This is a genomic window from Kitasatospora sp. NPDC091276, from assembly GCF_040684355.1.
GTDB lineage: Bacteria > Actinomycetota > Actinomycetes > Streptomycetales > Streptomycetaceae > Kitasatospora.
On sequence record NZ_JBFBFU010000032.1, the window covers coordinates 1 to 96182 of the forward strand.

The 96182-nt window shown below is 73.9% G+C and carries 72 protein-coding genes, 2 pseudogenes and 1 riboswitch; of the genes and pseudogenes, 39 read left to right on the forward strand and 35 right to left on the reverse strand.

Features of this window, described 5'->3' with window-relative positions; genetic code table 11:
- Positions 1-239 (reverse strand): annotated as a pseudogene (locus tag AB0O19_RS31060) (manganese transporter); the annotation flags it as partial.
- Positions 240-566: 327 nt separating this feature from the next.
- Positions 567-744, reverse strand: a riboswitch (M-box (ykoK) riboswitch).
- Between the two features lie 222 nt (positions 745-966).
- Here AB0O19_RS31060 and AB0O19_RS31065 point away from each other — a divergent pair.
- Positions 967-2304, forward strand: a complete 1338-nt coding sequence (locus AB0O19_RS31065; protein ID WP_363624340.1) for a DUF3533 domain-containing protein — start codon at positions 967-969, stop codon at positions 2302-2304.
- Positions 2305-2361: 57 nt separating this feature from the next.
- Here the strand turns inward: AB0O19_RS31065 and AB0O19_RS31070 are convergent, their stop codons facing one another.
- Both AB0O19_RS31070 and AB0O19_RS31075 read right to left on the reverse strand, forming a co-directional pair.
- The gene (locus AB0O19_RS31070; protein ID WP_363624452.1) at positions 2362-4629 is read right to left on the reverse strand and encodes an FdhF/YdeP family oxidoreductase; all 2268 of its coding nucleotides are present in this window, start codon (positions 4627-4629) and stop codon (positions 2362-2364) included.
- Positions 4630-4721: 92 nt separating this feature from the next.
- Positions 4722-5192 (reverse strand): GreA/GreB family elongation factor, encoded by a 471-nt coding sequence (locus AB0O19_RS31075; RefSeq protein WP_363624342.1) that lies wholly within the window; start codon positions 5190-5192, stop codon positions 4722-4724.
- A gap of 297 nt (positions 5193-5489) precedes the next feature.
- On the opposite strand from AB0O19_RS31075, the gene AB0O19_RS31080 reads away from it, so the two are divergent.
- Entirely contained in the window at positions 5490-6932 is a 1443-nt protein-coding gene (locus AB0O19_RS31080; protein WP_363588319.1) for a glyceraldehyde-3-phosphate dehydrogenase, read from the forward strand.
- Between the two features lie 255 nt (positions 6933-7187).
- Here AB0O19_RS31080 and AB0O19_RS31085 read toward each other — a convergent pair whose 3' ends face one another.
- Positions 7188-8771 carry an HNH endonuclease gene (locus AB0O19_RS31085; RefSeq protein WP_363624344.1) on the reverse strand — a complete coding sequence of 528 codons (1584 nt, stop codon included), beginning with the start codon at positions 8769-8771 and terminating at the stop codon, positions 7188-7190.
- Between the two features lie 279 nt (positions 8772-9050).
- Between AB0O19_RS31085 and AB0O19_RS31090 the strand changes: the two genes are divergently transcribed.
- The 4 genes from AB0O19_RS31090 (at position 9051) to AB0O19_RS31105 (ending at position 16090) form a co-directional block, all read left to right on the forward strand.
- Complete coding sequence (locus AB0O19_RS31090) at positions 9051-9881, forward strand: hypothetical protein (RefSeq protein WP_363624346.1); 831 nt, start codon at positions 9051-9053, stop codon at positions 9879-9881.
- A 327-nt stretch (positions 9882-10208) separates the two neighbouring features.
- Positions 10209-11237 carry a hypothetical protein gene (locus tag AB0O19_RS31095; protein ID WP_363588315.1) on the forward strand — a complete coding sequence of 343 codons (1029 nt, stop codon included), beginning with the start codon at positions 10209-10211 and terminating at the stop codon, positions 11235-11237.
- A gap of 54 nt (positions 11238-11291) precedes the next feature.
- On the forward strand, positions 11292-13178 hold the full coding sequence (locus AB0O19_RS31100; RefSeq protein WP_363624348.1) for an HSP90 family protein: 1887 nt from the start codon (positions 11292-11294) through the stop codon (positions 13176-13178).
- Positions 13178-16090: a hypothetical protein gene (locus AB0O19_RS31105; RefSeq protein WP_363624350.1), complete on the forward strand. Its 2913-nt coding sequence runs from the start codon at positions 13178-13180 to the stop codon at positions 16088-16090. The genes AB0O19_RS31100 and AB0O19_RS31105 overlap by 1 nt, the downstream gene beginning before the upstream one ends.
- A gap of 86 nt (positions 16091-16176) precedes the next feature.
- Here AB0O19_RS31105 and AB0O19_RS31110 read toward each other — a convergent pair whose 3' ends face one another.
- Both AB0O19_RS31110 and AB0O19_RS31115 read right to left on the reverse strand, forming a co-directional pair.
- On the reverse strand, positions 16177-17469 hold the full coding sequence (locus AB0O19_RS31110) for a carbohydrate-binding protein (RefSeq protein ID WP_363624352.1): 1293 nt from the start codon (positions 17467-17469) through the stop codon (positions 16177-16179).
- Between the two features lie 208 nt (positions 17470-17677).
- Positions 17678-18628: a LysR substrate-binding domain-containing protein gene (locus tag AB0O19_RS31115; RefSeq protein ID WP_363624354.1), complete on the reverse strand. Its 951-nt coding sequence runs from the start codon at positions 18626-18628 to the stop codon at positions 17678-17680.
- 166 nt (positions 18629-18794) lie between these two features.
- On the opposite strand from AB0O19_RS31115, the gene AB0O19_RS31120 reads away from it, so the two are divergent.
- From AB0O19_RS31120 to AB0O19_RS31130, 3 genes are read left to right on the forward strand one after another with little or no spacing between them, the layout of a single operon-like run.
- Positions 18795-19733 (forward strand): DMT family transporter, encoded by a 939-nt coding sequence (locus tag AB0O19_RS31120; RefSeq protein ID WP_363624356.1) that lies wholly within the window; start codon positions 18795-18797, stop codon positions 19731-19733.
- Positions 19734-19742: 9 nt separating this feature from the next.
- The gene (locus AB0O19_RS31125; protein WP_363624358.1) at positions 19743-21053 is read left to right on the forward strand and encodes a sensor domain-containing protein; all 1311 of its coding nucleotides are present in this window, start codon (positions 19743-19745) and stop codon (positions 21051-21053) included.
- On the forward strand, positions 21038-21694 hold the full coding sequence (locus tag AB0O19_RS31130) for a response regulator transcription factor (RefSeq protein ID WP_363588301.1): 657 nt from the start codon (positions 21038-21040) through the stop codon (positions 21692-21694). The genes AB0O19_RS31125 and AB0O19_RS31130 overlap by 16 nt, the downstream gene beginning before the upstream one ends.
- A gap of 46 nt (positions 21695-21740) precedes the next feature.
- Here AB0O19_RS31130 and AB0O19_RS31135 read toward each other — a convergent pair whose 3' ends face one another.
- The 6 genes from AB0O19_RS31135 to AB0O19_RS31160 all read right to left on the reverse strand — a co-directional run bounded on the left by AB0O19_RS31135 (position 21741) and on the right by AB0O19_RS31160 (position 29848).
- Entirely contained in the window at positions 21741-22955 is a 1215-nt protein-coding gene (locus AB0O19_RS31135; RefSeq protein WP_363624359.1) for a lanthionine synthetase LanC family protein, read from the reverse strand.
- A 137-nt stretch (positions 22956-23092) separates the two neighbouring features.
- Positions 23093-23263, reverse strand: a complete 171-nt coding sequence (locus AB0O19_RS31140; RefSeq protein ID WP_350883108.1) for a hypothetical protein — start codon at positions 23261-23263, stop codon at positions 23093-23095.
- 12 nt (positions 23264-23275) lie between these two features.
- Positions 23276-26047 (reverse strand): lantibiotic dehydratase, encoded by a 2772-nt coding sequence (locus AB0O19_RS31145; RefSeq protein WP_363624361.1) that lies wholly within the window; start codon positions 26045-26047, stop codon positions 23276-23278.
- A gap of 1 nt (position 26048) precedes the next feature.
- A complete protein-coding gene (locus AB0O19_RS31150; RefSeq protein ID WP_363624363.1) occupies positions 26049-27011 on the reverse strand; it encodes a thiopeptide-type bacteriocin biosynthesis protein in 963 nt (320 codons plus the stop codon).
- Positions 27012-27275: 264 nt separating this feature from the next.
- Positions 27276-28376 carry a glycosyltransferase family 4 protein gene (locus AB0O19_RS31155; protein ID WP_363624454.1) on the reverse strand — a complete coding sequence of 367 codons (1101 nt, stop codon included), beginning with the start codon at positions 28374-28376 and terminating at the stop codon, positions 27276-27278.
- Positions 28262-29848 carry a hypothetical protein gene (locus AB0O19_RS31160; protein ID WP_363624365.1) on the reverse strand — a complete coding sequence of 529 codons (1587 nt, stop codon included), beginning with the start codon at positions 29846-29848 and terminating at the stop codon, positions 28262-28264. The genes AB0O19_RS31155 and AB0O19_RS31160 overlap by 115 nt, the downstream gene beginning before the upstream one ends.
- Before the next feature lie 175 nt (positions 29849-30023).
- Between AB0O19_RS31160 and AB0O19_RS31165 the strand changes: the two genes are divergently transcribed.
- The 9 genes from AB0O19_RS31165 to AB0O19_RS31205 all read left to right on the forward strand — a co-directional run bounded on the left by AB0O19_RS31165 (position 30024) and on the right by AB0O19_RS31205 (position 41128).
- On the forward strand, positions 30024-31112 hold the full coding sequence (locus AB0O19_RS31165; RefSeq protein WP_363624367.1) for a GNAT family N-acetyltransferase: 1089 nt from the start codon (positions 30024-30026) through the stop codon (positions 31110-31112).
- The gene (locus AB0O19_RS31170; protein WP_363624369.1) at positions 31105-31896 is read left to right on the forward strand and encodes an aminotransferase class IV; all 792 of its coding nucleotides are present in this window, start codon (positions 31105-31107) and stop codon (positions 31894-31896) included. Before AB0O19_RS31165 ends, AB0O19_RS31170 begins: the two co-directional genes overlap by 8 nt.
- Before the next feature lie 151 nt (positions 31897-32047).
- Positions 32048-32905 carry an ABC transporter ATP-binding protein gene (locus AB0O19_RS31175; protein ID WP_363624371.1) on the forward strand — a complete coding sequence of 286 codons (858 nt, stop codon included), beginning with the start codon at positions 32048-32050 and terminating at the stop codon, positions 32903-32905.
- Positions 32906-32948: 43 nt separating this feature from the next.
- Positions 32949-35579: an FtsX-like permease family protein gene (locus tag AB0O19_RS31180; RefSeq protein ID WP_363624373.1), complete on the forward strand. Its 2631-nt coding sequence runs from the start codon at positions 32949-32951 to the stop codon at positions 35577-35579.
- Between the two features lie 256 nt (positions 35580-35835).
- Positions 35836-36306 (forward strand): hypothetical protein, encoded by a 471-nt coding sequence (locus AB0O19_RS31185; RefSeq protein WP_363624375.1) that lies wholly within the window; start codon positions 35836-35838, stop codon positions 36304-36306.
- Positions 36303-37895 carry a multicopper oxidase domain-containing protein gene (locus AB0O19_RS31190; RefSeq protein WP_363624377.1) on the forward strand — a complete coding sequence of 531 codons (1593 nt, stop codon included), beginning with the start codon at positions 36303-36305 and terminating at the stop codon, positions 37893-37895. The genes AB0O19_RS31185 and AB0O19_RS31190 overlap by 4 nt, the downstream gene beginning before the upstream one ends.
- Before the next feature lie 194 nt (positions 37896-38089).
- Positions 38090-39448, forward strand: a complete 1359-nt coding sequence (locus tag AB0O19_RS31195) for a DUF2252 domain-containing protein (RefSeq protein ID WP_363624378.1) — start codon at positions 38090-38092, stop codon at positions 39446-39448.
- 113 nt (positions 39449-39561) lie between these two features.
- Positions 39562-40104 carry a GNAT family N-acetyltransferase gene (locus AB0O19_RS31200; RefSeq protein ID WP_363624380.1) on the forward strand — a complete coding sequence of 181 codons (543 nt, stop codon included), beginning with the start codon at positions 39562-39564 and terminating at the stop codon, positions 40102-40104.
- Positions 40105-40207: 103 nt separating this feature from the next.
- On the forward strand, positions 40208-41128 hold the full coding sequence (locus AB0O19_RS31205) for a hypothetical protein (protein ID WP_363624382.1): 921 nt from the start codon (positions 40208-40210) through the stop codon (positions 41126-41128).
- 31 nt (positions 41129-41159) lie between these two features.
- Here the strand turns inward: AB0O19_RS31205 and AB0O19_RS31210 are convergent, their stop codons facing one another.
- Both AB0O19_RS31210 and AB0O19_RS31215 read right to left on the reverse strand, forming a co-directional pair.
- Positions 41160-42071, reverse strand: coding sequence for a diacylglycerol kinase (locus tag AB0O19_RS31210; protein WP_363624384.1), 912 nt, complete (start codon positions 42069-42071; stop codon positions 41160-41162).
- On the reverse strand, positions 42068-43636 hold the full coding sequence (locus tag AB0O19_RS31215; RefSeq protein ID WP_363624456.1) for an FAD-binding oxidoreductase: 1569 nt from the start codon (positions 43634-43636) through the stop codon (positions 42068-42070). Before AB0O19_RS31215 ends, AB0O19_RS31210 begins: the two co-directional genes overlap by 4 nt.
- A gap of 74 nt (positions 43637-43710) precedes the next feature.
- Between AB0O19_RS31215 and AB0O19_RS31220 the strand changes: the two genes are divergently transcribed.
- Together AB0O19_RS31220 and AB0O19_RS31225 are read left to right on the forward strand one after the other, a co-directional pair.
- Complete coding sequence (locus AB0O19_RS31220; protein WP_363624386.1) at positions 43711-44325, forward strand: TetR/AcrR family transcriptional regulator; 615 nt, start codon at positions 43711-43713, stop codon at positions 44323-44325.
- On the forward strand, positions 44322-45899 hold the full coding sequence (locus AB0O19_RS31225; RefSeq protein ID WP_363624388.1) for a glycerol-3-phosphate dehydrogenase/oxidase: 1578 nt from the start codon (positions 44322-44324) through the stop codon (positions 45897-45899). Before AB0O19_RS31220 ends, AB0O19_RS31225 begins: the two co-directional genes overlap by 4 nt.
- A gap of 16 nt (positions 45900-45915) precedes the next feature.
- Here AB0O19_RS31225 and AB0O19_RS31230 read toward each other — a convergent pair whose 3' ends face one another.
- Positions 45916-46209, reverse strand: coding sequence for a hypothetical protein (locus tag AB0O19_RS31230; RefSeq protein ID WP_063349769.1), 294 nt, complete (start codon positions 46207-46209; stop codon positions 45916-45918).
- Positions 46210-46448: 239 nt separating this feature from the next.
- Between AB0O19_RS31230 and AB0O19_RS31235 the strand changes: the two genes are divergently transcribed.
- A complete protein-coding gene (locus AB0O19_RS31235; RefSeq protein ID WP_350883073.1) occupies positions 46449-47024 on the forward strand; it encodes a TerD family protein in 576 nt (191 codons plus the stop codon).
- 55 nt (positions 47025-47079) lie between these two features.
- Here AB0O19_RS31235 and AB0O19_RS31240 read toward each other — a convergent pair whose 3' ends face one another.
- The gene (locus tag AB0O19_RS31240) at positions 47080-48339 is read right to left on the reverse strand and encodes an FAD-dependent monooxygenase (RefSeq protein WP_363624390.1); all 1260 of its coding nucleotides are present in this window, start codon (positions 48337-48339) and stop codon (positions 47080-47082) included.
- Positions 48340-48523: 184 nt separating this feature from the next.
- On the opposite strand from AB0O19_RS31240, the gene AB0O19_RS31245 reads away from it, so the two are divergent.
- From AB0O19_RS31245 to AB0O19_RS31255, 3 genes are all read left to right on the forward strand, one after another.
- Positions 48524-50578: an NADPH-dependent 2,4-dienoyl-CoA reductase gene (locus tag AB0O19_RS31245; protein ID WP_363624392.1), complete on the forward strand. Its 2055-nt coding sequence runs from the start codon at positions 48524-48526 to the stop codon at positions 50576-50578.
- 76 nt (positions 50579-50654) lie between these two features.
- The gene (locus tag AB0O19_RS31250) at positions 50655-51278 is read left to right on the forward strand and encodes a helix-turn-helix transcriptional regulator (RefSeq protein ID WP_363624394.1); all 624 of its coding nucleotides are present in this window, start codon (positions 50655-50657) and stop codon (positions 51276-51278) included.
- A 90-nt stretch (positions 51279-51368) separates the two neighbouring features.
- Positions 51369-52127 (forward strand): hypothetical protein, encoded by a 759-nt coding sequence (locus tag AB0O19_RS31255; RefSeq protein ID WP_363624396.1) that lies wholly within the window; start codon positions 51369-51371, stop codon positions 52125-52127.
- Positions 52128-52328: 201 nt separating this feature from the next.
- Here AB0O19_RS31255 and AB0O19_RS31260 read toward each other — a convergent pair whose 3' ends face one another.
- Positions 52329-53594: an acetylhydrolase gene (locus tag AB0O19_RS31260; RefSeq protein WP_363624398.1), complete on the reverse strand. Its 1266-nt coding sequence runs from the start codon at positions 53592-53594 to the stop codon at positions 52329-52331.
- A 446-nt stretch (positions 53595-54040) separates the two neighbouring features.
- Here AB0O19_RS31260 and AB0O19_RS31265 point away from each other — a divergent pair, with 446 nt between their 5' ends.
- The 4 genes from AB0O19_RS31265 to AB0O19_RS31280 all read left to right on the forward strand — a co-directional run bounded on the left by AB0O19_RS31265 (position 54041) and on the right by AB0O19_RS31280 (position 57488).
- Positions 54041-54709, forward strand: a complete 669-nt coding sequence (locus tag AB0O19_RS31265) for a DUF4097 family beta strand repeat-containing protein (RefSeq protein WP_363624400.1) — start codon at positions 54041-54043, stop codon at positions 54707-54709.
- Positions 54710-54774: 65 nt separating this feature from the next.
- Positions 54775-55896 (forward strand): serine hydrolase domain-containing protein, encoded by a 1122-nt coding sequence (locus AB0O19_RS31270; protein ID WP_363624402.1) that lies wholly within the window; start codon positions 54775-54777, stop codon positions 55894-55896.
- Between the two features lie 264 nt (positions 55897-56160).
- On the forward strand, positions 56161-57129 hold the full coding sequence (locus tag AB0O19_RS31275; protein ID WP_363624404.1) for a DUF4331 family protein: 969 nt from the start codon (positions 56161-56163) through the stop codon (positions 57127-57129).
- A gap of 116 nt (positions 57130-57245) precedes the next feature.
- Entirely contained in the window at positions 57246-57488 is a 243-nt protein-coding gene (locus tag AB0O19_RS31280; RefSeq protein WP_363624406.1) for a helix-turn-helix transcriptional regulator, read from the forward strand.
- Between the two features lie 42 nt (positions 57489-57530).
- On the opposite strand, the gene AB0O19_RS31285 is transcribed toward AB0O19_RS31280, so the two are convergent.
- From AB0O19_RS31285 to AB0O19_RS31310, 6 genes are all read right to left on the reverse strand, one after another.
- Positions 57531-57905 (reverse strand): hypothetical protein, encoded by a 375-nt coding sequence (locus tag AB0O19_RS31285; protein WP_363624408.1) that lies wholly within the window; start codon positions 57903-57905, stop codon positions 57531-57533.
- Between the two features lie 353 nt (positions 57906-58258).
- On the reverse strand, positions 58259-58633 hold the full coding sequence (locus AB0O19_RS31290) for a hypothetical protein (protein WP_363624410.1): 375 nt from the start codon (positions 58631-58633) through the stop codon (positions 58259-58261).
- Positions 58634-58773: 140 nt separating this feature from the next.
- Positions 58774-62688, reverse strand: a complete 3915-nt coding sequence (locus AB0O19_RS31295) for a polymorphic toxin-type HINT domain-containing protein (RefSeq protein WP_363624412.1) — start codon at positions 62686-62688, stop codon at positions 58774-58776.
- A gap of 139 nt (positions 62689-62827) precedes the next feature.
- Entirely contained in the window at positions 62828-65797 is a 2970-nt protein-coding gene (locus AB0O19_RS31300) for a DNRLRE domain-containing protein (protein WP_363624414.1), read from the reverse strand.
- A gap of 426 nt (positions 65798-66223) precedes the next feature.
- Positions 66224-67075, reverse strand: a complete 852-nt coding sequence (locus AB0O19_RS31305; RefSeq protein WP_363624416.1) for a hypothetical protein — start codon at positions 67073-67075, stop codon at positions 66224-66226.
- 4 nt (positions 67076-67079) lie between these two features.
- Positions 67080-67697 (reverse strand): papain-like cysteine protease family protein, encoded by a 618-nt coding sequence (locus AB0O19_RS31310; protein ID WP_363624418.1) that lies wholly within the window; start codon positions 67695-67697, stop codon positions 67080-67082.
- A gap of 452 nt (positions 67698-68149) precedes the next feature.
- Between AB0O19_RS31310 and AB0O19_RS31315 the strand changes: the two genes are divergently transcribed.
- Positions 68150-69109 carry a helix-turn-helix transcriptional regulator gene (locus AB0O19_RS31315; protein WP_363624420.1) on the forward strand — a complete coding sequence of 320 codons (960 nt, stop codon included), beginning with the start codon at positions 68150-68152 and terminating at the stop codon, positions 69107-69109.
- 48 nt (positions 69110-69157) lie between these two features.
- Here AB0O19_RS31315 and AB0O19_RS31320 read toward each other — a convergent pair whose 3' ends face one another.
- A complete protein-coding gene (locus tag AB0O19_RS31320; protein ID WP_363624422.1) occupies positions 69158-72415 on the reverse strand; it encodes an EAL domain-containing protein in 3258 nt (1085 codons plus the stop codon).
- Between the two features lie 265 nt (positions 72416-72680).
- Here AB0O19_RS31320 and AB0O19_RS31325 point away from each other — a divergent pair, with 265 nt between their 5' ends.
- From AB0O19_RS31325 to AB0O19_RS31345, 5 genes are all read left to right on the forward strand, one after another.
- Positions 72681-76022 carry an amino acid adenylation domain-containing protein gene (locus tag AB0O19_RS31325; RefSeq protein WP_363624458.1) on the forward strand — a complete coding sequence of 1114 codons (3342 nt, stop codon included), beginning with the start codon at positions 72681-72683 and terminating at the stop codon, positions 76020-76022.
- A complete protein-coding gene (locus AB0O19_RS31330) occupies positions 76019-76774 on the forward strand; it encodes a leucyl/phenylalanyl-tRNA--protein transferase (protein ID WP_363624424.1) in 756 nt (251 codons plus the stop codon). The genes AB0O19_RS31325 and AB0O19_RS31330 overlap by 4 nt, the downstream gene beginning before the upstream one ends.
- Before the next feature lie 67 nt (positions 76775-76841).
- A complete protein-coding gene (locus tag AB0O19_RS31335; protein ID WP_363624426.1) occupies positions 76842-78374 on the forward strand; it encodes a hypothetical protein in 1533 nt (510 codons plus the stop codon).
- Positions 78375-78576: 202 nt separating this feature from the next.
- Positions 78577-80148, forward strand: coding sequence for an alpha/beta hydrolase (locus AB0O19_RS31340; RefSeq protein ID WP_363624428.1), 1572 nt, complete (start codon positions 78577-78579; stop codon positions 80146-80148).
- 73 nt (positions 80149-80221) lie between these two features.
- Entirely contained in the window at positions 80222-80983 is a 762-nt protein-coding gene (locus tag AB0O19_RS31345; protein WP_363624430.1) for a serine hydrolase, read from the forward strand.
- Positions 80984-81076: 93 nt separating this feature from the next.
- Here the strand turns inward: AB0O19_RS31345 and AB0O19_RS31350 are convergent, their stop codons facing one another.
- From AB0O19_RS31350 to AB0O19_RS31375, 6 genes are all read right to left on the reverse strand, one after another.
- Positions 81077-82210, reverse strand: a complete 1134-nt coding sequence (locus AB0O19_RS31350; protein WP_363624432.1) for an FAD-dependent monooxygenase — start codon at positions 82208-82210, stop codon at positions 81077-81079.
- Positions 82211-82249: 39 nt separating this feature from the next.
- On the reverse strand, positions 82250-82852 hold the full coding sequence (locus tag AB0O19_RS31355; RefSeq protein WP_363579619.1) for an ATP/GTP-binding protein: 603 nt from the start codon (positions 82850-82852) through the stop codon (positions 82250-82252).
- Positions 82853-82855: 3 nt separating this feature from the next.
- Complete coding sequence (locus tag AB0O19_RS31360; protein WP_350883136.1) at positions 82856-83221, reverse strand: DUF742 domain-containing protein; 366 nt, start codon at positions 83219-83221, stop codon at positions 82856-82858.
- A gap of 104 nt (positions 83222-83325) precedes the next feature.
- Positions 83326-83781, reverse strand: a complete 456-nt coding sequence (locus AB0O19_RS31365) for a roadblock/LC7 domain-containing protein (protein WP_363579618.1) — start codon at positions 83779-83781, stop codon at positions 83326-83328.
- A complete protein-coding gene (locus AB0O19_RS31370) occupies positions 83778-86798 on the reverse strand; it encodes a nitrate- and nitrite sensing domain-containing protein (protein WP_363624434.1) in 3021 nt (1006 codons plus the stop codon). Before AB0O19_RS31370 ends, AB0O19_RS31365 begins: the two co-directional genes overlap by 4 nt.
- Positions 86799-87076: 278 nt before the next feature.
- Positions 87077-87769, reverse strand: coding sequence for an FCD domain-containing protein (locus AB0O19_RS31375; protein WP_363624436.1), 693 nt, complete (start codon positions 87767-87769; stop codon positions 87077-87079).
- 181 nt (positions 87770-87950) lie between these two features.
- Between AB0O19_RS31375 and AB0O19_RS31380 the strand changes: the two genes are divergently transcribed.
- A complete protein-coding gene (locus AB0O19_RS31380) occupies positions 87951-89675 on the forward strand; it encodes a 2-isopropylmalate synthase (RefSeq protein ID WP_363624438.1) in 1725 nt (574 codons plus the stop codon).
- Between the two features lie 100 nt (positions 89676-89775).
- Here AB0O19_RS31380 and AB0O19_RS31385 read toward each other — a convergent pair whose 3' ends face one another.
- The 5 genes from AB0O19_RS31385 to AB0O19_RS31405 all read right to left on the reverse strand — a co-directional run bounded on the left by AB0O19_RS31385 (position 89776) and on the right by AB0O19_RS31405 (position 93617).
- The gene (locus tag AB0O19_RS31385) at positions 89776-90555 is read right to left on the reverse strand and encodes a VOC family protein (RefSeq protein ID WP_363624440.1); all 780 of its coding nucleotides are present in this window, start codon (positions 90553-90555) and stop codon (positions 89776-89778) included.
- Positions 90556-90834: 279 nt separating this feature from the next.
- The gene (locus AB0O19_RS31390) at positions 90835-91983 is read right to left on the reverse strand and encodes an epoxide hydrolase family protein (protein WP_363624441.1); all 1149 of its coding nucleotides are present in this window, start codon (positions 91981-91983) and stop codon (positions 90835-90837) included.
- 29 nt (positions 91984-92012) lie between these two features.
- Positions 92013-92600 carry a TetR family transcriptional regulator gene (locus AB0O19_RS31395; protein ID WP_363624442.1) on the reverse strand — a complete coding sequence of 196 codons (588 nt, stop codon included), beginning with the start codon at positions 92598-92600 and terminating at the stop codon, positions 92013-92015.
- Positions 92601-92710: 110 nt separating this feature from the next.
- Positions 92711-93148, reverse strand: coding sequence for a GNAT family N-acetyltransferase (locus AB0O19_RS31400; RefSeq protein ID WP_363624444.1), 438 nt, complete (start codon positions 93146-93148; stop codon positions 92711-92713).
- A gap of 82 nt (positions 93149-93230) precedes the next feature.
- Positions 93231-93617: a nuclear transport factor 2 family protein gene (locus AB0O19_RS31405; protein ID WP_363624446.1), complete on the reverse strand. Its 387-nt coding sequence runs from the start codon at positions 93615-93617 to the stop codon at positions 93231-93233.
- 321 nt (positions 93618-93938) lie between these two features.
- Between AB0O19_RS31405 and AB0O19_RS31410 the strand changes: the two genes are divergently transcribed.
- From AB0O19_RS31410 to AB0O19_RS31425, 4 genes and pseudogenes are all read left to right on the forward strand, one after another.
- Entirely contained in the window at positions 93939-94457 is a 519-nt protein-coding gene (locus AB0O19_RS31410) for a DUF3592 domain-containing protein (RefSeq protein WP_363624447.1), read from the forward strand.
- A 127-nt stretch (positions 94458-94584) separates the two neighbouring features.
- Entirely contained in the window at positions 94585-95016 is a 432-nt protein-coding gene (locus AB0O19_RS31415; RefSeq protein ID WP_363624448.1) for an Rrf2 family transcriptional regulator, read from the forward strand.
- Between the two features lie 84 nt (positions 95017-95100).
- Positions 95101-95838, forward strand: coding sequence for an SDR family oxidoreductase (locus AB0O19_RS31420; RefSeq protein ID WP_363624450.1), 738 nt, complete (start codon positions 95101-95103; stop codon positions 95836-95838).
- A gap of 58 nt (positions 95839-95896) precedes the next feature.
- Positions 95897-96182, forward strand: a pseudogene (locus AB0O19_RS31425) (hypothetical protein); the annotation flags it as partial.

Here is a 96182-nt window from a genome sequence, read left to right on the forward strand (position 1 = left end):
TGCCCCGCCTGCCCGTACGTCGAGAAGGCGCCCGCGTCGTTGTCGCCGACCATCACGATCAGGCCGGGGCCCACGATGGCGAGCAGGGTCTTGAGTCTTGCGGACAGGCCGTGGCGCGGCGTGGTGTCGTCGAGCCGGATGGTACCGAGCGCACCCTTGATGTCGCCGACGTGGGCGTCGTCCAGTACGGCTGAACGCGGGGCGGGGACCTTGGAGTTGAGCGTGGCGTTGGTGGTCATGACGATCCTCCCGTGGGCCCCGGGGCAGGCGGGGCGATCGGGGGCGCACGGCGGCGATCCCCCTGCGGACGGGCGCGGCGCATCGCCACCCGGCGGTGCGGGCCCGTTCGGGCGCGGCGAAGCCGGGAGTTGAGGTGATGAACCGTCAGAAGCGTTCGCAGGGAGGGTCGTTACCGCGTGCCGGGAGTGTGCGAGGACAGGCGGGGGTAGGGGCAACTGTGGCCCGGACTACTGCAATCCATGTCTCTCGCCTCCTCCCGGTCGACGCACCCCGTGGTGCGTGTGATCGACGCGGCAAGGAGTTCGCCGGCGCGCGAAGCGACCGCCGGTTCACCCCAACTCGTCAGAGCTTTGGCACTCCACGGCGTGTCCAGCCCGGTCGGGCCGGAAGCCACTTCGGATCAACCCTTAGGTCGGGAAGATCTGTCCTAACCCTGGGCGTCTCTCGACGTCGTCGGATCAGTGGCCTGTGTCCGTGAAGAAGCCTCACCGAACGAGGTGCCTTCTTCAAACCTCCAGAAGCATAGACCGCGCGGAGGCCAATACTTGCGTACTTGGTAGAACCTTTACCTTCTGTCTCCGGTCGTCCCGGCCGAGGCGCGGCGGGGGGTTGCGGGGGGCGGCGGGGCGGATCGGGTGACGTGGGGTTTTGCCGCCGGGCCGCCACGGAACGACTTCCCACCGCATCGGCAGCAGCACCAGGTTGCGCCCGAATCCGAGGGGTGGCATGGCGTCCGCAGGCTCCCAGGGCGGTCCCCGGCAGGCGCGGGCCCTCGTGCTCGCCCGCCACGCGAAGCTGTGGCTCGTCCCGAGCATCCTGTGCGGCCTGCTGGCCGTGGTGCTCTCGCTGCTCTACATGGGCGGCATCCTCAACCCGACCGGGCACCTGCACCGGCTCCCGATCGCCCTGGTGAACGCGGATCAGGGCCCGCCGCCGCCGGGCCGGGCGGAGACCCTGGGCGCGCGGCTCAGCCGGGAGATCGTCGCCGGGACGCCCGGCAGCACCGTCGACTGGCGCCAGGTCGACCAGGCCGAGGCGATGGACCAGCTCTCCACCGGGAAGGTCTACGGCGCGCTGCTCGTCCCGCAGGCGTTCACCGCCGACGTGGCGGCACTGACCACCGGCCGGGCCACCGAACGGCCCACCCTGACGGTGCTGACCAACCCCGGCCTCGGCAGCCTCGGCTCCTCGCTGGCCTCCCAGATCACCCAGTCCGCCGCCCACCAGGCCTCGCTGGCGCTCGGCAAGGAGCTGACCGCGGCCGCGCCGCCGGCCGGTTCCGCCAGCTCCGGCTCCGGCTCCGGCTCAGGCACGGGCACGGGCACGGGCACCAGCGCCACCGCGCGGCTGCTGCTCGCCGACCCGCTCGCCGTCACCACCCGGGTCGGCCACCCGATCGGCGCCCACAGCGGGCTCGGCCTGAGCGCCTTCTACTACACCCTGCTGGCCGTGCTGACCGGCTTCATCGGCGGCAACATCATCCACAACGGCGTCGACACCGCGCTCGGCTACAGCGACAGCGAGCTCGGCCCCTGGCACACCCGGCGCCCGACCGTCCCGATCACCCGCACCCAGACCCTGCTGCTGAAGATGGTCATGACGGCCGGCATCATGCTGCTCACCACCACCCTGGTGATGCTCTGCTCGGTCACCGTCCTCGGCATGGACGCCCCGCACCAGGCGCTGCTCTGGGTCTTCGCCTACTGCGCCAGCCTCGCCGTCGGCCTCGGGGTCCAGGCGATCAACGCGGCGTTCGGCGGGATCGGGCAGATGGTGTCCATGTTCGTCTTCATCGCGCTGGCGCTGCCCTCCTCGGGGGCGACCATCCCGCTCCAGGCGGTGCCCGGCTTCTACCGCTTCCTCAGCGTCTTCGAGCCGATGCGCCAGCTCAGCGACGGCATCCGGGCGATCCTGTTCTTCGACGCCCGGGCGGACGCGGGCCTGGCCCGGGGCTGGACCATGATCGCGGTCGGCGTGCTGCTCGCCCTGGCCTTCGGCTTCGGGATGACCCGGTACTACGACCGCAAGGGCCTGCACCGCTGGACGCCGCAGCCGTCGGAGTAGGCGTTCAGGAGTAGGCGTTCAGGAGTGGGCGTCTGGAGTGGGCGCCGTCCTCGGTTCCTACGCCTTGGTGACGGTGACCTTGAGGTGCTTCATGATCGGCTGGTCGCTCTGGGTGCTGTGGTCGCCGATCGCGCACAGCACGTTCATCTCGGGCATGTAGCCCGCCGCGCAGCCGCGCGGGATGTCGTACGGGATCGCGAGGTAGCCGTTCAGGGTGCGGGTGCTGCCGTCCTTCGCGGTGCTGGTGATGTCGACCGGATCGAACTCGGCGATGCCGCGCTCGCGCATGTCGTCGGTGTTCAGGAAGACCAGCGTGCGCAGGTTCCGCACGCCCCGGTAGCGGTCGTTGTCGGAGTAGATCGTGGTGTTCCACTGGTCGTGGGAGCGCATGGTGCCCAGCGCCAGGGTGCCCGGGGCGGGGACGACGTCGGGCAGCGGGGCGGTGGAGAACTCGGCCCGCCCGGAGGGGGTGAGGAAGACCAGTTCGCGGGCCGGCTGCTTGATCCGGAACCCGAGGGGCAGCCGCACCCGGCGGTTGAAGTCCTCGAAGCCGTCCAGGGCCCGGGACATGGTGTCGCGGATGCGGTCGTAGTCCTCGATGTACCACTCCCACGGTGTCCCGCTGTCCGGCAGCGCCGCGCGGGCCATCCCGGCGACGATGGCGGGCTCGGACAGCAGGTGCGGGGAGGCCGGGCGCTTCATGCCGACGGACAGGTGCACCATGCTCATCGAGTCCTCGACCGAGGTGCTCTGCACCCCGCCGCGCTGGTGGTCCTTCTCGGTGCGGCCCAGGCACGGCAGGATCAGCGCCCGGCGGCCGTGCACCAGGTGGCTGCGGTTCAGCTTGGTGCTCACCTGGACGGTCAACTCGCAGCCGCGCAGCGCCTCGTGGGTGTAGGGCGTGTCGGGCGCGGCGAGCGCGAAGTTGCCGCCCATGGCGACGAAGACCGTCACCTCGCCGCGCCGCATCGCCTCGATGGCGGAGACGGTGTCCAGGCCGTGCGCGCGCGGCGGGTCGATCCCGCAGGCTTCGGCGAGGCGGTCCAGGAACTCGGGTGAGGGGCGGTGGTCGATGCCGCAGGTGCGGTTGCCCTGGACGTTGCTGTGCCCGCGCACCGGCGACGGGCCGGCGCCCTCGCGGCCCAGGTTGCCGCGCAGCAGCAGGAGGTTGACGATCTCCCGCACGGTGTCCACGCCGTGCTCGTGCTGGGTGACGCCCAGGCACCAGCTGACGATGGAGCGGTCGGCGTCGCGGTAGACCCGGGCGGCCTTGAGGACCTCGGCCCGGCCGAGCCCGCTCTGCCGCTCGATCTCCTCCCAGGGGGTGGCCCCGCACAGCTCGCGGTAGGCCTCGAACCCGGTGGTGTGGCGCTCGATGAACTGCCGGTCCAGGGCCCGGGGGTCGGCCGTGGCCTGCTCCAGGATCGCCTTGGCCATCCCGCGCACCAGCGCCATGTCGCCGCCGATGCGCGGCTGGAGGTTCAGCGTGCTGGTCTTCGTGGACTTGAACAGCGCCATGTCCACGAAGTCGTGCGGGACGATGGTGCGGGTGGCGGCCGCCTCGATCAGCGGGTTGATGTGCACGATCTGCGCGCCGCGACGGTGCGCGTCGGCGAGGGCGGTGAGCATCCGGGGCGCGTTGGAGGCGGCGTTGACGCCCATGATGAACAGCGCGTCGGTGACCTCCCAGTCCTTGAGGTCGACCGTGCCCTTCCCGGTGCCCAGCGAGGCCTGGAGGGCGCGTCCGCTGGCCTCGTGGCACATGTTGGAGCAGTCCGGCAGGTTGTTGGTGCCCAGTTCGCGGGCCATCAGCTGGTAGAGGAAGGTGGCCTCGTTGCCGAGTCGGCCGGAGGTGTAGAAGGCGGCCCGGTTCGGGTCGTCCAGCTCGCGCAGGGTGCGGCCGACCAGCTCGAAGGCGTCCTTCCAGCTGATCGGGACGTAGTGGTCCGAGGCGGCGTCGTACACCATCGGCTCGGTGAGGCGGCCCTGGTCCTCCAGCGCGAAGTCGCTCCACCCGGACAGCTCGGTCACCGAGTGGGCGGCGAAGAACTCGCGGCCGACCCGCTTGCGGGTCATCTCCCAGGTGACGTGCTTGATGCCGTTCTCGCAGATGTCCAGGTGCAGGCCCTTGGTGTCGTCCGGCCAGGCGCACCCGGGGCAGTCGAACCCGGTGTTCTCGTGGTTCATCCGCATGATCGCCCGGGGCCCGTCCACGTACGCGCCCTCCTTCACCAGGAAGCGCGTCACGCTCTTCGCGGCACCCCAGCCGGCGGCCGGGTGGTGGTACGGCGCGAACTGCGGCGGCCCGACGGGGTCGGGGCCCACGGCCGGCTCGTCCCGGGCGGGGCGGTTCCGGGCGGCGTGGTTCTGCGTGGGGTCCTGCGCGGAGTCGTCCCGCGCGCGGCCGTCGGGGGAGTTCACGAAGCCCTCCGTTCGCCGACCGACAGCACGACCGCGCTGGCCGCGCCGTTCGGCGCCTCGTAGTTCACGGTCTCCCCGGCATGCCGCCCGAGCAGCGCCCGCCCGAGCGGGCTGTCTGCGGTCACCAGGGTCTCCTCCCGCACCTCGGCGAGCTCCGCCACCTCGACGGTCTCCTCCACCCCGTCCGCGAACCGCACGGTGACGGTGGAGCCCACCCCCACCACCTCCGTGGACGGCGGCCCGGCGGCGGCCCCCTCGCGGACCCGGGCCTCCAGCTCGGCGATCCGCTCGTCCAGCCGGGCGACGTCGTCGGCCCGCTGCAACTCGTCCGCCGCGTCCGCCCGGTCCCCGACGTCCTCCCCGCGCAGCGTCCCCACCACTTTCGCCCGCTCGCCGCGCAGCTCGGCCAACTCCTCCTGCACGGCGCGCAGGGCCTCGGCACTGATGGGCTCGGGACCGTCTGTCATGGCTGCTCCCGGGTCGTTCGCGGAACGCTCAAGCACGGGTCGTTTCCATTACCGCACCACCCCGCACCCCCGGCAAATCCGGCGTGGGCGAGGCTCCCGCGACCGGCCCCGGGGGTGGCGGTGATCACCTTCGCGGTGGGCGGGCGTCGGGGCGGTGGGCCCCGGTCGGGACGAAGCCGCAGGTCCGGGCGGTGCGGGCGGGGCGCGGCCGGGCAGGCGGGGGGAGGGACCGGCCGAAGGGGTGGGGGCGGGCGAAGCTACCATGTGCGCAACACCCTCAGCTCGAAAGATGGACTTGTGACTGTCAACGACGACGTGTTCACGGACTGGAAGAACCGCGAGGAGATCGCGGAGTCGATGATCCCGATCATCGGGCGACTGCACCGCGAGCGGGACGTGACCGTCCTGCTGCACAGCAGGTCCCTGGTGAACAAGTCGGTGGTCAGCATCCTGAAGACGCACCGCTTCGCCCGCCAGATAGCCGGCGAGGAGCTCTCGGTCACCGAGACGATGCCCTTCCTGAGTGCGCTGACCACCCTGGACCTCGGCCCCTCGCAGATCGACATCGGCATGCTCGCCGCGACCTACCGGGCCGACGACCACGGCCTGTCGGTCGAGGAGTTCACCGCCCGGGCCGTCTCCGGCGCCACCGGCGAGAACAAGCTGGAGCGCCGCGACGCCCGCGACGTCGTCCTCTACGGCTTCGGCCGGATCGGCCGCCTGGTCGCCCGCCTGCTGATCGAGAAGGCCTCCGGCAACGGCCTGCGCCTGAAGGCCATCGTCGTGCGCGACAGCGGCGGCGACGACCTGGTCAAGCGCGCCTCGCTGCTGCGCCGGGACTCCATCCACGGCCAGTTCCAGGGCACGATCACCGTCGACGAGGCGAACAACAAGATCATCGCCAACGGCAACGAGATCACCGTGATCTACTCCGACGACCCGACCAAGGTCGACTACACGGAGTACGGGATCAAGGACGCCATCCTGATCGACAACACCGGCCGCTGGCGCGACCGGGAGGGCCTGTCCAAGCACCTGCGCCCCGGCATCGCCAAGGTCGTGCTGACCGCGCCGGGCAAGGGCGACGTCCCGAACATCGTCCACGGCGTCAACCACGACACGATCAAGCCCGACGAGCAGATCCTGTCCTGCGCCTCCTGCACCACCAACGCCATCGTCCCGCCGCTGAAGGCGATGGACGACGAGTACGGCGTGCTGCGCGGGCACGTGGAGACCGTCCACTCGTTCACCAACGACCAGAACCTGCTGGACAACTACCACAAGGCCGACCGTCGCGGCCGCTCGGCACCGCTCAACATGGTGATCACCGAGACCGGCGCCGCCTCGGCCGTCGCCAAGGCCCTCCCGGACCTCCAGGCGAAGATCACCGGCAGCTCGATCCGCGTCCCCGTGCCGGACGTCTCGATCGCCATCCTCAACCTGCAGCTGGCCCGCGAGACCAACCGCGAGGAGGTCCTCGACTACCTGCGCGACGTCTCGCTGACCTCGCCGCTGAAGCGTCAGATCGACTACACCGACTCCCCGGACGCGGTCTCCAGCGACTTCATCGGCTCGCGCCACGCCTCGATCGTCGACGCCGGCGCCACCAAGGTCGAGGGCGACAACGCGATCCTCTACCTGTGGTACGACAACGAGTTCGGCTACTCCTGCCAGGTCATCCGGGTCGTCCAGTACGTCTCGGGCGTCGAGTTCCCGACCTACCCGGCCCCGGCGGTCTGATCCTCAGGTAGTTCCGGCAGTCCCGGCGGCGGGGCGGTGACCAGTACGGTCGCCGCCCCGCCGCCGTTCACGCCCGCGCTCCGTCCTTGACCGGCCCGAACGGCGGGTTTCCCGAGCGCTCAGCGACTCAGGAGCCGACGGACGACGGCTGCCGATTCCTGCCGTTGCCAGGTGTCTGCCATGTCGTCCCCCCTGCCTTCAGGCCTTGTCCCTGTCCAGATGCTAACGGCCGGGGGCAGGGGCGGCAGAGGGTGTTCAGCGGTTGAGCATGCAGAGGCTCCGGTGGTAGTCGATGTACTTCTCGTCGATGGGATGGTCGGGGTGCTGGCGCAGCGGCCCGAGGAGCCGATCGCCGTGGGTCTCCCGAACCACACCCTCGACGTCGATGTAGATCTCCAGGCCGTCGAAGAGCACGTGGTGGTTCGCGCACAGGCACAGCAGGTTGTGCAGTTCGTCGGGGCCGTGGTGGGGCTTCCCCAGGCCGCGGATGTGAGCTGCCTCGCTGTAGGGTTTCCGGTTGGACCGCAGCCGGGTCTCGCAGACCTGGCACCTGAAGTCGTGGATCTCCTTCACCCGGCTCACGATGGCGGCCTTTCGGACGGGGCGGGAGGACGTGACATCCCGGCGGGGGGCGGCCCCGGTGGCCCGCTCCGGAGCGGTGGCCGTCGCGTGCTCGTCCTCCGGGGTATCGTCGAGGCCGTCCGCGGCGGTGTACCCGGTCAGGCCCAGTCGACCAAGCAGGGCTTGCAGGTCGATGTCGTGGAGATAACGGCTCCGCAGGAGGAGCATCGCCTCCAGACGGGTGACGGGGTCCTGTAGCAGCCCGGCAGCGTCCTGCGACAGGCCGGCCTCCGGCTGCGTGTCGTTGAGGACCCCGACCGTGGGCATGGATCCCGCGTCTTCGCCGACTCCGTGTACCTCCCAGAGGCCGCTTCCCTGAAGGTGCCAGAACGGGTACTCGGGCGTGACCTTGGAGCCGGGGAGCCCGTACTCGGACAGCAGCGGTCCGACCTCGGATCGGAAATCTGACCAACGTGCCAGCCGAGGTTCACCCGCTGCGATGCGGGCGATCGCCCAGAGCAGGGCGAGCGGCTGGTGACGGCTGGGCTCCCCGCCGGTGGTGTTGCGGTTGGTCTTGAGACCGCGGAGTCGGTTGAGCAGGTCCGGGCCGGTCAGGGGAGCGGTGTGGGACGCAGAAGGCAGTGTCCGTCCGTGGGATGGCTGTGGGTGATGCACCGCCGGAAGACGGTGGGCGACGCGCGAGTAGTCCTCCGCCGATCGGAGTGTGAGCATGCGAAGAGGGCGCGGGACCTGGAGTTCGGCCAGGACGTCCAGAGCGGGGACCGGCTGGGAGAACTCTTCGAAGTCGTCGAGCGCCATGATGTGCTCCCAGGTCTTGCCGTCCTCGTCGCTGCCCCAGACAGCACGGGCTATGACCGGGCTGGTGAAGAGCTGGATGACCGTCGCGCGTGCGATAAAGCTGTTTCCCGTGTAGAAGAGGACGCTGTCGCCGATCCGGCGGTCGCGCAGTGCCCGTACCTTCTCGTTGTTGGTCTGAGAGGTCGGCGTCGAGCCCCACAGGCGGGCGACCCCGTCCGGGTACAGACCAGTGAGCACGTCTGCCTCGGGGCCGACCGAACTCCGGAGATCAGAGATACGGATACCCTTCCGCATCGACTTGGCGAAGTGCTTCGGGCCCCCGTCCTTGGTGCCTCGAGGCTGGAGGATCAGTTGCGGCGCCTTGGGACTGCGGATAATCGCCTCGGCAGTCGGCCTGAGAAGGTCGTGCTGCCAGATGGCCGGCTGTGCTCCTGCATGCGTCAGATCTTCGAGGCCCATGCCGGGGAGAGTAGTAGGAAGATCCGACAGTCGGTTATTGATTAACCGGGAGATGGGTGGTCGCGCAGTCGATGGCACGCTTCAGGCCTGCGTGACGTGCAGTCGTACGGACCCGGAGAGTGCTGCGGACGCACCCGGATCGCACGGGGCCGGGAAGCGGGCGGCGCCGCATGAGCGCGGGGGAGGGCGTGGCGGAACGAGGAATTCGACCGGCTATCTTGATGGGTCACGGACATCCGGAGGGAGCGGGCGATGGGGATGGGGATGGCTGGTCGGAGGGTGGCTGCCGCAGTGGCGGCCGGGGTGTTGATGGGGGTGCTGGCCGGGTGCTCGTCGGGTTCTACGGGGAGTTCCCCGGCGGGCTCGGACGCGGCCAAGGGCGCGGCGGGGGCGGCGAGCGCGGTGGCGAGCGCGACGGGTCCGGCGGGCGGTGAGAGCGGTGCAGGGGCTTCGGCCTCCGCGTCGGCGTCCGCGTCCGCGTCTGCTGCCGCGACGGGGGCGGGTACGGCCTCGGCCGCGGCCTCGGCGCCGGCGACCGGAGGCGGCGGCGCCGGGGCCTCCGCTCCGCCGGCCGGTGCGGCGACGCCCGGGGCGGACCTGGAGGCGGTGCTGCTGGACGACAAGCTCGTCGGGCAGGTACTGCCGGACGCGAAGGCGATGACGGGCTGGGAGGAGGAGAAACGCAAGGTCGACACCATCGACCACACCACCACCTGCACCGCGTCGGTGCCGTGCACCGGCAAGCCGCTCAGCGGCTCCGTCCGGTTCTCCTCGGGGGATCTGGTCGCCCGCTTCATCGTCGAGACGCTGCCGACCCGCGACGCCGCCAAGGGCAAGCTCAAGGAGTCCTATGCCTCCTACGGAGCCGGGCCGTTCCGCAAGGTCGACTCCCCGGTGCTGGGCAGCGAGAGCCAGGTCTTCCAGGGCCAGCTGGGCGAGGGTGAGGGCATCGGCATCGTGCTGCGCTCGGGCACCGTCGTCGCCAGCGTGACCACCGAGGGCGGGCCGGCCGACGTGACTGCCGCCCGGCGGTTCGGGGCGATGCTGGTCAAGCGGATCGAGCAGGCCCAGGCGGGCAAGACCCCGGACGCCGGGCTCGGACTGGCCTGACGGCCGCCGCGTACGCGAAGCGAAGCGAAGCCCCGGGCCGAGGAGGCGCCGGGGCCGTTTGCGCTCGGCGCCGGACCGGACGGCGTCGGACCGGACGGCGCCGCCGCCCTCGACGTGCCCTCACCCCGTTCGACGTGCCCTCACCCCGGCCGTCGGCCCCGGCCGTTCGCCCCGGTCGGCGGGCCGTGGGGCGGTCCCCGCGCGTGCCGGACCGGGACCGCCCCTGGGCTGGGGAAACGGATGTCAGTCGGCCGTGATATCTACTCATCTGGGGTGGCCGTCGTGCGGCCATGCGAAAGATGCCGATGATGTTCGAGGGGGCCACACATGCCGCTGTTCCGACGCCGCTCGGGCGAGGAGGCCGCGCAGAGCGGGGCGGGCTGGCGCGGGAGGGTGCGACGGGCCGTCGGGTCCGCGCCCGTGGCGGCCGTTGCGGCGCCGCGGCTGGATCCGGCGCTCGGGGACGAGTCGCTGCGCCTGATGCTCGGCCAGGCCGCCGCCGGTGACTGGGCGGCCCTGGGCCCCGCGCTGGCCGCCGTCGGGGACGGCGCCGACCTGACCGGGCGGGTCGGTGCGATCGCCGAGGTGCCCCGGGTCGAGGAGTGGACGGCCCGGGCCCTCGCCGACCGGCCCGAGGACACGTCGGCGCTGCTGCTGTCCGGTGCCCGGCACGTCACCTGGGCCTGGGAGGCCCGGACGGGCGCCCGGGCGAAGCACGTGTCCGAGAAGCAGTGGAAGGTGTTCCACGAGCGGCTGGACGTCGCCGAGGAGCAGCTGCTGGAGGTCGCCGAGCGCGAGCCGTCCTGGCTCGCCCCCTGGTACTTCCTGCAGATCAGCGCCCGCGGCGCCTCGCTCCCGGCGGAGGTCGCGACCTGCCGCTTCGAGGCCGCCGTGCGCCGTGCTCCCGGGCATCCGGCCTCGCACCGCCAGCGCCTCCAGCAGCTGTGCGCCAAGTGGGGCGGCTCGCACGAGGAGATGCACGCCTTCGCCCGGTCCTCGATGCTCGCGGCGCCGGAGGGCAGCCAGCTCGGCGAGCTGGTCGTGCTGGCGCACCTGGAGCGCTGGCTGGACCTCCCGGACGGTGAGGACCGCGCCTACCTGGCCAGTGCGGAGGTGGTGGCCGACTTGCAGGAGGCGGCCTTCCGCTCCGTGCTGCACCCGGACTTCACGCCGGTCCGCGGCTGGCAGGGTTCCTTCAACGCCTTCGCGATGGCCTTCTCGCTGGCCGGCCAGCGCAAGACCGCGCGCCTGCTGTTCGAGGCCTTGGACGGCGCCGTCACCGAGTCGCCCTGGCACTTCCTGTCCGGTGATCCGCTCAAGGCGTTCGCCTCCCACCGGGACCGCTGCGCGTACTGACGCCCCGGCCCCCCAGAACCTCCGTCACCCGCCCCGCGATCGAAAGAGCCCCCGGTGTCCCCATCCGAGAACCCGACGCCCGACAACGCGGCGAGCGCGCACACCTTCCAGGTGGACCTGCGCGGCCTGGTGGACCTGCTCTCCCACCACCTCTACTCCAGCCCGCGGGTGTACCTGCGCGAGCTGCTGCAGAACGCGGTGGACGCGATCTCCGCCCGCCGCGCCCTCGATCCGCAGGCACCGGCCCGGATCGTCGTGCGCGCCGACGACGAGCTGAGCGTCACCGACACCGGCGTCGGCCTGACCGAGGCGGACGTCCACACCTTCCTCGCCACCATCGGCCGCAGCTCGAAGCGCGACGCCGACGGCCGGCTGGACGGCGCCGGGCTGGCCCAGGCCCGCGGCGACTTCATCGGTCAGTTCGGCATCGGCCTGCTGGCCTGCTTCGTGGTCGCCGACGAGATCACCGTGGTGACCCGCTCCGCCGCCACCCCGGACGCGCCGGTGATCGAGTGGCGCGGCGGCTCCGACGGCCGCTACACGATCCGCACCCTGCCCGCCGCGGCCAAGCCGGAGCCGGGCACCACCGTGACGCTGGTCCCCCGTGCCGACGCCGTCGAGTGGACGCGGTCGGGCCGTGTCCTCGCGCTGGCCCGGGACTTCGGCAGCCTGCTGCGCCACGACGTCACGGTGGTGGACGCGAACGGCACCGAGCACCGGGTGAACCGCACCCCGCCGTGGGCCGAGCGGCACGGCTCGCCGCTGGCCCGGCGCGACGCGCTGACCGAGTACTGCCGCGCCGCCTTCGACTTCACCCCGCTCGACACCATCGACCTGGACCTGCCGCTGGTCGGCCTGCGCGGCGTCGCCTACGTGCTGCCGGACGCGGCCCCGCCGTCCCGCCGTTCGGGCCACCGGGTGCACCTCAAGGGCATGCTGCTGTCCGACCAGGCCGCCGAACTGCTGCCGGACTGGGCGTTCTTCGTCCGCTGCGTGGTGGACACCGACGGCCTGCGCCCGACCGCCTCCCGCGAGGGCCTGTACGCGGACGAGACGCTGGCCGCCGTCCGCGACGCGCTGGGCGTCCGGATCCGCGACTGGCTGACCGGCCTGTCCGCGAGCGATCCGGCGCTGCTGCACCGCTTCCTGTCCGTGCACCACCTGGCCGTCAAGGAACTCGCCCGTTACGACGACGAGTTGCTGCGGATGATGCTGCCGTGGCTGCCGTTCGAGACCACCGACGGCAACGTCACCCTGGACGAGTTCACCCGCAGCCACCCGGTGGTGCTGGTGACCCGCACGGTCGAGGAGTTCCGCCAGGTCGCCCCGATCGCCGGCGCCGCCGGCCTCGGCGTGGTCAACGGCGGCTACACCTACGACCGCGACCTGGTGCACCGGCTGCCCGAGATCCGCCCCGGCGTCTCGGTCTCCGATCTCGACCCGGGCACCGTCACCGCGCACCTGGACACCGTCGACCCGGCCGCCGAGCTCGCCGCGAACGCCTTCCTCGCCGTCGCCCGCGAGGTGGTCGGCCGCTTCGACTGCGACGTCGCCCTGCGCAGCTTCCACCCGACCAACGCGCCCGCGCTGCTGCTGGACAACCGGGAGGCCCGGCACGAGCGCAGCCGCGCCCAGCTCGCCGAGGAGGCCGACGGCCTGTGGGCGGACATCCTGGGCTCGCTGCGCGCCGAGGCGCCCCGCGCCCAACTGGTGCTCAACCACCTCAACCCGCTGGTGCGCCGCGCCGCGACGGTCACCAACCGCGAGCTGGCCGTCACCGCCGTCGAGGCGCTGTACGGGCAGGCCGTGCTGATGACCCGCCGCCCGCTCAAGGCGAGCGAGAGCGCCCTGCTCAACCGCTCGTTCATCAGCCTGCTCGACCACGCCATGCTCGGCCACGAGTCGGCCGGCCCGGACCGCACCGACCCGAAGGAGGCCTGATGCTGGACACCCCCGACGCGGTGATGGCCGCGCTGCGCGAGAACGACGCCCGCCCGTACGGCCGCCAGCGGACCGTCGCGGCCGAGGAACTCGTCGACGCCGCCGAGCAGTTCGACGACACCGGGGCGCGCTCGATGGCCCTGCTGGAGCTGATGGAGGCGTACGAGTACGACGGCGAGCGCAGCAAGAGCCCGGTCGTCTTCGCCCGCCTCCTCAAGCTGTGGGACGCCGACCCGGACGGCTTCGGCGAGTGGGCCCGCCAGCAGGTGTTCTGGCGGTTCAAGTGGGTGGCCGGCGCGCTCCTGGGCAACCCGGACGTGCCGCTGCCGGCCCTGCGGCGCTGGCACACCGAACTGCGCGACCGCTACCGGGCGGCCGGCTTCGACCTCCAGCCGTACTACGCCCAGCGCTACCACCTGGCCGCGCAGACCGGTACCGGCCGCCAGGACGCCTACGAGCTGTGGACGGCCCGCCCGCGCTCCGAGCTGAGCGACTGCCACGCCTGCGAGACCCGGGCGCGCGCCGAGCACTTCGCGGACGCGGGCGACGACGCCCGGGCGCTGGAGGTCCTGCAGCCGGTCCTCGACGGCCGGAGCAGCTGCGAGCAGGAGCCCGCCCTCAGCCAGGCCGCCGCCCTGCTCCCGCTGCTGCGCCGGGGCCGTCTGGACGACGCCCGCTCCAGCCACCTGACCGGCTACCGCGCCGCGCGCGGCAAGGCCTCGATGGCGCACGCCGTCGGCCGCCATGTCGAGTTCTGCGCGCTGTCCGGCAACGAGCCGCGCGGCCTGGAACTGCTCGCCGAGAACCGCGACCTGTTCGCGGTGGCCGGCGAGCCGTCGGGGCTGCTGTCCTTCCTCACCGGCGTCGAGGTGCTGCTCGCCGTCCTGGCCCGGGGCGGCCACGGCGGGCTCGCCGTCAGCGGCCCGCCCGGCACCTCCTGGACGGCGGACACCCTGCTCGCCCACGTGCGCGCCGAGGCCGACGCGCTCGCCGCCCGCTTCGACGCCCGCAACGGCACCGACGCGGTCGGCGCCGACCGGCGCGCCCGGCTGGCCCGCGAGCCGCTGCTGGCCGAGCCGCTGGCCCTCGGCGTGCGCGCCGCCGCCGCGCCCGAGCTGGCCGCCGCCCCGGCGCTCGCGCCCGCACCGCGTCGGGCCGTCGAGCCGGAGCCGGAGGACTTCACCGCCTTGGTGGTCCGGGCCCGCGAGCTGGAGCTCGTCGGGCACCCGGACGCCGACCGGCTCTGGCGGCGGATCGCCGAACGCGCCGCCGCCGACGGCTTCGCCCACCCCGAGGGCACCGCGGTCGGCAGCCCCGGGCGGCTGCGCGCCGAACTCGCCGAGCAGCGGGCCCACCAGGCGCTGGAGCGGGACGAGCACGCCGACGGCCGGGCCGGGCTGCTGGCCGCCGCCGACCTGTTCGAGCAGGCCGGGCTGCCCGGCCAGGCCCTGATGGTCCGGGCCCGCGCGCTGATCGTGGAACTCGGCGAAGTCGAGGGCGCGGTGGCCGACTGGCCGGCGCTCGACGAGGTGCTGCGCCGGGCCGAGGAGCTGCGGTCCGCCGGCGCGATGGCCGACGACGACCACCTGATCGTGTGGCAGGTCCGCGCCTACGCCGCCCACCACGACCTGGTCGAGGCGCTGCCCGAGCCGCCCGCCGAGGCCGTCGAGCGCTTCGAGGCGGCGGCCGGCGGCTACCACCGCACCGCCGTGGAGCTGGGCTCCGCCCGCCGCGCCGCCACCTCCCGCCAGTACCTGGCCGACGCGGCCGCCCGGCAGGGCCGGCTGGCCGAGGCCACCACCGAACTGCGCGAGGTGCTCGGTGAGTTGGACGCGGCCGAACTGCCCTGGCACACCCCGCGGGTGCTCGGCCTGCTGGGCCAGGTGCTGCTGCAGGGCGGCGAGTCCGCCGAGGCCGTCGAGGTGTTCCACCGGGCGCTCGCCGAGGCCGCCCGCTGGGGCGACGACTCCTACCCGTACGCGCCCACCTACCTGATGCTCGGCCACGCGGCCATGGGGGCCGGCGACCGCGGCGGCGCGGTCCGGGCGCTCACCGAGGCGGCCGCGCGCTTCGACCGCAAGGGCCGGGAGGCGGCCGAGGACGCCGCCCGGGCCCGCCTCCAGCTGGCCGACGTGCTGCGCGCCGCCGACCGCACGGCCGACGCCGTCGCGGTGCTGGAGTCGGTGCTGCTGGACGCCGCCGCGCCGGAGCTGGACGTGCGGATGCTCGCGCAGGCCCGGCTGGACCTCGCCCGGGGCCTCACCGAACTGGACGAGCACCGGGACGCCGCCGAGGAGTACCTGCGGCTGGCCGACGCCGTCGCTGGCTGGGAGGAGCAGGACACCCACACCATGGTCGCCTGCGAGGCCGCGCTGGCGCTGGCCCGGGCGGACCGCTGGGAGGCCGCGAAGGCCGCCCTCGACCGCGCCCTCGCGGCCCACGCCCAGGCCCCCCAGGTCGACCAACTGGCCGCGACGCTACGTGAGTTCGCCCGGCTGACGATGCACGCCGAGGGCCCGGAGGGGCTGGCGTCGGCGCTGGCCCGGCTGGCCGAGGCGGACGCCGCCGGGGAGCACGCCGGGCAGGCCGGTCAGGAGTACAACCCCTGGTACCTGCGCGGCGGTTCGCACTACGAGCGGGCGCGCTGCCTGGCCATGGCCGAGCGCCACGAGGAGGCGCTGGCCGAGGTCGAGCGGGCGATCGCGGTCTACGAGGGCGGCGACGAGCGGGCCGGGACGTCCAGGGCCGAGGCCGTCCGGCTGGCCGCGCTGATCGAGGGCGCCGACCTCGGCCGTACCGGGGCGGCCGTCGCCCGGCTGACCGCGGGCATCGCCCGCTGCGAGGCCGCCGGCCTCCCGGAGGCGGCGCAGGTGCTGGCCGACCTGCGGGAGCGGTTCGCGGCCGCGAACTGACCGCGGCCGCGAACTGGCCTGCCCGGGGCCCGGGGTGCGCAGATCCCCGGGCCCCGGGCGTCGGCCCGTCAGCCCGTCGGCCCGTGTCAGCAGGGACCGTCGTCGCCCCAGACGCCCCACTGGCCGCTGGCGCTCGGCACCTCGTTCAGCGTCCACCACTTGGCGTGGTACTTGTGGCCGCCGTACGAGACCTTGCTGCCGCTGGTGTACGTGGTGCTCGCGCTCCACGCCGGGTCGGTGCAGGTCCCGGGGGTGGTCGGGGGAGTCGTCGGCGGCGTGGTGGGCGGGGTGGTCGGCGGCGTGGTGGGGGGCGTGGTGGGGGGCGTCGCCCCGGCGAACTTCACGGTGTACTTGGTGAAGTCCCAGTCGTTCTGCGCCACGCTGGAGCAGGAGCCGGACAGCCCCGGGTCCACCGGGCCCGTGCACTGCCGGTCCCGGTTGACCGACCAGTAGGTGTACCGGGCCAGGTCGTGCGCGGTGGCGAAGTCCAGCACGGCCTGGAAGTCCGCCTGCCGGAAGTACTCGGCGGCGTCGGTGCGGCCGTTCATCATCGACACGCCCTCGTGGGCGTAGGCCGTCGCCTCGGACCAGCCGAAGGTGGTCTGGAGGATCTGGTTGAACTTCACCAGCGCGTCGGTCTGCGCGGCGGCGCCGTTGAACCCGCCGTCGAACGGCATGATCGAGTAGTTGTTCGGCGTGAAGCCCTGCGACTTGGCCTCGTTCAGCATCTGCGTGCCGAACCAGCCCGTCCCCGCGTTGGTCCCGGCGGTGGTGATCGAGATGTAGAGGCCGGGGTTGTTCTGCTGGAGGATCCGGGCGGCGCCGACCTCGTTGTGGATCGCCGCGGTGTTCTCGTACTCCGGCTCCTCCAGGTCGAAGTCGATCGCCTTCAACTGGTACTTGGTGATCACCTTCTGGTACCCGGCGGCGGTCGCCTCCGGCGTGCCGCAGACCTGGCCGAGCTTGGTGCCGCCGTACCCGCCGACCGAGACCGAGACGTCCCCGCCCTTGCCGCGGATGGTCTGGATGACGCCGGGCATGGTGGTGTCGGTGTCGATCGAGGAGGTGCCGCCCCAGGCCGGCGAACAACTGGTGCCCTGGGCCAGGATGAACGCCAGCTGGAAGGCCTTCTGTCCGGTGGCGTCCATCACCGCCGCGGCGTCCGGCGGGCTGTTGTCCTCGGGCATCAGATAGGGCGCCGAGGCGTACCAGTTGCTGCCGAGGCCGGTCGTGGTGTCGGCGGCGGCGGAGCCGGTGTTCGCGAGCGCGGCGACGCCGCCGGCGACCAGGCCGAGCACCCCGGCCACGGCGGCGGCGACCCGGCGCGGGCGGCGGCGCGGGTTCCGGGGGGCGGGGTGTGGGGGAAGTGCGCGTTCCATCGAGGGCCTTTCCAGGCGGGACGGCAGTGGGGGAGGGGCTGCTCACGCCGGAGGTGGGGGTGGCGCGCAGACCGAACGGGCCTCCGGCAGGGGGTAGTTGCCGAAGGCTGTCACTGGTATAGACCTGTCGGGGAAGGGTGGTCAACCCCGAAATGGTCAAGCCGGGGCCCGGCGCCGGCGGTGGACCGGGCGCCGGACGGGCTCCCCGTCAGGCGCGCGCCGCCACGCGGACCCCTGCCCCCGTTCCCTGCGCGGCGTCACCGGCTCCCTGTGCGGCACCCACCGCCCCCTGCGCGGCGCCCACCGCCGCCAGCAGCCCGCCGACCGCCGGCGACCACGGCCGGCTGGTCGGCCCGGTGAGCGTGAGCGTGCGGTGGACGGCCGGCCGGATCGGGACGAGCACGCAGTTGGCCGGGAGCATGGTCAGCGCCAGCGCGGGCATCACCGAGACCCCGACGCCCGCGTGCACCATGCCGATGAGCGTGTTGAGGTCGCGGATGCGGTGCCGGGGAGTGAAGCGGGTGCCGGCCCGGCGGAAGGCCTCGCGGATGTGGCGTTCGCAGCCGCCCTCGGAGAGCAGGAAGTCGTCGTCCTCCAGGTCGGCGACATGGATGGCCTCCTGCCCGGCGAGCGGGTGGTCGCGGCGCAGCAGCGCGTGCATGGAGTCGGCCCCGAGCGCGACCGCCCCGGGCGGGAGCGGCCCGGCGTCGACCAGGACGGCGGCGTCGACGGTGCCCGCCTCCAGCCAGGTGGCGAGCTCGTCGTCCTCGCCCTCGAAGACCCGGACGGTGACCTGCGGGTAGGCGGCCTTCCAGTCCCGGAGCAGCCCGGGCAGCAGCGCCTGGCAGACGGTCGTCGGCGCGGCGAGCCGCACGGTCCCGACGGGGCCGCCGGAGTGCCGGGTGGCGATGGCGCGCACGGCGGCGGCGGAGGCCACGGCGGTGCGGGCGTGCGGGAGGATCTGCTCGCCCAGGGGAGTGGGCCGGGCCGGGGTGCCGCGCAGCAGGACGGGCGCGCCGAGGGTCCGCTCCAGCGCGGCGACGGCGTGCGAGACGGCGGACTGGCTGATGCCCAGTTCGTCGGCGGCCGCGCCGAACCCGCCGGTGTCGGCGACCGCGACCAGGGCCCTCAGCTGGGCCAGGTTGACCTCCGAGGCCATGAGACTTCCTCATCCATTCGGCACTGCCACTTGTTGGACTCATGCTCTGCCACCGGGCCACCCTCTGTCCAGACGGGATCCGAGGCGGGACCCGAGACTGGACCCTGGGCGGGACCGGGACGGAACCCGACACGGAACCAACGGGACGAAGGTGGAGGTGATCCGGGTGCGGCGCTGGTTGCCGGGCTTCGTGGCGCTGTCGGCGATCTGGGGCGCGAGCTTCGCGCTGATCAAGGTGGCGGTGGAGGCGGGGGTGCCGCCGCTGTGGGTGGCGCTGTGGCGCTGCGCCCTCGGGGCGGTCACCCTGTGGGCGATCCTCGTGCTGCGCCGCGAGCGCGTCCCCCGCGACCGCGCGCTCTGGGGGCACTCCGCCGTGGTCGCGGTGCTCCTCAACACCGTGCCGTTCACGCTGTTCTCGTTCGGCGAGACCCGGGTCAGCTCCGTCCTCGCCGGGGTGATGAACGCGACCACCCCGCTGTTCACCCTGCTGTTCGCCGTCCTCATCGTCGCCGAGGAGCGCCGCCCCGGCGCCCGTCGGCTCTCCGGACTCGCCCTCGGCTTCGTCGGCGTGCTCACCGTGCTCGGGGTCTGGCGCGGCATCGGCTCAGGCGAGGCCGCCGGCGGCCTCGCCTGCCTGGCCGCCGCCTGCTGCTACGGTGCGGGCTTCACCTACCTGCGCCGTTTCCTCTCCGGCCGGCCGGAGTCGGTGGTCACCCTCTCAGCCGTCCAGATCGCCTGCGCCACCGCCGAGCTGGCCGCCGTCGCGCCGTTCGCCGCGGGTGCCCCGCACTGGCCGGGGGCGGGCGCGGCCGGGGCCCTGCTGGTGCTGGGTGCGGTCGGCACCGGCCTCGCGTACCTGCTCAACCTCGGGCTGGTCCGCGCGGCCGGCACCGCGGTGGCCTCCGCCGTCACCTACGTCATGCCGCTGTGGTCCACGGCCCTCGGCGCGGCCTTCCTCGCCGAGCCCGTCGGCTGGAACGCCCTGGCCGGCGGCGTCCTGGTGATCGCCGCCGTCGCCCTGGCCCGCCCCCGGCCCGCACTCCGCCCGGCCGGCTCCGCCGCCTCCACGACTGACGCCCCGAGGCCTGGTCAGAGGGTTCGTTAGAGTGGCCGGGTGAACGAGGGGGAGCAGCAGCCGACGGCCGTCTGGGCCGCGCTGCGGGCCCACCCGCTGCGCTTCCCCGTCACCCCGTGGGTGCCGCGCTGCTGGGCCTACCTGCTCGGCGGCGCGCTGCTCGGCCCGCTGCTGCTGGCCGCCCTGACGGTGCTGCTGGTGCTCGGTCTGGGCCTGTCCGTGGTCGGGGTCGGACTGCCGGTCCTCCTCGCCCTGGCCCTCGCGGGCATCCCCGCCGCCGCCCTCGAACGCCGACGGCTGCGGCTGGTCGAGCCGGCACCGCTGCCCGACCCGCACCGCCCGCTGCCCGGCGCCGGCCGCCGCGCCCGGCTGCGGACCCGCCTGCGCGAGCGCGCCACCTGGCGCGAACTGGCCCACACCGCGCTCACCGCCACGGCCCTCGCCGCCGCCGCGCTCGGCTTCAGCGCCGCGCTGCTGTTCTCCGGCGCCCTGGTCGCCTCCCCGGTGATCGTCTGGGCGCTGGCTCCCGAAACCGTCATGATCATTCCCGGCAGGGCGGTGTCCGGGCCGCTCGCCGCCCTGCCGTTCAGCGCCGCCGGGCTCGCCGGGCTCCTCCTCTGCGCCTACGCCGGGGCCCTGCTGACCGCCGCCCAGGTGGCCCTCGCCCGCCTCCTGCTCGGGCCCCGCGAGGAGGACACCGGCCGACAGGTCCTCGAACTCACCCGCTCCCGGGCCCGGCTCGCCGACGCCTTCGAAGCCGAACGCCGCCGCATCGAACGCGACCTGCACGACGGCGCCCAACAGCAGCTCGTCGCGCTCAGCATGACCCTCGGCCTCGCCGACCACGCGCTGCGCGACGGCAGCGCCCGGTCCGGCGACCGGGCCACCGCCCTGGTCGCCCGGGCCCGCGGCGAAGCCCGGCAGGCCCTGGAACAACTGCGCGGCCTGGTCCGCGGCATCCACCCCCAGGTGCTCACCGACCACGGCCTCGCCGCCGCCGTCGCCGAGGTCGCGCTGCGCCACCCCATCCCGGTCCGGTCCGACTTCGACCTCCCCGGCCGGCTGCCCGCCCCCGTCGAGACCACCGCCTACTTCACCGTCACCGAAGCGCTCACCAACGCCGCCAAGCACAGCGGCGCCGCCGCGATCACCGTCAGCGGGCGCATCGCCGACGGCCGGCTGGTGCTCCAGGTGACCGACGACGGCCACGGCGGGGCGGACCCGGCCGCCGGGGCCGGACTGCGCGGACTCGCCGACCGGGTGGCACTCCTGAAAGGACGGCTCATGGTGACCAGCCCGACGGGCGGCCCGACCACGCTGCGGCTGGAGGTCCCGTGCTCCGGATCGTGATCGCCGAGGACGCCGTCCTGCTGCGCGCCGGACTCGTCGAACTCCTCACCCTCGGCGGCCACCGGGTGACCGCCGCCGTCGGCGACGCCCGCGCCCTCGCCGCCGCCGTCGACACCGAACGGCCCGACGCCGTCATCACCGACGTCCGGATGCCGCCCGACTTCTCCGACGAGGGCCTGCGCGCCGCCCTCGACCTGCGCGAACGCCACCCGGGCCTGCCCGTCCTGGTGCTCTCCCAGTACGTCGCCACCCCGTACGCCACGCGCCTGCTCGCCGCCGCCGGCGCCCAACCCGCCGGCCTCGGCTACCTCCTGAAGGACCGCGTCGGCGACGTCGCCGACTTCCTCGACGCCCTGCGCCGGGTCGCCGCCGGCGAGACCGTCATCGACCCCGACGTGGTCCGCGTCCTGCTGCGCCAGCAGTCCGCCGACCGCCCCCTCACCCGCCTGACCCCCCGCGAACGCGAAGTCCTCGCCCTCATGGCCGAGGGCCTCAACAACCAGGCCATCGCCACCCGGCTCACCATCACCGAGGCCTCGGTGGTCAAACACTGCGGCAACATCTTCATGAAGCTCGACCTCGATCCCACCGAAGGCAACCGCCGCGTCCTCGCCGTCCTGGCCCACCTCCGGGAGGCGTAGGGCGGGTCCGACAAGAGGCTCGGGTCCGACAACGGGCGCCGGCGGCTCAGCGCAGACCGAGACAGGGCAGCCAGGCCCGTGAGGCGCCGTGGCCCGCGGTGAGCAGGGCGCACAGCGGGCCGGCCGCGCCCCCGAGCAGGCCCATCCCCTCCGCGCCCAGGGCCTCCACCTCGGGTAGGCGGGCCCTGAGGTGGGCGAGCAGACGGGCCTTCAGCGCGGCTGCGGCGGGCAGGCCGGCGTGGTGGGCGAAGGCGTCGGCCACCGCCAGCACGCCCGAGGCGCCGTGGCACAGGGCCAGCAGGTCGCTCGCGCGGTCGCCGAAGAGGTGGAACCGCTCGTCGTACCGTTCGGCGAGCGTGCTGAAGGCCGCTGCGGCCCAGTCGGCCGTCTCCCGGTCGCCCGTCGCGTCGGCCGCGTCCCACAGCGCCCAGGAAACTCCGGGGGTGCCGTAGCACCAGGCCTGGCGGGCGCGCGCTCCGGCGGGCGGCGGGCCGTCGAGCCCGGCGCCGTCCCAGGTGCGGATGGAGCGGGCGTCGTCGAAGGACTGCCGCATCAGCCACCCGGTCGCGCGGCGCAGGGCGGGGGTCAGGTCGGGGTGCGGTCCGAGGTGGCGTACGGCTGCGGTGAGTGCGGCGACGACTCCTGCGGCGCCGTGGCCCGTGCCGGTGTTGATCCGTCCGTCGAGCCAGCCCAGGTGCGGGTGGCCGGCGTACTGCCCCGTCCGCAGCCGGGGCAGCTCGTCGGCGTCGCACAGCCGGGCCAGGTGGTCGGCGTACGGGCCGAGTTGGGCCGGTGTCGGGCGGGTGCCCGTGCTCAGGGCGAGCAGGGTGCCGGAGGGGCCGACGATGAGGTCGTAGTCCGGGAAGGCGACCTGTTCGCAGCGCCAGGTGAGGGCCGGCGCGGTGCGGACCAGGTGGTCGCGGAGCCGGTCGGCGACCGGATCCAGCCCCGGGAGCACCCGGGCTCCCAGCCGCAGGCCCGCCAGCGTTCCGGCCAGTCCGCCGTCGTACAGCCCGCAGTGGCCCGGCCCCTGGCCGGCGGTGCGGGCCCACACCGCCACGGCACGGGCCGCGGACCGTTCGCTCTCCGGCCCTCCGGTGGTGTGCAGCAGGGCGGCCAGGACGGGGACGCCCGGATCGGAGGGGTGCTCGGCGACCGCCGGGCTCTCGCGGGGCCGGGCGGACCAGGCGTCGAGGAGCCGGACGGCGAGTCCGGTGACGGCGGTGTCGGTGTTCTCGGCGTTCGCGGTGTGCTGCGGCACGGTGGCTCCTCGGGAACGACGGGTCGGCACTCCGCCCGGCCTGGAGGGGCCGGGCGGAGTGCCGGTGGTGGCGGCCGTCAGGGGCCGCTGTCCGGGTGGCCGCCCGAGGGCGTGCCCTCGGACGGCCCGACGGGAGATCAGCAGAACAGGCCGCTACAGAGCAGCACCGTGTCGCAGATCAGGACGGTGCAGACGCCGCTGCAGCCGCCGCTGCTGGCCTCGGGGGTCGGCAGGGTGGTCTCGGTGATGCGCGCGTCCAGGTCGCCGATGAGGGCGTCGAGGTCGGTGAGCGCCGTGATGTCGGGCATGGTTGTCCTCCTTCAGGAGCGGTGATGGGTGGAGACCGCCCCGGTGGCCCGCCCGCGGGGGGCGGGCGCACCGGGGACGTCGGGTTCGCCGCGCAGTGCGGCGGCGGCGGGCTCCGCGAGTTCCTCGGCGCCCTGGTCGAACGGAAGTCTGAGCAGCAGTTGGGCGGCGACGGCGGCACCGCCGTGCACGGGGTCGTGGAGCAGCAGGCCGCCGGGGTCGGGGAGCATCTCCTCGACCAGCAGGTCCGCACCGGGGTGGCGCGCGCAGATCCGCTCCAGCAGGGCGACCGAGGTCAGCGCCGCGAAGTCCACGGGCACCGGTTTCGGCTGGGGTACGGCCCGGACGAACGCGAAGCGCGGCAGTCCGGCGGAGCGCCCGAGGGCGGCGAGGGCGCGCACCTTGGTCAGGTCGCCGTCGCCGGGCCGCCACAGCTGGGCCGCCGGCACGCGCCAGACCGCGGGGCTGATGACCAGGGCGCCGCCGCCGACGGTCACCCGGGGCAGCCGGTCCGTGTCGGGGAACGCCTCGGCCAGGCCGTCCAGGCGGATCAGGCGCGAGCCCGCCGGGTGGCCGGCGGCCAGCAGCAGCCGGACCAGGACGTCGTACGGGGGCAGGGGTGTACGGGTGGCGTGGTGGACGGGCAGCAGCCGGCACCCGTCGGCCTCGGCGATGATCCGCGGGCCGACCCGTCGCAGGGTGATGCGCTCCAGCGGCAGGTAGCGGGCCGTCAGGCCGTCCGCTCCCTGGTACGGCAGGGGATCGGGATCGCCCGTCCACCAGCCGGTGATGACCGGTCGCCGTACGGCGTTGGCGGCGCGTCCGGCCAGCGGCGGCACCAGCAGTTCGACGAAGCGGGCCCCGGACAGCCGCTCGACGGAGGCGAGGAAGGCCCGGTAGCTCCGCAGGTTGTCGTAGCCGCCGTGCAGGGTGTGGAGCGCGTCGGCGAACCGGGCGTCCAGCACGCCCGCCGGTGAGGCGGTCTCCAGCACCGCGACCGGACCGGAGCCCGGCAGCGGACGCAGCAGGCAGTCCAGGGGCCAGGGCGGCAGCGCGGTCGCGGCCGGGGGTGCCCCGAGGGTGTCCAGCAGGTCGTCGTCCAGGTCCACCGGTCCGCTGCCGGCCCGGGCGGACAGGTGGGCCAGCAGCCCGGCGTAGCCGGACCCGGAGGTCTCGGCGGGGTGCCAGCCCGCGTACCGGCGCGGGGGCTGAGGCGGCGGCGGGCAGCTGCCGTCGGGCAGGTGGCGCGCGAGGATCTCGCCGAGCGGGCACGGCCGTTCGGTGAGCTCCGCGAGCTCGGCCGGCAGCCGGTGCGGGTCCGGCCCCGCGAGCCGGTCGGCCTCCCGCAGCCACGCCACGCGGGCGGCGGTGCCGAGGCCCTGCTGCACCTGGCGGGCGGCCGCTCCGGAGACGGCCGAGGCTATGGTGCGGTAGGAGTCGGTGAACCACGGCCGGGAGTCGTCGGCGGGGGCGGCGGAGCCGGTGGTGCGGAGCGCCGACGCGGGTGCGGGTATGGGCGCGGGTATGGGCGCGGGTGCGGCGGAATCGGCGCTCGGTGCAGGTGTCGGAGGAGGCGCCGGTTGCGGAAGGGTGCCGCGCGCGCGGACGTCCTCGGCGGCGAGCCAGCCCGTGGTGCGGCGGCGCGGGGCCGCGCAGGCCTGGAGCACGCCGAGTCCGAGCAGGTGCGCGAGGAAGCCGCGCAGCACCGCGGGAGCGGATGCCGCCGCCCCGGCCGCCGCTGCGACGGTCGTCGCCGTGCCCAGCAGAGCCGCTTCGAGGTCGCCCAACGGGCGAGGGCCGCCGGCCAGTTGGGCCAGCACGTGATCCAGGGGGAGGGAGCGCCGCAGGTCGACCTGCCGCAACCGGCCCCGGTCGTGCGGGTCGGTCACCCAGCAGCGCAGGACGCCGGCGCCCGGTGCGGTGCCCGCCGGCTGGGGGAAGTGCAGCGGAGCCAGGGCCAGCACCGTGGCCGGGTCCGCCGCCCGCAGGTCCAGGGCGCCGAGCCGGGCCCGCACCCCGTGGACGTTCTCCACGGCCTGGGCCGCCACCTCGCCGAGGGTCGTGCCCGGCGGGACGAGCCGCAGCAGGGTGCCGTCGGCCCGGCCGCCGTTCCCGTCATCGTTCCCGCCGCCGTTCGCGCCCGTCGGGGTGACCGGCAGCAGGGTGACCTGGCCGACCCAGCCGCGCGGGGTGGTCTTCGCCGCGGCCCGGCCGAGCGCCCGCCACACGTACGCCGTCCGCTTGCGCAGCCGCTTCCCGCTCCAGGACTCGCCCGCGGCCAGCCGGCCGGCCACGTCTGCGGCCGCTCCGGGCTCCACCTCGTCCAGGAAGGCCCGCATGACGGGCGACGCGCACACCAGGGACCAGCCCAGGGCGCCCACGCGCTCGCGCTCGGCCGCCACCGCGGCCTCCAGCCGCCGCAGGGCGACGGCCGCCGCCTCGGCCTCGCCGGACAGCCGTGCGGCGTCCGCGACGAGGCCGCCGGCGGCGGGCAGCCGCCCCAGCAGCCCGCAGTCGGCCGGGCCCGGTGCGGCGCCGGAGTGCAGCCGACGGCGCACGGCCAGCACGGCGCGGCGGTCGGCGGCGGTGAGGGCGGGGTGCGGCACGACCATGATGCCCAGCTGCTCGGCCAGTCGGCGGGCGTGCTCCGCCCGCCGTTCGTCCCGTCGGGCGTGGTCGGCGACCTGTGCGAACAGCTCCGGGTTGCCCGCCGCCGCCCACGCTGCCAAGGGCATGCCGGCCACGCGGAGCAGTGCCGCGGCGCCCAGTTCCCGGTCCTCGTCCACGTCAGGACCTCCCGTCACCGGTGAGCGCGTGGGTCAGCAGGCTCTGCCGGGCCAGGGAGAACCGCCCCCGGTTCCAGTGGAAGACGACGTAGTGGGCGGCGGCGCGGCGCGGGCCGATCACCGCTTCACCGGACTCGAAGTAGCCGGTGCGCCAGCCCTCGGCGGCCCGGCGCACGGCGTCCCCGTGCACCTCGACCGCCGCCCGCCGTTGCGGCGGCAGCGGATCGAGCAGGCTCCGTCCGCCGGCTCGCCAGGCCGCGAGGATGCCTGCGGCGGCGCGCCGGGTGTCCTCGTCCGGCTCGGTGCCCAGCCTGCGGCCGGCGTCGTCCTGGAGCACCTGCCAGACCCCGCGGTGCTCCCAGCCGACGATGCCGAGGCCGTCGAGGAGTTCACCGAGGAGGTACAGGGACAACCGCCAGTCCGCGACGGCCTCCGGTCGGCCCGGTGCCGCGACGGTGTCGTGGTGATCGAGCCAGGCCAGGGAGTCCACCGTGAACAGGTCGTGGACGTGCCGCATCGAACGCGGGCCGCCGAAGAGGTAGGTCTCCGGCTCGTACCGCCCGCACAGCGGCGGTTGCGGCTGTCCGTCCACCGCGCGGAAGCGGCGCGCCAGTTCCTCGCGCAGCGCCCCGACTTCGGACCGGCCCGCCTCGAACCGGACCCGCAGTCCGGGCGGTTTGTGCATGAAGAAGAAGGAGCGCGCCGCGCCGGCGGAGATCAGGTCGCGGGCCGTGTCCGCGACGGCGCGGTACGTCCGGTGCCAAGTGGCCGGGCCCGGCGCGAGGTTGATCTGCACCCAGCCGTCCTCGGGCCGGTCGTCGCGCAGCGCGGACAGCCCGGCCGTCAGGAACGCGCGGCGCGCGGCCTCGTACTCGGGGCCCGCGGAATCGACCGGTACCGTTCCCCACGGAATGTCGCGAGCGTCCCGGAGGCAGTCGGCCAGCAATCGTTCGACCTCCACCATGGTGCCCACCTCCTCGTGATTTCGGCTCTACTCCCGGGGTTTCCACCATTCGGTCGGATTGAAAAACGGAAGGCAAATATTCATATGATGAAAAAGGGTGCGCCCGCTGCGCGTACGGGACTTCGCGCGCCGAAGGCGCATCCTGCGGGCGGATTCGGCAGCCTTTGCCCCCCCTGACTCGATGATCGCCCGCATGTTGGTGAGTTGGTGTCACTTCTGCTCGAACTCCCATTGAACAAAACGGCGTTGGCGCGCCCGAAAGTGTCAGGCGAGCTCGGCGAGGGCGCCGGTGACGGAGCGGGTGGGGTCGAGCAGGTGGGCGAGGCGGTGGGCGGAGGCGGTCCAGGACCAGTGGGTGGCGGCCCAGTCGCGGCCGGCGGCGCCCATCCGGGCACGGTCCGCCGGCGGGGCGAGGAGGAGGCGGGTGAGGGCGGCGGCCACGTCGGCCGGGTCGCGCCCGTCGACGACGGTGCCGGTGACGCCGTCGAGGACGGTGTCGGGGGCGCCGCCGGAGCGGCCGGCGACGACGGGCAGGGCTGCGGCGGCCGCTTCGAGGTAGACGATGCCGAGTCCTTCGGCTTCGAGGCCGGCCCGGCGGGTGCGGCACGGCATGGCGAAGACGTCGGCCTCGGCGTAGTGGGCGGCGGTGGCCGTGTGGTCGAGACCGCCGGCGAATTCGACGCTGCCGGGCTCGGTGCACCGGTGGGCGAGCGCGCGCAGACGGTCCTCGTACGGGCCTTGGCCGACGAGGACGAGGACCGCGCCGGGGACGGCCCGGCGGATCGCCGGCAGGGCGCGGATCAGGACGTCCTGCCCCTTGCGCGGGACGAGCCGGGCGACGCAGAGGATCACCGGCCCGGTGCGGGCCCGCCGGGCGCCCTCGGCGCCGGGCCGGAAGCGGTCCGGGTCCACGCCGGGGACGAGGCGCGCCAGCCGGGCGTCCGGGCCGAGGGCGGGGGCGATCCGGGCGCGGGTGTACTCGCCGAGGTAGGTGACGACGTCGACGCTGCGGCCTATCCGGCGCAGCAGGCGGCGGGCGCCGGGGGTGCGGGCCCACCAGATCTCGTGGCCGTGGGTGGTGGCGACGGTGCGGCGGATGCCGTCGGCCTGGCGGAGCAGGCCGGGGGCCATCGCGGCGAGCGGGGCGGCGGCACCGAACCAGACCCGGTCGCAGCCGTGGGCACGGGCGATCTCGGCGGCGCGGCGGGTGGCCCGGGCGGTGGGCAGCAGGGTGCGGGCCCGGTCGCGGATCACCGGGAAGGGGAGAGCGGCGTCGTGCCGATCGGCGCCCGGTTCGGCGGAGGTGTAGACCACGACGTCGGAGTGGGGCAGCCGGGTGGCCAGGGCGTGGACGAAGGTTTCGATGCCGCCTTGGCGGGGCGGGAAGTCGTTGGTGACGATGAGTGTGCTGCCCATGGGCGGGTGGGACCTCGGTTCGGTGTCGGAGAAGGGGCCGGAGAAGGGATCGGAGAAGGGGCCGGGGAAGCGGCCGGGGAAGGGATCGGAGAAGGGGCCGGGGAAGCGGCCGGGGAAGGGATCGGAGAAGGGGCCGGGGAAGCGGCCGGGGAAGGGATCGGAGAAGGCGGCGGAGAAGGGCTCGGAGCGGGGAGGACGGGGAGGGGCGGCGGGAGCACCCGGGCGAGCAGGACGAGGAGGACCGGCAGCGCGAGGTAGCCGAACCGCCCGGCGGGGGCGAGCAGGAAGGCCAGGGCGAGCCCGAGGGCGAGCCGGTCGGCGGCGGCCGCCGCGTGCCGGGGCGGGTGGGTGAGCAGGGAGGCCGCGAGGGCGGTTGCGGCGAGCAGCAGCAGGCCGACGGCCGCGTACCAGCCGGGCGGGCCGAGGTCGGCGAGCAGCCGTCCGGGCAGCGGACTGGCGGCGGGGGTGGGCAGGTCGCCGCGGCCGGTGGGGAAGGCGAACACCTGGTGGAGCATCGGCCCGGGCGAGCGCAGGGCGCCGGGCAGGACGAGCAGGGCCGTGCCGCCCACCGCGACGGCGGCGGCGCGCAGGGCGGGGCGCCGTCCGGCGGTGGCGGCGAGCAGCGCGGTGACCACGGCGACGGCCGGCCAGGCCGTCCACTTGAGCGAGCAGGCGGCGGCGAGGGCCAGTCCGGCGGTGGCGGGGCGCCGTCGGGCGGCGAGGGTGAGGGCGAGCCAGCAGAGGCCGGTCATCGGCAGGTCGACGCCGCTGACGCAGAGCGGCAGCGCGACGACGGGCGAGGCGGTCAGCGCGGCGAGGGCGGTTCGCGGGCCGAGGGGTGGGGTGGTCGGCGCTGCGAGGGCGGTCCGCCGCCCGGCGGGCGCGGAGCGCGGCAGGCAGGCGAGGAACGCGGCCGCGCACCAGAGCCGCGCGTCGCCCGCCACCCGGGCGAGCGGCAGACCGCCGAGTGACAGGCCATCGAGTGACAGGCCGCCGAGCGGCAGCCCGTCGAGCAGGGCCCGGGGGAGTCCGAGGAGCGCCATCCCGGGCAGGTACGGGGTGTACTCGGCCACCGTCCGGGGCTCGGCGAGGTACGGCGTTCCGGTGTGCAGCAGCAGGGCCCCGGAGCGTTCGATCACCCCGATCTCGCTCTGCCCCCGGCCGGTCAGCACGAGGGCGAGCAGTGGCACGGCGACGGCCCCGGTGAGTGCGAGGGCGATGGACAGCGGCCGGCCCCGGCGCGTCGGCAGGAGGGCGGCGAGCGCCGCCAGCAGGTAGCCGACGGCGGCGCAGGTGCCCCAGGTGCGGTGCGGGCCGAGGTCGGAGAGCAGTGGGAAGGCCCCGGCCCATCCGGCCGCGAGGAGCCATCCGCCGCACCAGGCGGCGGCGTGTCGCCGGTCTGGGGAGTCGTGCCGATTCATCACCCGTTCATTGCATCGTCGCAGGTCAGCCTGGTCATCACGGTCAGGTCGAGTCCTCTGGTCGGGTTTCCCCTACCATCCGTCGAGGCCGTCGCCCGGCGACCTTCGCATCCGATCTGACGTTCGGTGTTCGTCGAATTACGGAAAGTGCCCGCGCTCCCGCTATCGTGTCGGCGTGGTGAGGTCGTGGGATGCGGCAGTGGAGCGGGCGCAGGACCGGCTGGCGGCGGGGCCGCGGCTGCGGGCGGTCGCCGAGGGGGACGAACGGCGGTTCGCCCTCTGGGACTTGGCGTCCCTGGTGGAGGGTGAGCTGGGGGAGCTGGTGGCCCCGGACGAGCTGACGCCGGAGGCCGAGCGCCGGTGGCGCGAGCGGCTGGGGGAGAGCGGCCGGGAGTGGCCCGGCGGCGAGCTGTACCGGCGCCGCTACTGGGTGCTGGACGAGGACGGCGCCGCGGCCGGCACGGTGGCGGTGGACAACTGGACCAAGGGGCCCGGCCAACTCGCCGTCTCCTCCCTCTACTTGATCCCGGAGGCGCGCGGCCGGGGGCTGGCCGCCGGGGCGCTGGACGAGGTGTACGCGGCGGCGGCCGCGGAGGGCCTGCCCGGCTTCCGGCTGGAGTCGCACTGGGCCTGGCAGCACGCCGTCCGCTACTACCTGCGCCGCGGCCTCTGGGTGGTCGGCTGGAAGCGTTCGCTGGCCCTGGCCCGGATGCCGCAGCTCCCGCCGTACCGGGTGTGCGAGGAGGGCGGCTGGCTGCACCTGCTGGTCGCGGACCGGGGGTGGGGCTGGGTGCCGATGCTCGCCGCCGGCTGCGAGGGCCGCTGGCTGCGGTTGGACGAGACGCCCGACTACCGGGCGGCCGACGGCTGGGTGCACGAGTACGCGCGTTCGACGCTGGCGCTGCACCTGGCGCTCGCGGGCCGGCCGCTGGTGCGCGGCCCGCAGTGGTGGGCGGAGGCGTGGCGGTGGTCGGACGCCGGGGAGCCGGAGGGGCTGGCCTACAAGATCGAGCACTTCGAGCAGCTGGCCCTGGCGGCGGGCCGCCAGGTGGTCAGCCCGTACCGCCCGGCGGTGGCGGCGTCTGAAACCCCGACCCAGTCCCAGTCCCCGACCCAGTCCCAGTCCCCGACCCCGTCCCCGTCCCAGTCCCCGACCCCGTCCCCGTCCCCGTCCCCGACCCCGTCCCCGGCACCGGCACCGGCGCCGAGAGCGGAGGCCCCGGTGGCGGCGGCGCCGGGGCTGGCAGACTCGGGGGATGGCTGAGATCGAGATCGACGGCGCGCCGGCCGACCCGGCGCGGCTGGCAGCACTGGGGCTGCTGAACTACGGGCACTTCACCACCCTGCGCGCCGAGGCGGGCCGGGTCCGGGGCCTGGCGCTGCACCTGGACCGGCTGGTCCGGGACTGCCGGGTGCTGTTCGCCGCCGAGTTGGACCGGGAGGCGGTGCGGGAGCGGATCCGCGCGGTGCTGCCCGCCGACGGCGCGCCGGTGATCGTCCGGGTGACGGTGTACGACCCGGCGCTCGGCCTGGAACGCCCCGGCGCCCCGGCGGTGCCCCGGCTGCTGCTGACCACCCGCCCGGCGGCGGCAGCGGCGCCGGGCCCGCTGCGGGTGCGCACGGTCGGGTACCGGCGGGAGCTGCCGGAGGTGAAGCACGTCGGCCTGTTCGGCCTGGTCCACCACCGCAGGCGGGCCCAACTCGACGGCTACGACGACGTGTTGCTGGTGGATCCGGACGGCGGCGGGGTGGTCGAGGGCGCCACCTGGAACGTCGGCTTCCTCGACGGCCGCCGACTGGTCTGGCCGGACGGCCCGAGCCTGCCCGGGGTGACCGCCGCTCTGCTGGCCGGCGCGTACGGCGGGCCGCAGTCGCGCGAGCGGGTGGACGCGTCCGGGCTGGGCCGCTTCACGGCGGCGTTCGCGGTGAACGCGGGCGTCGGCGTCCGGCCGCTGGCAGCGGCCGACGGCACGGCCTTCGACCCGGCGCACCCCGTGCTCGCCGAACTCGCCACCGCCTACGGGGAGATCGTCGCCGACCCGGTGTGAGCCCGCCCGCTGCGGGCCCGCAGCCCCCCGGAGGGGGGTGGGGATATCCCCACCCCCGGTCCGCCAGCGGCCTCCATGGTCCGCCGGCCTGGCCTTTTCTAGCGTGGAACCCGTCGACGACCACCGACGATCCCCGAGGGAAGGCCCAACCATGGCACGCCGCCACGACCGCCCATCGACCGAGCCGTACGCCGCCGGACCGCACGCCGCCGGCCCGTACGCGACGGGGGCGTACGGCGGCGGCCCGTACCCCGAGCAGGGCGCCCGTCCGGCGATCGAGCTGCGCGGGGTGCGCCGCACCTACGGCCGCGGCGGCGAGACCGTGCACGCGCTGCGCGGGATCGACCTGGCGCTGGCCCGGGGCAGCTTCACCGCCGTGATGGGCCCGTCCGGCTCCGGCAAGTCGACCTTCCTGCAGTGCGCGGCGGGCCTGGACAAGCCCGACCAGGGAGAGATCCGCCTCGGCGGCGAGGACATCACCCGGCTGAGCGAGGACCGGCTCACCAAGCTGCGCCGCAGCCGGATCGGCTTCGTCTTCCAGTCCTTCAACCTGCTGCCCTCGCTGACGGTGGAGCAGAACGTGCTGCTCCCGCAGCGGCTGGCCGGCGAGCGCCAGGACCGCGCCCGGGCCCGGGAGCTGCTGGCCCAGGTCGGCCTCGGCGAGCACGCCAAGCGGCGGCCCGGCCAGCTCTCCGGCGGCCAGCAGCAGCGGGTGGCGATCGCCCGCGCGCTGATCACCGACCCGGACGTGGTGTTCGCCGACGAGCCGACCGGCGCGCTGGACACCCGCACCGCGCACGAGGTGCTGGGCCTGCTGCGGCGCGCCGTGGACGACCTGGGCGCGACGGTGGTCATGGTGACCCACGACCCGGTGGCGGCCTCGTTCGCCGACCGGGCGCTGTTCCTGGCCGGCGGCGCGCTCGTCGACGAGCTGCACCACCCGCAGGCGCAGGCCGTCGCCGACCGGATGGTCTCGCTCACCGCCCGCCCGGTGGGGGTCGCGGCGTGAACGGGCGGCGTGGACCGATCGACGAGTGGAACGGGGCAGGGGCATGAGCAACGGACTGGCGCGCGCCTCGGTGCGCTTTCGACCCGCCTCCTTCGTGGGCACCCTGGTCGCCCTGCTGCTGGGCGCCGCCGTGGTGGTGGCCTGCGGCGTGCTGCTGCAGACCGGCCTGACCGCGAGCGTCGCACCGCAGCGGTACGCGGGCGCCCCGGTGGTGGTCGCGGCCGATCCGATGGTGCGGATCACCGCCAAGGTCGGCCGCGACAACGAGACCAGGGAGCTGACCACCCCCGAGCGGGCCCGGACGGACGCCGCCCTGGTGGGCCGGATCGCCGCACTGCCCGGGGTCGCCGCCGCCCGCCCGGACAGCGCCTTCCCGCTGCCGGCCGGCGCCGGCACCCCTGCCCTGACCGGCCGGGGCTTCGCCGCGCTCGGCATCGCCGGCCCGGCCGACCAGCTGGCCGAGGGCCGTGCGCCCGGCGCCGACGAGGTGGTACTGGACGCCGACACGGCGCGCGCCGCCCACCTCGCGCCCGGCGCGAAGCTCACCCTCACCGCCCCCGGCGGCACCGGCGACTACCGGATCTCCGGCCTGGCCGCCGCCCAACCGGCCGGCCCCACCGCCTGGTTCGCCGACGCCACCGCCGACCGCCTCTCCGGCCACCCCGGCCGGATCGACGCGATCGCCGTCCAGCCGCGCGAGGGCGTGGACCGCGCCGCGCTGGTCGCGCAGGTCCGCCAGGCCCTCGACGCCCAGGCCCTCGGTGCCAAGGCCGCGGACACCCGGGCCGCGGACGCCAAGGCCGCCGGCACCCCGGCCATCGGCCTTGAGACCAAGGCCGAGAGCGGCGGCGCCAAGGTCTTCACCGGCGACGGCCGCGGCACCGTCGAACAGCCCGCCATCGGCGAGGCCCGCACCCTGCTGATAGGGCTCGGCGGCAGCTTCGGCGGCTACGCCACCATGACCGCGATCTTCGTCGTGATGAGCACCGTCGCCCTGGCCACCGGCCAGCGCGCCCGCGAGTTCGCCCTCCTGCGCGCCATCGGCGCCACCCCGCGGCAGATCCGCCGCACCATCGCCACCGAGGCGATGCTGGTCGCGCCGGTCGCCGGGGCGCTCGGCATCCTGCCCGGACTGGCCCTGGCCCGCTGGTGGTTCGACGAACTGACCTCGCGCGGCGCCGTGCCGCAGGGCGTGCGGCTGGACGTCGGCCCGCTGCCGATGCTCGCCGCCGTCCTCATCTGCACCCTCGCCGCGCTGACCGCCGGCTTCCTGGCCGCCCGCCGCCCCGCCAAGCTGCGCCCCGGTCAGGCGCTCGGCGCGGCCGCCGTCGAACCGGGCCACCCCGGCAAGGTCCGGACCGTCATCGGGCTGCTCTTCGCCGCCGGCGGCGTGGTGGCCGCCGCCTTCGCGGCCGCCCTGGACGGCATCAACGCCGCCAACACCGCGCTCGGCGTGGTCATGTGCTTCATGCTGGCCGTCGCGCTGCTCGGCCCCTGGGTGGCGCGGGTCGCCGCCACGGTGTTCGGCGCCCCGCTGCGGGCCGGCGGCGCCCCCGGCTCGCTGGCCGCCGACAACACCCGCGCCAACGCCCGCCGGCTGGCCTCCGCGATCACCCCGATCGTGCTGGTCACCGCCTTCTGCGGCACCCTGCTGTTCCTCCAGAGCACCATCAGCCACACCACCGGCGCGAACGTGCGGGACGGCATCGTCGCCGACCACGTGATCGGCTCCACCGGCCCCGGCCTGCCCGCGGGCACCGCCGGGCGGGCCGCCAAGGTGCCCGGTGTGGACGCCGCGGTCGGCGTGCTGCGCACCGCCGCCGTGTACACCCACGACATGCAGCTCGGCTCCGCCACCGCGCTCGGCGTCGACGGCGACCCGGCCCGGCTGTCCCGGGTGCTCGACCTGGGCGTGCGCAGCGGTTCGCTCGCCGACCTGGGCCGCGCCGCCGACACCGTCGCCCTGGACGCCACGCTGGCCGACGCCCTGGACGTCGAGGTCGGCGACCGGGTGCCGCTGCGGCTCGGCGACGGCACCCCGGTGCGGCCCGCCGTGGTCGCCGTCTACGACCGCGGGCTCGGCTTCGGCCAGGTGCTGCTGCCCCGGGCGGTCGTCGCCGGGCACGTCACCGCCGGGTACGACAGCCAGGTGCTGGTCGCCGACGCGCCGGGCGCCGACCGCGCGGCGGTGGCGGCCGCGCTGGCGGGCCTCGCGGGCCCCGGCGGGGCGACCGTGACCGACCGGGCCGGATTCGTCGCCCAGTCCGACAAGATGATGGAGCTGAACGCCTGGGCCAACACCGTGATGGCCGGCGTGCTCGGCGGGTTCGCCGCCGTCACCGCCGTCAACACCCTGGTGATGACCGTCCTCGACCGGCGCCGCGAGGTCGCCCTGCTCCGACTGGCGGGCACCACCCGGCGCCAGGTGCGCGGCATGATGCGCTGGGAGGCGCTGCTGGTCGCCGCGACCGGCCTGGTGATCGGCGGGGGGATCGCCTGGATCGCCCTCGTCCCGATCGCCCGGGGCGTCGCCAACTCCTCCCCGTACATCCCGCCGGCGCTCGCCCTGCCGCTGGCCGCCGGAGCCGTCCTGCTCTGCCTCGGCGCGACCGGGCTGCCCGCCCGGGCCCTGCTGCGCACCCGCCCGGTGGCACTGGGCGCCGCCCGACAGTAGCCGAGGCCAGTGAAAGCCCGAAGGGCCCCGTCCGGTACCGCCGGACGGGGCCCTTCGAGCATTCGCGGCACCTGCTTGAGGATCGCTGGACGGGCACACCAGAGCCTCGCTCGTACGGGTGACAAAAGCCGGGCCGAGTAGGCGCAATGGGGTAGCTGGGAAAGTCCAAACACCTTTATTGGAGCTGATCGTGATGTCGGATCAGCTACGCTCTCGCCCGCCCCGCCCGACCCGCCGAAGCAGAGAGTAGCCCGACATGAGCAGTCCTCCCGCGGCCGCCGCGCCCCGCTGGCCGCTGATCCTGCTGCGCACCACCGCGACCACCCTGGCGGTCCTGGCCCTGCTCCAGGTCATGCTGGCCGGCAGCTTCCTCAACGGCACCTACGAGTCCCTCAAGGACCACGAGGGCAACGCGATGACGCTGGCCACCGTGGTCCTCTGCCAACTGGTGGTGGCCGCGCTGGTGCGCCGGCCCGGCCGCGGCCCGCTCTGGCCGCTGTGGACCACCGCCGTGCTGACCGTCGCCGTCGTCGGCCAGATCGCGGCCGGCTACGCGCGGTCGATCAGCGTGCACGTCACCCTCGGGGTGCTGCTGGTCAGCGGGGTCCTGTTCGGGCTGGTCGGCGCCTGGCGGCTGCCGCTGCCCGCCCGCGCGGACCACCTGCCCGAGCCGGACGGCAGCGGACGCCTGCCGCGCCCCGGCGGGCCGCTGGAGGTGTCCAAGTGAACCGTCGCCGGTTCCTGGGCGTCGGCGCCTCCGTCCTGGGCGCGGGCGCGCTGGCCGCCGTCGCCGGTCCCGCCGCCGCCCGGCTGTTCGCCGAGGGCCACCCCGGCCGGCTGCTCGGCAGCGGCCTCGACCTGCCCGAGCCGTTCCAGGTCCCGCTGCCGGTGCCCACGGTGCTCCAGCCGGTGCGCACCGACGCGGCGGCCGACTACTACGAGATCACCCAACGGGTCGCCGAGCTGGAGATCCTGCCCGGCGTCAGGACCGAGGCCTGGACGTACGGCGGCACCTTCCCCGGGCCGACGGTGGTCACCCGGTCCGGCCGGGCGGCGGTGGTCAAGCACCGCAACGAGCTGCCGGTGCCGTCCGTGGTCCACCTGCACGGCGGCCACACCCCGGCCGACAGCGACGGCTACCCCGTCGACCTGCTGCTGCCGGTCGGCTCCTCCGGCGCGGGCCGGGGGGCGCCGGGCATGCAAGGGATGTCCGACATGCCCGGCATGCAGGGGATGGGCCACGAGGCGGGGCGCACCGCGGAGGGCGAGCGCACCCACACCTACCCGGGCAAGCAGCGCGCCGCCACCCTCTGGTACCACGACCACCGGATGGGCTTCACCGGCCCCGGCGTCTGGCGCGGCCTGGCCGGCTTCCACCTCGTCCACGACGACGAGGAGAGCGCCCTGCCACTGCCGCGCGGCGACCGCGACCTCCCGCTGATGCTCGCCGACCGCTCCTTCGCCGGGGACGGCTCCTTCCGCTACCCCGCCATGGACGAGGACCTCGCCTCGCCCGGCGTCACCGACGACTACATGAACGGCGTCCTCGGCGACGTCATCCTCGTCAACGGCGCCCCCTGGCCCCGCCTCGACGTCGACCGCGCCCGCTACCGGCTGCGCCTGCTCAACGCCTCCAACGCCCGCCCCTACCGGCTCCGGCTCGACCCGCAGCCCTCCGGCGGCGACGCCCTCGTCCAGATCGGCTCCGACGGCGGCCTGCTCGCCGCCCCGGTCGCCCACGACGTGCTGGAGATCGCCCCGGCCGAGCGCTTCGACATCGTCGTCGACTTCTCCCGCTACGCCCCGGGCACCTCGGTGCGGCTGCTCAACCTCTTCGGCAGCGGGCGCACGGCGGAGGTGATGCGCTTCGACGTCTCCGGCAAGAAGGTCAGCGACGACTCGACCGTGCCCGACAAGCTGTCCACGATCGAGGAACTGGACGCCTCCGCCGTCGACGTCACCCGCAAGTTCGTCTTCCGGCGCAGCGGGAGCTACGGCTGGACCATCAACGGCGACCTGTACCGGCCCGGCCGCGACCTCGCCCGGCCCGCCCTCGGCAGCACCGAGCGGTGGCGCTTCACCTCCGACCTGCACCACCCCGTCCACGTCCACCTCAACCAGTTCCAGGTGCTCAGCCGCAACGGTCGCGACCCGGGCCCGTACGACGGCGGCTGGAAGGACACCGTCGACCTGCGTCCGGCCGAGGCGGTCGAGGTCCTGGTGCGCTTCACCGACTACCGGGGGACGTACATGATGCACTGCCACAACCTGGAGCACGAGGACATGGCGATGATGGCGGACTTCACCGTGCAGTGAGCGGGGGCCGGGGGGTCTCATCCGGTCGGCTTCATCCGGTCGGCCGAGTGTCGGAGGGCGCGCGGTGCGCGCTCCGGCACTCGTGGCCTAGCGTCGCGGGGAGACGTACCCCGCCCGCCGTTTCGCCGTTTCGCCGTCTCGCCGCTTCGTCCTCCCGCCGACCCGCCGTCCCGCCGACCGAGGAGCCGCCGCGCATGACCACCCCCGCCGAACGCCGCCGGCACGGCCGGGCCGCCCGCGACCGCGTCTCCCGCTCCGCCCACGGGCGGTGGATCCCCGCCGCCGACCGGCCCGACCCGGTCGAGGTGCTGGTGCGCCAGGGCGAGGACCGGGTCGCCCGGCTGCTGCCGATCCGCTACGGGCGGATGGCCGACACCCCCTTCGCCTACCTGCGCGGCGCCGCCGCCGTCATGGCCGCCGACCTCGGCGCCGTCCCCGACACCGGCCTCACCGTCCAACTCTGCGGCGACGCCCACCTGGTGAACTTCGGCCTGTTCGCCTCGCCGGAACGCGCCCTGCTCTTCGACGTCAACGACTTCGACGAGACCCACCCCGGCCCCTTCGAGTGGGACGTCAAACGGCTGGCCGCCAGCATCGCCGTCGCCGCCCGCGACCACGGACAGGACGAGGACCGCGCCCACCGCGCCGCCCGCACCGCCGTCCAGGGCTACGCCACCGCCATGCGCCGCCTCGCCGGGCTCGGCGAACTCGACGTCTGGTACTCCCGGATCGACGCGGGCGACCTGCTGGCGCCGCTCCGCAAACCCCGGCAGCGCAAGCAGGCCGAGGCCGACCTCGCCCAGGCCCGCCGCCGCACCAGCCTGCACGCCTTCGGCAAGCTCACCGAGGAACGCGACGGGCAGCGGCGCATCATCAGCGCGCCACCGCTCATCGAACCGCTGAAGAAGAACGAACTGCTCGACATCGGCAAGGTGTTCAGTGACTACCGGGCCACCCTCGCCGAGGACCGTCGCGTCCTCCTCGACCGCTACCGCTTCGTCGACGCGGCGATGAAGGTCGTCGGTGTCGGCAGCGTCGGCACCCGCTGCTACATCGTCCTGCTGGAGGGCCGGGACACCCGCGACCCGCTGTTCCTCCAGCTCAAGGAGGCCGGACGGTCCGTCCTGGAGGACCACCTGCCGCCCACCCGGGTCGACGCCGAGGTCTCCGTCCACCACGGCGGGCGCCGCGTCGTCACCGGCCAGCACCTCATGCAGGCCGCCAGCGACATCTTCCTCGGCTGGACCACCGGCCCCGCCGGGCGCCACTTCTACGGCCGCCAACTGCGCGACATGAAGGGCTCGGTCGAGGTCGCCGACCTCACCCCGTCCGGCCTGCGCGCCTACGCCGACCTGTGCGGCCGCACCCTCGCCCGCGCCCACGCGCGCACCGGCGACCGCCTCGCCATCGCCGGCTACCTGGGCGGCGCGGACGCCTTCGCCGAGGCGATCGCCGACTTCTCCGTCCGGTACGCCGACCAGACGGCGCTCGACCACGCCGAACTGCTCGCCGCGATCGACGCCGGCCGGATCGTCGCGACCCCGGGCGTCTGAGCACGGCGTGCCCCCCGGCGGGTGCGCTCCGGGCCGGGGGTACGGGGGTGCGGGGTGGGGGGGTGCGGAAAACGGGTTGCCCCGGCGGGCGCGGTCGGCGTTGGCTGGCCCGCATGACCGAACTGCGCACCGACCGCCTTCTCCTGCGCCCCTGGCGGGACACCGACCTCGCACCCTGGGCCGCGATGAACGCCGACCCCGAAGTCCGCGAGCACCTCGGGGACGTCCTCACCCGCGAGCAGTGCGACGCCTCGGTGGCGCGCTTCGAGGCCGAGAGCGCGGCGCGCGGATACGGCTGGCTGGCCGTCGAGGTGCGCGCGACCGGCGAGTTCGTCGGCCTGGCCGGCCTCGACGAGGTCGACGAGGGCCTGCCCTTCACCGGCGTCGAGATCGGCTGGCGCCTCGCCCGCGCCGCCTGGGGCCACGGCTACGCCACCGAGGCGGCCCGTGCCGTCCTCGCCCACGGCTTCGATACCCTCGGCCTCCCCGAGATCCTCGCCGTCACCACCGCGACCAACCACCGCTCGCAGGCCGTCATGCGCCGCCTCGGCATGACGTCCGACCCCGCCGACGACTTCGATGACCCGACCGCCCCCGAGGGCCCGCTGCGTCCCAACGTGCTGTTCCGCCTCCGCCGCGAGCAGCGGGCGGGCTGACGGCGGGCTGAGGGAGGCCTGACGGCGGGCCGAGAACGGGCCGACGGCGGGCGCGTCCCGGGGCTCGGCGCCGTTGTCAGTGGCGTGTGGTTGGGTGATCCACATGCTGGCGATCGGGGTGCAGGAGAACGACGGGACGCGCCACCTCCGGGTGGAGGCGGCCGAGTTGGCGCGGCTGGTGCGGCGGATCGGCGCGAAGGGCGACCGCTTCCTGGTCGCCCAGCGGATACCGGACCTGCCGGACGTCTTCATCCAGGTGTGGCACGCCGAAGGCGGCGAGTACACGCTCGAACACCGCGACGGCTCCGCCGCCCGGCACTTCGAGGTGCGCACCGACGGTCCCGAGGCGGTCATCGCCGCGATGACGGGCTGGGCGCGGCACGAGCCGGGCTGGGGCGACGGCCTGGACTGGCAGCCGCTCGACCTGGGCCCGCAGCCGGAGCCCGCCCCGCCGCTCGACCTGCCCGCCGACGACCTGTGGCAGTTGCACGACCGGCTGCGCCTCACCCTGGCCGGCGGCTACACCACCCGCGCCGAGCTCGCCGAACTCGCCGAGGACCACCTGGTCTCCGGTGACCACCGCCCGCTCTCCCGCGACCAGGCCGAGCAACTGGCCGACCGGCTCTGGCTGGAGCGCGTCGGCGAGCAGACCGGCTGGATCGGCGAGACCGACCCGGAACGCCTCACCCGGGCCTTCGCCGCCCTGGAGGAGGCCGGCATCACCGCCCGGGAGCACTTCAGCTGCTGCGGTTCCTGCGGCGACGCCGAGATCGCCGCCGCCGGGGCGCCGGACGCCCGCGGCTACGTCTACTTCCACACCCAGGCCACCGACTCCGCCGCCGCCGGCCACGGCCTCACCCTCCGCTACGGCGGCTTCGACGCCTCCCCGCTGACCACCACCGCCATCGGCCACGAGGTGGCCGCCGCGCTCACCGACGCCGGCCTGCCCGCCCGCTGGAACGCCGACCCCTCCCGCGCGTTGGAGATCCGCCCCCTCCTCTGGCGCCGCCGCCTGGCCGGGTGAGGCCCGTGGCTCCGACGGAGAGGCGGGTGGATCACGGCACCAGGAGGCGGAGGGCACCGGGCGCGGCGCTCACGTCGACGGGGAGGGCCGCGATGAACTCGCCGTCGGCGTAGGCGGTGATGGCGGGGGAGTCGATCCGCAGGGATGCGGTGCGGTGGGTGGTGACTTCGGGGTGGGCGGTGTGGGTGCCCTTGAAGAGGGTGGGGAAGAAGCGGGCGATGCGCAGACGGGGCATGGCGGCGACGAGGGTGAGGTCGAGGAGCCCGTCGTCGGGGAGGGCGTCGGGGCAGATGAGCATGCCGCCGCCGTAGCTGCGGGTGTTGCCGACGGCGGCCAGGGTGAGGTCGCGTTCGATGACGGTGCCGTCGGCGAGGGTGATGCGGAAGGGCAGCGGGCGCAGGTTGGCGAACTCGGCGAGGATGGCCAGGTTGTAGCGCATCCGGCCGCGGGGCCAGCGCAGGCGGTTGGCGCGGTCGCTGACCAGCGAGTCGAAGCCGGTGGCGAGGACGGAGCCGTACCAGCGGGTGGTGCCGTCGGCGGCGGTGACCAGGCCGAGGTCGACGGTCCTGGTGCGTCCGGCGGCGACGACGTCGGCGGCGGCTTCGGGGGTGGCGAGGGGGAGGCCGTACGCGCGGGCGTGGTCGTTGCCGGTGCCGGCGGGTATTACGCCGAGCGGGACGGCGGTGCCGGCGACGGCCTGGAGCGCGAGGTTGACCATGCCGTCGCCGCCGACGGCCACGACGGCGTCGACGCCGTCCGCCACGGCCCGGCGGGCGAGGCGGACGGCGTCCTCGGGGTCGCGGCCGGTGTGCCGGTCGACGTGGAGGCCGAGGGCGTGCAGACGGGCGACGGCCCGGTGGGCGGCGGGTGCGGCGTGGCCGGTGCCCGCCGCCGGGTTGCTGAGGACGGCCACTCGCCTGATGGCTCGCGGACCGCCGGTCACGGGATCAGCTTGCCGGGGTTGAGGATGCCCGCCGGGTCCAGTTCGGCCTTGACGGCGCGCAGGATGCGCACGCCGAGCTCGCCGATCTCGTCGCTCATCCAGGGCCGGTGGTCGGCGCCGACGGCGTGGTGGTGGGTGATGGTGCCGCCGGCGGTGACGATGGCGTCGCCGGCGGCGCGCTTGGCGGCGGCCCACCGGGCGAGCGGGTCCTCGCCGAGGGCGGCGACGACGGTGAAGTAGAGCGAGGCGCCGGTCGGGTAGACGTGCGAGACGTGGCAGAGGACGAGGGCGCCGGGCAGGGCGGTGGTGAGGGCCTCGGTGACGGCGGTCCGCAGCCGCGGGAGCCGGCTCCAACTGGCCGCGGTCTCCAGGGTTTCGCAGAGGGCGCCGGCGCTGAGCAGGGAGTCCCGCAGGTAGGGGGCGCTGAAGCGGCCGTGTTCCCAGGCCCGGGCGGGGGCTTCGCCGAGGGAGGTGGCGCCGGCGGCGAGCAGGGTGTCGCGGGTGAGCCGGTGGCGGGTGGCGACCTGTTCGGCGGTGCCTTCGAAGACGGTGACGGCGAGGCAGCCGGTGACGGCGGGGGCGCCACCGATCTGCTCGGTCATGGCCAGGTTGACCATCGTCTCGGCCTCGTCGGAGAGCCGGATGACCGTGGGGCCGGTGCCGGCCTGCTCGACGGCGCGCAGGGCGGCGCTGCCGGTGGCGAAGTCGGGCAGGCTCCAGGCCTCGTAGGCCTTGACGGCGGGCAGCGGGTGGACGCGGAGCCGGACGGCGGTGATGACGCCGAGGGTGCCTTCGGAGCCGAGGAAGAGTTCGCGCAGGTCGGGGCCGGCGGCGGAGGCGGGGGCGCGGCCGAGGTCGAGCACCCCGGCGGGGGTGACGACGCGCAGGCCGCGGACCATCTCGTCGAAGCGCCCGTGGCCGGCCGAGTCCTGGCCGGAGGAGCGGGTGGCGGCGAAGCCGCCGAGGGTGGCGTAGCGGAAGCTCTGCGGGTAGTGGCCGAGCTCGTAGCCGCGCTCGGCGAGCAGGGCCTCGGCGGCGGGGCCGGTGAGGCCGGCGCCGAGGACGGCCTCACCGGAGGTCTCGTCGAGGTCGTGGAGCCGGTCGAGGCGGCGCAGGTCGAGCGAGATGACGGCGGTGAGTCCGCCGCGTTCGGGGTCGAGGCCGCCGACGACGCTGGTGCCGCCGCCGAACGGGACGACGGCGATGCGGCGTTCGGCGCAGAGTGCGAGGACGGCGGCGATCTCCTGCTCGTCGCCGGGCAGCACGACGGCGTCGGGCGCGTCCTGGGGGGCGCGGCTGCGGCGGCGCAGCAGGTCGGGGGTGGACTTGCCGCCGGCACGGGGGAGCCGGTCGGCGTCGGCGGCGCTGACGTTGGTCTCGCCGACGGCGGCGGCGAGGGCCTTGAGGTCGTCGGCGGTGATCCGCGAGGGGTGCAGGAGGACCTCGTCGGCGGCCGGTCCGGGGGTGGCGTCGCCGGTGACGCCGAGGGCGGCGGCGAGCAGCCCCTTGATGTCCGCGGACAGCTCCTTGGCGAGGGCCGGGTCGCCCCAGGCGTCCCACTTCATCGGGGGGAGCGGCAGCGCGGCGCCGGCCGGTCCCGCTTGCGTCTCAGGTGCCATGCGTTACAGTTTCACACATCATGTCAAGTAGTAACGCCGAGTCCCCTGGCAGTCCCGCGCGCAGCACCGACGACGCGATCCTGGACGCCGCCGCCGACCTGATCGTCCATCTCGGCGTGCGCCGAACGCAGTTGGCGGAGATCGCCCGCCGCGCCGGGGTCAGCCGGCCGACCGTCTACCGGCGCTGGCCGGACGTCCGGGCGGTGATCGGCGCCCTGCTCACCCGGGAGATCCGGGCCACCCGGGAGGGCGTCGCCCTGACCCTCGGGGGCGACGGTGCCCCGATCGGCCGGGAGGCCTTCGTCGACGGGGTCGTCGAGGTGGCCGTCCGGCTGCGGGACCACCCGGTGCTCGGCGCGCTGCTGCGCTCCTCCGACTCCGACCTGCTGCTGGAGTACGTCGTCGAGCGGCTCGGCACCAGCCAGCGCGGCCTGCTGGAGGCGCTGCGGGCCGGCATCGAGCAGGGGCAGGCGCACGGTTCGATCCGGGCCGGGGAGCCGGTCGAACTGGCCGCCATGGTCCTGCTGATCGCCCAGTCCACCGTCCAGTCGCACCGCATGGTCGCCTCCCTGCTGCCGGAGGCCGCCTGGCGGCGCGAACTGACCAGAGCACTGAACGGATACCTCGCGCCATGACCTCGACGCCCACCGGATCCTCCGCCGCTCACTCCGTCGCTCGCTTCGCCGGCTCCAGCCGACTCGACGCCGGCCGGCGCCGGGCGGAACTCGAAGCGCTGGGGGACCGCCCGAGAGTCGACCTGCTGGTGATCGGCGGCGGCGTCACCGGTGCCGGGGTGGCCCTGGACGCCGCCTCGCGCGGGCTGCGCACGGTGCTGGTCGAGTCCCGCGACCTGGCGTTCGGCACCAGCCGCTGGAGCTCCAAGCTGGTGCACGGCGGCCTGCGCTACCTCGCCTCCGGGCGGATCGGGGTGGCCCGGGAGAGCGCGATCGAGCGCGGCGTGCTGATGACCCGCACCGCCCCGCACCTGATCCGCGCGCTGCCCCAACTGGTGCCGCTGCTCCCGGGGTTGCTGCGCCCCGGGCAGGCCTCGCTGATCCGGGCGGGCTTCCACGCCGGGGACGCGCTGCGGATCGCCGCCCGGACGCCGGGCGCGCTGCTGCCCCGGGTGCGCCGGATCGGCGCCGCGCGGACGCGGCAGCTGGTGCCGGGCGTGCGGACCGCCGGACTGTCCGGCGCGCTGGTCGCGCACGACGGCCAACTCGTCGACGACGCCCGGCTGGTGGTGGCGCTGGCGCGAACCGCGGCGCAGTACGGCGCCACCGTGCTGACCAGGGTGCGGGCGGAGTCCGTGACCGGCAGCTGCGCCCGGCTCACCGACACCGTCACCGGGCAGTCACTGACCGTCGAGGCCGGTGCGGTGGTCAACGCCACCGGCGTCTGGGCGGGCGAGGTGGATCCGTCGATCAGGCTGCGCCCCAGCCGGGGCACCCACCTCCTGGTGGACGCCGCCGCGCTCGGCCACCCGACCGCGGCGCTCACCGTGCCGGTGCCCGGTTCGACCAGCCGCTTCGTCTTCGCGCTGCCCCAGCAGCTCGGCCGGGTGGCGATCGGGCTGACCGACGAGGACGCGCCCGGTCCGATCCCGGACGAGCCGCAGCCCGCCGAGGGGGAGCTCGCCTTCCTGCTCGACACCGTCAACGCCGCCCTGAGCACCGCGCTGACCAGGGCGGACGTATGCGGCGCGTACGCGGGGCTGCGGCCGCTGATCGACACCGGGGGCGGCAGCACCGCCGACATCTCCCGGGAGCACGCGGTGCTGGAGTCGCCGTCCGGGCTGGTCACGGTGGTCGGCGGCAAGCTCACCACCTACCGGCGGATGGCCGAGGACGCGGTGGACGCCGCCGTGCGGCTGCGCGGCCTGCCGGCCCGGGCCTGCTGGACGGCCCGCCTGCCGCTGGTCGGCGCCCCGGCCCACCGGGACAGCCGCCCGCTCCCGGCGGGCGCCGTGCCCGGCTCGCTGCTCGCCCGCCACGGCGGATCGTCCCAGGAGGTGGTGGCCGCCGGGGAGTTGACGCCGATCGCGGAAGGCCTGGACGTGACGCGTGCCGAGGTCGCCTACGCCGTCACGCACGAGGGCGCGTTGGACGCCGCCGACGTGCTCGACCGCCGGACCAGGATCGGCCTGGTCGCCGAGGACGCCGAGCGGGCTCGGAAAGCGATCGAGGAGATCGTGGCGCAGCGCCTGTAGCGGGCGGGCGGAGGGCTCAGCGCGCCGCGCGCTCCGGCATCGGGTGCTCGGCTCCCGCGACCTCCAGGACGCAGGAGTACGGGTGCTCGGCCGCGCCCGTGCGGTCCAGCCGCACCGAGAGCGGCAGCGGCGGCTCCTCGGCGAGCTGGGCGGCGAGCGTCAGCGGGTAGACGCCGTGCCCGTGGACGCGGTGGAAGGCGCACTCCTTGCCGTCCACCAGCAACTCGGTCTCGGTGATCCAGCCGGAGCGGACGTTGACGGTGACCGAGTGCCCGGCCTGGTCGAAGTGGAAGCTGTACCGCTGGCGCATGGGGAACCTCCCGCGCGGGGGCCGCCGGTCGGGGCGGACCAGGGGATCCACCGCCAGTCTAGGGCGTGTCTTCCAACCCCCGCCTGTGCGGCGGCGTGGGGGCGGTGCGGGCCGGGGCGATGGGTGGTTCCCGGCGGAACCCCTGAGAAATCCCCGGGGTGGGGCCCGACCGCAGGTGGATTCCCGTGATCTCTACAGTGTTGTAGATTCGTCCGCAGGGAGAGATCGAGGAGGGCATTGTGGGAGTTTCACTGGCCAAGGGCGGCAACGTCTCGCTGAGCAAGGAGGCGCCCGGTCTGAGCGCCGTGATCGTGGGTCTCGGCTGGGACGTGCGCACCACCACGGGCGCCGACTACGACCTGGACGCCAGTGCGCTGCTCTGCAACGCGCTCGGCAAGGTGGTCTCGGACCAGCACTTCGTCTTCTTCAACAACCTGCGCAGCCCCGACGGTTCGGTCGAGCACAGCGGCGACAACCTGACCGGTGGCGGCGACGGCGACGACGAGCAGATCAAGGTCGACCTGGCGCGGGTGCCGGCCGACGTGGCGAAGGTGGTCTTCCCGGTGTCGATCTACGACGCCGACGCCCGGCTGCAGAACTTCGGGCAGGTCCGCAACGCGTTCATCCGGGTGCTGAACCAGGCCAACGGCCAGGAGATCGCCCGCTACGACCTCAGCGAGGACGCGTCCACGGAGACCGCGATGGTCTTCGGTGAGCTGTACCGCAACGGCGCGGAGTGGAAGTTCCGCGCGATAGGGCAGGGTTACGCCTCCGGTCTGCGCGGCATCGCGACCGACTACGGCGTCAACGTCTGATCGCGGCAGGTGATCTGACGGGGTTTCGGCGGCCACCGGCCTTTGCGGCCCACGCTCACTCGGGACGCCCGAGGGCGTGGCCGCCGAAACCCCCGCTGCCGGTGAGCTGACGGCGCCACCAGGCGTCCATCCCCGGTCCGTCCATGGCCGACCAGTCCGGTGCGGCGGCGACCTGCTCCCGGCCGAGCCGTCGGCCCAGTTCCACCAGCTCCCGCCCGACCACGCCCCGCTCCTGGTCGTACGCGGCCAGCAGGGCCGGCCAGGACCCGCCGTCCGCGGCGGCGGCCCGCCCGGCCTGCTCGAAGGCGTGCGCGTCCTGCAGGGCCTTCACCGCGCCGCTGGTGTTGTGCGGGCGGACGACGGTGGCCGCGTCCCCGCCGAGGAGCAGCCGGCCGGCCGTGCGGCGCGGGGTCTCCAGGTCGTAGACGGGCTGGAGGAAGGTCCGCTCGCGCGGGGTGAGGGTGACCAGGGCGGCCCAGTACGGCGGCAGGTGCCGCTCGGCGAGCTGGCGCAGGCCGTCCAGCCGCCCGTCGGTGAGGGTGCCCGCCGGGATGCTGGTCGGGCCGTCGAGGCGCAGCCAGGCGGGGGTGGGCGCGTAGAAGACCCAGTTCACCTGGGTGGTGCCGGGGGTGAGCCCGGGGATGCGGTAGATCACGACCTGGCCGCCGGGGTAGCAGACGGTGGCGCACTCGTCCTCCGGCCAGGCCGCGGCGCCGCCGGGCAGCTCCGCCAGCAGTGCGGCGTCGTAGCTGCCGCGCCAGCACACGTACCCGGCGTATGCGGGCCGGGCCTGCGGGCAGACCGCCGCGCGGACCACCGAGCGGTAGCCGTCGGCGCCGATCACCAGGTCGTACGGTTCGCGGGTGCCGTCGGGGCCGGCCGTCCAGGCGCCGTCCTGGTCGGTGCCGGCCGCGGTGACGGTGTGGCCTTGCCGGAACTCGATCCGGTCGGGGGTGCGTTCGCGCAGGGCCTGCCAGAGGACGGCCCAGTGGTGGGAGTGGAACGGCATCGGCTGGTTCCAGAGCACCCGCCCGCGCCCGTCCGGTCCGTCGCCGCCGTGGTCCTCGGCCGTCTCCCGGGTGACCCAGCGGCGGACGGTGAGGCGGTGGCGGCGGACGCCGTCGTGGAGGTGGCCGGCGCGGACCAGTTCGTCGAAGCGGTCGTCGTTGATGCAGATCCCGACGCCGCGGTCCTCCAACTGGCCCTCGCTGCGTTCCAGGACCACGATCCGGTCCGCTCCCAGCCGGGCGGCGGCCCCGGCGAAGGCGCTTCCGGCGATGCTGCCGCCGATCACGGCTATCGAGCTATCCCGCATGGCGGTCCTCTCCCAGCTGCCCACACTGCCGATCTGACAATACGCGGATCATGTCCGCGAGTTGGCGGGAACCGGCAGAGCGCGGAGCCTCGGCCCGCGGACCCCTTATGCAACTAGTTGCACATCGAGCCGCCGTCCCCTACTCTGCGGTAACACCGACCCCCGCCGCCCCCAGGAGACGTCGATGAGCGCGTCGATGAGCACCACCCCCGGCAGCAGCCGCTACCCGCACCTGCTCAGCCCGCTCGACCTCGGCTTCACCACCCTGCCCAACCGCGTCGTCATGGGCTCCATGCACGTCGGCCTGGAGGAGGCCCCCGGCGGCTACCGGCGGATGGCCGAGTTCTACGCCGAGCGGGCCCGCGGCGGCGTCGGCCTCATCGTCACCGGCGGCATCGCCCCCAACGAGGCCGGGCGCCCCTGGGAGGGCGGCGCGATGCTCACCACCGGGGCCGAAGCCGACCGCCACCGCGTGGTCACCGACGCCGTGCACGCCGCCGGCGGGAAGATCGCCCTGCAGATCCTGCACTTCGGCCGCTACGCCTACCACCGCGACCTGGTCGCCCCCAGCGCCCTCCAGGCCCCGATCAGCCCGTTCGTCCCGCACAAGCTCACCGCCGCACAGGTCGAGCAGACCATCGAGGACTTCGTCCGCTGCGCCGAACTCGCCCGCCGCGCCGGGTACGACGGCGTCGAGATCATGGGCTCCGAGGGCTACCTGATCAACGAGTTCGTCGTCGCCGCCACCAACCGGCGCGAGGACGAATGGGGCGGCCCGTACGAGCGCCGGATGCGCTTCCCGGTGGAGATCGTCCGCCGGGTCCGCGAGCGGGTCGGCGAGGACTTCATCATCGTCTACCGCCTCTCCATGCTCGACCTGGTGCCCGGCGGCTCCACCCTCGACGAGGTCGTCCGCCTCGCCCAGGCCGTCGAGGCCGCCGGGGCGACCATCATCAACACCGGCATCGGCTGGCACGAGGCCCGCATCCCCACCATCGCCACCTCCGTGCCGCGCGGCGCCTTCGCCTGGGCGACCAGGAAGGTGATGGGCACCGTCGGAATCCCGCTGGTCACCACCAACCGCATCAACACGCCGGAAATCGCCGAGCAGTTGCTCGCCGACGGCTGCGCCGACCTGGTCTCGCTGGCCCGCCCGCTGCTCGCCGACGCCGACTTCGTCGCCAAGGCGGAGGACGGCCGCGCCGACGCCATCAACACCTGCATCGGCTGCAACCAGGCCTGCCTCGACCACACCTTCAGCGGCCTGATCACCTCCTGCCTGGTCAACCCGCGCGCCTGCCACGAGACCGAACTCGTGCTCACGCCCACCAGGTCGCGCAAGCGCATCGGCGTCGTCGGAGCCGGCCCGGCCGGGCTCGCCTTCGCCGTCTCCGCCGCCGAACGCGGCCACGACGTCACCCTGTTCGACGCCGCCGCGGCGATCGGCGGGCAGCTGAACACCGCCCGGCTCGTGCCCGGCAAGGAGGAGTTCGACGAGACGCTGCGCTACTACCGCACCCGGCTCGCCGAGTTGGCCGTCATCCAGCGCCTCGGCACCACCGCCACCGCCGACCAGCTCGCCGCCGAGAACTTCGACGAACTCGTCCTCGCCACCGGCGTCACCCCGCGAACCCCCGGCGACCTGCCGGGCGTTGACCACCCCAGCGTCGTCGGCTACCTCGACGTCCTGCGCGACGGCGCCCCCGTCGGCGAGCGGGTCGCCATCCTCGGCGCGGGCGGCATCGGCTTCGACGTGGCAGGCTTCCTCACCGACCAGGGGGACGCGGCCAGCCTCGACCCGGCCGTGTTCCAGGCCAAGTGGGGCATCGACCCGGAGTACCGCGAGCGCGGCGGACTGCGCCGCCCCGAGCGGCCCGCACCGCCGCGCGCCGTCCACCTGCTCCAGCGCAAGACCAGCAAGGTCGGTGCCGGGCTCGGCAAGACCACCGGCTGGATCCACCGCACCGAACTCCGGCACCGCGGCGTCACCATGGTCGCCGGCGCGACGTACGACCTGATCGACGACGCCGGCCTGCACTTCACCGTCGACGGCGAGCGCCAGCTGTTGCCCGTGGACACCGTGGTGCTCTGCACCGGCCAGGAGCCGCGCCGCGACCTCTACGAGGCGCTGCGCGAGCGCGGCCTGGAGGCCCACCTGATCGGCGGCGCCGACGTCGCCGCCGAACTCGACGCCAAGCGGGCCATCAAGCAGGGCACCGAGCTGGCCGCCGCGATCTGACCCTTCCTTGCGCGCTGGGTCCTGTTCGGCCGGACAGGACCTGGGCACGCCTTGGGCACGCCCTAGGATCGACGGCATGTCGCTGCCGCACGCCATCCTCACCGCCCTGCTGGAGAAACCGTCCTCGGGGCTGGAGCTGACCCGGCGCTTCGACAAGTCGATCGGCTTCTTCTGGCCCGCCACCCACCAGCAGATCTACCGCGAACTGGGCCGACTGGAGGCCTCCGGGCAGATCCGGGCCCTCCCGCCGTCCGGCCCCGTCCGCGGGCAGAAGAAGGAGTACGAGGTCCTGCCCGAGGGCCGCGCCGAACTCGCCCGCTGGACGGCCGAGGGCGCCGAGCCGCGCGCCGTCCGCGAACCGCTGCTGCTACGGCTGCGCGCCGCCGCGGTGGTCGGCACGGACGGCCTGGCGGCCGAGGTGCGGCGGCACCTGGCGCTGCACCGCGCGCAGTTGGACGACTATCGGGAGATCGAGCGGCACGACTTCCCGGCCGAGGCGACGGCCGGGGAGAACCGCCTCCAGCACGCCGTGCTGCGGGCGGGCATCGGGCTGGAGGCCTTCTGGGTGCAGTGGCTCGCCGAAACCCTCGAAACCCTCGAAACCCTCGAAACCCTCGAAACCCTCGAAGCGCTCGAAGCGCTCGGAACCTCCGGCCCGCCCCCGGCGGACCAGGGGGACCGGCCGGACCAGGGGGCCTGACCTGCGGCGATCCGTGCCCGCGAGCCCCTTGCCAGGCCCGGTGGGACACTGGTGCCTGTCCCTGCCCGCACCCTCGACCGGGGGGCCCGCATGTCCCACCCGAAGCCGCTCCACGCCCTCGCCGCCGCCGCCCTCGCCGCGGCGGTCGCCTTGGGCCCGGCCCACCTCGCCGCGGCCGCGACGCCCGGCCAGCCCGCCCAGGGCCTGCCCACCTCCGAGCAACTCACCGCGGCCCTGCTCACCGTCGACGACGTCGGCCCAGGCTTCACCCAGGTCCCCAGCACGGCCAGCCCCAGCCCCAGCGCCGGCCCCAGTACGATGCCGTCCCCGGCCAACGGCTGCGACGCCCTCAGCGACCTGATCAACATGCACACCGGCGTCCCCGGCCCCGAGACCCCGCACGCCGAGGCCGAACTGGACGGCCCGGGCGGCAACCCGATGGTGACCGAGTCCCTCACCGCCGAGGACGCGGGAAAGCTCACCACCGACCTCGGCGCCGCCACCGCGGCCCTCGAGAGCTGCCACACCATCACCTTCAACGCCGGTGCCAACGACTCGGTGACCTTCACCGTCACCCCGGTCACCCTCGGCGACCGCCAGGACGCGCCCGCCGTCCGCCTCGACGGCACCCTGGCCGGCGTCCAGCTGAACGCCTTCGTCGGCGTCGAGCGCTTCGGCACCGTCGGCATGGCCTTCGGCTTCTTCCAGCGCGGCGGCGACTCCCCCCAACTGGCCTCCTTCCAGTACCGCGCCGCCGTCGCCAAGGTCCAGCGCGCCCTCGGCACCACCGCCGGCAGCACCACCCCGCCCACCGCCACGGCCCCCGTCACCCAGGGCACCTCGGTCTGAGCCGGGCAACGCGACGGCCCCCGTCGGGCAGGCAGTCCGACGGGGGCCGCGGCGTGCGGGGGCGCCGGTGCTGAGCGGATCGGCGCGCTGTTCGCCGACTACACGCCGGACGAGATCGCGGTGATCGCCGACTGGTTCACCCGGGCCAAGGGGGTGCTGGGGGAGTCGCTGGACGAGATCCGGGCCGCTACGGTCGCGGGTTCACGGCAGGTACGTCACCTCGGGGAAGGCCGCGGACGGGCCGTCGAGGAGGCGGCTGGCGCGGTGCCGCAGGTGCAGGTCGAAGAAGGCCACCGGGTACGCCTGCTGGATCTTCACCGCGCGGGCCGGGTCGAGGGTGCCGATCATGCCCCGGACCTGCTCGTCGGTCAGGCCGAGGAGCTTCGCGGCCTGCGGGATCAGCACCTGGTTGTCGCCGTACGAGACGTGCACGGCGCCCTGGGCCTGGACGTCGAGGCGCCAGCCGCGCAGGTGCGGCCAGAACTCGGCGACGTCCGGCTGGCCGGCCCGGGTGAACGCGGCGGTCATCATCATGAACGGCCGGTCCAGGTCGGTGGTGATGGTCGGCTGCATCGGGCCGTCCAGGCTCAGCCCGGCGAGGACGCGCCGGTCGGTGAGCATGGTGTAGGCGGTGGCCGTACCGCCCTTCGACCAGCCGAACATGCCGATCCGGTCCGGGTCGAGGGCGTGCAGCAGCCCGGCGGGCAGCGGCCTGCCGTCGGCGTCGGGGTTGCGCCCGGCGGCGAGGGCCTCGACCTGGTCGAGGAGGAAGCGGATGTCCGCGGCGAAGTCCTTCGGCCCCATCGGGACGCTCCGGTCCGGGGTGAGGACCAGGCCGTCGGGGAACTCGGTGATCGCGTCGCGGGTGTGGTCGACGGTGACCACCACGTAGCCGTGGCTGGCGAGTTCCTGGACCATCACGGTGTGGTCGGCGCGGTGGCTGTGCGCGCCGTGCGAGTAGACGACGACGGGCAGGCGGCGGCCCGCGCGGTGGACCGGGGCGCCCACGCGGCCGGAGGTGAGCGGGGCGAGCGCGGGGTCGATGGCGAAGCCCGTGTCCGCGAGGAACGCCCGCAGTGCGCCGTCGGCCATCCAGGGCGCGAGCGGGTACGCCCCGGCCTCGCGGGCGGGGTACCAGACGCTCGCCATCAGCTCGCGGAACCGGCCCGGGCCGGCCAGCGGGTCCGGGCGGGAGGCGTCGAGCAGGTGCAGCGGGACGGTGCCCACGGGGTGCGGCCCGGTGGGCTCGGGCAGGGTGAGCCGCGCCGGGCCACCGGTGGCGGTGCTGGCGGCGGGCGTGGTGGTCCCGGGCGTGGCGGTCCCGGGGGTGGTGGTCCCGCCCGCCGCCCACGCGGGGCGGGCGAGGGCGAGCGGTGCGGCGGCCCCGGTGGCCCCGGCGGCCAGTGCGGCCCCCAGCAGGCGGCGGCGCGTCATGGCGTGTCGGCTCGTGAACGGCGTGGTGGTCATGGGCCCTCCCTGGGTGTGCTGGACAGAACCGGGCCGAGGCGCGCGGTCTTCGCAGGTGCGGCCGTCGTTCGACACCGGACCTCCGGGGAAGCTCCCCTGACGGGCCGTCCGATGGATCTCCGTGCACCTGAGCGGAAGGCTGTCATCGCGCCGCACCCGGCCACATCCGACCACCGGATGACGGTGCGGCCGCGCGCATTGGCCTGGGGGTTTACATCCGTGGGCTGATGCGGCGGTGCGCCGGGGCGGGGCAGCGCATAGCGTTCACGCTCAATCCAATGCAACGGACGGCGTGGCTGACGTTGCGTTAAATCTGCAACTGTTGCAACGATTATAAGGCTCTGGCCTGTGGTTATGCTGATTCTGCGCAACATAGCTGTTGCCCTCAGGTGTGAAGGCAACGTAGCGTTTCCATTGTCAGAAACAACGAGCCGCAGGAGAGCATCATGCAGAAGTTCGCCACCCCCGCCCCGGTCTCCGCCGTCCTCGACATCCCCGCCGGGCGCATCCGGTTCATCGCCGCCGACCGGGCCGACACCACGGTCGAGGTCCTGCCCGCCGACGCCTCGAAGAGCCGCGACGTGAAGGCGGCGGAGCGGACCACCGTCGAATACGCCGACGGCGTCCTGCGGATCGAGGCGGCGGCGGCCGAGAACCGGATCCTCGGCCAGTCCGGCACCGTCGAGGTGACCGTCCAACTGCCCGCCGGCTCCCGTGTCCAGGCGAAGACGGCCAGCGCCGAACTCCGGGGCGTCGGACGCCTCGGCGACGTCACCTTCGAAGGCGCGCAGGCCTCGGTCAAGCTCGACGAGACCGCCGGAGCCCACCTCGCCGTCCTCGCCGGCGACATCTCCGTCGGCCGCCTCAACGGCCCCGCCGAGATCACCACCGCCAAGGGCGACATCCACATCGCCGAAGCCGTGCACGGCACGGTCACGCTGCGCACCGAGGCCGGCGACGTGTCCGTCGGCGCCGCCCGCGGAGTCTCCGCCTCCCTGGACGCCGGCACCACCTACGGCCGGATCCGCAACGCGCTCAAGAACACCGACGCCGCCGCCGGCCTGAGCATCCACGCGACCACCGCCTACGGCGACATCACCGCCCGCAGTCTCTGACGCGGCACCGCTCACCCACCCCTGAACTGCGCCGCGCACATCCCACCGCGAGACGAGGAACGACCATGACCAGCACCCTCCACACCGTCGAGAACGACACCGCCCAGGACCGCCCGGAACTGCAGCAGGCCACCCAGGAGTTCGTCGACGCCGGCTTCGCCGGGATGCAGCTGCGCGTGCACGACGAGCGCGGGGAATGGGTCGGCAGCGCCGGGGTGCGCAAGCTGGGCGAGGCCGCGAAGCCGCCGGTGGACGGGAAGTTCTGGGTGGGCAGCACCACCAAGACCTTCGTCGCGACCCTGGTGCTGCACCTGGTGGCCGACGGCACGATCGGGCTGGACACCCCGGTGGCCGACCACCTGCCGCAGTTCGGGCTGGACCGGCGGATCACCGTACGGATGCTGCTCCAGCACACCAGCGGATTGGCCAGCTACACCGGCGACCTCGAACCCGACGGAACGTTCGTACCGGGGATCCCCGCGATGGGGAAGGAATGGGTGGACAACCGGTTCCACAGCTACCGGCCCGAAGAACTCGTGCAGTTCGCCCTCTCCAAGCCGGCCCGGTTCGAGCCGGGCACCGACCAGAGCTACTCCAACACCAACTACACGCTGGCCGTGCTCCTGATCGAGCAGACCGGCGGCCGCCCGTACGCCGAGGAGATGCGGCGGCGGATCCTGCGGCCGCTCGGACTGCGGGACACCGTGGTCCCGGGCGACTCGCCGGAGCTCCCCGGGCCGCACGCCCACGGCTACTACCGCTACCAGGACGGCGACCAGTGGAAGGTGGTCGACGTCGCCCGCCAGAACCTCTCCCTCCTGGTCGGCGCCGGCGACCTGATCTCGACCACCCGGGATCTCCACACCTTCTTCGCGGCCCTGCTCGGCGGCAAGCTCCTGCCCGCCCCCCTGCTGGACGAGATGCGCACGCCGCACGGGACGCTCGGCTACGGCCTGGGCCTGTTCGTCCAGGACCTCGGCCCGGACGGCGGCACCATCGTCCACCACAACGGCGGCGCCCCCGGCGGCTACGGGGCACTGATGATCGGAACCCCCGACGGCAGCAAGACCCTGACCGCCGGACTGACCACCGGCGACTCCGCGTCCGACCCGGCGCAGGAGTTCCCGAAGGCGCTGGACCGGCTCATCAAGGCGGTGTTCGGCGGCGGCGAGCGGGCCGAGGGCTGACGGGACTGCGTTTCGGCACGTGGAGTGGGAAGTCGGCGGGGCCGACTTCCCACTCCGTTCGTCTTGAGGGGTGGTGCCCCGGCGCGCGGTGGTGGTGAGGCAGGGGTGAAGCGCGAAGCCGCGCTCCGGAACGCGGGCTGCGCAGTCGCGTCGGCGGCGTGCCGTCGGCGTTCCATCGTGCAGTGACCGCCGATCGGCGGACGGACGGGCGGAGTGCGGGTGTCGTCGGGCCGGTGCCGGGTGGGGGCTGCTACCAACGGTCCCATGTCCCATCACCTCAGCGGCCCCAACCTGCGCTCCCCCCGGGGCGACGCGCGGCTCGACCTCACCGACGTGTTCGCCTTCCCGGCCGCCGACGCGCCCGGCCGGACCGTCCTGATCATGAACGCGAACCCCTACGCCCCGACCCAGGCGGCCGAGTTCCACCCCGACGCCGTCTACCGCATCAACATCGACAACGACGGCGACCACCGCGCCGACGTCGCCTACTCCTTCACCTTCTCCGCCCCCACCCACACCGGCGCCCAGACCGTCACCGTCCACCGCGCGACCGGCGCCGCCGCGCAGAAGCACGAGCCCACCGGGGACGTCCTGTTCTCCGAAGCCCCGGTCGCCTTCGGGGACGCGCCCGACGTCATCGAGGCGAACGGCCGCAAGCTCTCCGTCGGCCTGCGCAGCGATCCCTTCTTCGCGGACCTCGAAGGGATCGTCAACGACTTCACCTGGACCGGCAAGGACGCCATGGCCGACGCCAACGTCTTCGGCATCGCCCTCGAAGTCCCCGACAGTGACCTCGGCCCCGACCCGACGATCGGCGTCTGGGCCCGGGTCAGCCTCCGCCAGGACGGGCAGCTCGTCTCCGTCGACCGTGGCGCGCACCCCTCCCTCACCGCCTACTTCAACAAGGAGGAGGTGAAGGACGCGTACAACGCGGGCGAGCCGGCCGACGACTGGGACACCTACCGCGAGGCCTGGACGGCCGTCCTCCAGCACACCGGGGACTACACCACCGAGGCCGCCACCGAGACCCTCAAACTCGTCCTCCCGGACATCCTCCGCTACGACCGCTCCCGCCCCGCCGCCTACCCCAACGGGCGCACCCTCGTCGACGACGTGACCTCGGCCCGTCTCACCATGGTCTCCGGCGGCAAGATCACCAGCGACCACATCCCCCCGCACACCGACGTCCTCCCCGTCTTCCCCCACCTCGGCCACCCGCACCCCGTCAAGTAGCGAGTCAAGTGGCCGGACGACAAAGCGGCGGTCAAGAATCCTTGACCGCCGCTTCGCACTTCCCGCTCTGATCATGTGCCAGGCTGTGCGCCCCCACCCGCGTATGAGGAGGTTCGGTGAACCACGCGCGCCCCCTGATCGAGGACTTCCCCGCCCACCCGGACGGCGACCCGGCCGGCGCCCTCGCCCGCGCCGTCCGCGAGCGCCGCACCGCCCTCGGCCTCTCCGTCGCGGACCTCGCCAAGCGCGCCGACCTCACCGACGCCCAGATCCGCGCCATCGAGGCGGGCCACGTCGCCCCCACCCTCCCCCTCCTCACCGCCCTCTCCCGGGCGCTGGAGGTGGCGCCGAAGCCGTGAGCGCGGCGGCATGAGGTCGGAAGAACCCGGTCCGGACTTCCTTCAGCGCCGTTCGAACACGCCCTTCTCCCAGTCCGAGAGATCGTCGCGGAACCGGCGCTGGCTGACCCAAGTCCCTTCGGGCAAGGGAACCCGCAGGACCAGCTCCCGCCCGAACCACGCGAACGAGAAACGGACCTCGCCCCGTTCGAGCACGTCCACGAAGTCGAGGATCCGGTGCGCGGGGACGTCGTCGAAGACGTAGTCCTCGAAGAGGACCCGGGCCACGTCGAGGCGCGGCGGCAGCATCACCAGGTAGAGGTTCCCGGTCAGGGTCTCCAGGTGGACGTCCACCAGCTCCGGATCGCCCGCGACCTCGACCGTCTCGGTCCCGGCGAACCGCCCGGACCGATGGGCCGCTTCCAGGAGATCCTTCACTGAGTGCCCTGGGGTCAATTCTTCCTGTCCCATATCTTTCTCATTTACTGACTGTCACTCGGCAATTTGGTCGACGACTTGCCAGGCGAGTTGGGTACCTCCGGCCTCGAACCCCTGGCGGATCTTCTCCAGTGCTGCGTGGACATCCTGCCGCGACTGGTCGTTCTCGCGCCAACAGTCCAGGTAGAACGTCGATCCTTCAATGCCTGGCGGCCAGGTCGAACCGTCCTTGAGGTCGGACGTGGTGCCAATCTCGATCTCGGACCCATCGGCGAAAATGGCGAATGGCTTGTGGCTGTAGGTGTCCAGGGCAGTAGTGGTGATCTCGACGCCTTGCCAAATATCAGGCGAACTCAGCAGCTCTCTTCGAGGTACAACATCGATAGACCACTCACCGAGACAAACTCGCAGGCCTCGTAGCTCGGCCCCACAGATGCGTGGAGCCTCGTCCCGACCTCGCCCCAAACCTCGCTTCGTTCAGCCTTGGACACATGGCGGAACCGCGAGCCGGCACCTTCGCCGACGATCACAACATCGGCTGTCGTCATCAGTCGCTTGGCCAGGCGCGGCTGCAGGCGACTCCGCACTTTGTGCCATTGCTGGCCTTCATCGTCAGTGAACTCGTCCAGCCCGGCGGGCGAGGGAACGCCGGCGCCGTACCAATCGTCGGAGGGCGGCATCGAGGCGACTAGATCGCGGAAACTCTGAGATTGCGGCTTCTTCGGCATCCACCCATTCTTGCAGCACAGGTGAGCCCTGTCTCCCCTAAAGCGGGGGAGACAGGGCTCACCTTGGGTGTCCTTCAGGCCCTTGGGTAAAGGATCCCTGCGAACCGATCTTCAGTTACGTCCTACAGCCTTGGTTGGTCTTATCTCTTCCCGTGGCGCCTGACAATTGCCTTTTTGATCACCTTCGGGACTCGGAACCGATAGTGCATCGTGACTCCGATCCTCCCCCGGCTGTCCAGGTAGTCGACGTGCACGTGGTCACCCGACTTGCAGACGTCACGGAACCGGCAGCGGGCCCCAACAGCGGCGTCCGCACGGGCCTTCGCCTCGGCTGCCTTCCGGCTCGGGAAGAGCTTCGGGAACCACCGCTCGGTCAGGGTCGGTGCCCTGGGGATGGGGCGGGCGCAGTTGTGGACCAGAACGGTGTCGCTGTCGGTCGCTACCCAGAATGTGTGCAGGTCCGCGACGTTGAGGTTGAATACCAACTGGTCGGCGATGTAGCCGAGGTCCGTCGTCGAGCGGACAGTGGCTGGAGCACCGTCGGTCGCGACCAGGAGGTCTCCGGCCTCTACCTTGCCGGCCTCGACCCAGCCCTTTCCGAGAACCCGCATCGGATGATTGGCCGTAGCCGTCAGCGGGGCCGTTGAGGAGTTGTCGTCCGTTTTGATCTCAACCAGATGCCTGGTGCCGTAGCCAGTGATCACCTCCAGTACCGGCTCAGCGCGGGTCTCTCCCGTGTCCGGGTCGGTGGCCGCTACGTAGTCACCAATCCGAAGGTTGCCGATCGCCTCATAGCTCCCGTCCGCCATGAGGACCGGGGTGTCTCCGGTGAAGGAGTTCCCAGTGAGGAGGCACGACTCTGCCGCGACTCGCCGGAAGGCCGTCTTGGCGACCGGGGCCGCCCTGCTGGCCTTCGCGGCGACCCTGGTCGCCTTCACCGCTGTTGCCGCGGCCTTGACCACAGGGCCCGCGCCGACGGTCTGCGCGACCGCGGTGACGGCCATTTCGGCGGCCTTCTCCCAGTTGCCGGTCGCCGCATAGGAGACCGAGGAGACGGCTGCCGCCACCGCGCCGATGGGGCCGGGGATGTAGGACGCGACCTCGGCGACCTTGGCGACGACCTCGACCGTCTTCTTCAGCCACTTGGGCATGCCCCAGTTGCCGTCGAGGTCGGTGCAGTTGATCGGGTCGCCGGTGCAGTAGTCGTACGGGCTGGCGTTGCCGCCGGGGACCGGGTCGACCTGGAGGAAGCGGCCGAGGGCCGGGCTGTACAGGCGGGCACCCATGAGGATGTCGCCGTCCTGCGCCTCGGCGGAGCGTTCCTTGCCGCCGAGCCAGCCGTAGCGGACGTTGGCCTGGCCGTCCTGGGGGATGCCGAACTCGTCGAAGTCCAGCACCACCGGCTTGGTGAGGGCGGTGTCGGTGGTGACGACCACCGAGCCGAACAGGTTGGTGAGTTGGAGCTTGACGTCACCGGTCTTGCTGGTGGTGGCGACCAGGCTGGTGTCCGGCCCTGTGACGTTGCGGGTCAGATTGCCCTGGGTGGTGTCCTCGATGGTCCAGCGGACGTGGTCGGAGTCGTCGCCGTAGTGGTTCAGCTTCGACGTGGCGTTGGCCCAGGTGCCGTCGGCCTGCTTCTTGCTGGTGGTGAACGCGGTCAGGCGGTGGGCGGCGTCGACGGCCCACTCCTGCTTGGTGTCCTCCTTCTCCTGGGCGGCGACGCGGTCGTTCGCCCAGTAGGTGTTGGTCGCGCCGGTGGCCGTCTTCACGGTGCGCCCGAAGGCGTCGTAGACGAAACCGGCGTCGGTGAGCCGGTCGGCGCTGTCGTAGGTGTGGTTCTCCGCCGTGGCCCCGGCCGTGCTGCACTCGCCGGCCGCCCCGCGCGGGGAGGTCTGCTTGGACAGGCGGTTGGAGTGGGCGTCGAAGGCGTACTGCCGGGTGACGCAGCCGGTGGCGACCGTGGTCTGCTCGGCCTTCACCAGCCGGCCGAGCCGGTCGTACTGGTAGGAGCGGGTGGCGGTGGAGCTGGTGTCCTTGGCGACCTGGCCCTGGGTGGACATGTCGGCGGTCTGGGCCCAGACCACCGTGTTGTCCGAGGTGCGGGTGTAGGTGCGGCCGGTCGCCTCACCGACGGCGTTGAAGGTGTCCTTGCGGACGATGCCGCCGGGGTAGGTCTGCTCGACCAGCTGGCCGTCCGGACCGTACTTGGCGGTGAACTCGCCCGCCACGCTGTCGGTCACGGAGGTGACCAGCCCGCGCGGCTCCTTCGCCCGGTCGTAGCCGTAGCCGGTGGACCCGGTCGGGTCGCTCACCTTCACCGGCTTGCCGAACCGGTCGAACTCCGTGGTGGTGGTGCCGCCGTCGGCGTCCGTGTAGGAGATCAGCCGGCCCAGTTGGTCCATGACCCGGGTCAGGGACTTGCCACCGGAGGTGGTCTTCACCGCGTCGCCGGTGGCCGGGTCGTACTCGACGGTGACCTTCGGCAGCGGCTTGCCCTCGTCCGAGGTGATCTCGGTCGAGACGATCCGGTCCAGCTCGTTGTAGACGGTGACGGTGGTGCGGGACTTGCCCGCGTTGGTCTCGGTGACCTCCTCCGGCTCGTTGAACGCCGAGTACCGCGTGACCCGCTTCACCGGCAGGGTGGTGGGCATCCGCGAGGCGTCGGCCCCGGTGACGGAACCGCCCGGCATCGTGACGCAGGGCAGGCCCGCCCACTCGGGACGGTTGGCGCACGCGGCGTCGTCCGCGTTGGTCCCGGCGGTGTAGAACACCGACTTGACCGTTCCGGCGTCGCTGCCTGTGGAGCCCGGCTTACGGGATTCCAGCGCCCGCCCGGAGGCGTCGAACTTGACGTAGGCGATCAGCTTTGCGCCGAGGGCGTCGGTGGTGACCGAGGTCGCCTTCTTCAGCGTCCAGCCGGGGGTGCCGCCGATCGGAGCGTCGTAGCCCTGCTTGGTGACGCGCAGCTCCACGTCGTCGGCGTAGCCGTCGATGCGGGCGCCGTCGGTGGAGGTGGTGACCAGGTGGTAGGTCTGGCCGTCGGGCTTCCCTTCGTCGTAGGTGTTGGTGTTGTGGTCGCGGGCGACGACCGAAGTCCCGGCGGCCAGAGTCGGGTTGACGGTCGCCTTGGTGAGGGTGACGGTGTCGATGCCGGTGTGGAACCGCTCGCCGCTGCTGGCCGCGTTGGTGTCGACCACGGTGAGCTTCAGCTCGTGGTCACCGCGCGTCAGCTTCACGGGTGTGCCGGTGGTGTACGGGGCCACCGCGGCGTTCACGCTGTAGGTGTCGATCCGCTGGCCGACGTCCTTGCCGTCGATCGCCCACTGGATGACGCCGTGGTCGCTGTTCTTCGTCAGCTGGCCGGAGAGGACGTACTCGCCCTCCTCGGGAACGGTGACGCGCATGGCGTCGAACGCGCCCGCCGCCGTGCCGCGGATGGCCAGCTGGGCACCGCCGGACCAGGTGACGCCGCAGCAGTCGTTGTCGATCTGGACCTTGGCGTTGGTCCCGAGCTGCGGCAGCTTCTCGGCCTCGGCCGTGACGATGGCCGGGTTGGTCTGGCCGTTGACCTGCTCGGAGAGCGAGGCGCGGTAGACCGGGCCGAGGGCCTCCGTCACGTCCAGGCCGTCGGCCGTGTAGACGGTGCGGGAGTCCAGCAGCCGGGCGCGCGAGACGGAGTCGGCCGTCGTCAGGTTCAGCTCGGCGGCGAGCTTGTCCGCGTCCGGGTGGGTCCCGAGCGCGATGGAGCGGTTGGTGGCCGACAGGGCGCGCACGACGTGGCCGTAGCGGTCGTACTCCTTGGTGTCGATGTCACCGCCGGGTGTGATGGACGGGGTTGCGGTGTTGACCTCGTTGCCGGAGGCGTTGAGGTAGTGGACGGTCGCGGGCTTGTAGCCGTCCGGGCCCGGCTTGGCGGCCGAGGCGGTGTTGGTGCCCGGGTCGTCCTCGGGACCGAACACTGCGGTGGCGTCGGTCGGCGCATCGGTCTGCGCCCACTTGGCCACGTCCGAGCCCGCCAGGTCGTACGGACCGCCGGCGCTGCGGGTCAGTGGCACCTCGTAGACGACCGACGTGGCGTTCTCGCCGGTGACCTGGTCCTTGCTGCCCGGCGCGAGCGTGCCGCGACGGACCTTGAGCAGGCGGCCCGGGTCCTGGTCGGCGGCGGCCTTGCCGTAGTCGAAGTTCCACGGCAGCTCACCGGCGCTGCCGATCCGGGTGACCCGGCCGGCGTCGTGGCGAGTTGTCGTGGCCGCGGACCGTGGAGCGGGACAGCGTCGTCTGCCCGGCGGTGAAGCCGGTGAGGTCGGTGCCGATCTGACGTTGGTTCAGCGTCAGGCGCTCGCCCTGGGGCTGCCAGCCGCGGCCGGTATCGCGAGAGGAGGTGGCGCGCTTGACCGACAGGCCGCGTTCGTCGGCGTCGGTCACGTCGGTCGAGTAGTCGCCGGTGAGCAGGTTGACCGAGCCGGGACCGATGCCGGTGCCGGCCGCGCCGTCGGCGTTGCGGTCGACCGTGATGGTGTTCCAGACGGTGGCGTAGCCGTTGCCGGAGCCGTCCTCGGGGAAGAGGAGGGCGCGGACCTGGACGACGCCGCCGACCTGGCCGAGCGTGTCGAGGACGCTCCAGTTGGCGTGCGGGCCGAGGTCCGCGAGCCGCGGCTTGTCCTCGGTGACCGCGGTGTTGTCCGCCTTGGTCAGGTTGGTGCGCGGGACGTTGTACTCCGCGGCGCCGGGGCCCCGGCGGTACTGGTAGACGACGCGCTGGAACTGCGCCTGGGCGTCGACCGCGAGCTTGACGCGCTTCGCGGACTGGGTGCCGTTGACCGGCGAGCTCATGCCCGCCTGGCCGACCTGGAAGGTGTACGTCGCGGGCGGGGACAGGTTGCCCGCGCGGTCCTTGGACTGCACGCTGAGCACGCGCCGACCCTCGGTGGTCGGCGTGATCGACGTGGTCAGCGCGCCGGTGGCGGCGACCGTCACCGGGGTGCCGCCGTCCAGGGTGTAGACGTAGGCCGCGGTGTCGTCGGTGCCCGGGGCGGGGGAGAAGGTGAACGACCCGGCCTGGTTGGCGGTGCCGTGCCAGAGCCCGTCCGCCGGGTAGTCCGCCGAACTCACGAACGGCGTACCGGGCTTGACGGTGTCGGCGATGACGTTGGTGCCGACCCAGCCGGAACGGGACTTGCCGTCGTCGAGCATGGCCCAGATCGTGTACTGCACGCCCTCGTCGAGCTTGGCGATGCCGTAGTCGGAGGGGCGGACGGTCGCGATCGCGCCGTTCGGGGTGTCTCGGACGATGGTGCCGATGAACGTGCCGCCGCGCCACAGGTCCAGGTAGACCTTCAGCGGGTCGCCGTCGGGGTCGGCCGCCTGCACCTGGAAGCGCGGGTTCGCGTCCGAGGTGTAGCGCGGGTTGCCCTGCTGGGACGGCTGCACCTCCACCGTCGCCGGGGTGGCCGGGACGGTGTTGTAGGTGATCGAGAGGTACGGAGGCCAGTAGCCCTCGGCGGAGCTGAACTTCTTCCAGGACAGGTTGCTGGACTCGTCGGCCGCCTTGAGGGCGAACCCGTATTCGTTGTGGCCGAACCCGGCGAAGTACCGGATCATCTCGGTGACGTCGGCCTTGGCCCAGAACGTGCCGTCGGAGGCGTAGCAGTCGTGGGTGTCACCGTCGTTCGCCACGTCGTACGTGTCGTTCGAGGTGGCCCACTTGCGCTCCATCGCGGGCTGGTTGCCCCAGCGGGTCCACCAGGCCGCGCCGGGCGCGTTCCAGACCTCCCACTGCTTCGGGATGCAGGACGAGGAGTGATGGTTGGCGAGGTTGAGCGTGGCGCCCAGGATCTGCTTGCCGTTGAACGACCCGCCCGGGACGGTCAGGAACGACCGGGCCACGACCTTGCCGTCGTAGCTGCCCAGCTTGAGGTCCGTCGACGAGGAGGCGTCGATGTTCTCGTTGGTCTGGACGTAGGTGTCGAAGGTCGTGCCGACGTCCACCACCGGGTCGACGGTGACCGGGAACCGGGTCTTCGGGTCGGCGAGGAAGGCGGCGTCCGGGGTGAACACCAGCTCGGTGTCCGCGCCCTGGCCGCGCACCTCCATCGTCACCGGGCCGCGGTTCAGGTGCTCCTGCGAGGCAGGGTCGACCGCGGCGTCCCACATGACGGGGGTCGGGATCTTGACCGCCGCCTTGCCGGTCGCCTTGTCGAGCAGCTGGATCGAACCGTCCTGCTGCGGCGAGACGGTGAGCCCGGTGGTGTCCAGCGGGAGCGTCACCGTGCCGGTCTGGGCGACGGCGGAGCGGTCCTTGACGATCAGGAACTGCTCGAAGCCGGTCCGGGTGGCTTCGAGGACCAGGTCGACACCGGGGCGGGCGTTGACGTAAGTCGCCTTGTTGCCCTCCAGCTTGGGCTTGGGCAGCTTGCCCAGCCAGCCGAACTTGACCTGCTGCTCACCGGAGCCGATCCTGACCAGCTCGCGCTCGGCGGGGACCGGGGCCGGGGCGGACTGCGGGTCCGCGGCCGGGGCGGCGGCGCGGGCGCCGCTGCGGGAGGCCCGGCTCGCGTCGGCCGAAGCCGAAGCCGAGGCTGAGGCTGAGGCTGAGGCGGACGGAGACGACGACGGGGACGCGGAAGCGGGGGCCGTCGGTATCGCACTGGGCGACGTCGCCGGTGCCGTGGTCGGCGCAGTGGTGGCTGCGGCGCTCGGCGCCGTGGCCGGAGCAGTGGTCGGTGCGGTCGTCGATATCGCGGCGCCCGGCAGGCTGTCGCCGACCGTCACCCCGGCGTCGCCGCCCTCGAAGACCACCCCGCCCGGGTGCGCCTTCGGCGCCACCTTGCCGTCCGGGGTCTGCACCAGCGTGGTGTCGACGGGCACCCAGGCCTCGCCGACCTTCATCCGGATCGGGCCGGCGGAGCGGTCGGAGGTCAGCGTGCCGTCCGGGTTCGCCCACAGCGTGGTGAACTCCGTCCGGGCGTTGGTGACCTCGATCCGCCGCTTCTGCAGCCGGGCCGAGAGCAGCGCCGAAGCCTCGTCAGGTGCCTCGGTGGCGGGAGCGGCGGGCGGAGTGGCGGGTGTGGGCGCGGCGGCGGCCGGAGCGGCTGTCACCGCGTCCACCACCACGCCGGCCTGCACCAGCAGGCCGAGCGTCAGGAGCGCTGATACGGGGCGCATCCGACGCGTAGAGAAGGCCCCGCCCGCAAAAGCGGACGAGGCCCGAGACCGTCGTTTCATCAAAGACTCTCTCAAGAGATGTGCATTGTTTTGAATGGCTTGATCGAAGCCGAAGCACAATCTCTCACCCTCAGCTGACTCCCAGTGACCAATCAGGATGACGATTGCGTAACAGATCGCTTACGCTGAGGAGTCGTGAGAAATGGAGTCATTTCGATGACATAACCCCAGGTGGGGGAGGTGTCCGACATGCGAAGAGGGTCCCCAATCGCGTGCGCTAAAGGGCCCGAGGCGGTCGTGGAATTAATAAGTGACGTTCAGTCAATTGCTGTGCGGGCTTTCCACCACAACGCGCCGTCGGCGGGACACCCGGAGGTGTCCCGCCGTCGGCGCCGTTCGCAGGATGGAAGCCGAGCGGCGGTGCCGTCAGGCGGTGCCGCGGCCCGCCCGGCGGCGGCGCAGCAGCGCCGTGCCGAGCCCGAGGGCGGCGAGGAGGGTGCCCGCGCCGGTGAGCAGGGCGGCGGTCGGGGTGGAGTCGCCGGCCGGCGCCGCGACGGGGGCCGTTCCCCGGTCGAAGCCGCCGAGCATGTGCGCCTTGGCGTAGTCGGTGCCGGGCAGCTTGTCGGCGTACCGGTCGTGGACCACCTGCTGGTACTGGGCGAGGGTGATGCCCGCGTCGCCCACGGACCGGACCGCGTCCGGGTTGAGCGGCCGTACCTGGCCGTCGACCAGGGCGTACCAGGCCCGGATCTGCGGTTCCTCGAAGGCCACGGCGCCCCGGCCCAGTGCTGCCGCGGCGGCGGCGTGGTCGGTCTCGTCGCTGCCGGAGGCTATGTTGATCTCGGCCCAGGACCCGCTGGCGTGCGGGTCGGGGGCCGTCCACACCGAGGCCTTGCGGCCGTCGGCCGCGTCGGCCTCGGTCGCCATGAACGCGAACTTCGCGACCGGCGCCCCGACGGAGGCCGCCGCGACGAAGTCCGGGTTGAGGTAGTACACGGGGACGGTGTCGCCGACCACCCGGGCCGGGGCGGCGGCCTGCGCCTGGCGGGCGTCGGAGGAGCCCTGGCCGGAGCCGTGGGCGAAGAACCCGCCGAGGGTCTGCACGACGGGGGCGGCCTTCGCCGCCGCGGCGGCCGCGGTGACGTCGGCCGCGGACGGGGCAGACGGGACGCCGGCTGCCGTGGCCGGGGTGGCGGCGAGGGCGGGGGCGGCGGCGAGCAGTCCGCTGCCGGCCAGGGCGATGGCGGCGAGGGCGCGCGGGGCGCGGAAGTGCGTCATCGTGTCACGCCCCGATCCGGTACAGCGAGTCGTTCCAGTTGAACTGGCCGTTGTAGCCGGCGTAGTAGCTGTACGACGCCAGGTTGTAGCGGTTGCTGCTGGGCCACGGGTCGCCCCAGTAGATGGACTTGTTGCTCTGGTCGTAGCCGTAGATGACCTGGGCGTGCCCGCCGCCGGCCAGCCAGGAGATGCCGGTCTCGATCGGTCGGCCCGCGTTGATCTCGCTGACGATGGTGTTGAAGGACAGGGCGCCGGTTTCCTGGCCGGGGGACACCCCGAGGGCGGAGAGCGCGTTCTGCACCCAGGAGAGCTGGCCGGGCTGGTTGGGGCACTGGTACGAGGTGTCCTGGCCGTAGGCGAGGTCGCAGAACGAGTTCTGGTCGGTGCCGTGGCCGAGGAAGGTGGCGATGGTGTCGCCGGAGGCGGCCCAGCACCACTGGTCCTGCTCCTGCGTCTGCATGGAGATGTTGAGCCGGGAACTGGCGGCGAAGGTCTGGGAACTTCCGGCGGCGGCCTGGGGGGTGGCCGAGGCGGTGCCGGCGCCGGTGGTCACGACGGCGGCCAGCATGCACAGCGCGGCCAGTGCGGCGCGCAGGGACGACCCACGGATGGGTCCGCTCATGGGGGAACTCCTTCGTGCGGGGGCACGGGCGGCTCCGTGTGCACCCGGCGCCGCCCTGGGGTGTGCCTTGTGTGGGGGTGTGCTGTGTGGGGGTGTGCCGCGCGGCCGACGCGGCGGGCCCGGACCGGGGTTGCTAGGAAGCGTAGGCAGCCCGCCGGGCCTCTCCCAGACCCCCCGGAGGGGCGCGGGCGGTGCTGTGAACGGGGCTGTGAAGAGGGGCGGTGCGGCGGAGGTGCTGAGCCGCAGACGGGCGGCCGGGAGCGGGGCTCCCGGATATGGACGCGGCCGGGGTAAGCCGGTAATTTCACAGCGCGCCGCGTCCCCCCGTACCGCGTCCCCCGCCCCGCCCCCGCACCGCCGTCCCTCGCCCGCCCACCTCCCCCCGCACCGCCGCCGTGTCCCCTCGGCCCCACCGCCGCGTGCCGGCCGGGCCAGTAGCCCCGGGAGTCCCGATGGCCAGTCGTCAGGAACCGCCGCCCGGTGTTGCCCCGGAGAGCGCCGCCGTGCTGGCAGCGCTGCGGAGCGGGCCCTTCGGTCTCGCGCTGCGCACCGCGATCGAGGCCCGCGGGCTGCCGCTGGAGCGGCTGCGCAGCCGGCTGGCCGAGCGCGGACTGCGGATCGCCGTCACGACCCTGAGCTACTGGCAGCGCGGGCTGCGACGGCCGGAGCGCCCGGAGTCGTTACGGGTGGTGGCCGCGCTGGAGGAGATCCTCGGGCTGCCGACGCACGCGCTCACCGCCCTGCTGGGTGCGCCGCGGCCGCGCGGCGGGGCGGACCGCGACGGCGGCGGGCCGCGTCCGTACCCGCAGATGGTGCGCACCCCCGGTGATCTGGGCGGGCTGCTCGCGGATCTGGACAGCCCGGCGGCCGGGAAGCTCCAGGTGGTCACCGAGTGCGCGACGGTGACGGTCGGGCCGCATCGTGAACTGGCGGCGCTCAGTTCGATGGTGGCGGTCCGGGCCCGTCAGGACGGGGTCGACCGGGCGCTGCTGATCTACGACTGCGACGAGGGGGTGGACGAGGGGGCCGTCGAGATCGTGGCGGGGGACAGCTGCCGGCTGGGCCGGGTGCGCCGGGATCCGGTGGCCCGGGTGGTGCTCGCGGAGCTGCTGTTCGACCGCTCGCTGCACTGCTCCGAGACCCAGGTGTTCTCCTTCGAGGTGCGCCCGCACAGCGCGGCCGAGTGCTGCCGCTACCGTGCGGCCTTCCGCTTCCCGGCGGACCACTACGTCCTGCGGGTGCGCTTCGATCCGGGTGAACTCCCGGTGCAGTGCCAGTGGTTCACGGCGAGTGACTCGGAGGGTCCGGACGACAGCCTGGCCGACCTCACCCTGGACAGCCACCACCTGGCGCACGTGGTGGCGACCGCGCTGGGGCCCGGGGTCGCGGGCATCCGCTGGGCGTGGACCTGAGGCGTGGACCTGAGGCGCGGCCCTGAGGTGTGGACCTGGGATCGGGGGTCAGGCCGGTTCGTGCGCGGTGTCGCTGACGAGGGCGCGGGCCTGCGGGGCGGTCATGGGGTGGGCGAAGAGGTAGCCCTGGCCGAGCGGGCAGCCCATGGCGGCGAGGAGGTCGCGCTGTTCGGGGTGTTCGATGCCTTCGGCGATGACCCGGACGCCGAGGGTGTCGGCGATGCGGGTGATGCCTTCGACGAGGGCGTACTGCTGCGGGGAGAGGCCGAGGCCGTCGATGAAGGACTTGTCGATCTTGAGGATGGAGATCGGGAACTCGCGCAGGTAGGAGAGCGAGGAGTAGCCGGTGCCGAAGTCGTCGATGGCGATGCCGACGCCGAGGTCGCCGAGGGTGGCCATGTCGGCGTGGACGCGGTCGTCGCGGCGCATCAGGACGGATTCGGTGAGTTCGAGGACGAGGGTGTGCGGGTCGATGCCGGAGCTGCGCAGGGCGCCGCGGACGACGTCGACGAAGCCGGCGTCGCGGAACTGGCGGGCGGAGACGTTGACGTTGACCCGCAGCGGGGGGAGGCCGGCGGCGGCGCGGTCGGCGGAGCTGGCGGCGTGCCAGGCGGCGGCCTCCTGGGCGGCGCGTTCCAGGACCCAGGCGCCGAGGGGGACGATCTGGCCGCTCTCCTCGGCGAGGGCGATGAACTCGTCGGGCAGCACCATGCCGCGCCGCTGGTGCGGCCAGCGGACGAGCGCCTCGAAGGCGACCAGGCCGCCGGTGCGCAGGTCGACGATCGGCTGGTAGTACAGCTGGAAGGAGGATTCGGCGATCGCCGCGTCCAGGTTCTCGTTCAGCTCGTGCCGCTCCACCAGCCCGGTCTGGAGGGCGGGTTGGTAGTGGCGCCACTGGCGGCGGCCGGCGGCCTTGGCGGAGTAGAGCGCGAGGTCGGCGTGGGTGAGCAGTTCGGCCGCGTCGACGCTGTCCTCGGTGGTGGCGACGCCGATGCTGGCCGTCACCCGGACGGCGCCCGCGCTCAGCTTGAACGGTTCTGCGAACACCGCCAGTACGGTGTCCGCGATGGCGTCCACGTCGGCCGGGCGCAGCGCGTCCTCGACCAGGACGGCGAACTCGTCGCCGCCGAGCCGGGCGGCGGTGTCCGAGCTGCGCAGCGCGGTGGAGACCCGCAGCGAGACGGCGATCAGCAGTTCGTCGCCGACCGCGTGCCCCTGGGTGTCGTTGACCACCTTGAAGTCGTCGAGGTCGAGGAAGAGCACCCCGGTGACGGCGCCGCTGCGCTCGCCGCGGGACAGCGCGTGGCCGACCCGGTCCAGGAACAGCACCCGGTTGGCGAGGCCGGTGAGGGAGTCGTGGAAGGCCCGGTGGGTGAGTTCGCGCTCCATCTGGCGCTGCTCGGTCACGTCGCGCAGGGTGAGTACCAGGCCGCCGACCGTCGGGTCGGCGCGCAGGTCGTTGAAGCGGACCTCGGCCTCGATCGGGGTCCGGTCCTGCCGCAGCAGCCGCCAGTGCTCACGGGGCTGCTCGCGCAGCGGTTCGCGTGTCGGCGAGTGCGGCTGCTCGTGCGGCTGCTCGCGTGGCGGTGAGTGCAGCGGAGAGCGTTGCGGTTCGCGCGGCGGCGAGTGCTCCGGCGCGTGCGCCGGGGCGGCGTCCACCGGGCCGCGCATCCGGGCCAGCGCCCTGCCGACCGCCTGGCTGTCCTCGGGCGGGACGAGCTCGGTGAGCAGGGTGCCGTCCAGACTGGGGTAGCCGAGGACCCGTTCGGCGGAGGAGGAGGCGTAGCGGACGCCGTCGTCGGCGTCCAGGATCAGGATGACGTCGCTGGCGTTCTGCACCAGGGTGCGGAAGTACAGCTCGCTGTTGCGGCGGTTGACCTCCTGGCTCAGCATGACCCGTTCGACGGCCAGCGCGGCCTGCGCGGCCAGGATCTCCAGCGAGCCCCACAGGCTGGTGAGTTCCTGCGCGGTGCCGGTGACGATGAGCGCGCCGATCAGCGGGTCGCCGGAGGGGCGCTCGTCGAGGGTGAGCGGGCACAGCAGGGCGGAGGGCATGCCGTCGAGGCGGGCGGCGAGGTCGCTGCCGATGTCCTCGACGGGCAGCAGCCGGGTCTCCCGGTAGGCGGCGAGGGCGAGCGCCTCGTCGGAGTCGGTGACGGGGCCGAGGTGGTGCTGGGCGGCGCCGCGTTCGGCGTGCCGCACGTGCAGGACGCCGGCCTCGGTGACGGCGAGCAGGGCGACGTGCCCGGGCTCGGTGGGCATCAGGGTGGAGGCTGTGGCCTGGACGGCGTCCGCGACCTCCTCGACGGTGACGGCCGCGGTGAGTCTGGCGCCGGCCTCGCGCAGGGCCCGCTCGCGGGCGATCGCCTGCCGGCGGGCGACCACGACGACCGCCAGCCGGGCCAGCACCAGCAGGTACAGGAGGGCGGAGAAGGCGCCGATCACGCCCGCGTTGCTGGTGTTGCCGTTCAGCGACTCGATGATCAGGATCGCCGGGGCGATCAGCGAGGCCAGGGTGAGCAGGGCGAGGCGGCCGGCGCTCAGGTCGGGCTGCTGGGTGGGGACGGGTCTGGTCAGCTCGACCATGGACGGGTGCAGCGCGGCCGCGCCCCAGGCGGTGTAGAAGGCGGCCCAGCCGAAGTCGACGGGGGTGCCGATGTGCCAGTTGCCGTGCAACTGGATCAGCCCGTACAGGGTGTCCGAGACCAGCATGCCGACGGTGCCGACGGCGAGCAGTTGCAGCGCCCGGCTGTTGCCGCCGCGCGGGGTCAGCAGCCGCAGCAGCAGGGCGAGGACGACCACGTCGCCGAGCGGGTAGCCGATCGAGACGGCCTTCCGGAACCAGGAGAGGTCGGGGTTGCGGGCGTACGGGAGGATCAGGTAGATCCAGGCGAGCAGCGCCAGGCCCATGGTGAGGATCAGCGCGTCGAGCAGGCCGGCGCGGTCCTGACGGGCCGTGCGCCAGCGGATGAAGCCGAGCACGCCGGCCGCGTACAGCACGAACTCGGCCAGGTAGAAGCCGTCGGCGACGGACGGGAACGGGTTGTGCAGGTGCAGGAACTGGGTCTGGACGACCTGGACGACCTCGCCCGCGGTGAAGCTCAGGTTGGCGAGCGCCAGCACGTACCAGAACAGCGCGTGCGCGGGGCGGTTGAGACGGACGCCGGCCACGATGGCCGCGCTGCTGCCGAGTCCGACGCCCGTCCACCAGATGATCCGCTGCGAGGGGTTGAGGTAGTAGACGCCGGTGAACAGCACCATCCACAGCAGGTAACAGACCATCAGGCGTTGTCGCCGACGTGTCAACGGGGCTACCTCCTCCGCGACGCCACCCGGCCGGTGGGACGGGGGAGTTCGGGCGAGGACGGGTCTTGGCGGTCGCAGGGTCGTCTCGTCCCGGGCTGACGGGCACACGACGGCGTCGCGTCCGGTCGGGTTGCGGTCGGACGTTCGTCCTGTGCCCTGAGTGCGTATAGTCGGAAATGTCGCACCTCCCAGGAAACTGCCGCCACAGCACGAGGTCAAGCCGGTGGACGACGCAGCAGACAGCGCACAGGGCGTACGAACGGATGTGAACTCCGGGCGTCACGCCGTGGTTCGCAACGACAGCGGTCAGTACGCGATCTGGCCCGGAGACTTGACCGTGCCGGGTGGCTGGCACCTGGTGTACGGGCCGGCCGGCCGCGACGACTGCCGGGCCCACGTGGCCCGCGAATGGCGCCCGCCCCGGCTCGGCTTCCCCGGGCTCGGCTCCCCCGGGGAGCGCGGCCGCGGGCGGGCCGAGGGCGACGGCGGCACCGTGCCCGGACTGCTGCGCTCCCGCGCCGCGCAGCACCCGGACGCGGTCGCCGTCGTCGCCGACGACGCCACGCTGAGCTACCGCGAGCTGGACCGGCGCAGCGACCGCCTGGCCAGGGCGCTGCGGGCGCGCGGGGCCGGCCCCGAGCAGGTGGTGCCGGTCTGCCTCGAACGCGGCGCGGGCCTGGTCGTCGCCTGGCTCGGCGTGCTGAAGGCGGGCGCGGCGTTGCTGCCGCTGGATCCGGCGTACCCGGCGCGGCGGCTGGCCCGGCTGGTCGAGGACAGCGGGGCGCGGGTGGCGGTCACCGAGGGCGGGGCGCTGCCGGGCGTCGAGCCGGTGCCGGTGGACGCGGAGGACGGGCCGGACGGCGGCGGTGAGCCGGTCCTCGCCGGGTTAGGCGGCGCGGGCGGGCCCGACGGCGCCGGGCCCGACGACCTCGCCTACCTGATCTACACCTCCGGCACCACCGGCACCCCCAAGGGCGTCCCCGTCACCCACCGCGCCCTGGTGTTCACCCTCGACCGGGTCGTCCACGCCTACGGCCTCGCCCCCGGCGAACGCGTCCTGCAACTCGCCGCGCTCGGCTTCGACACCGCACTGGAGCAGGTCTTCGCGACCCTGCTCGCCGGGGCCACCCTCGTCCTCGGCGGCGGCCGCACCTGGGCGCCCACTGAACTCGTCCACCGGATGCGCGGACTCGGCCTCGCCGTCGCCGACCTCACCCCCGCCTACTGGCACCACGTGCTCACGCTGCTCCCGCCCGGCGGGCCCGGCCCGGAGGGGCTGCGGCTGGTCGTCGTCGGCGGGGACGTCGTGCACGCCGACGACTGCCGCAGCTGCCTGGACCGGCTGCCCGGCGTCCGGCTGGTCAACGCCTACGGGGTCACCGAGGCCGCCGTCACCTCCACGCTCTGCGAGGTCACCCCCGCCCTGCTGGACGCCGCCGGCCCGGGCGGCCCGGCCGCGCCGGTGCCGATCGGCCGCCCGCTGCCCGGCGTGCGGGTGCACGTCCTGGACGCCCGGCTGTCCCCCGTACGGCCCGGCGAGAGGGGCGAGATCCACCTCGGCGGGCCCGGCCTCGCCCGGGGCTACTGGCGCGCCCCCGTGGCGACCGCCGAGGCCTTCGTCCCCGACCCGTACGCGCCGGTGCCCGGCGAGCGGATGTACCGCACCGGCGACGCCGGGCGCTGGCGGGCCGACGGGCAGCTGGAGATCCTCGGCCGCTTCGACGACCAGGTGAAGGTGCTCGGCCACCGCGTCGACCCCGCCGAGATCGAGGCCGCCCTCGCCGCCCACCCCGACGTCCGGCAGGCCCGCGTCGCCGCCGACGGCGACGACCCCGACGGGGGCCGCGCGCTCACCGCCTACTACACGCTCGCCGACCACGCCGACGCCGGTGCGGAAGCCGGGGTCCGCCGCGACCGGCTCCGCGCCTACCTGGCCGAACGACTGCCGGAGTACATGCTCCCGGCCGCCTTCGTGGCGCTGGACCGCATGCCGCTCACCCCGGCCGGAAAGGTCGACCGCCGCCGGCTGCCGCACGCCGAGCCGCGCACCCCGGGCCGGGCCGGCCCGGGCGGCACCGGGGCGGCGGGCGGCGGGGGAGCCGTCGAGGACGCCATCGGCCGGCTGTGGGCCGAACTGCTCGGCGTCGAGGAGGTCGGGCCCGCCGACGACTTCTTCGCCCTCGGCGGCAACTCCCTGCTGGCCATGGAGATGCTCGCCCGCGCCCGGATCGTGCTCGGCCTCGACGTCACCCGCGTCCGCGCCCTCACCCGCGCCCTGCTGCGCGACGCCACCCTGCGCGCCTTCGCGACCGCCGTCCAGGCCGCCCGCGTCGACGGAGCCGCGCGCACCGCCCGCGTCGACGGAACCGACCCCGGCTCCGGCTCCGGCTCCGGCGAGGCCGCCGTCGACTGGGCCGCCGAAGCCCGGCTCGCCCACCCCGTCCAGCAGTCCTGGAGCCCGGCGCCCAGCCGGGCCGAACCCGCCGAGATCCTGCTCACCGGTGCCACCGGCTTCTGCGGCGCCCACCTGCTGCATGCCCTGCTCGCCACCACCGGGGCCCGGATCCACTGCCTGGTCCGCGCCCCCGACGAGGAGCACGCGCTGGAACGCCTGCGCGCCGCCCAGCAGCGCTTCCTGCGCCACGACCTCACCGACAGCCGGGTGGTGCCCCTGGTCGGCGACCTCGCCGCACCCCGGCTAGGGCTGACGCAGCGTCAGTTCGACGGGCTGGCCGGGAGTCTGGACGCCGTCCACCACCTCGGCGGGCAGGTCAACTTCCTCTACCCGTACCACCAGCTGCGCGCGCCCAACGTCGGCGGCACCCGCGAGATCATCCGCCTCGCCGGGCACAGCCGGGGCGTACCCGTGCACTACCTGTCCACCCTCGCCGTGCTGGCCGGCTTCGGCGCGGCCGGCGTCCGCGAGGTCACCGAACGGACCCCGCTCGCCCACCCCGACCGGCTCGGCGTCGGCTACGTCGAGAGCAAGTGGGTCGCCGAACAGCTGCTGCACGAGGCGGCCGCCGCCGGTCTCCCGGTCACCGTGCTGCGCACCAACGACGTCACCGGGGACCTCGCCACCGGCGTGATGAACACCGGCACCGAGATCTGCGCGCTCATCGCGTACCTGGCGGACAGCGGCACCTGCCCGGACGTGCTGCTGCCGCTCGACTTCGTCCCGGCCGACCGCTTCGCGCGCGCCGTCGCCCACATCGCCGCCCACGCCCCCGCCGACGGCGAGGTCTACCACCTCACCTCGCCGCGCCCGGCCGATCTCGCCGATCTCGCCGAACGGCTCCGGGCCCGAGGCCGCCCGATCGCCGAACTCCCTTACCGTGACTGGGTGCAGGGCCTGGTCCGGTTCGCCGCCGGGCACCCCGCCCACCCCATCACGCCGTTCGTCCCGCTGTTCGTCGACCGCGCTCCCGGGTCGGCGCTGTCGATCAGCGAGCTGTACTTCCGGCCCGTCTTCCCGCTGTTCGACCGCGCCAACACCGACGCCGCGCTCGCCGGCAGCGGCATCGACCTGCCCGCCGTGGACGCCGGCCTGCTCGACCACTACCTGGGGCGGCTGGCGGCGGAGGGCTTCCTCGGGCCGCCGGCGTGAGCCCCTTCGACGGGCTGGACGTCCAACGCGGGCCCGGGGACGGGCCGGTGGCGTTCGGCGCAGGCCTGGGCGCGTCGGACCTGCTGGCGGCGTACCGTCGCGGCCTGTTCCCGATGCCCGCGGCGGACGAGTACGCCGGCGCCTACAACGAGGCGCGCTACGAACAGGCCGTCGAGGCGGGCGAGGTGGCGCTGCTGCCCGGCGGGGACGACCCGTACGCGCTGGCCTGGTGGTCGCCCGACCCCCGGCCCGTCCTGCCGCCCGACGGCGTCCGGCTCGGCAGCCGCCTCGCCCGGCGGCTGCGCCACCGGCCGCAGTGGTGGACCAGCGCCGACCGGGCCTTCGGCGAGGTAGTGGCCCGCTGCGCCGAGGGCCGCCAACCGGCCTGGCTGACCGGCGAGTTGCGGTCCGCACTGGAGCGGCTGCATGCGCTCGGGGCCGCCCACAGCGGCGAGGTGTGGGAGGGCGAGGAGCTGATCGGCGGGGTGTTCGGCGTCGCCGCCGGGCCCGTCCTCAGCCTCGACTCGATGTTCCACCGCCGCCCCGACGCCGCCCGCGTCGCCGTCGCCGACCTCGGGGTGCGCTTCGGCGCGGCCGGCGGTCGGCTGCTCGACGCCCAGTGGGACGGTCCGCACATCCGCAGCCTCGGCGCCGAGCCGGTGCCCCGCTCCCGGTACCTGGCCGCGTTGGCGGCGGACGCCGCGGTCGGCCCGCTGCCGGGAGCTCCGCTGCCCGTGGCCCGACTGGTCTGACCTGCGCCTTTTACCCTGCTTGGCCTGTCTTCGACAAACTTATTCCCCGTCAGTAACATGACGCCGCGTGTTCAAAAGCTCCATAGGCAGGGCCGTCGGCCCCGCCCTCCTCACCCTCGCCCTCGCCGGGGTCGCCGCCTGCGGGCCGACCACCTCCGGCACTCCGCAGGCCGCCGCCGGCACCACCGAAGCGGCCGTCACCACCGGCACGACCACGACCACGACCGCGTCCGCCGGCGGCGGCCAGGCCCCGACAGCCCCGGCCGCCGGCACCCCCCGCGCCCGGGCCGCCGCCGCCCCGACCACCGCCGCTGCCACCGCACGGCCGGCCGGTGCCGCAGGTGCCGCCCCTGCGCCGGTCACCGCCGCACCGGTCGGCGACCGGCAGGCCGCCGTCGCCGCCCCCGCCAAGGACGGCGGCGCGGCCACCCCCGCCGGGCAGAACCTCCAGCTCACCGCGTACGACCCGGCGGGCGGCACGGCCGTCCTCTCGGTGCCGCCGGCCGCCGGGCCCACCGCGACCGCCGGCGCGACGCCGACCCCCGCCCCCGCCGTTCAGCCCGGGCAGCTCATCGCCAGCCCGCCCACCGCCGCCGCGCCCCAGGGCGCGCTGGTCGCCGTCACCGGCGTCCGCCCCGGCGCGGGCGCCAGCCTCAACCTGACCACCCGCCCCGCCACCCTCGCCGAACTCCTCGGCGGCACCGAGGCCGACGGCCAGGTGCCCGTCGACCCGCACGGCATCACCGTCACCCCGCTGGTCAAGGACCTCAAGGCCGTCGTCGGTGCGGACGGCGGCGGTGTGAAGGCCGACGCCTCCGGCACCCTGGAGGTCGACGTCAAGGCCCCCGTCCCGCTGCCCGACGGCGCGAGCGTGGACGCCTCCGGCTCCCTCCAACTGCACCCCGCCGTCCACTTCGCCTACCACGGCGCCGCCGCCGGCAGCCCGCGCACGGCCTCGATCGGCTTCGACCTCGGCGCCCACGCCCAGTGGAAGGTCACCGGCGACGTCGCGCGCAGCACCGGCGCCGCGCCCGTCCGGCTGCCCTTCGCCACGTTGCAGGCCAGCCCGGTGCTCACCGTCGCCGGACTGCCCGTCGTGGTCAACCTGAAGCTCACCTGCTACCTGGAGGTCGGCGCCGACGGCCAGGTCCACCTGGAGGCCGAACAGGAGGCCACCGGCACCTGGGCCGTCCGCGCCGACTACACCGGCGGCAAGGGCTGGACCCCGACCACCGACGCCGACACCAAGGTCTCCCCGGTCCGGGTGCGCCTCACCGGCAAGGCCGGGGTGCGGGCCGCGCTCGGCGCCGAGGTCTCCGTCGGCCTCTACGACACCGTCGGCGTCCAGACCACCGTCGCCCCCTACCTGCGGGCTCGGGCCGAGGGCTCGCTGACCGCCGACTCCTCCGGCAACCCGCCGCAGGCCCAAGGGAGTTGGTCGCTGGTCGGCGGCGTCGACCTGACCGGCTCGCTGCTCGCCCACCTCAAGGTCTTCGGCACCCCGGTCATCGAGGGCACGTACCCGCTGCCGCCGTTCCACCGCGAATGGCCCCTCGTGGCGGGCTCCGCGGCCCTGCCGTCCCCGCGCCCGAGCGGCTGACCCGGGCACGCTCCGGCCCCGGGGTCCGGTTACTGCCCGGGTGGTACGCCGGGCAGCGGGGCTACTGCTCCTGACGTACCGACAGTTCGTGTCCCAGGGCGATGATCCGGCGCCGGGTGCGCTGGAAGGCTGGCGCGCAGGAAGTCGGCCTGACCGACTTCCTGCGCATCCGCACCCGCACCCGTCATCGTCAGGAGACCGCATGACCACCCCCAAGGCCCTGCGCCGCGTCGCGGCCGCGGGCCTCGCCCTCACCGCCTGCCTCGCCACGGCGCCCGCCGCCACCGCCGCCGCCGAGCGTGACGGCGGCCCCGCGAGCGCCGGAGCCGGACTCGACCGCTACCACCACCAGCGCCTCGACTGGCGCAGCTGCGTCCTGGGCCCCGACGACGAGGTGGGCCGCGGCCTGGAGAGCGCGGGTGCGCGCTGCGCGGACGTGACCGTGCCGCTCGACTACAGCGACCCCCGGGGGCGGACGATCACCGTCGCGATCTCCCGGCTCAAGGCCACCGACACCCGGCACCGGATCGGCTCCCTCCTGCTCAACTTCGGCGGCCCCGGCGGGCCGGGCCTCGCCAACTCCGTACTGGTGCGCGGGGCGATGAAGGAGACCGGCGCCCGCTACGACGTGATCGGCATGGACCCGCGCTTCGTCGGCCGCAGCACCCCGCTGGACTGCGGCCTGTCCAACGGCCCCGTCCTGCCCTCGGCCGGCGCCGACCGGGCGGTCTTCGACCGCCAGACGGCGTGGGCCAGGAGCGTGGCCGACCGGTGCCGCGCCACCAACGGCTCGGTGCTGCCGCACGTCACGACCCGGAACACGGCCCGCGACCTGGACGTCGTCCGGGCCGCGCTCGGCGAACGGAAGATCTCCTACCTGGGCTACTCGTACGGCACCTACCTGGGCACGGCCTACACCCAGCTGTTCCCCGGCCGCTACGACCGGGTGGTCCTCGACGGGGCGATCGACCCGCGCGGCTACAACCCCCGGCTGATGCGGGGCACCGAGAACGAGCACGAGCGGGCGCTCGACGGCTGGGCCGACTGGGCGGCCGCGCACCACGCCGACTACGGCCTCGGCGACACCCGCGCGCAGGTGCGCGCCACGATCGACCGCGTCGTCGCGGCGGCCGAGCGGGAGCCGCTCACCGTCGGTACCGCCCCCGACGTCTTCCGGCTCGACGGCAGCCAGGTGCCCTCCCTGGTGTTCGCCGGGATCGCGAGCGACCTCGCCCCGGCGCGGGCGGGCCTCGCCGAGCAGCTGTCCGTCCTCGCCGGGGCCGCGGACGGGCGGCCCACCCGGGTGTCGCCCGGCTTCGCCGCCCTCCTGCGGGGGACGTTCACCAGCGCGGGTTCGGCCACCGGCAGCGTGCAGACCGCCATCCTGTGCGGGGACGTGGCCGCCCCGCGCGACCCGGAGCAGTACTGGCGCGACATCGAGCGCGGCCGGGCCGCCCACCCGCTGTTCAGCCCGATGACCGAGAACATCACCCCGTGCGCGTTCTGGGACGCGCCGCGCGAGGAGCCGACCCGGGTCCGGCGCGACACCGCGGCGCTGATCGTGGCCGCCAGCAACGACCCGCGCACCCCGTACCGGGGCAGTGTGGCCCTGCACGGCATGCTGCCCAGCTCCCGGCTGGTCACCCTCGAAGGCGCCTTCCAGCACACCAGCTTCGGCGTCTACGGCAACGCCTGCGTCGACGACTCGGTGAACACCTACCTGGCCACCGGCCGGCTGCCGGACAAGGACCGCACCTGCGCCAAGCAGTCCTGAGCAGCCCTCAACAGTGCCGAGCAGCCGTGGGCAGCCCTTCCTGACCAGCCGAAGGCTGCCCTAGGCTGCGGCCATGCTCTCTGTGGTGGTGGCCCCCTGGGCGGGCGAGGCGGAGCCGGTGTTCGTGCGGGCGCCGGACGAACTGCACGATGCCGCGAGCACGATGAAGGTCGCGGTGTTGGCGGCGCTCGCCCGTGGCGGGGCGGATCTCGATGCCGAGGTGCCGGTGGTGAACCGGTTCGAGTCCGTGGTGGGCGGGGAGTTCGGCAACGATCCCGACTGGGACAGCGATCCGCTGCCGTGGGAGCTGCTGGGCACGCACGTGCCGCTGCGGCTGCTCGCCGAACGGATGATCACGCACTCCTCCAACCTGGCCACCAACCTGTGCCTGGCCCGGGTCGACCGGGCGGCGGTGGCCGAGGCGTGGCGGCGGGCAGGGGCGACGCGCAGCGCGAGCCCGCGCGGGATCGAGGACTACGCGGCGCGCGACGCCGGGGTGCACAACCTGGTGAGCGCGCGGGACCTGGTGCGGCTGCTGCACTCCCTGGGCGGGGAGCCGGAGTTGCTGGCGCTGCTGGAGCGCAACGCGTTCCGGGTGGACCTGGCGGCGGGCCTGCCGCCGGGCACCCGGATCGCCTTCAAGAACGGCTGGGTGCCCGGCGCCCGGCACAGCGTGGGCCTGGTCCACCCGCAGGACTGCCCGCCCTACCTGATCGCGGTCTGCTACAGCGGCCCGCTGGCCTCGGGCGAGGACCGCACGGACCCGGCGGCCCGGCTGCTGGCCCGGGTCTCGGCGGCGGTGTGGCAGCGGCGGCACGAGCTCGCCGACGCGTGAGCCGACGCGTGAGCTGCCGCGCGAGCCGACGCGAGAGCTGGCCGGCCGCCCGCCCGCCTGCTGCGCGGCTTCGCGCAGCAGGCGGGACAGCGGTCAGTACGGCTGGACGAGCACGTGGGCGGCGCCGGGGATGCCGACCTTGAGGAGTTCGTCCTCCTCCGGGGTGGTGGGCGTGCCGGTCTCCTGCTTGAGGACGGCCCGGGAGAGCGCCTGGACCCACATGGCGCGGGGCCGGCGGCGCTCCTCCCAGGCGGCGAGCGCGGCGGGGACGGCCTCGGCGGCGTCCAGGCTCTGGGCGAGGACGAGGGCGTCCTCGACGGCCATCGCGGCGCCCTGGGCGAGGTGCGGGGTGGAGGCGTGGGCGGCGTCGCCGGCGAGCGCGATCCGGCCGACGTGCCAGGGCTCCTCGACGCTGACCTGGGAGATCCGCGAGTAGACCACGGCGGACGGGTCGGTGACCTGGGCGAGGGCCTCGGCGATCGGGCCGCCGAAGCCGGCCAGGCGCTCGGCGAGCTGCTCGTGGGCGTGCCCGGGGTCGGGCCGGAAGTCCTCGGCCTCGGCGAACACCGAGCCCAGGTACATGAGGTCGTCGGTGATCGGGGTGAGCAGCGCCTTGGCCTTGAGGTTGCCGGTGGACATCACCACGCCCTGGACCTCGGGCGAACGCGGCAGGGTGACGCGCCAGTTGGCGAAGCCGGTGTACTCGGGCGCGTACTTCTCCCCGTAGAGGCGCTTGCGCAGCGGGGAGCCGATGCCGTCGAAGCCGACGACGAGGTCGTAGCGGCCGCGGTGCCCGTCGGTGAGGGTGGCGTCGACGCCGTCGGCGTCCTCGGCGAGGTCGGCGATGGTGGTGCCGAAGTGCAGGGTGGCGCCGGCCCGGGTGGCGGCGGTGGCGAGCACCTGGGCGAGGGCGGGGCGGGGGATGCCGTTGTTGGAGGGGGCGTCGCCCATCCGGGGCTGCGGGATCTTGGCGAGGGTGGCACCGGTCGGGTCGCAGATGGTCAGCACCTCCCACTCGAAGCCGGCGGCGAGGCAGTCGTCGAGGACGCCTATCTCGCGCATCACGTGGAGGGCGTTGGAGGGCTGGATGATGCCGACGCCGAGGGCTTCCAGCTGGTCGCGGAGTTCGGCGACGTCGACGTGGTGGCCGCGCTCGGCGAGGGCGGTGGCGAGGGTGAGCCCGCCGATGCCGCCGCCGTGGACGAGGACGCGCAGGGGTGAGGTCATGGGGTAGCTCCTGGGGAAGGGAGGTGGTTCAGCCGACGTTCAGCCGACGGGGGCGGCGGAGAGGTCCATCAGGTGGTCGACCAGGGCGAGCAGCAGGTCGCGTCCGAAGGCGCGTTCGCGGACGTCGCCGAGGAGCATCGGCACCTGCGGGTCCAGGTCGAGGGCGGCGCGGATCTCGTCGGGGGTGCGGGTGTTGTGGCTGTGGAAGCAGTTGATGGCGACGACGAAGGGGATGCCCCGGCTCTCGAAGAAGTCGATGGAGGCGAAGCTGGTGTCGAGCCGGCGGGTGTCGGCGATGACGATGCCGCCGAGGGCGCCGTTGACGAGGTCGTTCCACATGAACCAGAAGCGTTCCTGCCCGGGGGTGCCGAACAGGTAGACGACGAGGTCCGGGTTGACGGTGATCCGGCCGAAGTCGAGGGCGACGGTGGTGGTGTCCTTCTGGTCGACGCCGGACAGGTCGTCCACGCCGACGCTGGCCCGGGTCAGGTACTCCTCGGTGCGCAGCGGGGCGACCTCGCTGACGGAGCCGACGAGGGTGGTCTTGCCGACGCCGAAGCCGCCCGCGATGAGGATCTTGACGGCGGCCGGCGCGGTGGCGACGCCGGCGTCAGCGGCACTGCTGGGGTGGGGTGTTGCCATGGTTCAGAGTCTCCGGAGTCCTTCGCGAACGGCCGTGAGCAGGCCGAGGTCCACGCCTCCGGCGGCCCGGGCCACCGAGAGCGGTGCCCGGGCCCGCAGCAGGCCCTGGGCGACCAGGTCGCCCAGCAGGATCTTGGTGACCGAGACCGGGAGGTCCAGGCCGGCCGACACCTCGGCGACGGCGGCGGGCCGCCGGCAGTGGTCGAGGATCATCCGGTGCTCGGGCTGGAGGCCGCGGGCACCGGCGCGGCTGCCCCGCGCCAGGGCCCGGGCGGCCTCGTCCTCGACGGTGGTGAGCACGGTGATCAGGGTGAGGTCGTCGCGCTCGGGCGCGGTGCGGCCGCGGGTGATGGTGTACGGGCGCACCATGGCGCCCGACTCGTCCTCGGCGTCCTCGTCCGGCAGTTCGCTCCAGTGCGGGACCCCGCCGCGCTGCCCGCTCCCGTTTCCGCTCCCGTACGGGCCCACCGGTGTCAGCTCCGGTTCCGGGCGGCGAAGGCGTCGAAGCCGGCGGGGGAGGCGGCGCCGGCCTCGGCACGCACCGGGGTGGTCATCTTCTGGCCGACCTGCTGCACCAGGGTGTGCATGGCGACCGACATGACCTCGGCGTCGACCTCCTGGGAGGCGACGACGGCCAGGTGGGTGCCCCGGGCGGCGGCGATGATGAACAGCCAGCACTCGGCGAGTTCGACGATCACCTGGTGGACGGCCCCGCCGTCGAAGAGCTGGCCGACGCCGCGGGCCAGGCTCTGCTGGCCGGTGGCGACGGCGGCGAGGCGCTCGGCGTCGGCCCGTTCGATGGTGCGGGAGTGGCTGACGACCAGGCCGTCGTCGGAGAGCAGGACGGCGTTCCTGGTCCCGGGCACCGAGTCGACGAGTCCGTCCAGCAGCCAGTCCAGGTCCTGGTGGGTGGCGATCGTTCGGTTCATGACTGGTCATCCGTTCGTGTGGTTCGGGGGTCCGCGGCCGGCAGGGCCCAGGGGGAGGGGCCGGGCGCGGGCGTCGGGGAGCCGGCGGGGGCGGTGGGGGGAGCCGGTGGGGTCACGGCCCCGGGCAGCGGGTGCTCGCCGCTGTCCTGGGCGCGGGCGGCACGGGACTGGCGCTGGAAGGCGCCGATCGTCGCACCGGAACGCTTCGCCGGGCGCTGGAAGGGGCCGCCGGCGGGCTCGGTGGCCGGGGCGGCGGGTTCGGCGGCGGGCTCGGCCCACTGCGGGCGGGGCGCCGGCGGGACGCGCAGTTCGGCGGCCAGGCTGGCCTGCCGGACGCGCTGGGGCAGCGGGGGCTGCTCGGTCTCGCTGGGGCTGAGCGGCACCGCGGAGGCGTACTCGCGGCGCCGGCGCCGTTCGGCCAGCCGGTAGTGGTCGGCCGGGCGGTACTGCTCGTCGGCGTACGGGGCCTCGGCGTCGGTGACCCGGGCGTAGGCGATGTCCGGGTAGGCGGGCACGTCGTGCGAGGGCAGCTGGTCGACCGGGGCGTCGGCGGCCGGCGAGCTGTGCTCGATCGGCTGCTCGGCGTACGGGGCGGGGAACGGCGCGGGCTCGGCGGTGGGCGCGGCCTCGGGCTGGTGGACGTACTCGACGTGCCCGAAGGCCTGGACGGGGGCGGTCAGCGGGTCGTGTGGGAGCTGCTGGGTCTGCCCGGGCGGTTCCGCGTACCCGAGCGGTGCGACGTACCCGGGCTGCTCCACGTGCTGGACCTGCCCGAACGCCTCCACCGGGGGGAAGGACCCGGCCGCGGCGAAGGCCTCCACCGGTGGGAGGGGCTCGGCCGGCGCGAAGGACTCTCCCGGCGGGAAGGAGTCCACGGGCGCGACCGGCGGCCCCGCCGGCTCCGGCTCCGGGGCCTCGTTGGAGGCGGTGAGCAGCGCCTTGCGGGAGCGCCGCACGAGCGGGATCGGTTCGACGGGGGCGGCGTCGGGGAGTCCGGCGTCGCCGTCGATGACGAGCTCGTCGGGGACGAGCACGACGACCCGGGTGCCGCCGAAGGCGGACGGCCGGAACTCGATCTTGAGCCCGTTGTGCGCGGCCAGCCGGGCGATGACGTAGAAGCCGAGGCGGACGTCGTCCGCCCGGGCGAGCACGTCGGTGCGGGGCGGGCGGCTCATCAGTTCGTTGGCGGCGTCGTACTGCTCGGGGTCCATGCCGAGGCCGCGGTCCTCGATCTCGACGGCGAGTCCGCGGCCGACCATGGCGGCCCGGACCTCGACCGGGGTGGGTGGCTTGGAGAAGGTGGTGGCGTTCTCCATCAACTCGGCGAGCACGTGCGCGACCGGGCCGACGGCCCGCTCGGACAGCCACGGGTGGCCCTCGACGTCGATCATGATCCGGCGGTAGTCCTGCACCTCGCCCTGCGCGGCGCGCAGCACGTCCAGCAGCGGGACGGGCTTGCGCCAGCGCCGCTGCGGCTGGCCGCCGGCCATGATGACGAGGTTCTCCTCGTAGCGGCGCAGGCGGGCGGTGAGGTGGTCGAGGTCGAACAGGCCCTCCAGGACCTCCGGGTCCTCGTGCTTGCGCTCCAGCTCGTCGAGCTTGCGCAGCTGGCGGCCGATCAGCAGCTGGGTGCGGCGGGCGATGCGCTGGAGCAGCCGCTCGAAGCCGCGGTGCTGCTCGGCCTGCTTGACGGCGGCCTCGACGGCGGAGGCGCGGGCCAGGTTGAGGGCCTGGCCGAGGCGGGCGAGTTCGTCGGTGCCGTTGCCGTGCGGGCCGGCGGTGATGGTGCGGCTGTCGGTCTCGACGTCGACCTGCTCGCCGCGGCCGAGGCGTTCGACGACCTCGGGGAGGGTGCGCTCCATCTCCTCGGCCTGGGTCTGGAGTTCCTTGATGCGCCGGCGCAGCGAGCGGCTGAGCCGCCAGGAGGCGATGATCACCGCGACGACGGTGATCAGGCCGATGACGGTGGTCAGGACGACCTTGGTGAGGAGGGAGAGGATGGTGCCCTTGCCGACGTCGACGATGGCGCTGGTGCGGGTCTCGATGGCCTTGACCAGCTGCGGGTTGAGCTGGTCGAGGGCCTGGCGCCACTGGTCCTGGGCGGCGGGGAGCTTGACGGTGCCGTTGGCCTCGGCGGCGGTGGGCTTGGTGAGCGACTGCTCGACGGCGGCCTTGGCCTGCCAGGCGGGGCTGTTCATCAGGTCGTGCCAGGCGGCGGCCTCGCCGTCCGGGATGTACGGGAGGACCTGGACGGTGAAGAGGTGTTCCTGCGCTCCGACGGCCTGCTGCACCTGCTGGTAGTCGGCGGCGGAGAGTCGCCCGGTGGGCCAGCCGCGGGCCAGGATGGCGTCCTCGCGGGCGAGCATCTCCTTGGCCCAGAAGGTGTTCACCAGGGTCTTGGAGACCCAGGTGACCTCGCCGGCGTCGACGCGGCTGAGTGCGGTGAACAGCCGCAGGTCGACGGCGATCAGGTCGGTGTAGTACGCGTAGAGGGCCTGCTGGTCGATCGAGCCGTGGTCGACGGCGGTGCGCTGCTCGGCGAGCTTGCCCATCGCCTGGCGGGCCTCGGTGACGGCGGTGCGGACCTCTTCGGGGGCGCTGTCGGCGGTCTCGCCGGAGAGGACCTGGAACTGGCGGACCGCGTCGTCGGTCTGCTGGCGCTGGCGGCGCAGCTGGTCGGTGTTGCCGCCGGGCCGGGCGAGCGTCTCGGCGCTGAGCCGGCGTTCTTCCTGGAGGCTGTAGTAGACGATGTTGGACGGCTGGCCGGCCTTCTGGGCGAGCAGGCCCTGGGCGGCCTGGCGCTGGAAGTCGAAGACGGTCTCGCCGCTGGTGACCGCCCACAGGGCGGCCAGGGCGATGCTGGGGACGACGGCGAGGACGAGCAGCGCCGTCCGCAGTGACAGGCGCGGACGCCTGCGGGGGGCCTTCGGCGTCGGGGGCCGCCGATTCGCACGCGCGCGCAGAGCAGTCTCCTTGGGGATGGCGGCCGGCCTGAGCGGGGCGGCCGTCCGGGGCACGGGCTTGACGAGGCGATACTAGTCATACCGTGTGATTGGAGTGAAAGTGCGTTCGCTGCCTGGGCCGTGGTCACACACGCTCCGGACACAATGTCATCTGACGGTTGATCGTGCGTGCTCGAAGCATCCCAGTTCGGAGCGGGTTGACGAGGCGTCGGCCATCGGAGCGGGCGGCCGGGTGGCCGCCGTGTGAAAACTGTGTGTCCGCGCTCCGGATATTCGCCCGACCGGTCGGTCGGTGGCCCCGGTGCCCGCTCCGCCCGCTCTGCCCGCTCCGCTCAGTCGGCCAGCAGGCGCGACCGGGTGGCCTCCAGCTCGGCCGCCAGCACCCGCCCGGCCTCCTCGGGATCGCCCCGGTGCAGTGCCCCGACGAGGTCCGCGTGCGACGCGTAGCCGTGGTTCGGGTCCCCGCTGCGCAGCCCCAGCACCCCCACCAGGTCCACCAGGTGCTCCCTCAGGACCGGCGCGAACTGGGCGAACAGGTCGTCCAGCACCGGGTTGTGCGCGGCTGCCACCACGGCGGTGTGCAGCGCGATGTCGGCATCCACGAAGGCCGCGTCGTCCGCGCCGCCCGCCGCCAGCCGGGTGGCCAGCGCCGTGTCCACGGCGGTGAGGTCCGTCTCCGTGCGGCGCGCGGCGGCCAGTCGGGCCGCCTGCACCTCGACCATGGTGCGCACCTCGTAGACGTGCGCCAGCTCCGCCCGGCGCAGCCGGGTCGGCCAGTCCAGGGCGGGCCGGTCCGCCGTCACGAACACGCCCGACCCCTGCCGGCTCTGCACCATCCCGGCGCCGGCCAGCGCGCGCAGCGCCTCCCGGACGGTCGAGCGGCCGACGCCCAGCTCCTTCGCCAGGGCGACCTCGCCCGGCAGTTTCCCGCCCACCGGCCAGTGTCCGGCGGTGATCTGCTCCTCCAGGCGTCGGGTGGCCTGGTCGACGAGGGGGGAGCGGTGGAGGGGGCCGAGCGGGGACATTCGCGTTCACCTGTCAGCTTGTCTGAGGACTTGGTTCGTGGTTAGTCTACCCGGCATGCAGCCGTGGAGTCTCCCTCTGGGTGGCCTTCTTCTTGGTGGCCGCAGCGGGGCGTGACCGGACCGGCACCCCGCTGCGGGGCGCCGTCCTGCCGGTCCACCGGTACCTCCGTAAGGACTCATCATGCGATTCCCGACCCTGCGTACCCCCGCCGGCCCCGTCCCGGTCACCGCGCCCGCCTGGAACCCGCAGCGCCCGGGTGCCATGCCCTCCCACCGCTACCGGCCCGCCCACGAGCGCGTGCACGTCCCCGCGCTGATGCGGCGCTGGCCCGGCCGACGGATCGACCACGCCCCGCTGTGGGTCCCCGTCGACCTGCGCGACGGCAACCAGGCACTGGCCGAACCCATGGACCCGGCACGCAAACAGCGGATGTTCGACCTGCTCCTGGCCATGGGCTTCAAGGAGATCGAGGTCGGCTACCCCTCCGCCAGCCGCACCGACTTCGACTTCGTCCGGCAACTGGCCACCGTGCCCGGCGCGGTGCCCGAGGACGTCACCGTCGTCGTCTTCACGGCGGCGCGCGCCGACCTGATCGACCGCACCTTCGAGGCCGTCGAAGGCCTGCCCCGCGTCGTCGTCCACCTCTACACCGCCACCGCCCCGCTCTGGCGCGAGGTCGTCCTCGGGCGCGACCGGCACGAACTGCGGGCGCTGATCACCGAGGCCGCCACCCACCTGGCACGGCGGGCCGACGGCCGGCCCGGGGTGCGCTTCCAGTTCTCGCCCGAGGTGTTCAACCTGACCGAACCGGACTACGTCCTGGAGGTCTGCAACGGGCTCACCGAACTGTGGGACGCCGACCCCGACCGGCCCGTCGTCCACAACCTGCCCGCCACCGTCGAGATCGCCACCCCCAACGTCTACGCCGACCAGATCGAGTACCTGCACCGGCACCTGGAGCGCCGCGAGTCGGTGATCCTCTCCGTCCACCCGCACAACGACCGGGGGACGGGCGTCGCCTGCGCCGAACTGGCCGTGCTGGCCGGCGCGCAGCGGGTGGAGGGGTGCCTGTTCGGCAACGGCGAGCGGACGGGCAACGTCGACCTGGTGACGCTGGCGCTCAACCTGCACACCCAGGGCGTCGACCCGATGCTCGACTTCTCCGACCTCGACGAGATCCGCCGCACCGTCGAGCACTGCAACCGGCTGCCCGTGCACGAGCGCCACCCCTACGCGGGGGACCTGGTGCACACCGCCTTCTCCGGTACCCACCAGGACGCCATCAAGAAGGGCTTCGCCCACCACGCCAAGGTGGCGGCCGAGTCCGGCGTCCCGGCGCGCGAGGCGCCCTGGTCGGTGCCGTACCTGCCGATCGACCCGGCCGACCTCGGCCGCGACTACGAGGCGGTCATCCGGGTCAACAGCCAGTCCGGCAAGGGGGGCATCGCCTACCTGCTCCAGTCCGGGCACGGGCTGGAACTGCCGAGGCGGCTCCAGATCGAGTTCTCCCGGGTCGTGCAGGAGGCCACCGACGACAGCGGGCGGGAGGTGACGGCGGAGGGACTGTACGGGCTCTTCCGCGCGGAGTACCTGGACGCGGCGCCGGACTGGCCGTGGCAGGCCGGCGACGACTGGGCGGAGGTGGACGGCCGGCGCGGCGAGGGCGCCGGGCCGCTCGACGCGGTGGCCGACGCGCTGCGGGTCGACATCCTGCACTTCAGCGAGCACGCCGTCGGTGCGGGTGCGGGTGCGGGCGCTGGTGCCGGCTCCGGTACCGACGCCGTCGCCTACGTCGAGGCCCGGGTCGGGGGACAGGTGGTGTGGGGCGCCGGGCGGGACGGCTCGGTGCTCACGGCGGGCGTACGGGCGGTGCTCAGCGCCGTCGGCCGCGCGCAGCGGGGGTGACGGACGGGCCGCCGCCGGCCGTCGCGCCGGAGCGACCCGTACGGACGGGAGTTGTACGGAGACGGCCCACCGCGACACCGCGCGCGGTGGGCCGCGCCGCCTACATCGGTTTCGGTGCGATCACCGCGAACGGCGCGCCCTGCGGGTCGGTCACCACCGACATCCGGCCCGCCACCATGTCGAACGGCGGGGCGAGGACGGTGCCGCCGTGCTTGACCAGGGCGTCGACGGTGGAGTCGACGTCGTCCACCGCGAAGTACGTCAGCCAGTGCGCGGGCGTGCCGGGCGGGTCGTCGGCGAGCAGCGAGACCCCGCCGACGGCCCGGCCGCCGACCCGCAGCTCCCAGTACTGCTCGGCGCCCTGCGCCGACTCGATCTCGATGCCGAACGCCTCGCCGTAGAAGGCGGTGGCGCCGGGCAGGTCGCTGGTGTGCAGCTCGTTCCAGATCAGCGCGCCACTCTCGTTGACGACCCGGGCGCCGAAGAACTCGCCCGGCTGCCAGACGCCGAACACCGCGCCCTGCGGGTCGGCGGCGATCAGCATCCGGCCGAGCTCGCCGACGTCCATCGCCGGGACGAGCAGGGTGCCGCCCGCGCCGACGATCGCGTCCTGGGTGGCCTGGGCGTCGGTGGTGGACAGGTAGCTGGTCCACACGGTCGGCGGGGTGGGCATCCCCTCCGGCGCCATCGCCGGTCCGATCCCGGCCGACGGCTTGCCGTTCAGCTCGCAGACCGCGTACCCGCCGTACTCGGCCGGGCCGACCTGCCCCTGCCAGCCCAACAGGTCGCGGTAGAAATCCAGTGCCGCCTGCTGGTCCTGCGCCATCAGATCGACCCAGCACGGGGTGCCGGTCGGGTACGGAGTGGTGACTTCGGGCATTCTCGCTCCTTCGGGTGAGGTCCTGCGTCGGTCACCCTCTCGTTGCGGACCGTGCGCCGCCACTCGACACGCTGTCACGACCCGGTGGCCGCCGCTCGGCGTCATCGGGCCGCCTGTTGCCCGCCCGCGCGTGGCAGTGCCAGTGGAGGCCGGGCCTGTCCGAGTCCCGGGATGCGGCCGCGTCCCGAACGCCGGAGCAGATCTTCGAGAGCTACCTCTACGCCGGTACGTGCTGCACGCGACCGCCGATCCCGACGTCCCGACCAACCGCGGCCGGCGTCACGCCAGGGCGCGGAAGAAGGTCCGGATGTCGGCCACCAGCAGGTCGGGCTGTTCCAGGGCGGCGAAGTGGCCGCCGTGGTCGAACTCCGTCCAGTGCACGATGTTGTCGATGCGTTCGGCGAAGGCGCGGACCGGCAGGGTGATGTCGTGGGGGAAGACGGCCATGCCGGTGGGGACGGTGGAGGGGGCGGCCTCGGTCCAGCCGTTGCGGGCCGACTCCTTGTACAGCCGCGCGGAGGAGCCGGCGGTGGCGGTCAGCCAGTACAGCATCACGTTGGTGAGGAGGTGGTCCCGGGGCACGGCACCTTCGGGAACGCCGCCGTCGCAGTCAGTCCATTCGCGGAACTTCTCGACGATCCAGGCGAGTTGGCCGACCGGTGAGTCGGTGAGCGCGTAGCCGACGGTGTGCGGGCGGGTCGCCTGGACGGCGGTGTAGCCGGAGGTTTCGGCCTGGTGGCGGGCCCAGGTGTCGAGCCGTTCGCGGTCGAGGGCGTCGAGGGTGGACGGGTCGCCGGTGGGGAAGGTGGGGGAGGTGTTGACGTGCACGCCGATGACCCGGGCGGGGGCGGCGAGGCCGAGTTCGCGGGAGATGCCGGAGCCCCAGTCGCCGCCCTGGGCGCCGTAGCGCGGGTAGCCGAGGCGGTCCATCAGTTCGGCCCAGGCGCGTGCCACACGCCGGTAGTCCCAGTCGAGTTGGCCGGTCGGTCCGGAGAAGCCGTAGCCCGGGATGGAGGGCGCGACCACGTGGAAGGCGTCGCGCGGGTCGCCGCCGTGGGCGCGGGGGTCGGTGAGCGGGCCCAGGATGTCCAGGAATTCGGCCACCGAGCCGGGCCAGCCGTGCGTGATGATCAGCGGGGTGGCGTCGGGTTCGGGTGAACGGACGTGCAGGAAGTGCACGTTGGCGCCGTCGAGGGTGGTGGTGTACTGCGGGAAGGTGTTGAGCCTGGCTTCGTGCGCGCGCCAGTCGTAGCCGGTCCGCCAGTACTCGGCCAGGTCCTGGAGGTAGTGGAGCGGGACGCCGTAGTCCCAGTCGGCGGCGGGTGGCGAGTCGGGCCAGCGGGTGCGGGCGAGGCGGTCGCGCAGGTCGTCGAGCTGGTGCTGTTCGACGGCGATGCGGTAGGGGCGGATGTCGGTTTCGGCGGTCATGGCGGGGCCTTTCGGAGCATGGGGTGGGGTCAGGCCGTCGGCAGGATGTGGGCGAGCAGGGCCGCTTCCAGGTCGCGCAGCGGGAAGGCCGGGTCCTCGGCGGAGAGGGTGAGGCCGCCGCGGATGCCGGCGAGGAGGAGCAGGCGGGCAGCGGCGGGGTCGGGGACGCGGCAGGCCGCCAGGGCTTCGTCCAGGGCCTGGAAGAGGTCGGCGGAGGCGAGGTCGGCGCCTGCGGCGACCAGGACGGCGCGGGCTTCGGGGTCGGCGAGCAGGGCGGAGACGGCCCGGCTCTCCTGGACCTCCTCGGGGGCGGCGTCCAGGCCCAGCAGGGCGGAGCGGACCAGGAGTTGCAGGGTGGCGGCGGGGCTGTCGGCCGGCTGGGCGGCGAGCGCCGCGCGGGTCCGTTCGCGCCAGCCGTCGGCGATGTCGATCAGCAGGCCGTCCTTGCTGCCGAAGTAGCGGGAGGGCAGTCCGTCGGCGACGCCGGCCCGGGTGGCGACCTGGCGCAGGGTGGTGGCGCGGTAGCCCTGTTCGGCCATGAGCAGGACGGCGGCGCGCCGGATCTTGGCGCGGGTCGCTTCGCGGACGGCCGCCGAGGCCTCAGGCGTGCGGGGCACGGGGGTGGTGTCCGATTTTTGGTTGAACCATTGTTCAATATAAACACACGGCAAAGGTCCGCGTCACGCCCGGCGCGGGCCCCGGGGAGTCGGAGGTGGCGGGGCAGCCGCTAGCCCAGTTCGTAGCGGACGATCTCGTCGGTCACGGTGGTCACGACGAAGCCGGTCTTCACCAGGACCCTTCCCGAAGCGGGGTTGCCGACGCGGTGCTCGGCGGTGACCCGTGGGGTGCGGTGGTGGGCGAGGAATCGGCGCACCGCTGTGGTGGCGTAGCCGTGGCCCCAGGCGTCCTCGCGCAGGATGTAGCTGAGACTGCCCGTGTGGCCGGTGATGCGGAGCCGGACGACGCCGATCAGGTCGTCGTGGACGTCGATGCCGAGGACGCGTGCGGTGCGCGGCCGGCGGGTGTCGGCCTCCCGGGCTTCGCGTACGTAGTCGTGGGCCTGGGCGGCGGTCATCTGGCCGAACCACAGGTCGGCGACCGACCTGCCGCTGTAGATGCGGCGGACGGCGTGGGCGTCGCCCGGCCGCAGCTCGCGCAGGTGCACCCTTCCTCCAAGTCGTGGCGCCGGTCCGGGACTTCGCCCTGTCGAACGGGAAGCCGACGGCAAGCCCCGGACCCTGGGTGGCTCAGGCGAAGATGAGGCGGAAGATCTGGTTGTGGACGAAGAAGCCGCCGGGCTGGCCGGGGATCGGCTGCAGGTTGAACGTCTCGGCGAACTGCAGGGGCTTGTCGAAGGCGTTGTCGATGACGAGGCTGCCCGTGACGGTGACCAGTACGCCGTTGCCTGGGGCGGGCTGTGCGTCGGTGGTGTTCACCTTGTGCTTGACCGTGGCCAGTTCGGGCGTCGTCAGCTTCGCGAGGATGTTCTGCTGCCCCTGGACCTGGGCGTTCTCCCAGGTGAGCATCGACTCGGGTCGGTAGAGGCTGTTGAGGTTCGAGCGACCCGAGATGCCGGAGTCGAAGGTGTTGTAGTAGTGGGGCACGAACGAGTTGGCAACGGCGTTGAAGTCCATGCGCGGAACGTACCAGTCCGCTCACAGCGGGTGTGTGCTGTTTGGCGGAACTGCCACCGGGGTGACCGGATCCCCTTATCCTGGCCGGCTCCTGACGAGCCCGGTGCCCGTGCCCGTCTCGGCTCTCCCACCGTGGGAGAGTCGACAGTGGGGCGCATGCGCGTCGATGAGGTCGATGAAGCGGTGCCGTTGAGCATCGGAGAGGTCGCGCGGCTGCGAGCGCCCTGCTGCCGGCAGCCGGTGTTCCGGCGCACCGCCGGTGTCGGTGGGTGCGGGTAGCGTGAGCGCACGTGGGGAGTTGGGCCGACACCGGGGGGACCGATGGAGAACGCGCCGGACCACGGCCGGACCGTGCGGAACGGTTCGCTCGCCATGATCGGCCTGGGGGTCCTGCTGTTCGTCCTCAGCCTGGTCTACCTGATACCGCACGACATGGGGGTGACGTCGGCTCTCCGCAGTCGCGGCGTTCACGTGCCGGCGGTCGTCACCGAGTGCACTGAGGTGAGCGCGCCGCAGGACAACCCGGCGGGCAACTCCCACTGTCGGGTGCGGTTCACGACCTCCGAGGGGGCGTCCGTCGAGACCCGGCTCGCCTACGTCACCGACACCGTCAAGGCCCGCGACACCGTGGCGGTGGTGTACGACCCCCGGCACACGGACGTCGCCGCCCTTGCTTCGAGCATCGGATTCTGGAACTCGCTGGGCCGGAACGCGCTCGATGTGGTCGCACTGGTGGCGTCCGTCGTCATGGCCCTGCTGGGCCTCGCGGTCCATCTCGCGTACCGCCGGCTCACCCGGGCTCGCAGACGGCCCACCGCTCTTCAGGCGGTGCGCCGTTGAGAGTGGCCGCTCCTGAACCGGACGAGTTCGCTGCGCCCGGCCAGTACCTCCTGCTCGACCCCACCGAGGCTTGCCGCCGGACGATGTAACTATTACAGTTACGACATGGAAAGGGGTGATGGGCGGCATGAGCGCGAACAGTAGGTTGACGGTCGCCGCGCACGCCCTGACCTGGATCGGGCTGTACCAGCGCCGTGGTCACGAGGTCGCCACCTCCGAGCAGATCGCGACGAGCGTCAACACCAACCCCGTGGTGATCCGCCGCCTGCTGGCCCAGCTGCGCAAGGCGGGCCTGGTCGACTCGCGAAGGGGTGCCGGGGCCGGCTGGACGCTGTCGCGGGACCTGTCGGCGATCACCCTGCTCGACGTCTACGGGGCGGTGGAGCCAGGGCCGATCTTCGCCCTGCACCCCGCCACACCCGACCCCGAGTGCGTCGTGGGCCACGGCATCGCCCCGGTGATGGCCGCCGTCTACGGCGGGATCGAGGCCACCCTCCGCCGGGAGCTGTCGGGAACCACGCTGGAGGATGTGCTGCGCGATGTGCTGAAGGCCGCCTAGCCTCGGCCGTGGCAGTGCTTTCTGCGCCGGTTTTTGCGCCCAAAAATGTAACAAGAATAGTTACGTCAAGATTCGGAGAATCTCATGGGACAGCTGGACAACAAGACCGCCCTCGTCACCGGCGCCTCCACCGGCATCGGCCTGGCCATCGCCCGCCGCTTCGCCGCCGAGGGGGCGACCGTCTACCTCACCGGCCGCCGCGAGGCCGAACTGGCGGCCGCCGTCGAGCAGGTCGGCAGCCGGGGCATCGGCGTCCGGGGCGACGTGTCGAAGCTCGACGACCTCGACCGGCTCTTCGCCGAGATCACCGAACGCGGCGGCCGCCTCGACATCGTCGTGGCCAACGCGGGCCTCGGGGACTTCGGCCCGCTCGGCGAGATCACCGAGGAGGAGTACGACCGCACCACCTCCGTGAACCTCAAGGGCACGGTCTTCACCGTGCAGAAGGCGCTCCCGCTGCTGTCGGCCGGCGCCTCGGTGATCCTGCTGTCGTCCAGCGCGGCCCTGCGCGGCGTCCCGGGCCTGGGCGTCTACGCCGCGACCAAGGCCGCGATCCGCAGCCTCGCCCGCACCTGGGCCACCGAACTCGCCGGTCGCGGCATCCGGGTCAACGCCCTCACCCCGGGCCCGGTCACGACCCCCGGCGCCGACGAGCTGCGGGCCGCGTCCCCCCAGGTCGATCAGGCCGTCGCCACGACCCCGCTCGGTCGCGTCGGCCGACCCGAGGAGGTCGCCGCCACCGCCCTCTACCTGGCCGGGGACCAGAGCTCCTTCACCACCGGCGCGGAACTGCTCGTCGACGGCGGCCTCACGCAGCTCTAGCCTGCGCGTTTCATCCGGGGTCGCGTCCGGATCATGATCGGAAAAGCGAAAGTGCCTTCTGAGCTGCAACGATGAGGCTTGTCTAAGGTCCCAGTCGTTCCAGCAGGAAGGCACTTTCTGCGTGCACACTACCCGGTCACGGCCCAAGCTCGTCGTCAGCGCCGACGGGCAGGGGGTGGTCAATCACGCCGGCTCGCGCCTGCTCGCGGATCTGGCCGACGCCACCTCGCTGACCAGCGCCTTCAGCGGTGCCCTGCACCGGTTGCGGCCGCGCGGGACCGGGCATGATCCCGGCCGCGTCGCGGTGGACCTGGCGGTGATGCTCGCCGACGGAGGCGAGGCGA

Excerpts from the sequence above, each read along its gene's own strand:
- AB0O19_RS31065 (WP_363624340.1), top strand. The coding sequence starts at position 967 with ATGGCGTCCGCAGGCTCCCAGGGCGGTCCCCGGCAGGCGCGGGCCCTC.
- AB0O19_RS31075 (WP_363624342.1), bottom strand. The coding sequence starts at position 5,192 with ATGACAGACGGTCCCGAGCCCATCAGTGCCGAGGCCCTGCGCGCCGTG.
- AB0O19_RS31085 (WP_363624344.1), bottom strand. The coding sequence starts at position 8,771 with ATGGGCCTCGAAGATCTGACGCATGCAGGAGCACAGCCGGCCATCTGG.
- AB0O19_RS31095 (WP_363588315.1), top strand. The coding sequence starts at position 10,209 with ATGCCGCTGTTCCGACGCCGCTCGGGCGAGGAGGCCGCGCAGAGCGGG.
- AB0O19_RS31105 (WP_363624350.1), top strand. The coding sequence starts at position 13,178 with ATGCTGGACACCCCCGACGCGGTGATGGCCGCGCTGCGCGAGAACGAC.
- AB0O19_RS31110 (WP_363624352.1), bottom strand. The coding sequence starts at position 17,469 with ATGGAACGCGCACTTCCCCCACACCCCGCCCCCCGGAACCCGCGCCGC.
- AB0O19_RS31115 (WP_363624354.1), bottom strand. The coding sequence starts at position 18,628 with ATGGCCTCGGAGGTCAACCTGGCCCAGCTGAGGGCCCTGGTCGCGGTC.
- AB0O19_RS31140 (WP_350883108.1), bottom strand. The coding sequence starts at position 23,263 with ATGCCCGACATCACGGCGCTCACCGACCTCGACGCCCTCATCGGCGAC.
- AB0O19_RS31150 (WP_363624363.1), bottom strand. The coding sequence starts at position 27,011 with ATGGTGGAGGTCGAACGATTGCTGGCCGACTGCCTCCGGGACGCTCGC.
- AB0O19_RS31160 (WP_363624365.1), bottom strand. The coding sequence starts at position 29,848 with ATGAATCGGCACGACTCCCCAGACCGGCGACACGCCGCCGCCTGGTGC.
- AB0O19_RS31170 (WP_363624369.1), top strand. The coding sequence starts at position 31,105 with ATGGCTGAGATCGAGATCGACGGCGCGCCGGCCGACCCGGCGCGGCTG.
- AB0O19_RS31175 (WP_363624371.1), top strand. The coding sequence starts at position 32,048 with ATGGCACGCCGCCACGACCGCCCATCGACCGAGCCGTACGCCGCCGGA.
- AB0O19_RS31180 (WP_363624373.1), top strand. The coding sequence starts at position 32,949 with ATGAGCAACGGACTGGCGCGCGCCTCGGTGCGCTTTCGACCCGCCTCC.
- AB0O19_RS31185 (WP_363624375.1), top strand. The coding sequence starts at position 35,836 with ATGAGCAGTCCTCCCGCGGCCGCCGCGCCCCGCTGGCCGCTGATCCTG.
- AB0O19_RS31195 (WP_363624378.1), top strand. The coding sequence starts at position 38,090 with ATGACCACCCCCGCCGAACGCCGCCGGCACGGCCGGGCCGCCCGCGAC.
- AB0O19_RS31200 (WP_363624380.1), top strand. The coding sequence starts at position 39,562 with ATGACCGAACTGCGCACCGACCGCCTTCTCCTGCGCCCCTGGCGGGAC.
- AB0O19_RS31205 (WP_363624382.1), top strand. The coding sequence starts at position 40,208 with ATGCTGGCGATCGGGGTGCAGGAGAACGACGGGACGCGCCACCTCCGG.
- AB0O19_RS31215 (WP_363624456.1), bottom strand. The coding sequence starts at position 43,636 with ATGAAGTGGGACGCCTGGGGCGACCCGGCCCTCGCCAAGGAGCTGTCC.
- AB0O19_RS31220 (WP_363624386.1), top strand. The coding sequence starts at position 43,711 with ATGTCAAGTAGTAACGCCGAGTCCCCTGGCAGTCCCGCGCGCAGCACC.
- AB0O19_RS31225 (WP_363624388.1), top strand. The coding sequence starts at position 44,322 with ATGACCTCGACGCCCACCGGATCCTCCGCCGCTCACTCCGTCGCTCGC.
- AB0O19_RS31230 (WP_063349769.1), bottom strand. The coding sequence starts at position 46,209 with ATGCGCCAGCGGTACAGCTTCCACTTCGACCAGGCCGGGCACTCGGTC.
- AB0O19_RS31240 (WP_363624390.1), bottom strand. The coding sequence starts at position 48,339 with ATGCGGGATAGCTCGATAGCCGTGATCGGCGGCAGCATCGCCGGAAGC.
- AB0O19_RS31245 (WP_363624392.1), top strand. The coding sequence starts at position 48,524 with ATGAGCGCGTCGATGAGCACCACCCCCGGCAGCAGCCGCTACCCGCAC.
- AB0O19_RS31250 (WP_363624394.1), top strand. The coding sequence starts at position 50,655 with ATGTCGCTGCCGCACGCCATCCTCACCGCCCTGCTGGAGAAACCGTCC.
- AB0O19_RS31255 (WP_363624396.1), top strand. The coding sequence starts at position 51,369 with ATGTCCCACCCGAAGCCGCTCCACGCCCTCGCCGCCGCCGCCCTCGCC.
- AB0O19_RS31260 (WP_363624398.1), bottom strand. The coding sequence starts at position 53,594 with ATGACCACCACGCCGTTCACGAGCCGACACGCCATGACGCGCCGCCGC.
- AB0O19_RS31265 (WP_363624400.1), top strand. The coding sequence starts at position 54,041 with ATGCAGAAGTTCGCCACCCCCGCCCCGGTCTCCGCCGTCCTCGACATC.
- AB0O19_RS31270 (WP_363624402.1), top strand. The coding sequence starts at position 54,775 with ATGACCAGCACCCTCCACACCGTCGAGAACGACACCGCCCAGGACCGC.
- AB0O19_RS31275 (WP_363624404.1), top strand. The coding sequence starts at position 56,161 with ATGTCCCATCACCTCAGCGGCCCCAACCTGCGCTCCCCCCGGGGCGAC.
- AB0O19_RS31290 (WP_363624410.1), bottom strand. The coding sequence starts at position 58,633 with ATGCCGAAGAAGCCGCAATCTCAGAGTTTCCGCGATCTAGTCGCCTCG.
- AB0O19_RS31300 (WP_363624414.1), bottom strand. The coding sequence starts at position 65,797 with ATGCGCCCCGTATCAGCGCTCCTGACGCTCGGCCTGCTGGTGCAGGCC.
- AB0O19_RS31305 (WP_363624416.1), bottom strand. The coding sequence starts at position 67,075 with ATGACGCACTTCCGCGCCCCGCGCGCCCTCGCCGCCATCGCCCTGGCC.
- AB0O19_RS31310 (WP_363624418.1), bottom strand. The coding sequence starts at position 67,697 with ATGAGCGGACCCATCCGTGGGTCGTCCCTGCGCGCCGCACTGGCCGCG.
- AB0O19_RS31315 (WP_363624420.1), top strand. The coding sequence starts at position 68,150 with ATGGCCAGTCGTCAGGAACCGCCGCCCGGTGTTGCCCCGGAGAGCGCC.
- AB0O19_RS31340 (WP_363624428.1), top strand. The coding sequence starts at position 78,577 with ATGACCACCCCCAAGGCCCTGCGCCGCGTCGCGGCCGCGGGCCTCGCC.
- AB0O19_RS31345 (WP_363624430.1), top strand. The coding sequence starts at position 80,222 with ATGCTCTCTGTGGTGGTGGCCCCCTGGGCGGGCGAGGCGGAGCCGGTG.
- AB0O19_RS31350 (WP_363624432.1), bottom strand. The coding sequence starts at position 82,210 with ATGACCTCACCCCTGCGCGTCCTCGTCCACGGCGGCGGCATCGGCGGG.
- AB0O19_RS31355 (WP_363579619.1), bottom strand. The coding sequence starts at position 82,852 with ATGGCAACACCCCACCCCAGCAGTGCCGCTGACGCCGGCGTCGCCACC.
- AB0O19_RS31360 (WP_350883136.1), bottom strand. The coding sequence starts at position 83,221 with ATGGTGCGCCCGTACACCATCACCCGCGGCCGCACCGCGCCCGAGCGC.
- AB0O19_RS31365 (WP_363579618.1), bottom strand. The coding sequence starts at position 83,781 with ATGAACCGAACGATCGCCACCCACCAGGACCTGGACTGGCTGCTGGAC.
- AB0O19_RS31375 (WP_363624436.1), bottom strand. The coding sequence starts at position 87,769 with ATGTCCCCGCTCGGCCCCCTCCACCGCTCCCCCCTCGTCGACCAGGCC.
- AB0O19_RS31380 (WP_363624438.1), top strand. The coding sequence starts at position 87,951 with ATGCGATTCCCGACCCTGCGTACCCCCGCCGGCCCCGTCCCGGTCACC.
- AB0O19_RS31385 (WP_363624440.1), bottom strand. The coding sequence starts at position 90,555 with ATGCCCGAAGTCACCACTCCGTACCCGACCGGCACCCCGTGCTGGGTC.
- AB0O19_RS31390 (WP_363624441.1), bottom strand. The coding sequence starts at position 91,983 with ATGACCGCCGAAACCGACATCCGCCCCTACCGCATCGCCGTCGAACAG.
- AB0O19_RS31405 (WP_363624446.1), bottom strand. The coding sequence starts at position 93,617 with ATGGACTTCAACGCCGTTGCCAACTCGTTCGTGCCCCACTACTACAAC.
- AB0O19_RS31410 (WP_363624447.1), top strand. The coding sequence starts at position 93,939 with ATGGAGAACGCGCCGGACCACGGCCGGACCGTGCGGAACGGTTCGCTC.
- AB0O19_RS31415 (WP_363624448.1), top strand. The coding sequence starts at position 94,585 with ATGAGCGCGAACAGTAGGTTGACGGTCGCCGCGCACGCCCTGACCTGG.
- AB0O19_RS31420 (WP_363624450.1), top strand. The coding sequence starts at position 95,101 with ATGGGACAGCTGGACAACAAGACCGCCCTCGTCACCGGCGCCTCCACC.